Source organism: Paenibacillus sp. TY11, from assembly GCF_059772165.1.
The window spans coordinates 173,015-258,006 of the sequence record NZ_JCBAIQ010000008.1; the positions used below are offsets into that span (position 1 = coordinate 173,015).

The 84,992-nt window shown below is 45.7% G+C and carries 78 protein-coding genes, 1 tRNA gene and 1 riboswitch; of the genes, 61 read left to right on the forward strand and 18 right to left on the reverse strand.

Annotation, left to right across the window (positions count from 1 at the left end; all coding sequences use genetic code 11):
• Positions 1–296 precede the first annotated feature (296 nt).
• The 9 genes from AC6EJC_RS11260 to AC6EJC_RS11300 all read left to right on the forward strand — a co-directional run bounded on the left by AC6EJC_RS11260 (position 297) and on the right by AC6EJC_RS11300 (position 8,728).
• Positions 297–1,535, forward strand: coding sequence for a glycosyltransferase family 2 protein (locus tag AC6EJC_RS11260; protein WP_444954043.1), 1,239 nt, complete (start codon positions 297–299; stop codon positions 1,533–1,535).
• Between the two features lie 321 nt (positions 1,536–1,856).
• A complete protein-coding gene (gene infC / locus AC6EJC_RS11265; RefSeq protein WP_010349250.1) occupies positions 1,857–2,354 on the forward strand; it encodes a translation initiation factor IF-3 in 498 nt (165 codons plus the stop codon).
• Between the two features lie 20 nt (positions 2,355–2,374).
• The gene (gene rpmI / locus AC6EJC_RS11270) at positions 2,375–2,575 is read left to right on the forward strand and encodes a 50S ribosomal protein L35 (protein WP_013309379.1); all 201 of its coding nucleotides are present in this window, start codon (positions 2,375–2,377) and stop codon (positions 2,573–2,575) included.
• Positions 2,576–2,627: 52 nt separating this feature from the next.
• On the forward strand, positions 2,628–2,987 hold the full coding sequence (rplT, locus tag AC6EJC_RS11275) for a 50S ribosomal protein L20 (RefSeq protein ID WP_007429517.1): 360 nt from the start codon (positions 2,628–2,630) through the stop codon (positions 2,985–2,987).
• A gap of 378 nt (positions 2,988–3,365) precedes the next feature.
• Complete coding sequence (locus AC6EJC_RS11280; RefSeq protein WP_444954044.1) at positions 3,366–4,403, forward strand: BMP family lipoprotein; 1,038 nt, start codon at positions 3,366–3,368, stop codon at positions 4,401–4,403.
• A 140-nt stretch (positions 4,404–4,543) separates the two neighbouring features.
• The gene (locus AC6EJC_RS11285; RefSeq protein ID WP_444954045.1) at positions 4,544–6,082 is read left to right on the forward strand and encodes an ABC transporter ATP-binding protein; all 1,539 of its coding nucleotides are present in this window, start codon (positions 4,544–4,546) and stop codon (positions 6,080–6,082) included.
• On the forward strand, positions 6,075–7,154 hold the full coding sequence (locus AC6EJC_RS11290; RefSeq protein ID WP_444954046.1) for an ABC transporter permease: 1,080 nt from the start codon (positions 6,075–6,077) through the stop codon (positions 7,152–7,154). The genes AC6EJC_RS11285 and AC6EJC_RS11290 overlap by 8 nt, the downstream gene beginning before the upstream one ends.
• A 1-nt stretch (position 7,155) precedes the next feature.
• A complete protein-coding gene (locus tag AC6EJC_RS11295; protein ID WP_444954047.1) occupies positions 7,156–8,115 on the forward strand; it encodes an ABC transporter permease in 960 nt (319 codons plus the stop codon).
• A gap of 265 nt (positions 8,116–8,380) precedes the next feature.
• Positions 8,381–8,728, forward strand: coding sequence for a hypothetical protein (locus AC6EJC_RS11300; protein WP_444954048.1), 348 nt, complete (start codon positions 8,381–8,383; stop codon positions 8,726–8,728).
• Between the two features lie 34 nt (positions 8,729–8,762).
• Here the strand turns inward: AC6EJC_RS11300 and AC6EJC_RS11305 are convergent, their stop codons facing one another.
• On the reverse strand, positions 8,763–9,203 hold the full coding sequence (locus AC6EJC_RS11305; RefSeq protein ID WP_444954049.1) for a GNAT family N-acetyltransferase: 441 nt from the start codon (positions 9,201–9,203) through the stop codon (positions 8,763–8,765).
• Between the two features lie 613 nt (positions 9,204–9,816).
• On the opposite strand from AC6EJC_RS11305, the gene ilvB reads away from it, so the two are divergent.
• The 15 genes from ilvB to AC6EJC_RS11380 all read left to right on the forward strand — a co-directional run bounded on the left by ilvB (position 9,817) and on the right by AC6EJC_RS11380 (position 31,513).
• Complete coding sequence (gene ilvB / locus AC6EJC_RS11310) at positions 9,817–11,562, forward strand: biosynthetic-type acetolactate synthase large subunit (protein ID WP_444954050.1); 1,746 nt, start codon at positions 9,817–9,819, stop codon at positions 11,560–11,562.
• Position 11,563: 1 nt separating this feature from the next.
• A complete protein-coding gene (gene ilvN, locus AC6EJC_RS11315) occupies positions 11,564–12,049 on the forward strand; it encodes an acetolactate synthase small subunit (protein WP_016820552.1) in 486 nt (161 codons plus the stop codon).
• A gap of 163 nt (positions 12,050–12,212) precedes the next feature.
• Positions 12,213–13,205, forward strand: coding sequence for a ketol-acid reductoisomerase (gene ilvC, locus AC6EJC_RS11320; RefSeq protein WP_007429526.1), 993 nt, complete (start codon positions 12,213–12,215; stop codon positions 13,203–13,205).
• A 124-nt stretch (positions 13,206–13,329) separates the two neighbouring features.
• Positions 13,330–14,871 (forward strand): 2-isopropylmalate synthase, encoded by a 1,542-nt coding sequence (locus AC6EJC_RS11325; RefSeq protein WP_444954051.1) that lies wholly within the window; start codon positions 13,330–13,332, stop codon positions 14,869–14,871.
• Between the two features lie 203 nt (positions 14,872–15,074).
• Complete coding sequence (leuB, locus tag AC6EJC_RS11330; protein WP_444954052.1) at positions 15,075–16,151, forward strand: 3-isopropylmalate dehydrogenase; 1,077 nt, start codon at positions 15,075–15,077, stop codon at positions 16,149–16,151.
• A gap of 321 nt (positions 16,152–16,472) precedes the next feature.
• Positions 16,473–17,012 (forward strand): peroxiredoxin, encoded by a 540-nt coding sequence (locus AC6EJC_RS11335; protein WP_013309390.1) that lies wholly within the window; start codon positions 16,473–16,475, stop codon positions 17,010–17,012.
• Positions 17,013–17,272: 260 nt separating this feature from the next.
• Entirely contained in the window at positions 17,273–17,689 is a 417-nt protein-coding gene (locus tag AC6EJC_RS11340) for a hypothetical protein (RefSeq protein ID WP_444954053.1), read from the forward strand.
• Positions 17,690–18,025: 336 nt separating this feature from the next.
• Positions 18,026–19,129 (forward strand): ATP-binding protein, encoded by a 1,104-nt coding sequence (locus tag AC6EJC_RS11345; RefSeq protein WP_444954054.1) that lies wholly within the window; start codon positions 18,026–18,028, stop codon positions 19,127–19,129.
• A gap of 341 nt (positions 19,130–19,470) precedes the next feature.
• Positions 19,471–21,612 carry a bifunctional diguanylate cyclase/phosphodiesterase gene (locus tag AC6EJC_RS11350; RefSeq protein ID WP_444954055.1) on the forward strand — a complete coding sequence of 714 codons (2,142 nt, stop codon included), beginning with the start codon at positions 19,471–19,473 and terminating at the stop codon, positions 21,610–21,612.
• 106 nt (positions 21,613–21,718) lie between these two features.
• Positions 21,719–21,789 (forward strand) — tRNA-Gly (locus AC6EJC_RS11355).
• A 311-nt stretch (positions 21,790–22,100) separates the two neighbouring features.
• Positions 22,101–23,102, forward strand: a complete 1,002-nt coding sequence (locus tag AC6EJC_RS11360; protein ID WP_444954103.1) for a pectate lyase family protein — start codon at positions 22,101–22,103, stop codon at positions 23,100–23,102.
• 369 nt (positions 23,103–23,471) lie between these two features.
• On the forward strand, positions 23,472–25,322 hold the full coding sequence (abc-f, locus tag AC6EJC_RS11365; RefSeq protein ID WP_444954056.1) for a ribosomal protection-like ABC-F family protein: 1,851 nt from the start codon (positions 23,472–23,474) through the stop codon (positions 25,320–25,322).
• A gap of 450 nt (positions 25,323–25,772) precedes the next feature.
• Positions 25,773–26,804 (forward strand): phenylalanine--tRNA ligase subunit alpha, encoded by a 1,032-nt coding sequence (gene pheS / locus AC6EJC_RS11370; protein ID WP_269321413.1) that lies wholly within the window; start codon positions 25,773–25,775, stop codon positions 26,802–26,804.
• Positions 26,805–26,832: 28 nt separating this feature from the next.
• Entirely contained in the window at positions 26,833–29,280 is a 2,448-nt protein-coding gene (gene pheT, locus AC6EJC_RS11375) for a phenylalanine--tRNA ligase subunit beta (protein WP_444954057.1), read from the forward strand.
• 208 nt (positions 29,281–29,488) lie between these two features.
• Complete coding sequence (locus AC6EJC_RS11380) at positions 29,489–31,513, forward strand: cell division protein ZapA (protein WP_444954058.1); 2,025 nt, start codon at positions 29,489–29,491, stop codon at positions 31,511–31,513.
• 151 nt (positions 31,514–31,664) lie between these two features.
• Here AC6EJC_RS11380 and AC6EJC_RS11385 read toward each other — a convergent pair whose 3' ends face one another.
• Positions 31,665–32,024 (reverse strand): phage holin family protein, encoded by a 360-nt coding sequence (locus AC6EJC_RS11385; protein ID WP_444954059.1) that lies wholly within the window; start codon positions 32,022–32,024, stop codon positions 31,665–31,667.
• A 152-nt stretch (positions 32,025–32,176) separates the two neighbouring features.
• Here AC6EJC_RS11385 and AC6EJC_RS11390 point away from each other — a divergent pair, with 152 nt between their 5' ends.
• The 4 genes from AC6EJC_RS11390 to AC6EJC_RS11405 all read left to right on the forward strand — a co-directional run bounded on the left by AC6EJC_RS11390 (position 32,177) and on the right by AC6EJC_RS11405 (position 37,156).
• Entirely contained in the window at positions 32,177–34,546 is a 2,370-nt protein-coding gene (locus tag AC6EJC_RS11390) for an endonuclease MutS2 (protein WP_444954060.1), read from the forward strand.
• 58 nt (positions 34,547–34,604) lie between these two features.
• Positions 34,605–35,018: a DUF350 domain-containing protein gene (locus AC6EJC_RS11395; RefSeq protein WP_444954104.1), complete on the forward strand. Its 414-nt coding sequence runs from the start codon at positions 34,605–34,607 to the stop codon at positions 35,016–35,018.
• A 54-nt stretch (positions 35,019–35,072) separates the two neighbouring features.
• The gene (locus AC6EJC_RS11400) at positions 35,073–35,786 is read left to right on the forward strand and encodes a hypothetical protein (RefSeq protein WP_444954061.1); all 714 of its coding nucleotides are present in this window, start codon (positions 35,073–35,075) and stop codon (positions 35,784–35,786) included.
• A gap of 116 nt (positions 35,787–35,902) precedes the next feature.
• Positions 35,903–37,156, forward strand: coding sequence for an MFS transporter (locus AC6EJC_RS11405; RefSeq protein ID WP_444954062.1), 1,254 nt, complete (start codon positions 35,903–35,905; stop codon positions 37,154–37,156).
• A 75-nt stretch (positions 37,157–37,231) separates the two neighbouring features.
• On the opposite strand, the gene AC6EJC_RS11410 is transcribed toward AC6EJC_RS11405, so the two are convergent.
• On the reverse strand, positions 37,232–38,470 hold the full coding sequence (locus AC6EJC_RS11410; protein ID WP_444954063.1) for an NAD(P)/FAD-dependent oxidoreductase: 1,239 nt from the start codon (positions 38,468–38,470) through the stop codon (positions 37,232–37,234).
• Positions 38,471–38,631: 161 nt separating this feature from the next.
• Between AC6EJC_RS11410 and AC6EJC_RS11415 the strand changes: the two genes are divergently transcribed.
• The 12 genes from AC6EJC_RS11415 to AC6EJC_RS11470 all read left to right on the forward strand — a co-directional run bounded on the left by AC6EJC_RS11415 (position 38,632) and on the right by AC6EJC_RS11470 (position 47,364).
• Positions 38,632–38,868, forward strand: a complete 237-nt coding sequence (locus tag AC6EJC_RS11415) for a hypothetical protein (RefSeq protein ID WP_025682365.1) — start codon at positions 38,632–38,634, stop codon at positions 38,866–38,868.
• Positions 38,869–38,900: 32 nt separating this feature from the next.
• Positions 38,901–39,287, forward strand: a complete 387-nt coding sequence (locus tag AC6EJC_RS11420; protein ID WP_444954064.1) for a spore coat protein — start codon at positions 38,901–38,903, stop codon at positions 39,285–39,287.
• Between the two features lie 142 nt (positions 39,288–39,429).
• Positions 39,430–39,930, forward strand: a complete 501-nt coding sequence (locus AC6EJC_RS11425) for an Lrp/AsnC family transcriptional regulator (RefSeq protein WP_444954065.1) — start codon at positions 39,430–39,432, stop codon at positions 39,928–39,930.
• A gap of 12 nt (positions 39,931–39,942) precedes the next feature.
• On the forward strand, positions 39,943–41,154 hold the full coding sequence (locus AC6EJC_RS11430) for an aminotransferase class I/II-fold pyridoxal phosphate-dependent enzyme (protein ID WP_444954105.1): 1,212 nt from the start codon (positions 39,943–39,945) through the stop codon (positions 41,152–41,154).
• Between the two features lie 112 nt (positions 41,155–41,266).
• Positions 41,267–41,473: an aspartyl-phosphate phosphatase Spo0E family protein gene (locus AC6EJC_RS11435; protein ID WP_025723314.1), complete on the forward strand. Its 207-nt coding sequence runs from the start codon at positions 41,267–41,269 to the stop codon at positions 41,471–41,473.
• Positions 41,474–41,574: 101 nt separating this feature from the next.
• Positions 41,575–42,144: a hypothetical protein gene (locus AC6EJC_RS11440; protein WP_444954066.1), complete on the forward strand. Its 570-nt coding sequence runs from the start codon at positions 41,575–41,577 to the stop codon at positions 42,142–42,144.
• A gap of 18 nt (positions 42,145–42,162) precedes the next feature.
• A complete protein-coding gene (locus AC6EJC_RS11445) occupies positions 42,163–42,726 on the forward strand; it encodes a cob(I)yrinic acid a,c-diamide adenosyltransferase (RefSeq protein ID WP_444954067.1) in 564 nt (187 codons plus the stop codon).
• Between the two features lie 21 nt (positions 42,727–42,747).
• Positions 42,748–43,707 (forward strand): RluA family pseudouridine synthase, encoded by a 960-nt coding sequence (locus AC6EJC_RS11450; RefSeq protein ID WP_444954106.1) that lies wholly within the window; start codon positions 42,748–42,750, stop codon positions 43,705–43,707.
• A gap of 43 nt (positions 43,708–43,750) precedes the next feature.
• Positions 43,751–44,113 carry an arsenate reductase family protein gene (locus AC6EJC_RS11455; RefSeq protein WP_103047726.1) on the forward strand — a complete coding sequence of 121 codons (363 nt, stop codon included), beginning with the start codon at positions 43,751–43,753 and terminating at the stop codon, positions 44,111–44,113.
• A gap of 75 nt (positions 44,114–44,188) precedes the next feature.
• Entirely contained in the window at positions 44,189–45,085 is an 897-nt protein-coding gene (locus AC6EJC_RS11460; protein ID WP_444954068.1) for a 5'-3' exonuclease, read from the forward strand.
• A gap of 225 nt (positions 45,086–45,310) precedes the next feature.
• Positions 45,311–46,189 carry an ROK family protein gene (locus tag AC6EJC_RS11465; protein ID WP_444954069.1) on the forward strand — a complete coding sequence of 293 codons (879 nt, stop codon included), beginning with the start codon at positions 45,311–45,313 and terminating at the stop codon, positions 46,187–46,189.
• A gap of 167 nt (positions 46,190–46,356) precedes the next feature.
• The gene (locus tag AC6EJC_RS11470) at positions 46,357–47,364 is read left to right on the forward strand and encodes an HRDC domain-containing protein (protein WP_444954070.1); all 1,008 of its coding nucleotides are present in this window, start codon (positions 46,357–46,359) and stop codon (positions 47,362–47,364) included.
• A gap of 165 nt (positions 47,365–47,529) precedes the next feature.
• Here AC6EJC_RS11470 and corA read toward each other — a convergent pair whose 3' ends face one another.
• Complete coding sequence (corA, locus tag AC6EJC_RS11475) at positions 47,530–48,465, reverse strand: magnesium/cobalt transporter CorA (protein ID WP_322156065.1); 936 nt, start codon at positions 48,463–48,465, stop codon at positions 47,530–47,532.
• Between the two features lie 551 nt (positions 48,466–49,016).
• Positions 49,017–49,142, forward strand: a riboswitch (SAM riboswitch).
• 117 nt (positions 49,143–49,259) lie between these two features.
• On the opposite strand from corA, the gene metA reads away from it, so the two are divergent.
• The 3 genes from metA to AC6EJC_RS11490 all read left to right on the forward strand — a co-directional run bounded on the left by metA (position 49,260) and on the right by AC6EJC_RS11490 (position 52,661).
• Positions 49,260–50,177, forward strand: coding sequence for a homoserine O-acetyltransferase MetA (metA, locus tag AC6EJC_RS11480; RefSeq protein WP_103048245.1), 918 nt, complete (start codon positions 49,260–49,262; stop codon positions 50,175–50,177).
• A 124-nt stretch (positions 50,178–50,301) separates the two neighbouring features.
• The gene (locus AC6EJC_RS11485) at positions 50,302–51,486 is read left to right on the forward strand and encodes a PLP-dependent transferase (protein WP_444954071.1); all 1,185 of its coding nucleotides are present in this window, start codon (positions 50,302–50,304) and stop codon (positions 51,484–51,486) included.
• Positions 51,483–52,661, forward strand: coding sequence for an aminotransferase class I/II-fold pyridoxal phosphate-dependent enzyme (locus tag AC6EJC_RS11490; RefSeq protein ID WP_444954072.1), 1,179 nt, complete (start codon positions 51,483–51,485; stop codon positions 52,659–52,661). The genes AC6EJC_RS11485 and AC6EJC_RS11490 overlap by 4 nt, the downstream gene beginning before the upstream one ends.
• A gap of 120 nt (positions 52,662–52,781) precedes the next feature.
• Here the strand turns inward: AC6EJC_RS11490 and AC6EJC_RS11495 are convergent, their stop codons facing one another.
• Positions 52,782–53,258 carry an IS3 family transposase gene (locus AC6EJC_RS11495; RefSeq protein WP_444954073.1) on the reverse strand — a complete coding sequence of 159 codons (477 nt, stop codon included), beginning with the start codon at positions 53,256–53,258 and terminating at the stop codon, positions 52,782–52,784.
• An 8-nt stretch (positions 53,259–53,266) separates the two neighbouring features.
• Positions 53,267–53,563 carry a transposase gene (locus tag AC6EJC_RS11500; protein WP_444954074.1) on the reverse strand — a complete coding sequence of 99 codons (297 nt, stop codon included), beginning with the start codon at positions 53,561–53,563 and terminating at the stop codon, positions 53,267–53,269.
• A gap of 424 nt (positions 53,564–53,987) precedes the next feature.
• Between AC6EJC_RS11500 and mqnC the strand changes: the two genes are divergently transcribed.
• Positions 53,988–55,121 carry a cyclic dehypoxanthinyl futalosine synthase gene (mqnC, locus tag AC6EJC_RS11505; protein ID WP_190298902.1) on the forward strand — a complete coding sequence of 378 codons (1,134 nt, stop codon included), beginning with the start codon at positions 53,988–53,990 and terminating at the stop codon, positions 55,119–55,121.
• A 121-nt stretch (positions 55,122–55,242) separates the two neighbouring features.
• Here mqnC and AC6EJC_RS11510 read toward each other — a convergent pair whose 3' ends face one another.
• The gene (locus AC6EJC_RS11510) at positions 55,243–56,178 is read right to left on the reverse strand and encodes a ketopantoate reductase family protein (RefSeq protein ID WP_444954075.1); all 936 of its coding nucleotides are present in this window, start codon (positions 56,176–56,178) and stop codon (positions 55,243–55,245) included.
• A 317-nt stretch (positions 56,179–56,495) separates the two neighbouring features.
• On the opposite strand from AC6EJC_RS11510, the gene AC6EJC_RS11515 reads away from it, so the two are divergent.
• Positions 56,496–57,065 carry a TetR/AcrR family transcriptional regulator gene (locus AC6EJC_RS11515; protein ID WP_190298904.1) on the forward strand — a complete coding sequence of 190 codons (570 nt, stop codon included), beginning with the start codon at positions 56,496–56,498 and terminating at the stop codon, positions 57,063–57,065.
• A gap of 95 nt (positions 57,066–57,160) precedes the next feature.
• On the opposite strand, the gene AC6EJC_RS11520 is transcribed toward AC6EJC_RS11515, so the two are convergent.
• From AC6EJC_RS11520 to AC6EJC_RS11535, 4 genes are all read right to left on the reverse strand, one after another.
• Complete coding sequence (locus tag AC6EJC_RS11520) at positions 57,161–58,048, reverse strand: YitT family protein (protein WP_444954076.1); 888 nt, start codon at positions 58,046–58,048, stop codon at positions 57,161–57,163.
• A 72-nt stretch (positions 58,049–58,120) separates the two neighbouring features.
• Positions 58,121–59,347 carry a cation:proton antiporter gene (locus AC6EJC_RS11525; protein ID WP_190298906.1) on the reverse strand — a complete coding sequence of 409 codons (1,227 nt, stop codon included), beginning with the start codon at positions 59,345–59,347 and terminating at the stop codon, positions 58,121–58,123.
• 4 nt (positions 59,348–59,351) lie between these two features.
• A complete protein-coding gene (locus AC6EJC_RS11530; protein WP_444954077.1) occupies positions 59,352–59,846 on the reverse strand; it encodes a cation:proton antiporter regulatory subunit in 495 nt (164 codons plus the stop codon).
• A 213-nt stretch (positions 59,847–60,059) separates the two neighbouring features.
• Positions 60,060–60,455 carry a hypothetical protein gene (locus tag AC6EJC_RS11535; protein ID WP_444954078.1) on the reverse strand — a complete coding sequence of 132 codons (396 nt, stop codon included), beginning with the start codon at positions 60,453–60,455 and terminating at the stop codon, positions 60,060–60,062.
• Positions 60,456–60,658: 203 nt separating this feature from the next.
• On the opposite strand from AC6EJC_RS11535, the gene AC6EJC_RS11540 reads away from it, so the two are divergent.
• The 12 genes from AC6EJC_RS11540 (at position 60,659) to AC6EJC_RS11595 (ending at position 73,394) form a co-directional block, all read left to right on the forward strand.
• On the forward strand, positions 60,659–61,540 hold the full coding sequence (locus tag AC6EJC_RS11540; protein WP_444954079.1) for a putative sporulation protein YtxC: 882 nt from the start codon (positions 60,659–60,661) through the stop codon (positions 61,538–61,540).
• Positions 61,541–61,601: 61 nt separating this feature from the next.
• A complete protein-coding gene (locus AC6EJC_RS11545; protein WP_444954080.1) occupies positions 61,602–62,177 on the forward strand; it encodes a 3D domain-containing protein in 576 nt (191 codons plus the stop codon).
• Positions 62,178–62,262: 85 nt separating this feature from the next.
• Entirely contained in the window at positions 62,263–62,571 is a 309-nt protein-coding gene (locus tag AC6EJC_RS11550) for a hypothetical protein (RefSeq protein WP_444954081.1), read from the forward strand.
• A gap of 198 nt (positions 62,572–62,769) precedes the next feature.
• Positions 62,770–64,356, forward strand: coding sequence for a S1C family serine protease (locus AC6EJC_RS11555; protein ID WP_444954082.1), 1,587 nt, complete (start codon positions 62,770–62,772; stop codon positions 64,354–64,356).
• Positions 64,357–64,507: 151 nt separating this feature from the next.
• Positions 64,508–65,197 (forward strand): response regulator transcription factor, encoded by a 690-nt coding sequence (locus AC6EJC_RS11560; protein ID WP_444954083.1) that lies wholly within the window; start codon positions 64,508–64,510, stop codon positions 65,195–65,197.
• A 1-nt stretch (position 65,198) separates the two neighbouring features.
• The gene (locus tag AC6EJC_RS11565) at positions 65,199–66,677 is read left to right on the forward strand and encodes a sensor histidine kinase (RefSeq protein ID WP_444954084.1); all 1,479 of its coding nucleotides are present in this window, start codon (positions 65,199–65,201) and stop codon (positions 66,675–66,677) included.
• Positions 66,678–66,783: 106 nt separating this feature from the next.
• Complete coding sequence (locus AC6EJC_RS11570) at positions 66,784–67,740, forward strand: 4-hydroxy-3-methylbut-2-enyl diphosphate reductase (protein ID WP_013309434.1); 957 nt, start codon at positions 66,784–66,786, stop codon at positions 67,738–67,740.
• 267 nt (positions 67,741–68,007) lie between these two features.
• Positions 68,008–69,051: a 3-deoxy-7-phosphoheptulonate synthase gene (gene aroF, locus AC6EJC_RS11575; protein ID WP_444954085.1), complete on the forward strand. Its 1,044-nt coding sequence runs from the start codon at positions 68,008–68,010 to the stop codon at positions 69,049–69,051.
• Positions 69,052–69,317: 266 nt separating this feature from the next.
• Complete coding sequence (gene glnA, locus AC6EJC_RS11580) at positions 69,318–70,742, forward strand: type I glutamate--ammonia ligase (RefSeq protein WP_322156103.1); 1,425 nt, start codon at positions 69,318–69,320, stop codon at positions 70,740–70,742.
• A gap of 264 nt (positions 70,743–71,006) precedes the next feature.
• A complete protein-coding gene (gene serC, locus AC6EJC_RS11585; protein ID WP_444954086.1) occupies positions 71,007–72,098 on the forward strand; it encodes a 3-phosphoserine/phosphohydroxythreonine transaminase in 1,092 nt (363 codons plus the stop codon).
• A 207-nt stretch (positions 72,099–72,305) separates the two neighbouring features.
• Positions 72,306–72,770: a tRNA (uridine(34)/cytosine(34)/5-carboxymethylaminomethyluridine(34)-2'-O)-methyltransferase TrmL gene (gene trmL / locus AC6EJC_RS11590; protein ID WP_444954107.1), complete on the forward strand. Its 465-nt coding sequence runs from the start codon at positions 72,306–72,308 to the stop codon at positions 72,768–72,770.
• Positions 72,771–73,145: 375 nt separating this feature from the next.
• The gene (locus AC6EJC_RS11595) at positions 73,146–73,394 is read left to right on the forward strand and encodes an AbrB/MazE/SpoVT family DNA-binding domain-containing protein (protein ID WP_013309439.1); all 249 of its coding nucleotides are present in this window, start codon (positions 73,146–73,148) and stop codon (positions 73,392–73,394) included.
• 98 nt (positions 73,395–73,492) lie between these two features.
• Here the strand turns inward: AC6EJC_RS11595 and AC6EJC_RS11600 are convergent, their stop codons facing one another.
• On the reverse strand, positions 73,493–74,560 hold the full coding sequence (locus AC6EJC_RS11600) for a phosphodiester glycosidase family protein (RefSeq protein ID WP_444954087.1): 1,068 nt from the start codon (positions 74,558–74,560) through the stop codon (positions 73,493–73,495).
• Positions 74,557–74,964: a hypothetical protein gene (locus tag AC6EJC_RS11605; protein WP_444954088.1), complete on the reverse strand. Its 408-nt coding sequence runs from the start codon at positions 74,962–74,964 to the stop codon at positions 74,557–74,559. The genes AC6EJC_RS11600 and AC6EJC_RS11605 overlap by 4 nt, the downstream gene beginning before the upstream one ends.
• A gap of 272 nt (positions 74,965–75,236) precedes the next feature.
• Here AC6EJC_RS11605 and AC6EJC_RS11610 point away from each other — a divergent pair, with 272 nt between their 5' ends.
• Together AC6EJC_RS11610 and AC6EJC_RS11615 are read left to right on the forward strand one after the other, a co-directional pair.
• Positions 75,237–75,893, forward strand: coding sequence for a response regulator transcription factor (locus tag AC6EJC_RS11610; RefSeq protein WP_220027414.1), 657 nt, complete (start codon positions 75,237–75,239; stop codon positions 75,891–75,893).
• A 50-nt stretch (positions 75,894–75,943) separates the two neighbouring features.
• Positions 75,944–77,197, forward strand: coding sequence for an aminotransferase-like domain-containing protein (locus AC6EJC_RS11615; protein WP_444954089.1), 1,254 nt, complete (start codon positions 75,944–75,946; stop codon positions 77,195–77,197).
• Between the two features lie 20 nt (positions 77,198–77,217).
• Here AC6EJC_RS11615 and AC6EJC_RS11620 read toward each other — a convergent pair whose 3' ends face one another.
• Positions 77,218–78,051: a DUF2161 domain-containing phosphodiesterase gene (locus AC6EJC_RS11620; protein ID WP_444954090.1), complete on the reverse strand. Its 834-nt coding sequence runs from the start codon at positions 78,049–78,051 to the stop codon at positions 77,218–77,220.
• A gap of 283 nt (positions 78,052–78,334) precedes the next feature.
• On the opposite strand from AC6EJC_RS11620, the gene AC6EJC_RS11625 reads away from it, so the two are divergent.
• Positions 78,335–80,230, forward strand: coding sequence for a PrkA family serine protein kinase (locus AC6EJC_RS11625; protein WP_444954091.1), 1,896 nt, complete (start codon positions 78,335–78,337; stop codon positions 80,228–80,230).
• Between the two features lie 292 nt (positions 80,231–80,522).
• Positions 80,523–81,545: a protoglobin domain-containing protein gene (locus AC6EJC_RS11630; RefSeq protein ID WP_444954092.1), complete on the forward strand. Its 1,023-nt coding sequence runs from the start codon at positions 80,523–80,525 to the stop codon at positions 81,543–81,545.
• 38 nt (positions 81,546–81,583) lie between these two features.
• Here AC6EJC_RS11630 and AC6EJC_RS11635 read toward each other — a convergent pair whose 3' ends face one another.
• The 4 genes from AC6EJC_RS11635 to AC6EJC_RS11650 all read right to left on the reverse strand — a co-directional run.
• Positions 81,584–82,462, reverse strand: coding sequence for an arylamine N-acetyltransferase family protein (locus AC6EJC_RS11635; RefSeq protein WP_444954093.1), 879 nt, complete (start codon positions 82,460–82,462; stop codon positions 81,584–81,586).
• Positions 82,463–82,706: 244 nt separating this feature from the next.
• A complete protein-coding gene (locus AC6EJC_RS11640) occupies positions 82,707–83,603 on the reverse strand; it encodes a YutH/CotS family kinase-like spore coat protein (RefSeq protein ID WP_444954094.1) in 897 nt (298 codons plus the stop codon).
• Between the two features lie 18 nt (positions 83,604–83,621).
• Entirely contained in the window at positions 83,622–84,632 is a 1,011-nt protein-coding gene (locus AC6EJC_RS11645; protein WP_444954095.1) for a phosphotransferase, read from the reverse strand.
• Between the two features lie 125 nt (positions 84,633–84,757).
• Positions 84,758–84,992 (reverse strand): hypothetical protein (locus AC6EJC_RS11650; protein WP_444954108.1); only part of this gene is annotated, 235 nt, incomplete at its 5' end.

Consider the following 84,992-nt stretch of genomic DNA (forward strand, 5'->3'; position numbering starts at 1 on the left):
CTAAGCGTCATGAATGAGAGGCCCAGCGCCGCAATCTCGGTTCAAACGGGAGTTTGTCGTGTTTTTTTGCTGCTGAGACCGGTTTTAGGACTTTGACAAAAGATTGAAAACCAACGAAAATCGTAATGGCATTCCTGTGTCAGCCAAAAGGGGGCTGCGCACAGCCAATGAAGAAAGCAAGGGTCGGGTCAAAAACTACAGAAAAGGCGCACAAAGCGCCGCAACTTGCGCTACACAGATAGAAAACAAACAAACGCAAGATTTTAAGGGGTATAAAAAGGGGGTAACAAGAGATCATGTTAGACGCCATTTTCGTGACGCTCCAGATCATACTGGCGGTGATCGCAGTCTATCAGTTTGCATTCTCCTTGTTCGGATTGGTTCGCAAGAAAAGGAAAGAGCAAGCAGCTCCAGAAAAATCATTTGCCGTTTTAGTCGCTGCTCACAATGAAGAACAAGTTGTTGGAGCATTGATGGAAAATTTGAAGCAACTTGATTATCCGAAGGAACTTTACGATGTGTTCGTGATCTGTGATAACTGTACAGATAAGACAGCGGACATCGTTCGCGCTCACGGTATGAATGCTTGTGAACGTACGAATCCGAATCTGCGTGGTAAAGGCTATGCTATTGAGTGGATGCTCAAGGAATTATGGGCTATGCCGCGCCAATATGATGCCATTGTCATGTTTGATGCTGACAATTTGGCGCATACGAATTTTTTGAGTGAAATGAACAATGATTTGTGCACAGGGGCCCGTGTTATCCAGGGGTACATTGATACTAAGAATCCTGAGGATTCTTGGATTACAGCGGCATACGGGGTATCTTATTGGTACATCAACCGTTTGTGGCAGCTGTCACGTCACAATCTGAACATGGCTAATTTCCTTGGTGGTACAGGCATGTGCTTTGAAACAAATCTGCTGAAGGAAATGGGCTGGGGTGCGACAAGTCTGGTAGAGGATTTGGAATTCACCATGCGCTGCACACAACGCAACGTATATCCAAGATTTAATTACGATGCCAAGGTATATGATGAGAAGCCGTTGACGTTCAAAGCTTCGTCCAGACAGCGTCTGCGCTGGATGCAAGGTCACTTCACGGTCGCTCGTCGTTATTTCTTCCCGTTGCTGTGGCAAAGTATCAAGCATAGAAGCTTGATTAAATTCGATATGGCTCTTTATGGTCTAAACGTGTATATCGTACTGTTCACCTTCTTGATGACAGTAGCTATGTGGATAGATATTGCGTTATTTGGTGGACCTAATATCGAAAATATCTATGTGCAATTCCCGGCTTGGACCGGTGTTATAGCAGTAGGTCTGAATATTACGACCTTTTTGATCGCGATGATCTTGGAAAAGGTCACGTTCAAAAAAGTATATCTGTACTTGCTGCTATTCCCGATCTATCTGGTTTCGTGGTATCCGATTACGTTCTATGCGTTCTTCACACAGAACAACAAGCAATGGAGCCACACTCAGCATACGCGTGTCGTTCGTCTGGAAGAGGTTCAGAGCAAGCAAGGTTAAGTACACGGTGGATTAGGGCTGTGTGTCCCACAGAGGATAAGCGTCACCTGTTTTTATAAAAGTGTTGACGCCTCAATAGTAACGTGATAAGATATTTGAGTATGTTAATTGAAAAGTATGGATTAACAAGCAGAAGGTCCGACTTCTCACCTGTCCGGTATTGCCGGCTGGTCATGATCCAATGATTTGTGAATTGAACTTTCATGATGAATTGAGTATCAGACAGGGATGTCGGCTGTATAGTCGTCATCCCTTTTTTGTGCTTAAACACAATACAACAATAACAGGTTCTGGAGGTGGAGGGTTATTAGTAAGGAACATATGATCAATGATGAGATTCGGGTGAGAGAAGTACGTCTAGTTGGTGCGAACGGGGAACAAATCGGGATTAAACCGACTCGTGAAGCTCTGCAAATGGCGATTGACGCAAACTTGGATCTCGTGAACGTGGCGCCTCAAGCGAAGCCGCCCGTGTGTCGGATTATGGATTACGGAAAATTCCGCTATGAGCAACAAAAGAAAGAAAAGGAAGCCCGTAAAAACCAGAAGATCGTTGACATCAAAGAGGTATGGTTCCGTTCCAACATCGAGGAACATGACTACCAGACCAAGTTTCGCAATGTGGTGAAGTTCCTGAATGAAGGGGACAAGGTGAAATGCTCCGTTCGTTTCCGTGGTCGTGAAATTACCCATGCTAATGTGGGTCAAAAAATTCTCGAACGTGTGAAATTGGAAGTTGCTGATCTTTGTACCGTGGAGCGCCAACCCAAGCTCGAAGGACGCAGCATGATTATGATATTGGCTCCAAAGAGTCAATGACAAATTAAGGAGGAAGTTCAATGCCTAAAATGAAAACACATAGCAGCCTTAAAGGCCGCTTCAAAATTACCGGTACTGGTAAAGTAATGCGTTACAAAGCTTACAAAAACCACTTGCTTTCCCACAAATCCAAACGTGCAAAACGCGTTCTGGGTACTAACCCTGAGATGGCACCTGGGGACGTTAAACGTCTGAAACAAGGTCTTGCTAACCTGAAATAGCACAAGCACGGCAATGAATAAAGTATAAACATTATTTGGGAGGTCTTTTGATATGGCAAGAGTAAAGGGCGGATTCGTCGTTCGTCGTCGTCATAAAAAAGTATTGAAGCTTGCTAAAGGTTATTTTGGTTCCAAACACCGCATTTTTAAAACAGCTAACGAGCAGGTAATGAAATCGCTTGTTTACGCATACCGCGACCGTCGTCAGACGAAACGTAACTTCCGCAGACTGTGGATCGTGCGTATCAACGCAGCAGCTCGTTTGAATGGTTTGTCTTACAGCAAATTGATGCACGGCCTGAAATTGGCTGGTGTGGACATTAACCGCAAAATCTTGGCTGATCTTGCAGTCAATGATATTAATGCATTCAACTCTTTGGCAACTGTTGCCAAAGGCAAAATCAACGCTTAATTATTAATAATGAAGGCGTGGAAACCACGAAAGTGGTAAAAAAGGTATCCCAAGCAGTACGCTGTGTAGGGATGCCTTTTTTTGTACATACTTAAAGCTACGAAAAGACTTAGTTTTCTCCAAAATACGAATAAATATAACGTGTGATGGCAGAATGTATGTTTTTTTTAATTTTGTAACGCTTACATTGATGGGATTTTAAAAAAAATTGACCCAAGGTTATTAATTGTCTAGATTTTAGCCGATCATAATTGTATAATCTCTAAAGTAAGTCTTCTGTACGATCTGTCTCGTCAGTAAATGACATGCATGAGCATGTACATTTTTAAAGAAAAGAGACAGTCCAGGGATCTAACACTAAGGGGGAACAGTATCAGCATGAAGAAAATGTTCAGTATGTCTTTGGTTATGCTGCTGGCGATCTCGGTCATTCTCGCAGGCTGCGGTAACAAAAATCAAGGTGCGTCCAACACAAATGGTGGAGACACAGGCGGTTCTGCCAAAACATCGAATGTCCAAATCGGCATGGTTACAGATGTAGGTGGAGTAAACGACAAATCGTTTAACCAATCTGCTTGGGAAGCACTGCAAGCCACTGAGAAAGAATCAGGCGCTAAAGTTAAATACCTGCAAAGTAAATCCGATCAAGATTATATTCCTAACCTGAACCAATTTGTTAAGGGTGATTTTAACCTGACTTGGGGGATTGGTTTTAATCTGGCGAATGCGATTGGACAAGTAGCGAAAGATAACCCCAACAAAAATTTGGCGATCATTGACAGTGTCGTGGATGCGCCTAACGTAAAATCGGTTGTTTTTGCTGAAAATGAAGGTTCCTTCCTGGTGGGGGTTGTAGCTGGTAAGCTTACCAAAACAAACAAAATTGGTTTTGTGGGTGGACAAGACAGCCCGCTGATCAAACGTTTTGAAAAAGGATTCGAAGCAGGGATTAAAGCTGTAAATCCAAATGCAGAACTGATAGTAAATTACACAGGTGCGTTTGATAAGCCGGATCTCGGCAAGGCTGCTGCTGCAACGATCTACAACGATGGTGCTGATATTATTTTCCATGCAGCTGGCGGATCAGGTACAGGCGTATTTAACGAAGCACTCGCACGTAAGCAACAAGGTCAGCAAGTATGGGTTATTGGCGTAGATAAAGACCAATCACTTGAGTTTGGTGACGAGGTAACATTGACTTCGATGGTAAAACGCGTAGATGAAGCTGTAAAACGCGTATCCCAGGAAGTAATTGACGGTAAGTTTAAGGGCGGTGTCGAAACACTGGCTCTGAAGGATAACGGAATTGGTTTGGCGGATACATCAACGAAAAACGTTCCTAAAGACGTGCTTGATCTTGTGGAACAATACAAGCAAAAAATCATTAAGGGCGAAATTACAGTTCCTTCGAAATAAGTCTGGCTTGAAGAACATAGAGGTGGCGACAAGGCTGGTTCATAAGACTAGCCTTGTTCTTACGTCTGGAGTTATACAGATAACGGTCAAAATCAGCTCATTGTTTGAGCACATACTATAAAGTGTATAAGGGTGATCTCATGGATGCAGCGACCCCAGTCGTTGAGTTAAAGCAAATTACAAAACGATTCCCCGGCATCGTTGCCAACGACTCCATCAGCATCAAGCTGCATAAGGGAGAAATTCATGCCCTTTTGGGTGAGAATGGCGCGGGTAAATCTACGCTTATGAATATTCTTTTCGGACTGTATCAGCCGGATGAAGGGACAATTGAAATCGGAGGTAAACCAGTACAGATTGATAGTCCAAATAAGGCGATTGATCTGGGGATCGGCATGGTGCATCAGCATTTTAAACTCGTGCAGCCGTTTACCGTTACCGAAAATATTGTCCTGGGCTCGGAGCCACGTAAGGGTCTGAAAATCAATTATAAAAAGGCTGCTGCAGAAGTACAGCGGTTGTCTGAGCAATATGGTCTTCAGGTAAATCCGAATGCCAAAATTGAGGATATATCTGTTGGTATGCAGCAACGTGTGGAAATTATCAAAACGCTCTATCGCGGTGCAGATATTCTGATTTTCGATGAGCCTACAGCTGTGCTGACGCCGCAGGAAATCACTGAGTTACTGGACATTATGAAACGCTTGGTAGCCGAAGGTAAATCAATTATTCTTATTACTCATAAACTCAAAGAAATCATGCAAATTGCAGATACGGTTACGATCATTCGTCGAGGTCAGGTTATTGATACGGTCAAAACGTCTGAAACAACACCAAATGAGCTGGCGGAGAAAATGGTGGGCCGTCGTGTGTCCTTTAAAGTGGATAAGCAGCTTGCTCAACCAGGACAAACTGTACTGGAAATGAACAATGTAATCTCTAAAAACAAGGATGGCATTAGTGTTCTGAATGAATTGAACCTGCAGGTCAAGGCGGGCGAGATTTTGGGGATTGCCGGAGTAGATGGCAATGGACAGAGTGAGCTGATTGAAGCTTTGACAGGCTTACGCAAGGTGGATGGCGGGAGTATCCGTTTGCTCGGACAAGAGGTAGCGAATCAGCCACCACGCAAAATTTCAGAAGCAGGAGTTTCACATATACCGGAGGACCGTCATAAGCATGGGCTGGTGCTCGATTTTTCCATGAGTGAAAATATGGTGCTGGAGACGTATTATCAGGCGCCTTACAGTAAAAATGGCTTCTTGAACAAAGATGCTATAGATAAGCAAGCAAAAAGTCTTATCGAGAAGTTTGATGTAAGAACACCAGATATTCACACCAAGGCAAGAGCGTTATCTGGTGGGAATCAGCAAAAAGCTATCATTGCGCGTGAAATTGATAAAAATCCAGACCTTCTCATTGCAGCACAGCCTACACGCGGTCTGGATGTCGGAGCTATTGAATTTGTCCAAAAACAACTGATTGCCCAGCGGGATCAAGGTAAAGCTGTGCTGCTCATTTCTTTTGAGCTGGACGAGATTATGAACGTATCCGACCGAATTGCTGTCATCTATGAGGGCAAGATTGTCGGTGAAGTGCTGCCGGAAGAAACGAATGACCAGGAACTGGGACTGATGATGGCAGGAAGTGCAGTGAAGAAAGGAGTAGAGAATGGCTAACCTATTGAAAATATTTACGAAAGACTCCTTTGTTCTGGCGCTGGTCTCTATTATTTTGGGTCTCCTTCTGGGTGCTGTCGTGATGCTGATTGGCGGGTATGATCCTATTGTTGCATATTCCGCTTTGTTTAGCCGTGTGTACGGAGATTCTTACAACTTTGGAGAGGCTATCCGTGAGATGACACCGCTGATTTTAACGGGATTGGCATTTGCCTTTGCGGCCCGTGCCGGATTGTTTAATATCGGCGGCGAAGGTCAGTTTCTGGTCGGTATGACAGCTGCTTCGATTGTGGGCATCAAACTCCATGGGCTGCCTGCTATCATTCATGCACCGCTGGCTGTGATTGCAGGAGCAGTTTTCGGAGGCCTGTGGGCTGCGATTGCTGGCTATTTGAAGGCTAAGCGAGGCGTAAATGAAGTTATTACATGTATTATGATGAACTGGATCGGTCTGTATTTGGCTAACTTGGTGATCAATCAGTTTGCACTTATGGAGGGTGAAAATCGTTCTGTGGATATTCAGCCTTCCGCTTCAATTTCCATTGAATGGCTGTCGCAGATGATGGGGAATGCTCGGGTTCATTGGGGCACGGTGATTGCTGTGCTGGCGGCAGTGTTTTTCTATATTTTCATGTGGAAAACGAAGCAGGGCTATGAGCTTCGGGCTGTCGGATTTAATCAGGATGCATCCCGTTATGCAGGCATGAATGTAAATCGTAATATCATAAAAGCGATGTTCATTAGTGGTGTTTTTGCCGGATTGGCAGGTGCCTTTGAAGTGCTGGGGGTATTCCATTATCAATCTGTCATGGCAGGATCACCGGGAACCGGCTTTGACGGTATCGCTGTGGCTCTGATCGGGATGAATAACCCATTCGGTGTGCTGCTGGGGTCTGTTTTGTTCGGAACGCTTACGTATGGTTCTGCGGGGATGAGCTTTAGCGCGGATGTACCGCCCGAAATTATCCGGGTTGTCATTGGCTCGATTATTTTCTTCATTGCGGCCCAAGGTATTGTACGTTGGGTTGTGAAGCCGCTCTACTCCAAGCGGAAGAAAGAGAAGGTGTTGTAAAATGAGTTGGTTAACACTTGGTGAATTAATCCATACAACGCTCGTTTTTGCGACGGCGATTATCTTTGCGTCTCTTGGCGGAGTTTTTTCGGAAAAATCCGGTGTAACGAACCTTGGGTTGGAAGGACTTATGGTATTTGGGGCCTTTGCGGCGGGTGTCGGCGGATTTTATGCCGAGCAAGCGGGACTAGGAGGCACCTCTGCGGCCTGGGTAGGTGTACTGTCGGCTGCGGTGTTCGGTATTCTGGTTTCGTTGATTCATGCTGTAGCCTCTATTACGTTTAAAGCCGATCAGGTAATAAGCGGGATAGTCATTAACTTTCTGGCAGCAGGTAGTACACTGTACATGGTCAAGCTTTTATTTGAGGGTGATGGTGACACCGGTCGGATTCAGGGTTTTAACGAAATATCCATCCCTTATCTTGTGGATATCCCGATTGCAGGAAAAGCCTTTTTCCAAGCTTATCCAACGACATACCTATCCATTCTATTAGTTATTATTGGCTATTTTACTTTGTATAAAACTCCATTTGGCTTGCGTTTGCGTTCGGTTGGGGAGCATCCGGGTGCAGCTGATACAGTGGGGATCAAAGTAAATCGCCTTCGTTATATCGGTGTTATGATCAGTGGTGCGTTGGCTGGGATTGGTGGAGCTACAATCACCCTGACTACAACCAATATGTTCTCGCACAATACCGTTTCGGGGCAGGGATATATTGCTATTGCCGCTATGATTTTTGGCAAATGGAATCCGCTCGGCGCTTTTGGCGCAGCAGTGTTTTTCGGTTTTTCACAAGCAATTCGCAACTATGTACAGCTGTTCGCATGGTCGCAAAGTATTCCCCAGGAAATTATTTTTATGTTGCCGTATCTCCTGACGATTATTGTACTGGTAGCGGCTGTCGGACGTTCACGCGCTCCGGCCGCTTTGGGTCAACTTTATGATCCAAGCAAGCGTTAATAACTCATAGTCAGCTTGATGCTGTATGTTATGAATTATGTACATTGGTGTATATGAAAATCTGGTATCTGCATGTGCAGGTACCAGATTTTTTTACGTTGTGCAGGCATTTAAACATACGCTTCTGGCATGAATGGAATAGACTGTGCTATGCAGATTGGACGGACGCTCGGCCCCTGTCAGCTCCAGTCTATTTTGTGGTGGTGGTGAGCTATCAAGGAGCCGTTCAATCTGTCCATCCGTTGAGAAAGAAGGAGGAAATACGATGAAACAGGCAGTAACCAGAAAGCAGGTGGAGAAGCTTGTCGGCAAAGTCATCTTCGCTACTCGCAAGGATGGTTCCCAGATCAGCGGCAAGCTGATTCGCATTTCGGGTAACCGACTGGTTCTTCAACCAAACCGCAAGAAAAAAGTAAACACGAAGGCAATTATTCCTCTGGTGCTGTTTGACTTGCTTGCCATCGGCACAGCTCCTTACGTTGGTGGCTACGGTGGGGGATATGGAGGCGGATATGGTGGTTACGGTCCAGGTTATGGAGGACCAGGATATGGCCCGTATACAGACGGGGGATACCCCGGAGTAGGCTATCCGTATTACCCCAATTTATTTTAGTTCTACAAAATCACGAACCCGAAAAAGATACTTTTCACAGAGACTTTTCGAGTTCGTGACATCGGCTCAGAGCTACGTATCGCAGCATGTGATATTGATGACGCAGATAAAAATGGATCCCCCGGATATTGTCTTCGTCCACCATGACTTTAGCCCGCTTGCAGCGCCGCAGTCGGCCGTAATGCTCGGCATGTTCCAGCAGTTTTTTTCCGTATCGCTTACCTTGATGAGCCGAAGAGATTGCGATCAAATCAATGTATAATAGTTCTCCATGCAGCATAACATGAATGAAGCCAACAACCTGTGCATTATCCGGCCTGCAAGCTACAAAAGTGATGCCCCGGTTTAAGCGCCGGGGTAATTCTTTGCGTATTTGATCCATTTCATGGGCACTTAAATGCGATAGGGGGACAAGCTCTTGCTCGATTAGACGAAAGATCATGGTGTCATCTTGAGCGCTGCGTTTGCGAATCATAAACGGGCCTCCTTTTCTACCCTTTTAACAAGATAAGACATGGCTTTGGAGGAGTGCACAGTCTCACCGTGTGGTCTTTTTTATAATATGCGGGTACCTCTTACAAGCGTGCGACTCTGAGGTGCTTCAGAAGAAAAACACAAATTTTTATGAAATCTGGGTATTGACTATCCCAGATGGGAGACATATAATGTGTCTAAACATTTGAAAGAATGACATGAACTCAACGGCAATGAAGAGGACGAAGTGATTAGGGCTCTTTTGTTCAGAGAGTGAAGCATTAGCTGCAAGCTTCACCAAAATCCCTTTTTAACGAGCTCACCTTGGAGCTGTTTTCCTGAAAAGTATTTGGGCCCGATGGTATTAACGGTGCGCTGAATCACCTATTAGGGAAAATCGTACGGTCTACGTTACAGACGCCAGATATGGAGATCCTTTGTGATTTCTGTACCTGCCAAGGTTCGATATTGCGAAATATCGGGCAAACACGGGTGGTACCACGGAAGCTATAGCCTTTCGTCCCTCAGTAACAGCAAGTCTGTTCTAGGGATGAAAGGTTTTTTTGTTTTTACAAATGTCAGATGTATGTAAATTTTGTGAAGGAGGATGACCAATGAGTGCACAAATTCCTGAAGTTAGGTCAACCGATGAATTACGTGAAAAGTGGATGAAACCTGAAGTGATTACAGGTTCGGAAATTTTACTCCGTAGCCTTTTGCTGGAGGGAGTAGATTGCGTCTTCGGATATCCTGGTGGTGCAGTGCTTTATATCTATGATGCCATGTATGGTTTTAAGGATTTCAAGCATGTCCTCACTCGTCACGAGCAAGGAGCTATTCATGCGGCAGATGGTTATGCACGGGCGAGCGGTAAAGTGGGTGTATGTATCGCGACTTCCGGACCTGGAGCGACAAACCTGGTAACTGGCATTGCGACAGCTTTTATGGATTCGGTGCCGTTGGTGGTCATCACAGGTAACGTTATATCTTCCCTGATCGGTACGGATGCTTTCCAGGAAGCCGATATTACGGGAATTACAATGCCAATTACGAAGCACAGCTACCTGGTAAGAGATGTAGAGGATCTGCCACGTATCATCCATGAGGCATTTCATATTGCCAACACAGGCCGCAAGGGACCTGTACTCATTGATATTCCGAAGGATATTTCCGCAGCCCAAACGTTGTTTGTTCCACAAACGGAACCTGTGACCATGCGGGGTTATAACCCGAAAGTGCTGCCTAACAAAATTCAACTAGACAAGCTAACTCAAGCAATTACCGAAGCAGAACGTCCATTCATTCTGGCAGGTGGCGGAGTTGTATACTCCGGTGGACATGAAGCACTTTACGAGTTTGTTCGTAAAACGGAAATTCCCATTACGACAACATTGCTCGGATTGGGAGGTTTCCCAAGTGGGCATGAACTGTGGACGGGGATGCCGGGGATGCATGGAACGTACACTTCCAATCAGGCGATTCAACAGTCAGATCTGTTGATCTGTATCGGTGCCCGCTTTGATGATCGGGTGACAGGCAAGTTGGATGGGTTTGCTCCTCAAGCCAAAATCGTCCACATTGATATCGACCCTGCTGAAATTGGAAAAAACGTTGCAGCGGATATTCCAATCGTAGGCGACGTGAAGGCAGTACTGGAATTGCTGAATCAGGATGTGAAACGCGCGGATCGGGCAGATGCATGGAGAGCGCAAATTCAGCAATGGAAGGACAAGAAACCTTATTCTTATAAGGATTCTGAAACGGTGCTTAAGCCACAATGGGTTGTCGAGTTGTTGGATAAAACGACTAAGGGCGGCGCAATCGTAACGACGGATGTAGGACAGCATCAAATGTGGGCAGCACAGTATTACAAATTCAATCAGCCACGCTCATGGGTGACATCTGGTGGACTGGGTACGATGGGATTTGGTTTTCCTTCTGCAATTGGCGCTCAGATGGCCAATCCGGACAGATTGGTGATCTCGATTAACGGGGACGGCGGTATGCAGATGTGTTCGCAGGAATTAGCCATCTGTGCAATCAATAACATTCCGGTCAAAATCGTAATCATCAACAACCAGGTACTTGGAATGGTTCGCCAATGGCAGGAATTGATCTATGACAATCGGTATAGTCACATTGACCTGGCTGGAAGTCCGGATTTTGTGAAACTGGCCGAAGCATATGGTGTAAAAGGACTACGTGCTACGAATAAGGAAGAGGCACGTCGGGCTTGGCAGGAGGCGCTTGATACTCCCGGACCGGTCGTTGTCGAGTTTGTAGTCAGCAAGGAAGAGAATGTATATCCGATGGTGACACAAGGTTCGACAATTGATCAAATGCTGATGGGGGACGAGTAAAATGACGACTAAAAATACCATTGCTGTACTGGTAAATGATCATCCCGGCGTTTTGCAACGTGTTTCCGGCCTGTTTGGTCGCCGTGGCTTTAACATTGAGAGCATAACCGTGGGTCAATCGGAAGAAGCCGGATTATCCCGTATGGTCATTGTGACTGTAGGAGATGAGAACAACCTGGAGCAGATTGAAAAGCAGCTTTACAAGCTGGTTGATGTGATCAAGGTCATCGATCTCAGTTCCAAGCCGATGGTTGCTCGGGAATTGGCGATGATAAAGGTAAAGGCAGAACCGCCTCAGCGGCCAGAGATTATGGGCGTGGTAGAAACGTTCAGAGCAGCTGTAATTGATGTTGGAACGACGAGCTTGATCGTTCAGGTCATTGGCGATACGGAAAAAATAGATGCCATGATCGAGTTATTGAAGCCTTACGGAATTCGTGAGCTGACCCGAACCGGGGTTACAGCTATGATACGTGGCAATGCTTAATATGGAGCTTTAACGAATTACCGCTTATAGCGCATTACATCAATAAAGAACCGCCCGCATAAGAGCGGGGGCTCGAAGAGATTTTTAGATACCCATCACGAAGCAAAGTCTCTTGGAGTACCCGCTCATTATGAAGGGTCCAATTAAAAGGAGGAAATTAACCATGGCAGTTACAACGTACTACGAAAAAGATGCAGAACTCAGCGTATTGAAAGGAAAGACAGTGGCCGTTATCGGTTACGGTAGCCAAGGACATGCTCAAGCACAAAACTTGCGTGACAGTGGTGTGAATGTTGTTATTGGTTTGCGTGAAGGCAAATCAGCTGATGTCGCAAGAAACGACGGTTTTGAAGTTCTGAACGTAGCTGATGCAACAAGCCGTGCAGATGTGGTTCAAATTTTGTTGCCGGATGAAACACAAGCTTCTGTGTACAAAAATGAAATTGAACCTAACCTGAAAAAAGGCGCAGCTCTTTTGTTCTCCCATGGTTTCAACGTTCATTTTGGACAAATCGTAGCTCCTAAAGATAGCGATGTATTGCTGGTTGCTCCAAAATCCCCAGGACATATGGTACGTCGTACCTATGTAGAAGGATTTGGTGTACCGGGTTTGATCGCAATTGAGCAGGACGCAACGGGTCAAGCCAAAGAAATCGGTCTTGCTTACGCAAAAGGCATTGGCTGTACACGTGCGGGCGTAATTGAAACCTCCTTCCGTGAAGAAACGGAGACGGATCTGTTCGGTGAGCAGGCGGTATTGTGTGGCGGCGTGAGCGCACTCGTAAAAGCAGGTTTTGAAACATTGACTGAAGCAGGATATGCTCCTGAGATGGCATACTTCGAATGCTTGCATGAGCTTAAGCTGATCGTTGACCTGATGTATGAAGGTGGATTGGCAACGATGCGTGATTCCATCAGTAATACAGCGGAATATGGCGATTATGTAACTGGACCACGTGTGGTAACGGAAGATACGAAGAAAGCCATGAAGGAAGTATTGACTGACATTCAGCAAGGTAAATTTGCTCGTGACTTTATTCTTGAAAATCAATCTGGACGTGCATTCCTGACGGCGACTCGTCGTAATGAAGCTAACCATCCGATTGAAGTGGTGGGCGGACAACTGCGTGAAATGATGCATTGGATCAAAAAGTAAGAACCTTTTGTACAATGAGCTCGACAACATGAATTATTTATAAACATAAATTACAATGCGGCTCTGCTTATGCGTGAGCCGTATTGTAATTTAAGGGTCCTAATCCTGAGGGAGGTGCGTTACGTTGCGCAAAATATATATATTTGACACAACGTTGAGAGACGGAGAGCAGTCACCTGGCGTGAACTTGAATACTCGTGAGAAAGTGGAGATCGCTTATCAGTTGGAAAAGCTGGGAATCGATCGTATGGAAGCTGGTTTCCCGGCTGCTTCTCCGGGTGATCTGGCGGCTGTTAATGCAGTAGCAAAAGCTGTCAAAAATTCGACGGTTATTGGCCTTTCGCGTGCAAGGGAACAAGATATTAATGCGGTTCGTGAGGCACTCAAGGGAGCTCAGGACCCGTGTATCCATATCTTTTTGGCAACCTCTCCAATTCACCGTCAGCATAAGCTGCGGATGGAGAAGGCACAGGTATTGGAAACCGCTCGTGCAGCCATTCGCTATGGATTAAAATATTTGCCCAAAGTAGAGTTTTCTTTGGAGGATGCAGGTCGTACTGAGCTTGATTTTGTGGTTGAAATGGTCACCATGGCTGTACAGGAAGGGGCTTCTGTCGTCAATATTCCAGATACGGTGGGTTACTTGACACCTTACGAATATGGGAATATCTTCAAACATATCAAGGAAAATGTGGTTGATGTGGAGAAGGTTCAATTGAGTGCACATTGCCACAATGACCTGGGAATGGCCACCGCTAATACACTCGCTGCCATTCTGAACGGGGCGGATCAGATCGAAGGAACCATTAACGGTATCGGTGAACGCGCTGGAAACACGGCCATTGAGGAAATCGCAATGGCACTGGAGACGAGACAGGAATTTTTCCAGGCCAAAACGTCTCTGCAATTGTCTGAAATTGCACGCACGAGCCGTTTGGTTAGCCGTTTGACGGGGATGGTGGTGCCGGGCAACAAGGCGATCGTTGGAGCCAATGCTTTTGCCCATGAATCAGGTATTCACCAAGACGGCATGCTGAAGGAGAAAACGACCTATGAAATCATGACACCGGAAAGTATCGGTCTGAAAGAAAGCAAGCTGGTACTGGGCAAGCATTCAGGTCGTCATGCTTTCCGTGAGCGTTTGATCGAGTTGGGCTACGAATTGAATGAAGAAGATCTGAACCGCGCTTTTGGTCAGTTCAAGGATTTGGCTGATAAGAAGAAGGAAGTATCGGACGATGATATTCTGGCGTTGCTGGAAGAAAAATTGGCCGATGCACCTGAAGTCTTCAAGCTGGAAACGATTTTCGTAACCTATGGGAACAAGGCTACGCCTTCCGCTCAAGTACGTCTGGTTAACGACGAAGGTCAGGTTATCGAGACAGAAGCTGAAGGGAATGGTTCAGTCGATGCGATCTACAATGCGATTGACCAAGCCAGCAGCGAGAGTGTTGTACTTTCAGATTACTCCATCAAATCAGTTACCCATGGTAAGGATGCTCTGGGTGAAGTGCATGTGGTGTTGACTCAAAACGGACTGTCAGTACAGGGACGCGGGGTAAGCACCGATATTCTGGAAGCAAGTGCTCGGGCTTACGTGGATGCGCTTAATGGTTTAATCGACAAGCGTAAAAATTACAGCAATCGTGTAGATTATAAGTCCTAATTTTTTTGGAGACGTAAGAGTTTGACATGTACAGGATCGGGTGTTTCCGGTCCTGTTTTGTTTTCTCTGATGAAAAATCCAGCTTATAGGCTAAGCCTATTAATTGATAGATTCTACATCTTGGTCAAAGCCCTGCCATGTATGTTACAAAGAAGGTATGAAAAATACACCTGTATGGGTGTATAACAAGAGGAGTGTACGTGATGGCAGACGTTAAAAAGATTGCGGTAATAGCGGGAGATGGAATCGGACCGGAAGTGGTCGCTGAGGCAGAGAAAATTTTGAAACGTACGGAAGAAGTGTTCGGCCTTTCATTTGAAACGGAGCATGCGCTGTTCGGCGGGATCGCCATTGATAAAAAGGGTACACCATTGCCGGAAGAAACACTGGCTGTATGTCAATCTGCAGATGCCGTACTGCTGGGGGCGGTAGGAGGACCTCAATGGGATAACAATCCTAAGGAACTTCGTCCCGAAACCGGATTGCTGGGTATTCGCAAAGAGCTCGGTCTGTTTTCGAATCTCCGTCCTGCTGTCGTCTTCGACTGTCTCAAGGACGCGTCTACGTTGAAACCAGAAGTATTGGAAGGAACGGACCTGATCGTCGTGCGCGAACTGACGGGCGGCATTTATTTCGGTGAGAAGTTCAGACGAGAAAGTCCTCAGGGTGAGGAAGCGGTCGATACTTGCGCATATAATGTAACGGAAGTAGAGCGTATTGTTCGCCAATCTTTCGAAATTGCACAAAAACGTCGCAAAAAGCTTGCATCGGTGGACAAGGCTAATGTACTGGAAACTTCCCGTTTATGGCGTGAAGTAGTTAACCGGGTCGCTGTAGATTATCCGGATGTCGAGCTGGAGCATGTATTGGTGGATAACTGCGCCATGCAATTGCTGCGTCGTCCATCCAGCTTTGACGTCATCGTGACGGAAAATATGTTTGGTGACATTCTTAGTGATGAAGCGGCTATGCTGACCGGGTCCATCGGTATGCTCTCCTCTGCATCACTTGGAGAAGGCAGCTTCGGTCTATACGAGCCGGTACACGGTTCGGCGCCTGACATTGCAGGTCAAGGACTGGCGAATCCCATTGCAACGATTTTGTCCGTTGCTTTGATGTTTCGTCTCACCTTCGGGTACGAGAGGGCAGCTGATGCCATTGAGAAAGCAGTAGCTGAGGTACTGGATGCAGGACACCGTACGGCAGATATTGCGGTGGATAAATCTCAAGCGATCTCGACAACTCAAATGGGAGAACTGATCGCAGCAGCTATTCGTTAAAAACTCCGTAAATGTATCCGTTCTGAAAAAAAGCTTCCTATTATATAGTAAGGTTATACAGTACAGCCTTTTCGGCAAATGTTTAGCACAGTAGCTCCTGAGCAATCAGGAGCTACTTGTATATTCAAAAGTTCAAAATGTGAATAAATCGTGAATTTTTGACCTAGTTTAAAATAATTATAAAAAAGTAATGGTTACAATATTGACTTTGATTTCAGTGAATGATAACATTTATCAAGTAGGTTGTTTATTACAATACAGATGATTGAGGAAAACACAGTTGGTGTTTTTCTTACATATTTTAAAGGAGGATTTCATATTATGGCAGAAAGATTGGTAGGAAGACCCGCACCTGATTTTGCATTGGAAACAGTGACTGGAGACGGTCAAGAATTTGGTTCGGTGAAGCTTTCCGATTACCGTGGCAAGTGGCTCGTATTTTTCTTCTATCCGCTGGATTTCACTTTTGTGTGTCCAACTGAAATTACAGCATTGAGCGATGCTGCTGACCAATTCAAAGAGCTGGATACTGAAATTCTGGGTATCAGTGTAGACTCCGTACACAGTCACAAAGCATGGATCAACACAGCTAAAGAAAACAACGGTCTGGGCAAACTGAACTTCCCATTGGCTTCTGACATCACGAAAAAAACAGCAAGCGATTATGGCGTGCTGATCGAAGAAGAAGGCGTTGCATTACGCGGCTTGTTCATCATTGATCCAGAAGGCGAATTGAAATATCAAGTGGTTAACCACAACGACGTAGGTCGCAGTGTGGAAGAAACATTGCGTGTACTGCAAGCTTTGCAATCCGGTGGCTTGTGCCCAATGAACTGGAAACCAGGCGATAAAAATCTGTAATATAAGCTTTTCGAGTTGAACTTAAACAAGCAAGCCCCCAACAAGCGGTGATTCTGCCGTTATTGGGGGCTTGCTTGCCTGTGCTATGCAGCAGAAGATGTTAGGGTAGCCTGCTTGAATAATGTAATACAGAGTAAAGTAACAAATAATTATGGAAATGTTGTTGTGTTCTGGAGGAATTTTGCCTTACGAAAGCGAATAAGGTAGTGTAGAAGATAAACAAGGCAGAACAGGTTTTGTTCAGAGGAGGCTGAGCCCGGATGAGTTATTGCTGTGGAGCAAGCATGGTAGGAACTAAGGGAACGCTGAAGCATTACCGCACCCAAGTTCATAATGTTCCTTTGCTGTTTTGCCCGGTATGTCGTCGCATTGAAGTTCATTATAAAGTCGAAAATGAGTATGAAATTTTGGCTGAATATGCACATGGAGATGGGGCAACCGAGATTGATTTTCAGGATTATGTCATGGAAGACGATGATACGATATTTGAAAACTGTGTAAATCGTGAGAGTGAAGATGCGTTTGAAATTGTGAAGCGCCAAATTGATATGTCCCTGGATTTATTGATGGTAGCCAAACAGATGAACGATGAAAAATGGCAGGGAGAGCTTAAGAGAAGACTGGCCGTTATGAGCCAAAGACGATCCCGGCTTCAACATAATAAGAGCGGCAGTTGACATCCTACACACCAAAGAAGCTCTCAATTCTGGAGAGCTTCTTTGGTGTGTAGGGCGCTTATTCCTAACTTATTCTTTCGTTTTGGTATGTTGCGCAGATATTATGACGAAAGAAAACAGGATAAAAATGTGGATTCGACACTTTTTCCGATTGACTGGGGTCCTTAATCTTGTCTATCATAAAATAAGACTCGAATTGGAAAGAGATGGTCGGAGTTCTGTGAAACTGTTTTCTGTACCATTGAAGGGTAGTCGATAGATGCCTTTCTCTTCTTCAAGAATGTTACGCGTCCGATACGGCCAGTTTATCATTCCGAAACAAGGGGGAAGCCTGGCATGATCAGTGAATTCCAAGAAGCCTTGTTTGATACCGTGGGAGCTTGCCCTTCCACACAGATCGCCAATAACAAGTATGAAAATGTGCTGGAGAACCTGGATAGTGGTATCATGCTGTTTGACAGTGACGGGGTACTGACCTTTATTAACGTGCAAATGGCGAAATTGCTGGAGCTACCACGTAGTTCGCTGGCGGGTCGCAACCTGATGCAAATTTTGCATCATCCTGAGTTAAGTCGGTTTAAGAAGAAGAAAATCATGCGGATTTATAAAGAAACTATCTTTCATAGAAAGCGCTATCATGAGTTGATTGATGAGTATGGTCGGCATTGGTTGATAACAGTGACCTACGGTGATCAGATGGATGGCGATTTTTTGTTTAGCGTCAAGGATGTGTCGGATTATAAGCAGATTGAGCAGACGGCGTATCAAAACGACAAGCTGGCGATGCTGGGACGCATCTCGGCCTCTATAGCGCATGAAATCCGTAACCCGCTTACCGCAATCCGGGGCTTTATTCAATTGCTTCGGCCGCATTTGGTGGAGTTGGGCAGGGATGAGTATGCCCGCATTATTTTAACAGAAATTGATCGTGCGAACGACATTATTTACGAGTTTTTAAATTCGTCCAAGCCTTCGGCTCCGCAAAAAACGGCTGTATCTGTGATGGGACTGCTGAAAGAGGTAGTGATGCTGACAGAAAGCGAAGCGTTGATGAAGGGCTGCCAGATTGCACTGGATGAAAATGATGAGCTCATGAAGGTTTCCATTGACGTGAAGCAGATTAAGCAGGTTATCCTCAATATGATTAAAAATGCGATGGATGCCATTGAAAGCATCAGCGGGGAACGAGAGGGATGCATTGATATCCATACAGTGCTTGAGGGCTCTTATGTCCACATTTGCATTGAAGATAACGGATTAGGTATGGACCACAATACATTGGCGCGTTTATTTGATCCTTTTTTTACAACAAAAGAAAGTGGAACCGGCTTAGGATTGGCTGTGAGCTATCGAATTATCAAAAATCATGGAGGCTTCATACATGTAGACAGTAAGCATGGAAGTGGTACACAATTTAAAATCACACTTCCTGTAGTTTAATATTGTGAGGTTTTCGCAGAGGGGTCCTGTACATACTATTTCTTTTGTGTTGTACAGCGTTGAGGTATAGGTATCACCTACTTGAAAAAGGTCGTCCGGAGCGCATAATCTGAAAAGATGATGCGCTTTTTTAGTGCTGTAAGCTCGTTTGTTTGCGTAAATGCGAAAATAAATTCATGGATTTAAGACAAAAAAATGATTCACCTTTCACAGATTAAATGCTATTATATACCAGAATACAACATTATTTTTGATACTATAGACTTAAACAACGGCTTCCAAAGCTGTCAAACGTCTTAGATGATCGGAATCTCCGATATGCAGGGGGCTGAAGAGGCTGAATGAGTATACGGCTGGAAGTAAAAAAAACGATAGGTATCGGTATTGCTGCGATAGTTTTGTTTGTTTTGGTTCAGTTATTTCACGTAACTTTGAATAAGATATACTCCCATAATGTTTTTTTCTTGTTATATCCGATTGTAGGGTTTGCTTGTGCTGCGATTTGTTTTTCTATTTTTTATCAATCCTGGTCGGTTTTGCTGGATTCGTTATCCTGGCAGAGACTGCTTATTGCCCCGACGTTTCTGGTGGTTGGTCTGCTTTACCTTGTTCATATCGTTTCGTTTAGCTTCGTAAGCCTGACGGACTTTGCCTTGTCTCCGGGCATTTCGTTGTGGTTGCTGTTTGTGAATCGTGCCTTTACCTCTGTTATGCTCTTAATCATTTGTTTCCTCCCGTTTGGTAAGACGAAGTCTGGATACAAGACAGTCGCTTTGTGGGCTGGTATAGGCTGCACTTTGCTGATTCTAGGAATTATTAGGGCATATGGTGCAGGCTTACCGGATCTACGTATACGATACGAAATAGGCAACCTGGGGTGGATGTTGAATCTGGCTGTCATGTTACTGTTTGTGCTCATTTTTATTTTCGGGGTGCGAAAATATCGGAAATCCTGCCCGGCAGAGCTGGGCATGTTGCTTATTATTCGTGGGATTGGGCTGTGTGTTGTGAGTCAGTTGTTCTATTTATCTTCTGAGCAAATGAGTGATATCAATCATCTAATGGGACTTTTGACCAATGCGATTGCGTTTTATAATATGTTGAGCGGCTTAGTCCGGCTGATGGTTCTGGTTCCTTATCGTGAAAAGCAGGTGGCGGAATCTGAATTTAATCACATTGCTTATAATGATGATATAACAGGACTCCCAAATCGTCGCCGCCTTTCCCAACGCTTGGATAAAATATTGCGCAATTCATTGAAATCTGATGAGACAGTAGCGCTTTTAGTGCTAAATATTGATCGTTTCAAAGCGATTAATGATTCGCTTGGACATATGGCAGGGAATTATTTGCTGTATGCGGTAGGGGAACGCTTAGGGCATTTTTGCCATGAAGGGGAAGATGTCTTTAGCATGGGCGGAGATGAATTTGCCTTTCTTCTAACGGGGTACGAAGATATAGAGGCCATGAGAAATCGTATTGATGATATGGTGAAGCTGTTCGATCAGCCTTTCGATATTAATGGAGAGTCTTATCACGTGATGGTGAGCGTAGGTATAGCTCTGTACCCGTTGGATGCGAATCAGAGCGAGCAGCTCATTCAACAAGCAGATACTGCTGTTCATAGTGCCAAGGAGCAAGGAGTAAATTTTCAGCGGTATGCCAGTACGATGCAGATGCGGGCGCATGAAAGACTCCAGCTGGAAAATGATCTGCGGCGTGCGCTCGAGAATGAAGAATTTTCATTGGTGTATCAACCACGTGTTCACCTGCAAAGTGGCGATTTGACGAGTTTGGAGGCACTGGTGCGCTGGAATCATCCTCATCGTGGGATGGTGATGCCGGGAGATTTTATTCCGGTGGCCGAAGAAAGCGGTCTGATCGTGCCCTTAGGGGAGTGGGTGCTTCGGGAGGCGTGTCTGCAAAACAAGCATTGGCAGCAGGCTGGGTACCTACCAATCCCGATATCGGTCAATTTATCCATGCGCCAATTTCAGCAAAAAAAGCTGGTGGATGTCATTCGGGGCATTTTGGCCTATACGGAATTGGAACCACGCTATCTGGAGCTGGAGATTACCGAGAGTATGACCTTTGATAAGGATCGGGCCTTTGAACAGTTGAAAAAAATAAAGGCTATTGGTGTCGCAATCAGTATTGATGATTTTGGAACAGGCTATAGTTCATTGCATTATTTGAAGAATCTCCCCATTGATCGTCTTAAAATTGACCGCTCCTTTGTAAATGAGGTACTGGTTGACAGCAAAAATGCGGCAATTGTATCTACCATTGCCTCCATGGCTCACCATTTGAAGCTGAAGGTTACGGCTGAAGGGGTGGAAAACGAGGAGCAGCTTCATTTTTTGCAGGCGCAGGATTGTCATGAGGGTCAGGGGTATTATTTTAGCCGCCCCATTCCGGCAGAAGTCTTTGAAAAATTGTTTTTACGTAAACCCATGAATTGGCTGGCTCAGGATAGTGTGTAGTATGCTTGCATTTTGCAGGGAGGTAAGTTATACTAGATAACATCCTGATTCAGCTGGTTGACGGTAGTTTAAGCGTGTCATATATAGGAATCAGATGTTATAAAATGCGGGTGTAGTTCAATGGTAGAACTTCAGCCTTCCAAGCTGATAGCGTGGGTTCGATTCCCATCACCCGCTTACTGCTTTAAGATGTTCGGAACCCTTGTGACGCAAGGGTTTTTGTTTTGTTTAGAATTAGATAAATACATTTTAGTCGGGGTGCCAACGGGGTATCACGGCTTTTTTGCGTTCTTACGAACTATTTTTACACTGTTACACAAAATAAAATATCAAATATTTCGCTTAGATGCTATAAATAAACAGATAAAAAGAACTATTTACCATTTACTAAAAAATAAGTATAGTATCATTATTGGAATTTTATATAAAAAAAGGATGGTTTAGCTGCAATGAGGAAAATTTCTTTTCTTTTTTTAGCATTAACTTTTATGCTGTTTACTTTTCCGGCAAGCTCTACGTTCGCCGCGACTGATTTTCCAAATACGTCGACGAATGGAATGACTGGTTTTGCCGGACAGGCTAAAAACGAAAACGGAGCTTCTAAGCCTGCCACAACAGGGGGGAAAAACGGTCAGGTTATCTATATCAATAATCTAAACGAATTGAAAAACCAGCTAGGGGATTCAACTCCTAAAATTTTGGTCATCGAAAAAAATATTTCGGCCTCTTCTAAAACTGTCGTTAATATTGGCTCTAATAAATCGCTGATTGGCTCTTACGCGCAAAACAAGCTAGTCAATATTCATTTGAAAACAACGGCTAATTCGGGAAATGTGATCTTTCAAAATTTAACTTTTGAGCACAGTGCCAACATTAACGGTAACGATGACATCCAACTTTATCTTACTGCGGGCACAAATTATTGGATTGATCATGTTACTTTTGCAGGTCACAATTATGATGCGAATGGCTCGGATCTGGACAAACTTTTGTACATAGGGCAATCGGCTGATTATGTAACCATTAGTAACTCCAAATTTGCTAATCATAAATATGGCCTGATTCTGGGATACCCTGATGATGGCAACAAAAATTATGATGGCATGCCCCATATCACGATCGCTAATAATTATTTTGAAAACTTACTTGTACGTGGCCCAGGACTTATGAGATATGGATATTTCCATGTTAAAAATAATTATATTAATAATTTTCAGTTGGCTTACACGATAGCAACGAATGCAAGAATCTATTCCGAGAATAATTACTTTGGAAAAGGTAGTGAAAAGGGTGGTATTCTTGATGATAAAGCCAATGGTGAATTTAAAGATGTAGGTAGTTTTCCCGCCATCAACAACCAAAAATCGCGTGTGACCAACTGGAATCCAAGCAAGAACTATAGCTATCAGGTTCAAACTCCAGAATATACCAAAGAGTTTGTAACGAAATATGCAGGTTCGTCCAATACAACTCTGGTATTTGGAAAATAACGCGGGTTATTTGCAAATGTGTTGTGATCTGCTATACTGACTGCAAGCAAGTATCCCATGAAAAGGAAGGTAACCACACGTCCGATGAAGTAAGCACACTGATTTTCCCACTCAACTGCACAGTTACTGGCAGGCGGCTGTAAGCTGCAACGGGAGAAGTGTGTCTGAAAATGAAGGTAGGGACGTATGCGTTTATTCCGGAACGGGATTTGGTTTTTTTCGTTCGCGGTGTTTATTTTTCATAAGCGTATGTTCTGAAACGACTCATAACAGTCATTCTATATTCCTTGTATGCAAGCCGCAGCCTTCTGCGGCTTTTTTTATTGCTTCCGGGATCAAAAAACCGGACTGGGAAAGGATGATCGTAGTATGAGAACGATTTTGCGTATTCGCAATATAGTAAAGGAATGGAACGGCACATCTTTATTTGAGAATGTGTCGTTGGACGTGATGGAAGGAGAACGGCTCGCGCTGTTTGGAAGAAATGGAGCAGGTAAAACGACACTGTTACGAATATTGTTGGGGGACGAAGCGCCCACTTCAGGGAAGATAGAGCATGAATTGCCGCTGGAAGAGAGAGGCTGGCTGAAACAGCAGGATACGGTGGATTGGTCTCGAACCGCACTGGAGGTCGCACAGCAGGCCAGCCCTCGGCATTGGCGTCTCAAGCAAGCGTTGGGACAGCTGGAAGCTCACCTAGCCGATGCTGGGAAGGATATGGAGCATCATCTGGAGCGTTATGGCGAGCTGATGGATGAATATGAACGCCTGCAAGGCTTTACCTGGGAATCTGAGGTGGAAAAGGCGCTCACCCGAATGGGAATGCCTGCCCAGACGTGGGCGATTGCCTACGGTGACCTGAGTGGAGGGCAGAAGACGAGAGTACGATTGGCCGGACTGATGGTCAGGCAGCCGAAGCTGCTGGTGCTGGATGAGCCGACCAATCATCTGGATGCCGAAAGCTTGCTTTGGCTGGAGCAGTGGCTGTCCACGTATCCGGGAACGCTGCTGTTTGTATCGCATGACAGAGCCTTTTTGGATCGGGTGGCTACGAGTATAGTTGAGCTCACATCGACAGGTATTGGGCGCTATAAAGGCGGCTATAAGGAATATAAAGCGCAAAAGGAGCGGGAACTGCGAGAGCAGGAAGCCAGTTATCGGAAGCAGGAGCTGGCGAGACAGGCGCTGGAGGAAACGATTCGAAATTACAGGGAATGGTTTCATCAGGCGCATCGTGGCGCATCCAAGGTTGAGATGGCCGTTACGCAGAGCTTTTATAAGGCCAAGGCTAAAAAAAATATTTCCCGTTATCATGCGAAGGAGAAGGAACTGGAGCGACTGGAGGCCAATAGAGTAGAGCAACCGCGTGAGGCTGCGTCTTTGCACATGAAATTAAGTGACAGCGGGCTTCAGGCAAAATATTTGCTGCGTGCTGAGCAGGTTGACTTTAGCTACGACGACCGTATCATTGTGAAAAATCTAAATCTGAACGTTGCGCGTGGAGACCGTCTGGCTGTTCGGGGGCCCAATGGAATTGGTAAAACCACGCTGCTTCGGTTATTAACAGGTCAGCTGGAACCGCAGACGGGAAAAATCACAGCCAACCCACAGTTAAACATCGGATATTTTTCACAGGAGCTGGAGCAGCTTCCAGAGGATCAGACGTTGCTGGACAGTTTGCTTACGCTCCCGACAATGACGCAAACAGAAGCAAGAACGGTGCTGGGCTGCTTTCTTTTTGCCAAAGAAGATGTGTTTAAAAGGATCGGGACGCTCAGTATGGGGGAGAAATGCAGGGTGGCCTTTCTGCGCTTGTACTTTAGTGGAGCCAATCTGCTGGTGCTGGATGAACCGACGAATTATTTTGACATTGAAACCCGTGAAATTGTAGAGGATTCTTTGCGCAACTATGATGGAGCACTGGTACTCGTCTCGCATGACCGGGAGCTGGTGCGGTGCACGGCAACTCGGTTACTCGATATGAAGCCGGGGGGTGGATATGAAATCTATGAGGGGACAGCCGACGAAAAGCAAGAGGATGAACGGAGCCGTGAACGGGAGCCAGAGGATCAGGAGCAGCGGGAGGAACGTCTTCGATTACAATTGCGTCTTACAGAATTGATGGGGATGACGAGCACGAGTGACGAAAATGAGGAGCTGTTGAGCGAAATCAGGCGCATTCGTGCAAAGCTGGATCGGTTGGATGATCCCGATATCTAAAGGAATGAAACGTAGGCCCTGCTTGCCAAAGCGCGGTAGTTTGCATATAATAATGAACAATAGTTCGAAATTTTGAAAATGTCTTGATGGAGAAGAGTAGGCAGTGTCCGATTGAACAGGGAGGAAGCGCCGTAGGATTGAGAGCGTTTCTGCAAATACTGGGCTGTTGAAGTTCGCTCCGGAGCAGTTCCTTGAACCTCAAGCGTCATCTGAATGGCGAATGTGCAAGTAGGGGATACCGGTTCACGACCGTTACAACGTGCAGAGCGAGACGATGATGCATAGCATGAATGATCACCTGTAATGGCTGCCGCAAGGCAGAACGCCGGGTGAGCTGAGCTTAATTGTCTAACGAGGGTGGTACCACGGTCTTTTCGTCCCTTACCGGGAGAAAAGACCTTTTTTTGTTGTCTGAAAAGCTGGATATGAAGAAAGGGGACTGAACAGGCGATGAGCGAAACCATCCAAATGAAGGAACATTTGCTGGCCTTGAAGGAAGAAGCACTGGAAGTATTGGAGAAGGTGGCAACACCCAAGGAGCTGGCTGATCTACGGGTCAAATATTCGGGAAAAAAGGGCGCACTGACTGAAATTTTGCGCGGTATGGGCAAGCTGAGCGCGGAAGAGCGTCCGGTTGTTGGACAGGTAGCTAATGAGGTGCGCGAGGCGATTGAAGAAGTCGTTAACCGTAAGCAGGACGAGTTCACAAAAGCGGAAACGAATGAACGCCTGCAAGCGGAAAAGATCGACGTTACGCTGCCTGGACGCGCACTTCCGCAAGGTGGATTGCACCCGCTCAACAAAGTGATTGAGCAAATCGAGGATATTTTTACAGGTATGGGATATCGAGTGGCTGAGGGTCCTCAGGCAGAGACGGATTATTACAACTTCGAAGCATTGAACCTGCCTAAAAATCACCCCGCACGGGATATGCAGGATTCATTTTACCTGACCGAGGATCTGTTGATGCGTACCCATACGTCACCGGTTCAGATTCGCGCGATGGAAGCGATGAAGGGCGAAACGCCTATTAAGGTTATTTGTCCGGGTACGGTTTTTCGACGTGATGATGACGATGCGACGCATTCCTTCCAATTCCACCAAATTGAAGGGCTTGTCATTGGAAAAGACATTCGTATGAGTGATTTGAAAGGAACCTTACTTCAATTTGCACGCGAAATGTTCGGAGAATCGACCGAAATCCGTTTGCGCCCAAGCTTCTTTCCGTTCACAGAGCCGAGTGCTGAAGTAGACGTGACTTTTGTGAAGAAAAATGGCGAACGCGTATGGATCGAAATTTTGGGCTGTGGCATGGTCCATCCGAAGGTGCTGGAGATGGGCGGTTTTGATCCCGAGGTGTACAGCGGCTTTGCATTCGGCATGGGTGTAGAGCGAATTGCTATTTTGAAATACGGCATCGACGATATTCGTCATTTTTATAACAGCGACCTGTCATTCCTGAAACAGTTTGCGCGTCAATAAACAACTATATCAAGGGAAGTGAACCCATATGAAAGTATCATTCGAGTGGCTGTCCGAGTATGTATCGCTGGATCAGGTGAGTGCGGAGGATCTGGCAGAGAAAATCACCCGTTCGGGCATAGAAATTGATGAGGTCGAGCAGCGCAATCAAGGGATTACTGGCGTCGTTGTCGGCTATGTTAAAAGCAAGGAAAAGCATCCTGATGCGGATAAGCTGAATGTGTGTATTGTTGATGCAGGTCAGGAGGAAGATCTGCAAATCGTGTGTGGTGCCAAAAACGTGGACGCAGGTCAAAAGGTTCCTGTTGCAGTTGTAGGTGCAAAGTTGCCGGGAGATTTCCACATTAAAAAGGCCAAGCTACGTGGTGTTGTGTCCATGGGCATGATCTGCTCGGCCAAAGAACTGGGCATGAATGACAAGCTGCTGCCAAAAGAATTGCAAGAAGGTATTCTGGTGCTGCCAGAGGATACTGAAATTGGTACGCCAATTACTAAGCTGCTGGCGCTGGATGATCAGGTGCTGGATTTTGATCTGACACCCAACCGTTCGGATTGCCTGAGCATGCACGGAGCAGCTTATGAGGTGAGTGCGATTTTGGGACGTGACATTTCACTGGCTGACCCGGCTAAGGATCTGGTGGAAATTAGCGATGCAGCGGCAGATCATCTATCCGTGAAGGTAGATACTCCTGAACTGTGTACGCACTATGCGGCCCGTTATATCACAGGTGTAAAAGTGGGGACTTCCCCGCTATGGATTCAAAACCGTCTGATGGCGGCAGGTGTTCGTCCAATCAACAACATCGTAGATATTACGAACTATGTCATGCTGGAATATGGTCAGCCGTTGCATGCTTTTGATGCGGATAAGCTGGAAAATGGAAATATTGAAGTTCGGCTCGCTCATGCAGGCGAAACATTGATTACACTTGACGATCAAGAGCGCAAGCTGGAGCCACATATGCTGCTGATTACAGACGGCGTGAAGCCAATTGCACTGGCAGGTGTGATGGGTGGAGCCAATTCCGAGGTTACAGATGCGACGGTCAGCATTGCGCTGGAATCTGCGAAGTTTGACGGTGGTACAGTTCGCAAAACGTCCCGTCAACTTGGACTGCGTTCAGAAGCAAGTCTGCGTTTTGAAAAAGAGGTTGATCCAGGCGCTGTTGTGCCTGCTGTGAATCGTGCAGCTGCGCTGATTCAGCGTTATGCAGGGGGGACTGTACACCAGGGCATCGTAGAATCTGCTTCTGCAAAAGCTGAAAATCGCCTTATCAAGCTGTCGCTAGATAAAATAAACCGATATTTGGGAACAGAACTGTCACTGCTTGAGGTCAAAACGATTTTTGGTAGACTTCATTTCGGATGTGGCGACGCAGAACAAGGGGTACTGGAAGTTCAAGTACCTACACGCCGTGGAGATATTACCATTGACGTGGACTTAATCGAAGAGGTGGCTCGTCTGTATGGTTACGACAATATTCCGACCACGCCGATTGAAGGTCCTACAACTCCAGGGGCTTTGACGGCATCGCAATCATTGCGCCGCTCCCTGCGCAGATTGCTGGCTCATGGTGGCTGGCAGGAGACGATCAGTTACTCTTTTGTACATCCGCAAAGTACGGGGTTGTTTAATGCCCTGACAGAAGGTAGCCATCCGGTACGTTTGGCCATGCCTATGAGCGAAGACCGTAGCGTTTTGCGTACGAGTATCATTCCGCAGATGCTGGATACAGCGGTGTATAACATGAATCGCAAGCAAGACAATCTGGCGATTTTTGAGATGGGAACTGTATTTTATACAGAGGAACAAACATTAACCCGCCAGCCGCAAGAAATTCAAGTGCTTAGTCTGCTGCTGACTGGGGTACGCCGTGAAAAACAATGGAACATTGGTGCTGAAAAGGTTGATTTCTTTGATATTAAAGGTGCGCTTGAAACGGTGTTTGACTATTTCGGATTGAGTGCCAGCATTCGTTATGTGGCTGACCAACCGCAAAGCTACCACCCGGGCCGTTCCGCTTCGGTATGGCTGGATGTGAATGGAAACTCCCAACGGATCGGTACCATTGGGCAGATTCATCCGGAGCTGCAACAATCTTATGGTCTCAACGATACGTATGTAGCGGAAATTGCGTTGCAACAGGTCGTTGAACACGCAAACCCTCATATTCAGTTCAGAGAGCTGGCTCGATTCCCGTCCGTGGAACGTGACATTGCCCTCGTGGTGGATAAAGACGTTGAGGCAGGTGAACTGCTTCGTGTTATTCACGCTGCAGGCGGAGAACTGTTGCAGGATGCACGGGTGTTTGATGTATTTACAGGCAGCAAGCTTGGTGAAGACAAGAAGAGCGTGGCTATTTCCCTGACCTATCGTCATTGGGAGCATACGCTGACGGATGAAGAGATCAATGCGGCGCATTCTCCTGTCGTTACGTCTCTGGAACAAACTTTTGGAGCGGAATTGAGAAAGTAGCAGGAAATGCGGGAAGCCGTATCGAATCTTAGTGACAGAGGTTCGATACGGCTTTTTGGCCTATCATCATAGAAGCTCTCTACTCTGATATTTACCCGCTGCGGGGAAGCCGGACTAATAAGGTTGAACGCTTCACGGAAGGCGGGTTACCATAGTACCGGATACATCTTAGAATCAACATACAGTAGTATTGAAGGAGGGCATAATTGTGACTACACCAGATCGTACTCGCGTCACTGTAGAGATCTACGGTACTTCTTATAAACTTGTCGGCAGCAATACCGATTATATGAAGCAGGTTGCCAATTACGTGGATGAACGTATGCACAGCATTTCTCAAGCTCATTCGCGTCTGGATATGCCCCGAATTGCCGTGCTGGCTGCAGTTCATATGGCAGAAGAAGCTGTACAAATCCAGGAAATTCAGAGCCATATGAACCGCTTAGCCGCGGAACGGGCGGAGCTCCGGGGAGATCTGGCGCAACTCCAGACAGCCCTGGGAGAACAGCAGCAGAAAAATACAGATATGCATCAATCTCTTATTCAATTGAAGGAAGAGAAGGAAACGACGCAGAAGAAACTGATGGAAATCGAATCTGTATCAGCCAAGGAGATTGCCGAATTGAGGGCAAAGCTGGCACAGCAGGAGAAAAAAGCGGCTGAACTTGAAAATGAACAAAAACAAGCTAAACGTGAATTGGAGGAGTCTCGTCAAGAAGCTTCTCGTAAGCTGAAAGAGCAGCAGGAGGCGGCTAATGCCCGTATCCGGCAGACAGAAGAGCAGATGAAGAAGGAAATAGCTGAAGCGGCTAAGCAGGCTGAAGCCAAGCTGTCGGCTGCGGAGAAGGCTCATCAGGAGCGAAAGCGCATAGAGCTGGACAAGCTGCGATCTGCTTTGCAGCAAGAGCATAACCAGAAGATAAGCGAATGGCAGACCAAGTGCTCCGGGCTGAATGAGCAGCTGGAGCAGGAACGTAAACAGGCTGAAATGGCGCTGAATGAAGAAAAGCTCCAGCATCAGGAAGCACAGAAACGAGCCGAGGAAGCTGCGCTGGAGCAGGAGATTCGGGTCGAGGAGCTTCAGGAGCAATTAGAACAAGTACAGGCAGGCAGTGCAGAGCTTTCTTCTCGTCTGGGAGAGGCTCAAGAGCAAGTTAGAGCATTGAAGCAACAACAGTCCGAGCTAGAGTCTGTGCTGGAGGCACAGCGACAGGCCGCAATAGAGCGAGAGCAGGCAGATACGCTTGCGCGTGAAGAACTGCAAAGCCGATATGATCAATTGGCGGCTGAAGCCAAGGCTACGCAGCAGCAGGCGGCTAAGCTGGAGGAAGAACAGCGTCGGATGCAGAAGCTGCTGGAGCAAGCTCATGTATCTTCTCGCAAGCTGCAAAGTGAGCTGGCTACGCTGGCTGAAAGCGAGAAGTCGTGGAAGAAGCTTGCAGAAGAATGCCAACTGGCAGTCGATGAGCTGGAGCTTTCCCTGCTGGAAGCGCGTGAACAGAAGGAAGCAATGCAGGAGCAATTACAGCATGCTGTGGCTGAGGTTGAAGCTGTTAATGATAAATTTGCTTCACAACAGCAACGTCTAGTTCAACTCGAAGCGAGAATCAAGGAGCTTTCACCTGAGCTGATTCGCGTTCAGGACGAGCTTGAGAAAGCCAAAGTCCGAGAGCAAGAGGGAGCGAAGGCGTATCAATCGCTTCAGGAGCAATATGGAAGCATGAAGAGCCGAGCTGGACAGCTAGAGCAAAATATCAAGCAACTCCAACAGGAAGTCCATGAACGACGAAGTGAACTGAAACGTGCTGAGGAAGAATCTCTGGAATGGCAGCTTAAATACGATCAGTTGAAGGCTGAAGCGGAACGTCTGGAAGCTGAAGATGCTGCCCGTAAGGAAGAATTTGCATCTTGGGAACGGGAAATAGCGGTAACGGTTGAACAAAAGGAACAGCTTCAGGAGGAGATTCGTTTTGCGGTTGAAGCTGCCAAAACGGCGAAAGCTGAACAGCAGTCCATAGAGCAGGAACGGATGGCCTTGCAGTCTGAATTGGATGAAGTGGGGCAAAAATATGAAATGGCGGCGCATCAGCTTCGTCTTTTACAAGTACAACAGGACGTAGACCGGGAAAATACGGAGAAAATTTCAACGGAATTACGTCAATTACAGGAAGAATACACCAAGCTTCAAACGGAGTACAATGAATGGATTGAACTTATCGAACAGGATCAGTAGATACGGATTATAAATGTAAGGCAATCCCCGGCTGCTCATCGCCGGGGATTGTTTGTTTATTGTATCCACTTAGAAGGGTATATGACAAAAAGCTGTCCTTTGGCAGACGAAATCTGCTTCGGGACAGCTTTGCCGGAAGTATCTACCGAAATTAATTCCCGCCCTTGCGCCCGGCTTCAAATGGTGTCGATACCGGAATGAACAGGTCGATAATTCCGATAACCAATGCAGCGAGCAATGCGCCCAGAACGGAAACACTAACATTGGTCACGACATATTGAGCGATCCAGATAACCAGAGCGCTCACTATAAAACCTACGATACCGCGCCCAAATGGAGAAACGCGTCGGCCGAACACCGCCTCGATAATGTAACCAATCAAGGCAATGACAATGGCAAGGATCAGCGCGCTCCAAAAGCCGCCTACACTAAATCCGGGAACGATCCAGCTTACGACCATCAGAACCAGAGCGGCAACGATGAAACGTACAATGTGCCCGAGAATGCTCACGGAATAACCTCCTTTGTTTTTTGAATTTACAGGGTTAGACAAAGGTTAGTGTGTGGCATGAAGAGCTTTCTTATGTGTAAAACAGAGTTGGCAAATAGCGTAAGTTTGCTGCTTTCGGTATAATATAGATATAAGTGAAAGGAGTAGTGAAGTTGGACTCTAAAATTTTCAAAACCCTTGAATATCAAAAAATTCTAAATAAACTAAGTCACTATGCCCAAACAGCAACGGGACAACAGACAGCCCTTCGACTACAGCCCAGCGATGATTTGGAGCATATCAAGAAAATGCTGAAAGGCACGGATGAGGCCTATGCTGCTGATCGGCTTAAAGGAGTGCCTTCATTTAACGGAGTAGTGGATATCACTCCGGCGGTGAAGCGTGCCCGTATTGGCGGAACGTTAAGTCCGCAGGAGTTGCTTGGCATTCGGACAACGGTTCAGGCTGCACGCCGTATACAGGTATACGTGGCAAGTTTGCATGAGGAAAATCCTGTCGAAACATTGCTGTATTGGAGTGAGCAGCTTTCGGAGCAAAGAAGTTTGGAAAACTCGATTAAAGGCTGTATTGACGAAAATGCAGAGGTGCTGGATTCTGCCAGTACAGAGCTTTCACAAATCCGTCGGGAGCTGCGCTCGGGTGAAGTGCGTATTCGTGAAAAGTTGGATTCCATGATTCGTTCCTCAACCGTATCCAAAATGCTTCAAGATCAGTTGATTACGATTCGTGGAGATCGGTTTGTGATCCCGGTCAAGGCCGAATACCGTTCTTATTTTGGCGGAATTGTGCATGATCAATCCGGGTCCGGTGCAACATTGTTTATCGAGCCTGAATCCATCGTAGCCATGAACAACAAGCTGAGAGAAACAAGGCTGAGAGAAGAGCGTGAAATTGAAGTCATTTTACAAAAGCTGACCGCACTTGTCGCAGAACAAGCGGATATGTTGCTGTATGATGTGGACATTTTAGGCAATCTTGATTTTATTTTTGCGAAAGCGCGTCTCGCGCGTGAAATGAAGGCAACCTTGCCTTTAATGAATGACCGCGGGTACTTGAAGCTGAAAAAGGGCAGACATCCTCTAATTCCGTTGGAGCAGGTCGTTCCCATTGATGTGGAGCTGGGCAATTCATACACCTCCATTATCGTTACCGGACCGAACACAGGGGGAAAAACCGTTACCCTGAAAACCATTGGCCTGCTTAGTTTGATGGCGATGTCTGGACTGTTTGTACCTGTTGAGGATGAAAGCCAGCTGTGCGTATTTGATGCAATCTATGCCGATATTGGTGACGAGCAGAGCATTGAGCAAAACTTGAGTACATTTTCCAGTCACATGACCAATATTATTAGCATCCTGAAAAATATGACGCCTAAAAGTCTTGTATTGCTTGACGAAGTGGGGGCAGGAACGGATCCAGCGGAAGGTTCGGCTCTGGCTGTGGCCATTTTGGAGCATATACATGCCATGGGTTGCCGTATGGTTGCGACAACTCACTATAGTGAATTGAAGGCGTATGCCTATGAGCGCAAAGGGATTATTAATGCAAGCATGGAGTTTGATGTCGCTACTTTAAGCCCGACTTACCGCCTTCTGGTCGGTGTACCCGGACGAAGTAACGCTTTTGCCATTGCTGAGCGATTGGGTTTACCAGGGCGTATTTTAGACTATGCCCGTGGTGAAGTAACGGAAGAAGACCAGCGCGTCGAGCACATGATCGCGTCACTGGAGCAGAACCGTTTAACAGCTGAGCAAGAACGGGAAAAAGCCGAGCAGCTGCGTAAGGAAATGGAAGCATTGCGTAGCCGTCATCAGACAGAGCTGGATAAGCTGGAGTCACAACGGGACCGTATGCTGGAAAAAGCTGAGGACGAAGCAAGAGTTCTCGTGGATAAGGCTCGTAGTGAAGCAGAGAAAATCATTACTGATTTGCGTAAATTGGCTCAGGAAGAAGGAGCCTCGGTTAAGGAGCACAAGCTGATTGCAGCTCGCAGAGAACTGGATGAAGCTGAACCGAAGCAACGCAAGAAAAGTACGGTTAAGCGTTCGGCCACTACACGTACTCGTTCTATCATGGCTGGCGATGAAGTATCGGTTCACAGTCTGAATAAAAAAGGCCACGTGGTTGAACTGTCCGGTAACAAGGAAGCTGTGGTTCAACTGGGGATTATGAAGATGAAGGTCAGTCTGGATGATCTGGAACTGCTGCAACCTGCCCAAACGACTACTCCAAGAGTCCAAAAACCAGTGACTGGCCTTAAGCGGACACGGGATGATAACGTGCGAAGTGAACTTGATCTTCGGGGGGCAAACGTGGAGGAAGCGCTGATGGAAGTGGATCGCTTCATGGATGAAGCGTTTCTGGCCAATCTGGGTCAGGTACACATTATTCATGGCAAAGGTACGGGGGTCCTGAGAACCGGTATTCAGGAGTACCTTCGCAAGCATAAGCATGTGAAAAGCTACCGTATCGGTAATTACAATGAAGGCGGTACGGGCGTAACGGTTGCTGAATTGGAATAGCAATGGGTTGCCGGCTTTGCCCGGGAATGCTTTGTAGAACGGGAGGGACGAAGTGAAGATGGCGATTGATGAATTGCTGTCACATCCGTTGGGGATGATGCTGGGTTATTTCTCGGTGGCGGTGCTGGAGCTAATTGTATTTTTGTCGTGCTTTGAGCTGGTAACCCGCTATAAATGCTGGGAAGAGATCAAGCGCGGCAATGTTTCGGTAGCCATGGCTACGGGAGGGAAAATGTTCGGTATTTGCAACGTGCTCCGCTTTGCGATGGAAACCAAATCCAGCGTGTATGATACGATGATTTGGTCGTTCGTTGGCTTTTTACTGCTACTTGCGGCGTACTTTCTTTTTGAGTTTCTGACACCGGTATTTTCTATCGATCAAGAGATTAAAGAGGATAACCGTGCTGTCGGCTTGTTCTCCATGATTATTTCAATATCGTTATCTTATGTGATAGGTGCCAGTTTAACTTGACACATCCTGTATACTAGAGCTTGGTATACGCTTGGAACGGAAGGATGATAAAGCTTGGAAATGACTATTTGTCCATGGTGTAACATGGAAATTATTTGGGATGAAGAATTAGGACCTGAAGAAGAGTGTCCTTATTGCCATAATGATCTGAAAGGGTACTCAGACATAACCGATGATGAAGATGAGTCTGAGTCTGTTTCTTCACCTGTTCACAGACATACGGCCGAGCATGGACATGAAGATGTGAAACATGATCATACGGCTTCTGTAGCCCCGGCGCTCCACTCTCATGGAAAAGAAGACCTAAAGGGCTATCGTACATTGAGTATTCAGCTCGGCGATGATGAGGAGCAGGATATTTTATATGAGGCAGAGGATGAAGTCGTAGTTGAAAAACCGGCTGATGCACCGTTGTTGCAGGATAATGAGCTTCATAAACTGCCAGTGCTGCATACTTTGCAAAAATTCGAAGAAAGCGGTGCGGACCTGATGGCTTATGAACAAGGCGCTGAACAAATACTCGACAGACAAGATGAAGTTCTTGAATGTGCCCAATGTGGTGAATACATGCTGCATGCGGGTTCGCAAACTGTAACCAGAGAAGGCTTTGAACCGTCGATGTCTCCAGCACTCGGCAAACCTGTTCTGGATTTGCCGTTCGTCTTAAATGTTTATGTGTGTCCTAGCTGTTTCCATGTTCAGCAGACTCTGTCAGAGAATGACCGAGTGCGGATGCTGGAGAAGCTCAGCGGTATTTCCAACAATTAAATATCAATTCCCCGGATAGACCCAAGCTCAATACGGGCATCTTAAATCGAAGAAATCTTGAAACAAGCTGGCTTGTAATAAGCTGATTGGTGATTTTTCGGTTAGGGGGAACTGCATTGAAATCAAACCTGAACGGACAATCCATTCTGCTATTAAGCTTGAATGGATTGTTTGTGTTTGCGGCAGCATTGTCAGGCACATTTCTTAACGTGTATTTGTGGAAAAGCAGGCAGGATTACGCGATGATCGGTTGGTTTAATGTCAGTCAACAAATTGCGTTGGGAATTATGGTCTGCGTGGCTGGAAAGTGGGTCAAGGAACATAACAAAATGAATGCCCTGCGCGTGGGGACGGCGTTGTCCGGCCTATTTTATCTGATCGTATTATATACAGGACCGCAGGCTGTGAACTACATATGGCCGCTTGGGATGTTGTTGGGTGCAGCATTAGGTTTATTCTGGCTGGCGTTTAATGTGATTTTTTTCGAAGTCACGGATCAGGTAAGCCGCGATCATTTTAATGGATGGGTGGGCTTGCTAGGCTCGTTTTCTGGTATTGTGGGACCTTGGCTGTCCGGTTGGATTATTGCTCGTATGGAGGATGACGCGGGTTATCGCGTGATATTCAGTATTTCCTTGGCATTTTATGTCGTGGGAGTGGTGCTAAGTTTCTTTCTACGCAAGCGTAAGCCGACAGGAAGTTACAATTGGAAGGAGCCCAAGCAGCGATTGTCGCAAAAAGGGAGTATGTGGCGTCCGCTGTCGTTATCGCTTGTTGCACAGGGCATCCGTGAAGGGGTTTTTGCCTTCCTGATTACGCTGCTCGTATATGTAGTTACTCAACAGGAATGGAAGCTGGCGCAGTTTTCACTTATTACGTCGGCGGTTTCATTTTTCAGCTTTTGGGCTGTCGGAAAATGGCTCAAGCCACACTATCGCTCGGTTGGTATGCTTTTGGGTGCCGTGCTGTTGGTGATCGCGCTTTTACCGTTATTGTGGCGTATGGAGTATAGCACGCTACTAATTATGGGGATCGGCACCGCTTTATTCATGCCCTTGTATTTAATTCCCATGATCTCTGCGAGCTTTGATCTAATGGGCACGAGTGAAGGAGATGCCAATCAGAGAGTGGAACTGGTTGTACTGCGCGAACTATGCTTAATGGTAGGCCGGTTGACCGGAACACTAATTTTCTTGGGTGTTCTAAGTATTAGCAAGGCTCCTACTGCGATGATCTGGTTGTTGATTGGACTTGCATTGATGCCAGTGATCGGATGGTTTTTTATGCGAAGTGTGCTAAAAATGGAGCAAAAGACCAAGCAGAGTAAGTCTCATTCCCATGCACAACGCTGGCACAAGCAAACCGAATAGTCTGAAAATACAATTTTTTAAAAAACCTCCAGACTCACTTATATGTGGAAAGGAGGTTTTTTTGCGTTTCATATGTTAAACTAACGGTTCCGTTGTTTCGGGGGAGGGTTTGGTAGTACGAGTCAATGAATAAAGCTCCAATTCAGGTCGGTGTGTGCCCGTCAGTTCATCAGCCAACAGTTGTGCGGCCATCATATTGGTAACCGACCCATTTCCTCCGTAGCCCTCCAAGAAGTAGCAGTTCGGAAAACGCGGATGTGGACCAATATACGGCAACCCGTCATGGGTGGAACCGAAGATGGCTGCCCATGCGTAATCAATTTTGAATGGTACATTGGGAAAAAGCTCCTGTAACGCTTGAAGCAGCTTCTTCTGTTGGTGTAGCAATCTGATTTCACGCTGCTTCGAGTCCAGTACAGGTTCATCGAAACCACCGATAATGATACGTCCTTCCTGTGTTGAGCGGATGTACAAATAGGGCCGTGCGGTTTCCCAGATCAGACACTGCTCATGCCACAAGGGTGTATCTACGACTGGATTTGTGACGATAGCATAAGAACTTTCCAGTACGGCTCCGCGATCCGTTTTAATCTCCTGTGTTTCATAGCCTGTTGCAAAAATGACTTTTTTCGCCCGGATGGTTCCACCGCTGGTATGACAAACAACCTCCTGTTCACCAAATTCAAAATGCTTCGCTTCGGTATGCTCATATAAGCTTACACCAAGGCGGCTGGCGGTTTGCAACAGCCCCTGCACAAAACAAAAAGGATTCACTTCCGCATCTTCATGCGTATACAGTGCTGCGGGTTTGCGAAAAGGAAAACGGGCAGCCACCTGTTGCTCATCCCAGTATTCCACCGGGAATCCAAAGCGTGTTAATTGTTCGAACTCTTTTTGAAGCATTGGAACATCCGCGAGGGTACTTGCATAGTACAGGCTGCTGCGCCGGGTAAAGGAAGGGTTTATGTCCAACGTGGCAGCCAGCTTTTCCAACTGATCCAGAGCATCCTTGCACATACGGTAAAACAACACTGCATTAGCCTCGCCGAAGGTATTGATAAAAGAAGTCAGCGTTTTATCATTGCTATATTGCAGCAATCCGGGATTCGCCGAAGAACTTCCATGTGCCAGCTTGCGCTTATCAATGACTACCGTATTAACCTGCCGTTCTCCCAACAGCCGGGCACAGAGCGCTCCACCCATTCCACCCCCGACAATAAGTACGTCACAAGTCAAATCTTCTGCTAGTGGCGGAAAATCCAGCGTCTGCTCCAAGGTACTAGGCCAAAACGTATTCCCACTAATTAATTCCATAACCAAACACCCCTATTAAGCTATATATAATATTTCATGTGTACATCGTATTTTCATTAATTAAGTTTCGATTAAACTCCGCCGCTTCCACATCTACATATAATTCCGTCAAACGGACAAGCTAACCAACGTGCAACAAAACATTTAAGGAGGCACAGACCATGCAATCTACGAACATGCAACCTTTGACTGGTAAAGAATTGGAGTATATCGCAGACTCCATTTCCAATGAAAAATTGCTACTCAAGCAATGTGCGGCGACAGCAGCATCCGTCCAGCAGCCTGCTATTCAACAAGCCTGTTTGCAACTCGCTAGAACTCATGAGCACCACCTGAACTTGCTTTCAAATGCTCTCCAACAGCACCAACAGCTTGCTCCTATGCAACCGCAGCAGTAATCATGCATTAACCATAAAGGAGGTATGACAGGATGTATTCACAGAACAATATGTCATTTATGCCCGAAGAAGATTTGCTCTATACCATTCTTGCTGATATGAAACGTACAGTGCGCGAGTACACAACGGCGACAACAGAATCCAATTGTCCGTCTGTGCGTCAGATGTTCACTGACCTTACGAACGACACGTTACGTCTGCAAGGTGATTTGTATCGTCTGATGAGTCAGAACAATATGTACTCCACTCCGTCTAAGGCACTGCGCATCGATTTGGACAAACAGATTCAAGAAGCTCGCAAGACCCAACAGGAATGCCAACAGTTCATTCAGCAAAAGTCGTCATCAGCAGGAGTATACGGTCAACCTATGCATCAGCAAGGCCAGCCTATTCACCAAAACAACCCTTATTATATGTAAACGGGATACTCCGTTTTTGAAGCCATTTCCCATAACAGCCGTCCGTCTGCCGGGTTTCCCGGGGCGGACGGTTTTTCTTTGCAGGTTTAAAGAGCGTATTGTATGATGTATAGTAATCTCTTTGATGGAGGCCTTATGTAGAATGACAGAGCTGAATGATTTGAAATTAAAAGTGCTGGAATTGTTAAAAGAAGATGCAAGAAGAACACCGACTTTGTTGGCTACTTTGCTGGGGGTTGACGAGCAGGATGTACGCACCTCAATTAAAGAGCTCGAAGACCAACATGTAATCGTTAAGTACGCCGCCGTAGTCAATTGGGATAAAGTCGACGATGAAAAAGTTACCGCTTTGATCGAAGTACAGATTACACCCGAGCGTGGAAGAGGATTTGAAGGTATTGCAGAACGGATTTATTTGTATCCGCAAGTTAAATCGGTTTACCTCATGTCCGGGGCATACGACTTGCTGGTGGAAGTTGAAGGCCGCAACCTCCGTGAGGTCGCTAATTTTGTGTCGGAGAAACTGTCGCCTATTGACTCGGTCTTGTCCACCAAGACTAATTTTACGCTTAAAAAATACAAGCAGGACGGAATTATCTTTGAGGATCATCAGGAAGATAATCGTCTGATGATTTCGCCGTAAAGGAAGATCATGATGAATCTCAAAACAGAAGCATTTACCGACAGTAACAAAGCCATGAGTTCCTATTTGTCCCCGTTGGTGCGCGAGATCCCATCTTCGGGCATTCGTAAGTTTTTTGACTTGGTGGGTGGCAACAAGGATATTATTACCCTTGGGGTAGGGGAACCGGATTTTACAACCCCTTGGCATATGCGGGAAGCCTGCGTCTATTCATTGGAGCGAGGTTTTACCAGCTATACGTCTAATGCGGGAACGCCAGAACTGCGTGAAGCGATTAGTGATTATCTGAATGAGCAATTTGAAGTCCGTTATGATCCTAAAAATGAGATTATCGTAACAGTTGGGGGTAGCGAGGCGATTGATCTTGCTTTGCGCGCGTTAATTGTACCTGGCGACGAAATTCTCGTGCCCGAGCCGTGCTACATTTCATATTCTCCAATCACTTCGATTGGAGGCGGGATTCCGGTAGGTATTGAAACGTTTGCCAAGGATGAATTTAAGCTGACGGCTGAAGCGCTGGAGGCAAAAATTACACCTAAATCCAAGGTGTTGATTTTATGCTATCCGAGCAATCCAACTGGGGCTACTATGACTTATGAAGATTGGCTTCCGATTGCGGAAGTCGTGGAAAAGCACGATTTGATCGTCATTTCTGATGAAATTTATGCTGAATTGAATTATGGAGAGAAGCATGTCAGTTTTGCTGCTATGCCGGGTATGATGGATCGTACGATTCTCGTCAGTGGTTTTTCCAAAGCCTTCGCCATGACAGGCTGGCGTATTGGATATACATGCGGGCATCCTGATCTGATTGCTGCTATGCTCAAAATCCATCAGTACACCGTAATGTGTGCGCCTTCTATGGGGCAAGTTGCGGCGCTGGAGGGCTTGCGGAATGGTTTGAGTGAGAAAGATCGTATGGTAGAGGCCTATAATCAGCGTCGCCGTCTGATGGTTGAGGGGTTCCGAGAAATCGGCCTGGAATGCCACGAGCCAAGAGGGGCTTTTTACGTATTCCCCAGTATTCAAAGCACGGGACTCAGCTCGGATAAATTTGCACAGCGTCTTTTGGCAGAGGCCAAAGTTGCGGCTGTACCGGGTAATGTGTTTGGTTTGGGAGGCGAAGGCTACCTTCGCTGCTCATACGCAACTTCGGTCGCTCAGCTGACGGAAGCACTGGATCGAATCGGTCATTTTGTAGAAAAAGTAAAAAAAGAAGGTTAAAAATTTTTTTATGGGTAATTCATAAAAAATAGTCTTTTATTTCTAAATTTATATGCTATAATTTGAAATCGGAAGCAGGAAGTTCAATTTTTTAACTTCAGGAGGAATGCTCATGTCATATGTTGGATATAATTCATCGAGTTCAATAGGATACGACATTTCCCTGGAAGATGAAATATTGTTCCTGCGCAATGAGATGATGCGGACGTTTCAGGAAGAGCAGTCCTTCACCTCTGATCTTGTCATCGAGATCAGTTGCAAGCTCGATTTGAAAATCAATGAATACATGAAGCTGTATGGTACGGAATGCAAGGTGTAACCGTGTGAAGTCAGCCGAAGGTAGGAAGAAGGCCGCAAGGCCTTCTTTTTTTGCGTTCACAACTTATGATATATTAGTGGCATGGAAGAGGGGGCGTACATATGAGAGCAGGGCTAAAAAGGCTATCGCCATGGATCATCGGAATGCTGGCACTTGTACTTTTGGCCGGATGTGGGGGGCGGGACAAGGACAGCTTCTCGATTTTTATTATGGATAAAGGGGATGCTTCAGTCATTCGTGACGAGCTGGCACAAAAGCTTAAGGATAAGCTGGGCGAACAAGCTCCGACTATCGAGATTTCAGTCAGCCCGCTGTATAACCAGCAGAAACTGGTCGTTGAATATGCGGCCGGGGAGCATGATCTGTTTCTTTTGCCTGAAGAGGATATGAAGTTGTATGGACAGAATGGATCGAATCTGCCGTTAGATGATGCTTTTGACAAGAAGACGTATGCCCGGGGTGTGTTCGAGGGCGGCGTATTTAAGAAGAAGGAGCAGGGGGAAGAAGGAACAGATGTGATCAAGGAAACTCATTTGTTCGGAATTCCGGTGGAGCAGATGAAGATGTTTAAGGATTTAAAATATAACTCAAAAATATTATTTGCTACCGTACCGCCACGTACAAGCAATAAGGAAGAAGCCATCAAGGTGCTGAAAGCACTTACGGAATGATAAGGGGGATGGACTAATATGGGTATTTATACCAGAACAGGTGATGAAGGACAAACTTCAGTAATCGGTGGTCGAGTGTCCAAAGATGATGACCGTGTGGAGGCATACGGTACAATTGACGAGCTGAACTGCTTTGTAGGACAAGCGATCAGCTTTGCCGAAGGGGAAAAGTTTGCGGATATTCGAATTCAATTGGAGGAAATACAGCAGGAGCTGTTTGATTGTGGTTCGGATTTGGCGTTTGTTAAAATTAGTGAAAGCAAATATAAGGTGAAAGACGAGCTGGCAGAGCGGCTGGAAGGCTGGATTGATGCATGTCAGGAGGAAAATCCGAAGGTGGAGCGTTTTATTATACCGGGTGGCAGCACATTATCCTCTACGCTTCATGTTTGCCGTACGGTTTGCCGACGCGCAGAACGCCGTGCTGTTACACTAGGTAAGCATACAGACATTAATCCTGCGGTACGTCGGTATTTGAACCGCCTTTCCGATTATTTCTTTGTTGTGGCCCGCACAGCGAATGTGCGTCAGGGTGTACCCGATGTCGAATATGTGCGCAGCAAAAAAGTGTTTCGCAAATAAGGAGGCAACCGGGAATTTGTGATGAGCTTGTACTATGAACCTATCGTGTATACGATCCCTCCTGAGGAGGAGGGGATGCTGTTGAAGACCATTTTACAAAAACGTATGAACATTTCACGAAAGCTAATATCCAAACTCAAGCTGACTGAACAAGGTATTATGCTGAACGGGACACGAGTGTATATCAGCGTAAAGGTGAAGTCCGGGGATCGAGTAGAAATTCGCATGGAGCGCGAGTGTTCTGATGATATTTTACCCGAACCCATTCCTTTTGAGATTTTGTTTGAGGATGAACATCTGTTAGTGGTGAACAAGGCGGCGGGTATGATTGTCCATCCGACTCACGGTCATTACACAGGAACACTGGCTAACGGGGTTGTGCACTATTGGCAGGCCAAGGGAGAACTGTTCCGGTTTCGTCCTGTTCATCGTCTTGATCAGGAGACGACGGGCGTGCTGGTAGTAGCTAAAAATCCGTATGTACATCAGCATATTTCCGAGCAGATGATTGCGGGAACGGTGGATAAGCGCTATACGGCTCTGGTGCATGGGCGCCCTGAGCAGCAGGAAGGCAGGGTGGACGGACCGATTGACCGCAACCCGGATGATCCGCATTTGCGTATGGTGACTCCGGATGGTTATCCTGCCCTCACGCTGTATAAGCTGGAGGAAGTGTGTAATGGAGGAAGCCGCATCGGGCTAAAGTTGGAATCCGGGCGTACGCACCAAATTCGGGTGCATATGACATATATCGGTTGTCCGTTGATCGGAGATAAAATGTACCGGATTACACCCGATGACGCTGCGCAACGTGAGCGATATGATCAGCTTGATGCTCAAATGCCTCGACAAGCCCTGCATGCCTCAGAGCTGTCCTTGGTGCATCCTGTGACCGGGGAGCGGCTGACATTCTATGCTCCTCTGCCGGACGATATGGCCGAAATGCAGGAGCTGTTAAGAGCGCAATATCATCCAGAGTAAATATAAAATAAGCGATTGAAACCAAATGGAGGTTAATCTAACGATGAGCCAGCTGAAAGTATACCAGTATTCTAAATGCAGTACCTGTCGTAATGCAGTGAAATGGCTGCAAAACAAGGGGCATGAGACGGAACTGATTCCTATTTTTGAACAACCCCCCGGCCCGGAGGAATTGGAAGATTTGATTAGTAAAAGCGGGCTGGAGCTGAAAAAGTTTTTCAATACGAGCGGCGAGGTGTACAAAGAGTTAAAGCTGAAAGATAAGCTTGGAGACATGAGCCGTGAAGAGCAAATCTCGCTTTTATCCTCGAATGGAAGATTAATTAAACGTCCGATTGTTACAGACGGGAACAAAGTAACGGTAGGTTTCAAAGAGGAAACTTTTGAGGGGACATGGGGAGCTTAGTAACGCCCAATTTCCCCTCACGATATGTTATACTGTGGGGGTTAAATATTATGATGAATGGGAGCAATACAATCTGTGACACAACGCAATGAACAATCCGTAATGCTGGTTGACGGCATGGCCCTACTATTTCGCGCTTATTATGCAACCGCCGCAAACGGTTATATCCGTCGTACAAAAGCTGGGGTGCCAACGAACGCCATATATGGTTTTATTCGATATTTTTGGGATGCAGTCCAAACGTTTAATCCTACACATGTCATTTGCTGCTGGGATATGGGCGGAACGACATTCCGTGGGGAACATTTTGCTGCGTATAAGGGAAACCGGGCCGACGCGCCAGATGATTTGATTCCCCAATTTACATTGATTCGTGAAGTGACGGACAGCCTCGGCATTCCCAACATTGGAGCGGAAGGCTTTGAAGCCGATGATTGTATCGGTACGCTCGCACGCCATTATTCGCAAAATGAGGACATGGATGTGATGATTCTCTCGGGAGATCATGATTTACTTCAATTGGTAGATGAGCGGACACGGGTCATTATTATGAAAAAAGGCCACGGCAATTATATGGTATATACCCCGGAGACGCTGCTGACTGAAAAAGGGCTTAAACCGCGCCAAGTGGTGGACCTCAAAGGCTTGATGGGTGATGCAAGCGATAATTATCCAGGAGTACGAGGTATCGGTGAGAAAACGGCACTCAAGCTGGTGCAGGAATACGACTCTATTGAAGGCATTCTGGAGAATCTGGATCAATTGACACCATCGGTCCGCAAAAAGATTGAGAGTGATTTGGATATGCTGCATCTTTCACGCAAGCTTGCTGAAATTCATTGCAGTGTACCGGTAGCATGTGCTTTGGACAGCTGTCTGCTGACGCTGGATCACGTGCAAATTGTCGACAAGTTTGAGCAGCTTGAAATGAAAAGCTTGTGTACATTGATGGGTGTCGCCACTGGATCATAATGAAGCTGCTAGGCTTCGTATGTACAATTCAGGTAATGTAAGTTATATAGGGATGCTGACGCTTGATGCGTTAGTGTCCTTATTTGTATACCGTTATGTCAACGGAGTTACATAGTCATGTGAAGGATTATATACAATTGCGATAAGGGGATTGACCTCGGGCACATTTCAGGTGAATATAGTGAGAGAGAACCGGACTATGATTGAAAGGGGACAGCAGCAGCTATGACAGTATTGGGAGCAATTGAGGCAGGCGGTACCAAATTTGTATGTGGAATTGGCAACGAACGGGGGGAGGTACTGGAGCGTGCGAGCTTTCCAACGACCACCCCAGCAGAAACTATGGAGAATGTCATCGCATTTTTTGAAGGCAAGGGCATTGAAGCGCTGGGTGTAGGCTCGTTCGGGCCGATTGATCCTATCGAAGGCAGTGATACATATGGCTATATTACAACAACGCCAAAGCCGCATTGGGGAAATTACAATCTGATGGGCAAACTTAAAGAGCATTTTGATGTGCCTATGGGGTTTGACACGGATGTGAATGGAGCAGCACTTGGTGAGTCCATTTGGGGCGCGGCCAAGGGATTGGACAACTGTCTGTATATTACGATAGGTACAGGCATCGGGGCGGGTGCTTTGGTTGGTGGAAAGCTGATACATGGATTATCCCACCCGGAAATGGGGCATATTTTGGTACGTCGTCACCCAGAAGATACTTACGAGGGGACATGTCCTTATCACGGAGATTGTCTGGAAGGACTGGCAGCAGGTCCTGCGCTCGAAAAAAGATGGAAGGTTAAAGGACATGAGCTTTCTGTCGATCATCCGGCCTGGGAAATGGAAGCGTATTATCTGGCGCAGGCTTTAATGAGCTATGTATTAATCCTGTCACCGCAAAAAATTATTATGGGCGGGGGAGTGATGAAGCAGGAGCAATTGTTCCCGCTCATTCGTACCAAGCTTCAAGAACTTTTGAACGGATACGTACAGCATTCGAGTCTGACAACAGATATTGAGCAATATATCGTCTCTCCGGGATTGGGTGACAATGCTGGATTGTGCGGTGCTCTGGCCTTGGCAAAGGAAAAGCTAAATCATTGAGAATTTATGGTTGACGGCACTCCAAGGTACGGTTATCATATAGGCAACAGCATAGTACGGCTCAAAAAGGGAAGCACCTTTCTTGCGAATACGCAGGAGGGGTGCTTTTTTTTGCGTTTTTGTGTTGTACGGGACTGTAATTCAACGATATGAGGGAGGAAGAAATCATGGAGATTGTATTTTTAAATCGCTTGTCCAAACGGAATGAACAGGGCTATGAGGACTTTGCTCAGGTATGGATTGGGCAACATGAAGGGGGATGGAGTGCAGGCTGGAGCACAAACCATGTCCCGGATGAAAATATGGACGACCTTTGGTATGAGGGCAGCTTGTGGCAGGAATTACTGCATGTATACCGTCATGAGCTGGCGCTCAAGATGGCTGAGGGCTACAGGCCCTTAATCCATGGCGTTTTTCATGAGCAAGAAGGATCATCAGGACGTGGACAAACGCTGCAAAAGCTGTATTGCTATAGTGATTTGTTTCCACGTGATGATGTGTATGAGCAGTTGACGATGTGGAGACGGCAAAAGGCAGCAACTGAGCGAAAAGCACCTTATTTTATCGCTACGAATCGGCTACTTCGACTCATTAGCGTCTATCTTCCCCATACCGAAGAAGAATTGTTGGAGCTACCTGGTATGGGTCAGGGTAAGGTGTCGCAATATGGGACGGAGCTATTGGCTATTACGACACAAAATGACCGGACTACGCCATTTCCGTTGAACTGGGTAACAGAGACGCTGGAAGAAGAAGTTTTTTTGTCATGGCTGTACAAACAAAAAGAGAACCAGTACAGGCAGGAGCTGAATAAATTCAGCCTGACTAGAACGATTATCGAAGGTATTTCTGACGGTCTTTCACTGGAGCATATCGGAATGAAGACAGGTTTGCATCGTAGAGAGATGATTGAAGCTATCGAGCATTTGGATAGGGATGGAATTGATATGGAGAAGCTGATCCGCAAGGAATTGGTGAATGTATCTGAGGAAGAGCAGGCAGCCATATGGTCTGCTTATGAAGAGTTGGGGGATACGCTGCTCAAGCCCATCATGCTGAAAGTGTATGGGGAAGAAAAAGCGACGGAAACAGGACTGGATCAAATTTATGAGCGTCTGCGTCTGATCCGTATACGGTTTCGTCATCAGCAGGTACCCGACCGACATGTTGGATAATATAGAACTGATTGGATAAAGTTAAAGTATTAAAGTACATTCAGGGTCCAACAAACTAAAAAGCAGCAGCCAGTTCCTCACAGGACACGGCTGCTGCTTTTTATGACCAAGCTTGAAAAATCGAAATAAGTATCCAGCTCTGGACTCTTTTTTACCCTTTTCTTTTCAAACCCAGTCCTTCTTGCGGAAAATACAGAACATACTGACACCTAGAGCCACCATTATACCAATGACGACAAAATAGCCATAATGTGTATGAAGCTCAGGCATATTATCGAAGTTCATCCCATATATTCCGGTAATAACCGTCAATGGCATAAATACCGTCGTAATTGCCGTAAACACACGCATAATTTCATTTGCACGGTTGGCGATACTGGATTGATAAGCTTCTCGAAGGTTACCCATCAAGTCGCGGTAAGTTTCAAAAGTCTCCGAAATTTTCACAGCATTTTCATAAATGTCGCTGAAATATTTTTGCAATTGATCGTCGATGAGTCGCAAATCGCGTTTGTTCAGGGTATTGATGACTTCCTTTTGTGGGCCTAGCACTTTTTTCAGCCACAGAATCTCACTGCGTAAGCCGATGATTTCGTTCAAATGCGACTTTTTTGTATGCATTAGAATGTCTTCTTCCAGCTTTTCAATGCGAACCTCAATCCGGTCACCAACCAGAAAATAGTTGTCAACGATCAAGTCGACTAACAGATACATAAAACGGTCAGGCTGGCTGACTTCTTGCTCCCACAGCATAGGCTTGAGGGTACGAAGCTCATTGATTTTCTGCTTGGTCACCGTAATGATAAAATGGCGGCCGAGAAAAATGTTCAAAGCACGCAAAAATATTTCTTCATCATCAAAACGAATACTATTTACAACGATAAAATAATGGCTTTCATAAATTTCAATCTTCGGACGCTGTTCTTCTTCGCTCAAACAGTCTTCCACTGCAAGATCATGCATGGAAAATAAAGGCTGGAGCACTGCCAGATCATCGACATCGGCATCAATCCAATAAAAGCCTTCTGCCGGTGCAGTAAGCGCCATTTCAATTTCTTCGACAGGGGTAAAAACCCCGTTGTTGACCAAACGGATTTTCATATATGTCACTCCTTATGCTCCGTCGTAACGGAAATACGTTTACCTTAAGCATAAGAAATGGACTCAGTTAGCCAGTTAGCCGGTTCGGGTAAGCGTGCACTCCCATCAAAAGCCGAAGGCTTTTGGAGCATGCAGAGCCTGGCGTCCCGTCTTTCGGCAAGCTGAAGTCATTCCTATGCTGTTGTTCAGGGATCGCCGCCTATTCGGACTCGGGTCGCCTTCCATTCCGGATTCACCTCACAATGTTCTTTTTTAGGTTGCCACAGTATCGCAGGAAACACTCAAATCTTGCACTGCTGCTCCATATTTTTGCCTATTAGCACTTGTATAGTATAACGCTCGGCCTACGGCCTTTCAAGCGCAAAATCATGGGCTAAATCAACAGCAGTGACAAGAGCATCAGCGATAAGAGGGATATGATTTAACCTATGGAAAAGGTAGACAAAATGTGAATGCAGGGTACAAATTTACAAGTCCCATCTTGACGAAGCCCAGCCGATGCATTAAAGTGAACAACAAGAACTTTGTGAACCCAAAATGAATATAGCGAAATCTTATCAAGAGCAGGTGGAGGGACTAGCCCGATGATACCCGGCAACCGGCGATTTTAATCGCACGGTGCTAATTCTTGCAGGACGCGCGCTTTGTACAAAGAGCGTAGCCCTGACAGATGAGAGAGGCGCATATGGATACAAATATGACCTTTCTCTAACTGAGAAAGGTCTTTTTATTATATGCCCGGCATCTCAACAAGACGATTTTCGCAAAACTTACCGAATAAGGAGTGAGTTTACATGCCGATTAAGATTCCAGATACGCTACCTGCCAAGGAAGTGCTGGAGGGCGAAAATATTTTCGTAATGGACGAAAGTTTGGCCTATCATCAGGATATTCGTCCGTTGCGGATCGCCATTTTGAATTTGATGCCTACAAAAGAAACTACGGAAACCCAACTGTTGCGGCTGGTCGGCAACACGCCGCTGCAAGTGGACGTTACGTTGGTGCACATGAAGTCTCATGTATCCAAAAATACATCGCAAGAATATTTGAACATGTTTTATAAAACGTTTGACGAGATCAAGAACAGTCGTTTTGACGGTATGGTCATTACAGGAGCCCCGGTTGAACAGCTTGAGTTTGAGGATGTGAACTACTGGGAGGAGATCCGGCAAATCTTTGAATGGACGAAAACGAATGTAACTTCGACCATGCATATCTGTTGGGCCTCACAGGCAGGTTTATACCATCATTTCGGTGTCCCGAAATACGGGCTCGACTACAAATGCTTTGGCGTATTTCCACACACAGTTATTAAACCTAAAGTGAAATTGCTACGCGGCTTTGATGAACTGTTTTATGCTCCTCACTCCCGGCATACGGAGGTTCGGCGGGAAGATATTGATCATATTGCCGAATTAGAAGTTTTATCCGAATCCGAGGAAGCTGGAGTGTACCTGGTAGCCACGCTTGACGGTAAACAAATTTTTGTAACTGGGCATTCTGAATATGACCCGCTTTCCCTGAAATGGGAATACGACCGCGATGTGGCCAAAGGACTGGATATTGAAGTCCCCAAAAATTATTTTCCTAATGATGATCCTGAGCGCACACCGCCCTCTATCTGGCGGGCGCACGCCAATTTATTATTTTCGAATTGGCTTAACTATTATGTATACCAAGAAACACCTTACGATATCGGGCCCCAGATTTAAAAAGGGGCTTGTAGTTTACCCTTTTACAGTACCACCTTGCAGTAGCGCAGCAGTATAGTCTTTGACATCCATTTTTGCAGCATATGTTATAGCACCTACTATGGAAGTTAACAGGAGGATTCATATGAGTGAGAAACAGTGGAAAATCGAAAGCAGATTGGCACAAATCGGTTCAGTCGAGGAGCCAGTAACCGGGGCTGTTAATTACCCGATTTACCAATCTACGGCGTTCCGCCATCCCCGTCTGGGTCAAAGTACAGGATTTGATTACATTCGGACGATCAATCCCACGCGAAAGGTACTGGAAGAGGCTTCTGCTGCACTTGAATCTGGTGATGCAGGCTTTGCTTGCAGCTCAGGTATGGCGGCGCTACAAACGGTATTTGCATTGTTTGGACAGGGAGATCATCTCATTGTATCGTTGGATCTTTATGGCGGGACATATCGTTTGCTGGAGCGTATTTTATCTAAATTTGGTGTAACAGCGAGTTATGTGGATACGAACGATCTTGAAGCACTCGAACAGTCATGTCGACCGAATACCAAAGCCGTATTTATAGAAACGCCTACAAATCCGTTAATGATGATTACTGATATTCGAGCGGTTGCCGAATGGGCATCACAACATCAGTTGCTTACCATTGTAGATAATACGCTGCTAACACCATATTTCCAGCGGCCATTGGAACTGGGCGCGGATATTGTGGTACATAGCGCAACCAAATATTTGGGCGGACACAACGATGTGCTGGCAGGATTGATCGTAACCAAAGGCAAAGAGCTATCAGCTGAAATTTCCTTCCTGCACAATTCCATAGGAGCCGTGCTTTCCCCGAGCGACTGCTACCAGTTGATGAAGGGTATGAAGACGTTAGCGCTGCGTATGGATCGACATGAGTATAATGCAACGGTGCTGTCTAACTATTTACTGACGCATCCGGCGGTGGCGGAAGTATTTTATCCGGGGCTCGAAGGCCATCCAGGTCGTGAGATACAAAATAAACAATCCAGCGGAAACACGGGCATTTTCTCTTTTAAAGTAAAGGATGCTCGTTATGTGGAGCCTTTGCTTCGTCACATTAAGCTCATTGCTTTTGCGGAAAGTCTCGGCGGCGTGGAATCGCTAATGACCTATCCCGCTGTACAGACACATGCCGACATACCAGCAGAAATTCGTGATGCAGTTGGGGTAGATGATAGGCTGTTGCGTTTCTCCGTAGGCATTGAGCATACAGACGACCTAATTGAAGATTTGCGTTCGGCGCTGGAAGCGGCACGTCAAGAAGTAGAAGGAGGGGAGCAGCAATGATAGAGGATGCGAGGAGGATCGGGCAGGATCTGGACAAAGAGCGGAAATTCGCTACCAAGCTGCTGCATTTTGGCTCTGAAATTGACAGTGTTACGGGGGCATCGAGCGTCCCGATCTATCAAGCTTCTACCTTTCACCATCATGATATTTTTAATCCTCCACAGCATGACTATAGCCGTTCAGGTAATCCGACACGACAAGCTTTGGAGGATTATATCGCTTTATTAGAAGGCGGGGCGTGCGGCTTTGCCTTTGCGTCAGGTATGGCGGCCATCTCCACTACATTTATGCTCTTATCCGCTGGAGATCATGTCATTGTTTCCGAGGACGTATATGGGGGAACATATCGATTGTTGACCTCCATTTTGAAACGGATGAATATCGAAACGACCTTCGTCGACATGACGGACCTCAACCTTGTGAAAGAGGCGTTGCAGGAGAATACAAGGGCTGTATATATGGAAACACCGTCCAATCCGACACTCAAAATTACCGATGTAGCAGGAATAACCTCTTGGGCACAGGACAACGGACTTTTAACTTTATTGGATAATACTTTTATGACACCTTATTATCAACGTCCGATTGAGCAGGGAGTCGATATTGTATTGCACAGTGCGACCAAGTTTCTGGGCGGACACAGCGATGTGCTGGCAGGACTTGCGGTAGCGCGTACCGAATCGTTGGGGAGACAAATCAAGCAGCTCCAAAATGGACTGGGTACCGTGCTGGCTCCGCAGGAGTCATGGTTGCTCATGCGCGGTATGAAGACACTGGAGGCTCGTATGGCTCACAGCGAAAAGAGTGCAGCCAAGCTCGCTAACTGGCTGAACGAGCGCAACGACATTGAGGCAGTATACTACCCGGGTCTGGAGAATCATCCAGGGCGTGAAGTTCATGAGCGTCAATCCAGTGGTTATGGTGCAGTGATATCGTTTGATGTGGGTTCTGGTGAGCGTGCAAAAGAAGTCCTCAGTCGCGTATGTATTCCAATTGTAGCGGTGAGTCTGGGAGCTGTGGAAAGCATCTTGTCGTATCCGGCGATGATGTCACATGCGGCTATGCCCCATAGTGTACGATTGGAGCGCGGGATTACGGACGGATTACTTCGTTTCTCCGTAGGTCTGGAGGATATTGATGACCTGATCAGTGATCTGGATGAGGCGCTGCGTTAAAATATTAGCACATCGAGAGCATCCATCCCGATTTTCACGTAGAATATATATAGTAGAAACAGCAAGCTTCCAGTATTTGAAGTGCCCCCTGTCAAGTAGACAGCTATCAAAAAGCAATATTTAAGCAGCCTGAGTCCTGTATTCATAAGGAGTCAGGTTGTTTAGTTTCTCTTGAAAGCGTTCATGGTTGTAGAAATGGATATACTTTTGAACAGCATGCTCCACCTGTTGAGCTGAATGGAAGGAGTGGAGATAGAAACACTCGGTTTTAAAATGACTGAAAAAGTTCTCTATACATGCATTGTCCCAGCAGTTCCCTTTTCGGGACATGCTGGCCTGTATTCCGTATCGCTTGAGCAGGTTGGTATATTGGCGAGAGGTATATTGAAATCCTTGGTCGCTATGCAGTAGAACACCTTGCGCATCCTGTCGCTTTCTTGCTTTTTTCGCTGTATCCAACACCAGGCTCAAATCGTTTCTGCGGCTGATCTGGTAGGCAACAATTTCGTTGTTAAAAAGATCCTGAATCGCGGAAAGGTAGAGCCTCTGTCCATTGAACATGAGGTAAGTGATGTCCGTTAGCCAAACAGCGTCCATTCCTCCTTTCACATCTGCAAGAGCTTTTTTAGCATTTCATTTTCTGCATCAAGGCGTTTCAGCCTAACCTCCGGATCTTCGGGTCGTGTTCGAGGTCTGCCGATGCCAGGCCCTTTTGCTTTGCCACGTTTTTCCTCTAGACCTTTCATTCCCTCGGCTTTGAAGTGTCTCACCCATCGGCGAACCAGAGAAGCGTCAATCTCCATTTCTCGTGCCACGTTTTTATATCCGATGCCCTTTTTGAGGTACAGATCCACTGTCTTTTTCTTGAAGATCACATCGTAAGTTTTTCTTATTTCTCCCATAAAAAAATCCCCTCCATAATAGACAGATTAGACGGCTTGCTCTTTTCTGTCTACTATGAGGGGATCATATCAATTTCAGGAGGCTTGCTGTTTCTATAAGAATGACATGAAGGATATTGTGAAAAAAGGCACTTTTCAGTCCTGTTTTCTTATTTCTTGGCTATATGCAATGTTGAGATAAGCTTGGCAGTTGCCTGTTTTCCTAGGTGAAAAGCAGAAAGAAGCGGGAATAAGTATGGTTCCTTACCTAAAGATATGTTAGTATTATCATTAGGTTTTACTATGCTAAATAGCACAGACAACATACAAGGCCAGTCATGAACATACATTACGGCAGGGTTCGAACGCAGGTTTGTGAAAGCATTCTCGTTCATAAGTCCTGTCTTTCATTTCGTCGCCCTGTGACAGCGAAGGAGGATACACCATGAGTGTAATCGACCATATTTTAGATAAAGCCCTGCGCGGCGAACGCCTGAATTTAGAGGATACCGTTGCTTTGTTCGAGTCAGACGAGGTAGAGAAAATCGGTCATGCAGCGAATAAAGTCATGAATCGCATGCATCCCGATCCCATTAAAACCTTCGTCATCGGACGAAATATTAACTATACGAACGTGTGTGACGTATATTGTCGCTTCTGCGCTTTTTACCGTAGACCAGGTTCCGATGAGGGTTATGTTTTGCCGGATGAAGTGATTTTTCAGAAGATCAAGGAAACGCAGGATGTAGGTGGTACCGAAATTCTAATGCAAGGCGGTGTGAATCCGAATCTGCCGTTCAATTATTATACCGATTTGCTGAAAGCTATTAAGGAGCGTTTTCCAGATATTACGATGCACTCCTTCTCGCCGGCTGAAATTCACAAAATGAAGGAAAAATCCGGTCTATCCATGGAAGAAACGATCCGAGCCATTCATGAAGCTGGATTGGATTCGCTTCCGGGTGGAGGCGGAGAAATTTTGGATGACCGCACACGCCGCAAAATTAGCCGTCTCAAAGGCTCTTGGCGTGATTGGATGGATGTCATGCAAACGGCTCACAAGGTTGGGATGAACACGACTGCTACGATGGTTATCGGCTTTGGCGAGTTGATGGAGGAGCGTGCGCTACATTTGTTGCGTGTTCGTGATGCTCAGGACGAATGCATTGAAAACAAATATAATTCTGAAGGATTTTTGGCCTTTATTCCTTGGACCTTCCAGCCAGACAATACCAATCTGAAGAAGGAACGCCAGACGCCGGAGGAATATTTGAAGACTGTAGCGATTAGTCGTCTTGTATTGGATAACATCAAGCATATTCAGTCTTCATGGGTAACCATGGGACCGGAAATCGGTAAAAAATCGTTGTACTACGGTTGCGATGATTTTGGCAGCACCATGATTGAGGAAAACGTCGTTTCCGCTGCAGGCGCAACGTATAAGGTCAACATCGAGTCCATTTTACAGTTGATCCGCGAGACTGGTAATATCCCGGCACAACGTAACACCCGTTATGATATCATTCGTACATTTGACAGTGCCAGCAGTATTGAACATGACTTTATTATGCAAAATTAAGAATACATCCGTTCATATTTCGTAATCATTAAAAACGCTTATCTATCATTAATCCGTGTAGAGGAATTAGTGTAGATAAGCGTTTTTTTTAATTGTTTCCCGCCAACGTTGGATGTTATCTCTACTGTGGTGAGGAATAATTTTCAAGCTTGTCCCAATGATGTGTCGGGATGTTCGCATTTTTCTTCAAAATAATAAAAGCTTGATATAGCGCTGACATCTCATTAGCTGACACTGCCTTATCACTCAGGATAATTCTACCGACAGGGGTTGCCAACATAATCCTCAGCAATATATAGAACATCTTTCGTTTATTTCGGACTAATTGTGCTTGACTTGCAGGTGTAACCGTGTATCCGAGTTTTTCCAATACTTGATGTCCCTCATCTATAGCATCAATGACATGATTCAGCAACTTCTTATCTTTAGCGGCTTTGCGCAAATTCCCGTCATAAGAAGCGGCAATGAGATTCAAAGGCAAGATCATAACAAAGTGACTTTTAAGCCATTCATCCATATTTATGTAGTAAGTCAATTTATATTTGGTCTTAACAAAAGCTTGGTCGATTATCGAGTGCCATGATAAATTTTCACCTAAGCCGCCGATGATCATTTGCCCCGTTGGACCGTGCAGGCAGATCACCCGACCTGTCTCCCTCCATCCAGCGATTGTCTGAAATGCGAAGGCAACCTTTTTCTCCACAGGACTGTTTGCATGCAAATAATCCTGCATTTCAAAGGGACTTGCATTATTCCCCATGATCACTACATGTCTGCTATGATTTTCTGCTAGAACGGGTAGAACAGCCTGAAAATCCGGATATTTCATGACTACAAAAATAAGGTCATAAACATCCTCTGGCTTCAGTTCACGGATTACGTTTACTTTATCAACCGTAGTACGGAGTTGGAAATAATGCCGAATCACGTTACCGTTTTTTTGCAGCTCATCCGCACGTCGTCCTCTGGCCAGTATCGTTACGTTGTTTCCTCCACGCACCAGCTCATGGGCTAAATAACTTCCGAAGACTCCCGCACCGTAGACCAATATGTTCATAGGGTATACCTCCATAATATTTTTTTATGTTAGTTATTGAATCGAACTTTATCCAAGCTCATCAGCACTATTAAGATGACTCGTGCCCAAACTTGATCTGTTTTCATGAAATAAGTTCGCCTCTCTTTGTAACAGGAACGAATGCAGAGTCAAAGTTTTTAAATTTTTACGTGTAAATTTAAAAACTATACAATTGATACTATCCCCATCCCAATCTAGCTGTCAACAAGTTTTTAAATATTGATCACATTATTTAAAAATATATCGAATCATGATATATTATTCCTTAATGAAAAGTGGGATGTGGGTGAAAAGTTATGAACAAATTTGAAATTAGAACACAGAAAAAGAAGGATGCGATCGTAAATGCAGCCTTAAAGCTTTTTAAAGAAAAAGGCTTTATCCACGTCAGTATAAAAGACATTGCCACTGAATCCGGGGTATCGTTTGTATCGCTGTATAACTATTTCGGCAGCAAAGAAGGGGTAGTCAAGGAATGTGCGAACGTACTGATGCAAAGTACCGTTCGTATGGCAAAGGAGCTCATAAACCAAAACATCGATTTTAAAGATAAGCTTCTTCGAGCTTTGGAGATCTGTGCCGATCAAGACTATCAACTGCTTTGTTCTCCGGGGGCGGTAGAGGATCATATATTATCGAGCCTATACAGTGAAAGCACAAATAAGATTAGAATTGAGATCATACAGGAGTTTATTGAGCTTGGGAAAAAGGAAGGAGCTATTGATTCTTTTGTTACTCTGGAGACCACATTGGAATTATTAATTGCAGTTGGGACCTTACAATCATCTTGGGCAAGAACGGGAGATTATAAAAATAAAATGGCTGAACTTAACCGACTACTCTTATTCGGATTAATAGGACGATAATAAGAATGTTTTAATTAATAAAAGGGCAGCCTGAGACATTATTTCTCGCACATGGCTGCCGTTGGATTATTTGATGTTTTCTTTTATTTCCTTCATTATTTAGTGGGTCTATAGGTCCACCGCTTCATATACATCATCTCTGCCTGCGGGTCTGTCATATGAATAATCGTCTTGAAGCGCTGCAAATCCAAAAGATGAACATTGTAGACCATAGCTTTTTCAGTTTTTTCACTGACCGGCTCCATGTTAATTTTGCCCTTTATCTGAACAGGACTTCCCACAGAAATACGTTGTATACGCAGCCTGCGATATATGGCATCCTCGACGGTTTGCTGTTTCTTACTGACAACACAAACCGTGCGTGTCAGACCGGTAAACATCAGCCGGGTCGTTTCATAGGCGGCGAGACAGGATAAGGCTGAATAGAGAGTTGGCTCCCAGCCCAGCACAAAGCCAGCCGTAATTAGCAGCAGACCATTACACAGCATAACAATCTGTATTAATGGAATTTTCCGGTGTGTTAGCAACAAAGTGGATGGACGGCCATCGTCAGACTCGTTAAGTCCTAGTGAATCCAGCAGCCCACCGTGACGGGCTGCCAGCCCTGCGCCAAGCCCGATACAGATTCCGCCTCCCAAAGCACATACAACCGGATGGCCGCTCACTGCTGGAAAAGGCGAGAGAATGATGGCTGAGCCTGAAAGGGCGAACAAGCCGGGAAGAGCTCGATACAGCATGGGTTTGTGAGTAGACAGAGAATACAGCAGCATTAGTGGCAAGTTCAAAACGAATAGCAGTAACCCAAAATGCTCCTGGGTATAAATCGACATGAGTCTGGAGATTCCCGTGACGCCTCCAGCGATCATATCGTGCGGATGTAAAAACAATTCCAGACCGACGGATGCCGTAATTCCACCAATCACCGTATAAAAGACAGGGAACCTGCTCGCATCTCCTGAAGCGGGCTTTACAAGCCACCTCATAGAGCTTCGGCATGTTTTATAGCGTGCGGCATAGCCTTCCCTCCTATGGATTGTCGTATCCAGCTATTACAGTTACGCCGAGTTACTTTCTTCCTTTCTTAGGCGGGGATCCTTAAACTTAAATATCTTGTTTAACATATTAAAAATAGGTTTTGACTGCTTTGTCAGAAGCGGTCCAAGAATCGCCAGTATGAGTACATAGATGGCTGCAAAGGGTTGAACAATATCAAGCAAACCACCTTCTTTACCCAAGTTGGCCATTATGATCGAAAATTCACCCCGCGCCACAATAGTTAGGCCGATATTTGCGGATGCTTTGGGAGATAAGGAAGCTGTACGCCCAGCCAGCATTCCTGCCCAAATGTTACCAAACAGCGTGAGAACGACTGCTGCCAGCGCAAGCCATATCGCGCTTCCTCCCAGGGATAGCGGATCAATGGATAGTCCGAAGCTGAAGAAGAACAGGGCGCCAAAGAAATCGCGAAAAGGAACAATTAAATGCTCAATCCGTTTGGCATGTTCCGTTTCGGCTAGTACCAGACCGACCAACAGGGCGCCGATAGCTTCAGCCACATGAATCGTTTCCGAAAAACCAGCCACCAGAAACAGGGAGCCGAAAACAACAAGTCCGAATACCTCATTGGAGCGAATACGGAGAATCCGATTTAACAGAGGGACGGCCTTTCGACCGATAATAATGACTGCAAGCATAAAGCCAAGCGCGATTAGTGCCGATAGCAGCACGCCCCCGAGCGAGGAAGAATCGCTGAGAACCAATCCGGAGAGGATGGAGATGTATACGGCGAGGAAAACATCCTCAAACATAATAATGCCCAAAATCATTTCAGTTTCAGCATTGGCGGTACGCTTGAGATCTACCAGCACCTTGGCAGCAATAGCACTGGATGATATTGTCGTAATTCCGGCGATGACCAGTGTCTCTGCTACAGGAAAGCCGCTCAAGAAGCCAAGAGCCAGCCCCAGTGTGAAATTAATTCCAATATAAATGGTACCGCCTACGGCAATGGAACGGCCTGATTTAATCAACCGACCTACTGAGAACTCCAGCCCCAAGTAGAAGAGAAGAAACAGCACTCCGATTCTTCCCATGAAATCAATAAAAGGGGCGCTTTCGATAAACCGAAAATCAAAATGCCATAGCTCCATCGCATGCGGTCCAACTGCCATTCCGATCAGGATATAAAAAGGGATGACCGAGAAGCGCAGTTTGGATGAAATAAGTCCGGCTGCAGCGATTAGAGCAATAGCCAATCCAACCTCAAATACCAGATGATCCATCCAATCACCCGCTTCCGTTCATAAGGATTTGTTTAAAGCGTTTTTGCTGATCACGTTCCCCGACAACGACCACAGTGGCATCATCGCTAATAATCACTTCAGGACCAGGATTTACGTATTTCTTTCCCTTTTTCTCCACAATGGCAATAACGGTGGCACCCGAATTTTGCCTTACATCCAGCTCACCGATGGATTTGCCGACACTTGTATAGTGGGATTCCACTCTGTACCATTCGATAATAAAATCGTCAAACATCATTTCTACACTTTCAAGTTGTTTGGGCTTATAAGTCATACCACCGATGATGGAGGCTACCAATCGCGCTTCCTGATCATTCAGGGTCGTCATAGAAATGCTTTGTTCCAGATCCTCGTAATCAAAGTGATATAACTCACGCCTGCCATCATCATGAATAATAATGACAATTCGGTCGCCACTCTCCGCATCTATTCGATACTTAATCCCGATTCCTGGCAAAATAGACTCTCGAATATCCATTTGTAAAGCCTCCTGTACGATATGTTTATTTAAATGAATGATATGGGAAATAAATCACATACTTTGGGTGTGACATGGAAACTATTTTTTATATGCATTAAATTCCATAAATTAACATAAAAGACCTGGTAAATAATTCTTACGTATTAGACTGATTGGGAAAGATTGACAAATAAACATGCAAATGTGGTGGTATGCATGCTAATAAGGAGGTTAAGCCACATAACTAGAGGTAAATTTGATGGGGAACAAGTATAATTGCTTCTTTAGCTTGCAAATGACTGGAATAAAAGGCAGACGTAGTTTAGGGATGCTCAATAGCAACACAAGCGCTATCAAAATTACAAAGGGAAGTGATTTGGCCGCAGCAATTACCAGATGAAGTAACGGGGAGGATTTGCGTATAGCTGGTTTGGAATGATGCTCCAGGCCGTGAGAGTCCGTTTCTAACGAGGAAACGTCAACATGAGGCATAAGAGAAGATCCCGTAGTAAACTGAAGGGATTGAGTGGTGTCTTCCGCGTGAAACGTCACAGGAAGGGACAAAATCTGAACGAGGCTCAATATGACGATCATGAATGTACGCAGCATGTTCAGCATCGTTGACATCTTATCTCCTCCTCTTGTGAAAAATTCATATTACTATAACCTTAACATACCCCATCCTAAATATTCAAACGCCTTTAGGTTTTCTCCTACATGAAACCCGATCATCCTCTTTTGAATATGTCTTTCTGTTTCCAGTCGTTCACTTCGTATAACCCTTCAGAGGCCGCCATATACTGAAAGCAGTGATCGAAAGGAGTGAGCCAATGGAACTGTTTACAGTGTGGACCAATACAGACGGAGATCAGGAAACCGACCGTTTTTACGAAGTGGTCAAAAGTAGAACCAAGGGACTACATATGTCACGGCGCGGATTTCGATTCACTTTCAGACAGCTGGACAACAAAGTGGCATGGACCTGCAAGGGCACAGAAAGCAATTCGGCGTTTGAGAGCTTTCTCCCCTGTGTATACAGCATCATGTCTTCGGCGATAGCGGATTATATTATCGAAGTCAGGGAGTGGGGGATACTCAATCTCATTCTCACCAAAGCCTGTTCGCTGCTGGAGGAAGAGGATACAGAGCAGATTCGCAGCATGATTCGCTCACTGTTAAACGATGATGGTCCCAGAGGACGTTTAAAGCGTCATGGCAAGCTGACCACTCTCCTGGAAAAGGATTTTAAGGAGCTTCGTGTGATCAATTTGGAAGGGCTTATTCAATTCAGGCTCCATGCGTATAAAAAAGAGCTTGAAGAAATCGTCGACTATGCCATGGAAGAGTTCTGGGCAGATCGGCAATACGAAGAATTTATGGGGCTGCTTAAATATTTTGTGTTTTTTCAGGAAAGCAAAGTTCCGCTCGTGCACGTACTTCACCAAGGCGGACATGATTTTACGATTCTCGATAGTGCCATGGTGCCTATACCGACTCCCGATGCAGATGACATCATTGTGGAAATGCCAGGCATTGAACTGGAAATGGAGGTCGAGGATCGAATCGTGAGTACCCTTATTTCGATTTCGCCTGCTTCCATTATATTGCACACAGACGATGAGCACACCCCTATTGTGCGGACGCTCCTGCATATTTTTGAAGATAAAGTGAAGCTGAGCAGACTTTATCCAGGTCAGGATGTTCAAAAATAATAAATTGTTTGTATAAACCAATGGATTTCTGGAAAGCCTTTGCCTCAAGGGGAGGTTTTTTATGAGATCCATGTTGGTATGGAAACGGATTTTGGGAACCGTGTTAATCGCAACCTGTCTGGTATTGCCCGGCAATGAAGTTTACGGTCACAAAGAACCGGTCCAGCATAAAAAATGGCAGTCTACACCTGTTTTGGCTCCACGGGAAGAGCAGGTCATTACGACCATGACGGTCACGGCAACAGGATATACAGCAGGCTATGAATCCACTGGCAAACGGCCAAGTCACCCCGGTTACGGTATTACGTATTCCGGTGTAAAAGTGCGTCGTGACAAAAATACACTGTCCACGATTGCAGCTGATCCCAAAACGTTTCCCTTGGGCAGCATTTTATACATTCCAGGTTATGGCTACGGGATTGTAGCAGATACAGGTTCTGCGATTAAGGGCAATAAAATTGACTTGTATTTTAAAACAACCCGACAGGTGTATTCCGAATGGGGCAAGAAAGACGTGGATGTTCAAATTATAAAAAAAGGGAACGGAAAATGTACGGAAAAGATGCTAAAATCGCTCCAAAAGGCGATAGAAACGCATAAATCCATTCCAAACGCGACGCTGGATGCTTCCATATAATCCTTGAATATTGTCTTTTCTGACTTCACATACTATGTTGCGGGATGAGCTTATCCCGCAAAAACATACTGGGAGGTTGAGAATTATGCCAAATCAAGGCGGAAGTTCTTTCACGAACAAAGGCTTCAAGGCAAGCACAGGAAATCAGTTCAAAGCGGAATTTGCACAAGACAATACGGTAGGTGTCGTTTCTCAAAAGGTAAAGCAGTCTGAACAAAATAAAATTCAAGACAACTTCCAGACACCAAATGAGAAGTATGATGAAGAATTTGCAACAGATCAAGGCGGTACAAGTGCAGTAGCGCAAAAGGTTCAAAACTCCAGTCGCAGCAAAATTCAAAGCAATGCTCAAACACCGAACGAAAAGTTCGACGAAAACTTTAACACGAAATAAAAAAAGCATATACAATCGACAATGCTCCGGATTTATTTCCGGGGCATTTCGCGTTGAGTGAAAGTGGTTAGGTAGCAATAGGTCTAAGGTTTTATCTCCTTTTTAATTGTTTTTAAGGTGGAATTAAGGTTTAAAGTGCAAAATAAAGTCAGCTAAACAACACCACCTTGAAGCATAGGGTTTGGGAGGAGATATACAATGGACGAATTTAAAAATAATAACTCTGGACGCCGGAACGACAACGATCAGGTTGATACTGATAAAGCAACTCGGCAAAATGATTCGAACGGTTCCTCATATTACTATTCCTACGGCCCTTTTTCTTCAGTTCAATCGGACGGACAACGTAGGGAAGGCCAGTCGGTGGACAAGGACGTTGAAATTACGCCACCGCAGGCAGTGAGACCTCTTCCTCCCTCTTACCATCGCGCTATGTCTGAGCAACAGGATGGTTCGGGTCGGAATGGCGGCAACTGGCAATTCAAACCGAATAAGCCCAAGTCGCAGGTAAAAACAATTTTCTTATCTTTTTTAGCCGGGATGCTGGTTATTACGGTATTGATGTATACAGCCGACCGAACAAATATGTTTACACCGGAGACGGCGTTGACTTCGGCGGCAGCTGAAAGCGGAGAAACGACTAATTCAGGAACAACCAGCTCGACTCCTAGCGCAGTTCCGGCTGTGATGCCTTCAGGTACCGCTGATGTTCAATCTGTTGTAGCTAAGGCTGGGCCGGCAGTCGTCAAAATTGAAACGCTTGCCAAGCAATCCAGTGGAAGCAGCGGCAGACAAAGCAGCCCTTATTACAATGACCCGCTGTATCAATACTTTTTCGGTAATCAGTATGGTGACAGTGGAAGCAGCGGCAACAGTAATGAAAATGAAGGTGGCAACAGCGGACAGCTGACTCCGCTTGGTATTGGTTCCGGTTTTATTTTTGATAAAACGGGTTACGTCCTGACCAACAACCACGTTGTTGAAGGCGCGAGTGTGGTTCAGGTTACAGTAGAGGGAACTAATAAGCCTTACGAAGCCAAAGTCTTGGGAAAAAATGCAGATCTTGATTTGGCGGTACTTAAAATAGAAGGCAAAAATAACTTTCCGACGGTAACTTTGGGTGACTCCGATAACGCTAAAGTCGGCGAGTGGATGGTCGCGATCGGCAACCCTGAAGGCTTTGAGCATTCGGTAACAGCCGGGGTGCTGAGTGCGAAAGAACGTACGATCACCATTAATAGTGAGTCGACTGGAAAACCGACGCAATACAAGCATCTCATTCAGACGGATGCGTCCATTAATCCTGGTAACTCTGGCGGACCGCTGTTAAATCTGCAAGGGCAGGTTATCGGTATGAACGTAGCTGTTAGTGCAGACGCACAGGGAATCGGGTTTGCGATCCCGTCCAATACGATTTTGGAAGTCGTCGATAAGCTGAAAAATAACCAACCGATCCCGAAAGAACCCGTACCTTTCATTGGTGCAAGTCTGTTAAATTTGAGTCCTGAAGTAGCCAAAGAATTGGGTACATCCCTGACCGAAGGCTCGGTTGTTCGGGATATTATTTACAAATCACCAGCATATCAGGCCGATTTGCGTCCTTATGATGTGATTATCGGAGCCAATGGCACACCTTATAGCACATCACAAGAGCTAATTCAATTTATCCAAAAACAAAAAGTGGGTACAGCACTGACGCTTAACATCGAACGAGCCGGGCAGAAAAAAGATATTCAGCTAAAAATAGGCAACAAAAATGACTTTAGCTCGACTCTTCAGCAGTAAAATGAGAATTCTACAAAAATGAACCTGTAAACGTAAGAAACGGAAGGAAGACCCTTCCGTTTCTTGCTGTATGCGGCGGCAAGATGCTACACGCGTCTACTCCTGCTACAATAGAGGGAAAAGAAGAAGAGATAAAGGAGTTTGATCGTGTATGCGTTCTACTATTCTGATCATTGATGACGATGAAAAAATTGTATCCATGCTGCGCAGAGGGCTGGCTTTTGAAGGATATGAAGTGCTTACAGCCGCCAATGGAGCAGAGGGATTAAATAAAATGCTAACAGCTGAGCCTGATGTGGTCGTGCTGGATGTAATGATGCCGCAGGTCGATGGTTTTGAGGTATGCCGTCGCATGCGGGAGGGTGGAAGCACGGTACCTGTTCTGATGCTTACAGCCAAGGATGAGGTTGAGAATCGGGTTAAGGGCTTGGATCTAGGGGCCGATGATTATCTCGTTAAGCCGTTCGCTTTGGAGGAGTTGCTGGCACGTGTGCGAGCGCTTTTGCGGCGTAAAACCGAACAACAAGACAATAATGGAAATCGGCTTACCTTCGAGGATTTACAACTGGATAACGAATCGCGTGAGGTAATGCGTGGCGGCAAACGTTTGGAACTGACGGCCAAAGAATTTGAACTGCTTCATTTATTCATGCAAAACCCCAAACGTGTTCTGTCGCGTGATCTGATTATGGACAAAATTTGGGGCTATGACTATAGCGGGGAATCAAACGTGCTGGAGGTGTATATCGCCATGCTGCGACAAAAAACGGAACAGGATGGCGGCAAACGACTTATTCGCACAATTCGGGGAGCCGGTTATATTTTAAGAGGTGATGTGTAATATGTCTATTCGGTGGCGGCTGACAGCTTGGTATTCGAGCATCTTGGCTATAGTGCTTGTCATTTTTGGTCTGGCTATTTACGGACTGGTTTATTATTACACATACAATGAAGTAAAAAGTCAGCTTACGACTCAGGCGCCACGGATTAACAAGCAGCTACTGCTTACGATTAAAGGGGGATTGTTTGAAGTCCCCAATCTGGATTTGGGCTTAGTGCAAGGACGTGGAATTGATGATTCACAGCTATATGTACAAATTTACAATTATACGTCCGGTGTTACCAAAACGACCCAAAATATGAAAGACCTCAATATCACCTTCCCTGTTCCATCTACAGCGGCAGGAGCAGTTCAAAATGAGGGGATTCGGCGTGTGAACGTAAATGGGGATTCCTTTATGATTTATCAACAACCGATTAAATCCGAGGAGTTGGGGTTGGTGGTCGGGTTGCTACAGGTAGGACAATTCACGGGCTCTCAGGATCGACTCATGAACAGGTTACAAAATGTGCTTGTATACGGTTCGTTGTTTGCATTACTCGCTGCTGCGACCTCAGGTCTCTTTTTAGCTCGCAAGTCTATGAAGCCGCTGGTCAAAGTCATTGAGGGGGCAAATCAGATTCAATCCAGTAATGATTTGAGTGTTCGGATTGAATATGACGGACCGCCAGATGAAATTGGACAATTAATCGGGACGGTTAACAACATGCTGGGGCGTACAGAGGTGTTTTACAAGGAGCTAGAAGATGCGTATGGTGCACAGCGCCGTTTTGTGGCCGATGCTTCCCATGAACTGCGCACACCTTTAACGACAATTCGTGGCAACGTTGATTTTTTGCTCAAAATGTGGACTACCGAACCAGGAGAGCGACCGAATATGGATGAAGCGATGATTCGCGAGCTTTCTATGGAGGCACTAAATGACATGGCAGATGAAGGCAAACGGATGAGCCGTTTGGTGAGCGATATGTTGTCACTCGCGAGAGCAGACACGGGGAAAACGTTCGATAAGGTGCCCGTTGCACTGGAACCGCTTGTAAGTGAGGTTGCCCGTCGTGCTCAGTTTTTGGAGCGAACGGCCGAATGGAATGTGGGCGACTTTTCGTTGCTGAATGGTATTTATATGGATGGCAGCAAGGATTATTTGCAGCAAATGCTATTCATTTTCATTGATAATGCGTTCAAATATACACCTGAAGGCACGGTCCGATTTGATGCCATTGTTTATCAGGGACAGGTGGGTCTGCGGATCAGTGACACGGGCATCGGAATGGACAAGAGTGAGGTTCCCTTTATTTTTGACCGCTTTTACCGGGCAGATGAGTCACGCGGTGTGACGGAGGGAATTGGGTTAGGGTTATCTATTGCCAAGTGGATTATTGATGAACATCACGGGTCTGTAGAAGTGGTTACGCGCCAAGGAGAAGGAACGACATTTGTCATCTGGCTTCCGGTCAGCTTTTCCGCGCCTCTGGAATAGGCTATAATAGGGAGGCAACTACATCATAGAATTGGCCGGTAGTGGCTTGGATGCCCACAGCAGTTATTGGAGCTGTATACTGTGTCGAAGAAAGCGGGGGCTATCTTTGGAGGTACTCAGAATTTCGCCCCGGGGTTACTGCTACGGCGTAGTCGATGCCATGGTATTGGCTCGTCAGGCAGCCAGAAATCTGGACTTACCCCGGCCTATTTATATACTAGGCATGATTGTGCATAACAGTCATGTCACCAATTCCTTTGAAGACGAAGGGATTATTACATTGGACGGCCCGAACCGTATGGAGATTTTAAGCCAGGTAGAGAGTGGTACTGTTATCTTCACTGCCCATGGCGTATCACCGGAGGTTCGCAAGCTGGCACGAGACAAGGGGCTGACTACGGTGGACGCGACTTGCCCTGACGTCACAAAAACGCATGATCTGATTCGGGAGAAGTCTGCCGAAGGCTATCAGATTGTTTATATTGGCAAAAAGAATCATCCAGAGCCGGAGGGAGCTATCGGTATTGCTCCTGATCATGTTCATCTGATTGAAAAGGAAGAAGAGATCGACAGTCTTACGTTGCCAGCTGGCAAAATCCTTATCACGAATCAGACGACCATGAGTCAATGGGACATTAAGCACATTATGAAGAAGCTGCTGGAGAAGTTCCCAGGTGCCGAGATACACAATGAAATCTGTTTGGCGACGCAGGTACGTCAAGAAGCGGTAGCTGAGCAGGCCGGACAGGCGGATCTGGTAATCGTCGTCGGTGATCCGCGCAGTAACAATTCAAACCGATTGGCTCAGGTGTCGGAGGAAATTGCGGGTACAACAGCTTATCGTATTTCTGATGTAACCGAGCTGAAGAGGGAGTGGCTTGAGGGAGTAGCTAAAGTGGCTGTGACTTCTGGGGCTTCAACGCCTACACTGATTACCAAAGAGGTTATTACGTACTTGGAGCAGTATGATGCGGCTAACCCGGATACGTGGGAGATTCAGCGGACCATCGATATGAAAAAACTGCTGCCTCCTGTACGAGAGAAGTCAAAAACGACTAAATAGCATGGGATTGAATTACAGCCGTTATTCGGATACAAACATCCGGATAGCGGCTCTTCAAATTGTTTAAGTAATAGATATTATCCGATTAGTTCAGCTTTATTAAGTCAGAAAATAGAATAATTCGGGATAATAAAGCCTTGACGAGTAAAGCTAAAACAGGTATAGTTGCTTTAACGAATAAAAGCTTAAAAGCGAACAAGCGTCTAAGTGTCATAATGTCATCCGTAAGTGGTTAATAAAATATGTTTTATAGAGAGGAAGAAAAAAATGATCGTTATTGCTGGTGTTCAAACACCTGAAGAACATATCCAAGCTATTGTTGAAGTTATTGAGAAAGAAGGATTGCAGGCTCATGTATCACGGGGATCGGATCGCACGATCATCGGACTGATCGGTAGCGTAGAGCCCAAGCTGGCTGAACATCTGCGTCAAATGAAAGGCGTAGAAAATGTGGTTAAAATATCGAAGTCCTACAAATTGGCCAGCCGTGATTTTCATCCGGAAAATACGGTTATCTCCGTTAAAGGTGTAAATATCGGCGGGGGCGAGCTTGTCATTATGGGTGGACCATGTGCCGTTGAGTCTGCTGCACAGATAGATGAAATTGCCGGATTGGTCAAAGCTGCAGGTGCACAAGTCCTCCGTGGAGGTGCTTTTAAGCCGCGTACGGGGCCTTACAGCTTCCAAGGAACTGGTGTAGAAGGTTTGATCATGATGGCTGAGGCAGGCCAAAAGCACGACCTCCTGACCATCACAGAGGTCATGACACCTGAATACGTAGACATCTGTGCGGAATATGCTGATATTCTGCAAGTAGGTACACGTAATATGCAAAACTTCGATCTGCTGCGTAAGCTGGGAACTTGCGGCAAGCCAGTATTGCTCAAACGCGGTTTTAGCTCTACTTATGACGAGTTCTTGAATGCTGCCGAGTACATCTTGGCAGGTGGCAACCCGAATGTTATGCTGTGTGAGCGTGGTATCCGCACATTCGAAACCTACACCAGAAATACACTCGATTTGTCCGCGATCCCTGTATTGCAACAGTTGAGCCATTTGCCGGTTATTTCCGATCCTAGCCATGGCACAGGTAGACGTGAGCTGGTTGTTCCTATGACGAAGGCCTCTGTAGCTGCCGGAGCGGATGGACTGATTATTGAAATGCACACAGACCCTGACAACTCGATGACGGGCGATGGTGTACAATCCCTATTCCCGGATCAGTTTGCAGATTTACTGAAAGATTTGGAACTGTTAGCTCCTGCTGTTGGAAAAACTTTCCAAACACCTAGTGCCGTTTCTCAAAGCTAATAATTAACATTAATGCATAAAAGTTTTGCCGCAACGCAGTAAATAAGATTAAAATTACCAAAAAGCCCGATGTTTCGGGCTTTTTGTGCTATTCAAATGTTATCAAGAACGTAAGCATATCTAACATTAGTTTAAAAAATACCTTACATAGCTATTGACCCGTGTCATGTTTGAGATTTATAATGACGACAGAAAAAAACATTCGATCATGAACATTTCAGGGTTGTATAAGACTTAATGTTCGGAAAAATTGGGAGGAAGAAGACATGTCCGTTGAAAATGTATTGAAAACAATTCAGGAAAATAATATTGAGTGGGTAGATTTTCGTTTTGTAGATTTGTCTGGTCGTGCTCACCATATTTCATTGCCAGCTTCCGAAGTAGATGAAGAAACATTTGTTAACGGTGTTGCTTTTGACGGTTCTTCCATTCCCGGCTATCGTGGCATCGAGGAATCCGACATGGTTATGCTGCCCGATCCAGAAGCGGTTTTTATCGACCCTTTCACTCAGCATCCTACACTGAATATTCTGTGTGACATTGCTACGCCAGACGGCGAAAAATACGACCGCGATCCTCGCGGCATTGCAAAAAAAGCTGAGGAATTTCTGCAGTCCGCAGGAGTGGGTACAGCTGCATTTTTTGCACCTGAGTCTGAGTTTTTCATCTTTGATGATGTTCGCTACGAAAGCGGCATGAACAGCTCCTCCTTTTTCGTAGATTCCGAGGAAGCAGCTTGGAACACGAACCGTAAGGAAGAAGGCGGCAACCTGGGCTTTAAAGTGGGAGTGAAGGGCGGATATGTACCTGTAGCGCCAGTAGACACCCAACAAGACATCCGTAGTGAAATGTGCCGTTTGCTTGAAGAAGCAGGTCTGAGAATTGAGCGCCATCACCATGAGGTAGCTACTGCAGGCCAAGCGGAAATCAACTTCCGTTTTGATACACTCAAGAAAACAGCAGATAACCTGCTCGTTTATAAATACATTGTACACAACACAGCTCGTCAATATGGTAAAGTGGCAACATTCATGCCGAAACCAATTTTCGGAGACAACGGAAGTGGTATGCATGTTCACCAATCTATTTTCGATGGCGACACTCCTTTGTTCTACGAAAAAGGTGCTTATGCTAATCTGAGCGAAATGGCTCTTCATTACATTGGCGGTATTCTGTACCATGCACCTGCACTGATCGCTTTGACAAACCCAAGCACAAACTCGTTCAAACGTCTCGTTCCTGGCTACGAAGCGCCGGTTAACCTGGTATTCTCTAAAGGTAACCGTTCTGCAGCTGTACGTATTCCAGTAGCGGCTGTTACTCCAAAAGGCTGTCGGATCGAGTTCCGTACACCGGACTCCACAGCTAACCCTTACCTTGCCTTCTCAGCGATGCTGATGGCGGGTCTGGATGGCATCAAGCGCAAACTGAACCCAATCGAATTGGGCTATGGTCCACTTGACACCAATATCTATGAGCTGTCTGACGCTGAAAAAGGTAAAATCCGCAGCGTACCTGGTTCACTGGATGAGGCTCTGGACGCTCTGGAAGCTGACTATGAATTCTTGACTGAGGGCGGCGTATTTACGAAGGACTTCATTGATAACTATGTAGAGTTCAAACGTTCTGAAGCTAAATCGGTGAACATCCGTGTTCATCCGCACGAATATAGCCTGTATTTTGACTGCTAATAAATCGATAGCATAGTTGCTTTGAATAACAATCATGAGCCTACGGTAACAGTTGTTGTTCAAGATAGGTCTCCGGTCTTATGCCGGGGACCTTTTAATATTAAAATGATTATTATAAAATAAAGATGTTAAATATGTTAACATTCACAGCTTTGTCACATCATAAATGAAATCGGAAACATTTTTATACAAGTCTTGAACGCTTTTATGAATACTGCTATCATAGCGATAATATCCACACCAGAGTAGAGAAGGGATGGGAAATTGTTGAGTAAGAGAGCCTACAATTTTAATGCAGGACCAGCGGCATTGCCGCTCAAAGTACTGGAACGTGTACAAGCTGAATTCGTAGATTTCCAGGGAACAGGGATGTCCATCATGGAAATGTCTCACCGTGGAGCCGTGTATGAATCTGTTCATAACGAGGCGCAGGAACGTCTGTTATCTCTGCTGGGCAATCCACAAGGCTACAAGGTGTTGTTTCTACAAGGGGGCGCAAGTACGCAGTTTGCAATGCTGCCTTTAAATTTCTTGAGCGAAGGACAGACCGGGAGCTATGTAATGACAGGTAGCTGGTCGGACAAGGCATATAAAGAGGCCAAGCTATTGGGCAAGGCACATATTGCCGCCTCCTCCGCTGATGAGAAGTACATGCGTCTTCCGAATGTGGATTCCTTGGACTTGCCTGAGAATACTGCTTATGTGCATATGACGTCCAACGAGACGATTGAAGGTACACAATTTAAGCAATTCCCGGATACGGGTTCCGTACCGTTGATTGTGGACATGTCCAGTGATATTTTTTGCAAGCCTTTTGATGTTACTCAATTTGGATTGATTTATGCTGGCGCGCAAAAAAATCTGGGACCTTCTGGTGTAACGGTCGTGGTTGCCCGTGAAGAGCTGTTGGCTTCCTCAACTGGCAATATTCCTACGATGCTGCGTTACAGCACATATGAAAAAAATAACTCTCTCTACAATACCCCCCCATCCTTTGCCATATACATGGTGAATGAAGTGCTGAAATGGATTCAGGAAGAAGGCGGCTTGGAAGGCATTGAGCGTGTGAACCAACAAAAAGCTGATTTGCTATACGACCGTATTGACAGTAGCGAAGGCTTCTATCGTGGTTGTGTGGACAGCGCTGATCGTTCTATCATGAATGTCACCTTCCGCCTCGCGAATGAGGATCTGGAAAAACAATTTATTAAGGAATCCGAACAGGCTGGGTTCATCGGATTGAAGGGACATCGCAGTGTAGGAGGGCTTCGCGCCTCGATCTACAATGCTGTTCCACTGGAGAACTGTCAAGCATTAGCCGAGTTTATGGACGGATTCAAACAACGTAACAGTTAATTTCACGGACATATATTTCGATACACGATATTTGAAATCGAAAAAAGTAAATGTAAAGCCTTCCCTGAATGTGTATAGGGGAAGGCTTTAGTGGTGTGGGGAATTGTATTTTTTGATGAAAAAATGTGTATGTTTTCAGTGTATACATTTTGGTTAGACTGTAGGTTATTTGTCTGATGAATTTAATGATGAAGGGAACGAAACGTGATGCCATTACATATTGTGCTTGTCGAGCCAGAAATCCCGGCTAACACAGGGAATATTGCCAGAACGTGTGCTGCAACCGGAACTCATCTGCATTTGGTGAAGCCACTGGGCTTCCGTACCGACGATGCCACGTTAAAACGGGCCGGACTTGATTATTGGTATGCTGTCCACATTGAATATCACGAGTCTTTTGCTGAAGTGCAGGAGAAATATCAGGAAGGCCGCTTTTTTTATGCGACGACAAAAGCAAATCAGCGGTATAGTGATATTGCATTTCAGGATGGAGACTTTTTGGTATTTGGTAAAGAAACGAAAGGGTTGCCTCCCGAGCTGTTAGCTGCTAATCCAGATACATGCATCAAGATGCCGATGTCAGATAAAGTAAGATCTCTAAACTTGTCGAATTCCGCTGCGATTATCGTCTATGAAGCGCTGAGACAAATGGCTTTTCCGGGTTTATCGTAAAGAACATCAAGTGAACAAGTATAAATGCGAATAAAGAACCAGGACCTTAGTTGCTAATAGAAGTTGCACCTTTATTGCTCAAATGTACATGACAGTGGAGCTTAAATGAAGGTTATATGGTCATAAATTTGCGAAATTCTCAGCGAGAGCTAATGATAATTGGCTTTCCGGTCGATAAAAATATTATAGACATTCTGTACCATACTTTGATATGGTTCATGATTTTATGAAAAAATGTAATAAAATTTCCTGTGATCAGCAGGATTCGACAAAAAGACAGCGAATACTACATAAAGAATAGTGTCTTTGTACCTAGTTTTTCGCATGGAAAGAAAATTGTAAGTTATTACTCAATAGGAGAGGTGTACGATCACGATGAAACCTGCCGGTGTGGTACGTAAAGTTGATCAGCTGGGGAGAATAGTTTTGCCTAAGTCACTGCGTAAAAGATATCAAATGAATGAGGGAGATCCTGTCGAAATTTTGGTTCAGGGTGACCACATTATTTTGGAGCGTTACCGTCCAAAATGTGTGTTCTGTGGTTCAGTAGAACAAGTGAACGACTTCAAAGACCGTTATATTTGTGCTCAATGCCTGACAGAAATGACACAGTACTCCTCCTAAATGAGGCAAAAGCATCACGACATTCGTTCGTGATGCTTTTTTTCGGATTGAGCCGTACGTCGGCTAGCATATTTAATTTAGTAGTAAACTACACGTAACTATTTATAGAACAAAAAATGAGTAGGAACTGGACGCAAATTACCATCTGACGGTTTGTTTACGATTCGACCGTTTAGTATAAGCGACGATGAGCCGCCTCCGTCCAAATTATAAGCATCTTGAACACCTAGATTGTACATTTTCCCTTGCACTTCTTCGAGTGTCGCACCCGAACCCCCGCTTTCATTGTAGCCGTCTACGACAATAATGAGCAACTGATCATCTTTATAGTTGCCAATGACCGTACGAGGGGCCCGCTTGGGGGAGACTTTCCATTTATCAGGAATAGGCATTTTTTGTCCCCTTTGCAGCAGAACGGGAACGAAGGTAGCCCCAAAGGCAGGCTTTAAGCTGTCCAGAGCGCCTTGACTGTAAAATTTGCCCCCGATAAGCTTGCCGTCGTTACTCAGTCCGACGAATGACAAATCCTTAAAACTGGACTGAAAGCCAGTAAGGTAGTGACCGTTCAAGACAGTAGTGCTTAATGGATAGCGTTTGCCGTCTCCATCCGCAAAGCCGCCTGCATTGATGCCTGCAATAGCTCCGTGTCTCAAGACTGCACGCATGGTCGTTTCGGAGCCACCCAATTTGTCACTTCCCAAAGACATTTTCATAGCAGTAGGATCTTTAAGTTTGACCTTCATAGCGTAGCCGTGATAAATTCCCGGGTTCACCTTAAACAATTCAATGGTAATCCGGTTACTATCTACCCGCTCATAGGGAACCCCCAGTTTGGCGGTGATGCGCCGATCATAGATGACCGCGGGCCGCTTGGACTGCGCAGAGGCAGTCATGACAAGCTGATTCATCGTTTGGGTCGTTTGCTTGTACAGCTCAGATGTCCGGCGAATCGTAGATAAGGTGTACGTTGCCGTTTGCTTGGCTTCATTAAGCTGCTTGCCTACTGATTGCGTTTGTAGAGTGATTTCGGCTTTTTGCAGACTCGGGGAAGCAGACCCAGGAAAGTTCAAAGGGGGATGCACTAACAAAATACACCCCAACAAACCGATAAAAGGAGCAAGGGCCAACATAAAGAACCGGTTTACTAGTTTTGCATCTACATTCATTTTAGTAAGTCCATTTTTTTCTGGAGTGTATTGAGCTGCTGCTTGACTTCATTTAATTGGGTATACAGTTTATTGCTGTTATCGGTCTTGTTGTTTGCATTATCCTTCGTAAAGGTCAGTAGTTCATTGAAGGACTGGACTTTGCCCTGCAATCCGCTAACTTCCTTGGAAAGTGCAGTCAGTTGCTTTTCATAGTCAGATTTGAGCGCATGAATCTGTTGGTCTGTATGGGTTTGCATCTCGTTTAGCATTTGCTGCTTCAAATGATTGCTATACAGATAGGTTGCGAGAGCACCTAGTATAATAAGAATAAACCAAAATAGCAGAAAAGCCTTTACGGGCAACCCCTTTTTTAAATTGCTCCGCCGAGCTTCGGCAGGAGGACGTTCATGTGAAGCTTGCATGCGATTTTCAACTCCCGTGTAAAGTCAAATTTCCAGTCTTTATTTGCAGTTCCAATTCTATCATGGGCCTATTTATTTCGCAAAAGCGAAATAGTCGTATAAAAATATTGGAAAAAGAGATTGCATCGGAAGGAAGTCCTAGGATACAATTTCCTTAAATCGTTTTCGCTTCCTATACGTTCACATTTGCGCAATTTCTACATAAGCAACCCCCAATTTTAGAATTATTTTCGATAACTATGTACTTTTTTGTAAACTCAGGAGGTTTAGATATGAGAAAAGTATGGCAGGTGGTCATCATAGATATCCATCCTACAAGTATGCTGGGAACAAAGCTTATTTTGGAAGACCAGCAGGATTTGCTTGTCAGAGGGATGTCCTCCTCCGGCACAGAAGGCCTGGAGCTGGCTTGCTCCATTCGGCCGGAAATCATTTTAATGGACTACAGGTTGCCTGAGGGAACGGCGGAACCGTTTTTGACACAAATGCGGGCCTTGTCTCCGGACAGCCATATTGTTATTATGACGGATGAGGACAATATTACGTTGTTTCAGCAGCTAATTTCGCTTGGGGCAAATGGAATGCTATCCAAGCAGGCATCACCAAGCCAGTTAATCCATCTGATCAACGGTTTACGCGAAGGATTTGCTTCTTTACCGATGGATTGGATTCGTTGTGGAAACTGGCCATTTATACCGTTAATGGCTTCTGAGCCTTTTGACGAATTGACACAAACCGAAGTTTTTATTATGGAACGTATTGTACAAGGAATTACATATGACAAAATTGCTATCGAGATCGAAGTTAGTCGGCGCTCCATTGATAATTATCTACGTAAAATTTATGCAAAATTAGGCGTGTCCAGCCGGGCGCAGGCGATTGAACGTTATGCCTTATATGCGCGTCAGATGAAGCAGCTATATGCCTGACGCGTCAGCCCGGAGATCATGACCTATTTTTCAGGAGAAGGAGGATGTTCATGCAATATTCCTTTGCTTCACGAACGGCTGCGATGTTGGCTTCTCCAGTGCGTCATATCCGGGAAAATGCGAGAAGACACTCCTTTATATCTCTGGCTGAAGAATTGCCTGCACAAGAGCTGTTTCCGGTGAAGCTGCTGGAAGAAGCGGCTCATGATGTGTTTGGCTCCGGCCCTGATGCCCTCCAGTATGGTGAACCGGAGGGCTATTTTCCTTTGCGGGCATGGCTTGCGGGAGAGTGGGAACAGCGTAAAAGAGTAAGAGTGCCGCCAGGTCAAATCCTTCTCACGACAGGCAGTCAGCAGGCCATTGACCTGATCGTAAGGCTGATGGTGGATGAGCGTGATCCGGTATTGGTCGAAAACCCGACATCTCCTGGATGTTTACAAGTGCTATCTATGCAGGGTGCACAGGTCGTTCCTGTAGAATCAGATGCGGAAGGTGTCATTCCCGATAAGCTTGAAGCTTTAATGATCCGTTATCGACCCAAGCTTTTTTTTGCCACGCCAACGTTTACGAACCCGACGGGCTCCTTATGGAGCGCGGCAAGACGGCAGGAAATTTTGGACCTGTGCAGGCATCATGAGGTGCTGGTAGTTGAGGACGATTCTTACGGTGAATTGCATTTTAAGCAAAAGAACGAATCCCATGATAAGAGTCCGCATGGTCAGAGTCGAAAATTTGCAGAAGCTTATCCCTCACTATTCGCGCTGGATCATGCGGGTCAGGGCGGTCAAGTGCTATATATCGGTTCATTCAATAAAACAGTTGCTCCTGCACTGCGAACTGGCTGGGCGGCTGGTCCTGCGCCGCTGATTGAAGGGATGTACGCCTTAAAGCAGCTGGCTGATATGCAATCCAGTACGATGAACCAACGGTTGCTGTTCCAATTGCTGACCAGTTCGCGTTTTCAATGGCACGAGCACTTGGCGATGTTGAACAAGGAATATTCGACTCGACTTCAATTAATCTTGGAGCTGCTCAAGCGTCCATTTTGGAAAGACGTGACATATCATATTCCGTCCGGCGGTATGTATGTGTGGGTGCAGTTGCCCGATGGGCTAGACAGCGCATTGCTGCTAAAGGCGGCGTTACCCAAGGGCGTAGCCTTTATGCCAGGTGCGCTGTGTGCGGTTGGCGATGAAGGCGCGTCCCATATTCGCCTCAATTTTAGCCATCCGGGCCGAGAGCAACTGCTTATGGGCATGAATCTCATCGGTGAGACGATCAGTGAATTTACTGCGCGGAGCTAGCAACAACCACCGATCCCGTGTCAGTCATCCTCCGCATCCGCAGCAACGGTGGAGTAAGTGATTGGCGCTTCCGCAATCCGGCGCTGTCCACCGCCCTCGTCAAGCTCTGCCGCCATTCCATCGGCCGCTTTAATGCCCTGCTCTTGCAGCACTACCGCATACTCGCTTAGGGCGGCTTCGCCAAACGGAGTCAGTCGATAGCGGCCGCGGGATACGCGCTCAAACCAGCCGTAGTAGTTGTGCTGAAGTACGGCAGCAGCTGTGCTGACGGCTGCTATGCGGGCGAGCTGAGCCGGGGCAGCTTCCCCCAAGCCCTGCAAGGCTGCGGCTACGCGCAGCGCCTTTTCCCGGTAGGCAGTGACCAGCTTGCGCCGGGTGCTGCCGCCGGTATTGTGGTCACCGCTGCGTGCGTGAAATTCCCGCAGCAGCTTTTCCTTGCGCGAGCCAGGGCGGACCGCTGTCGTTTTGCGGACATTGTCGTTAGGTCCTATGGGCTTACACAGTACCTCAACGAGCGGCGGCTTGGTTTTAAAATGGGTTACGGTGAGCAAGCCCAGTCCCAACTGGCGGCACAGTCCGACCAGCTCGTTCCAGCGCTGATTCACCGCCCCTTTTTTGGCACGATTCCGTTCTACGGCTACATATACATTGCTGCTTAGCTTCAAGCGCTGCATGCCTTGCAGCACCAGCGCCAGGTTAAACGTCTTTTTGATCTCCACAATCAGTGGCGCCTGCTGCCCTGGCTTGATACCTACCAAATCGCAGTTGCGCACCTCTCCTTTGACTTCATATCCCAAGCTCTCAAAAAAGGCTTTGACCGGAGCGTACAGCTCCGTCTCATGCCGAACCGCCATGGCTTCTCCCGCTCCTTTATCCCATTATTCCGAGCTTATATTGTACCATAATGCGTCAGGTCCGCGTTGTTGTTGTATATTTTAGCACAGTGTATCCCTTGGTTTTTTCGAAAAAGCAGAGAGACCTGTCACAAAAAATAGGTCAATTCTGAAATCAATCTGCATAGGTATGTATTACACTTTTTTTAAGGGGATTGCATCATATCCTGAAAGGCGTGACGAGTGTAGCCATAATCATCAGGAGTGGAGGATAGTCATTACGCAGTCATGGGAGGAACCGAGCATGAATATTTTTGAACGCGTTGCGGAGTACCGGGCGGAAAACAACCGTCTGGCCTGGAGCGGCACTTTTAGAGAGTATATTGAGATACTCAAGAAAGACCCGACGCCGGCGATGACAGCTCATGCACGGGTTTACAAGATGATTGAATCTTTTGGTGTAGAAGAGGTTGGGGGACATAAGCGATATAAATTTTTTGAGCAGGAGATTTTTGGGCTGGACCGAGCGTTGGAAAAGTTAGTGGAGGAATATTTCCATTCCTCAGCCAGGCGACTCGATGTGCGCAAGCGTATCCTTCTTTTGATGGGACCCGTCAGTGGGGGGAAATCGACGCTGGTCACGTTGCTAAAACGTGGTCTGGAGAAATTTTCGAGAACGGATCAGGGAGCCGTATACGCGATTGAAGGCTGCCCCATGCACGAAGACCCGCTCCATCTGATTCCCCATGAGCTGCGTCCCGAATTTGAAAAGGAGCTGGGCGTGCGCATTGAAGGTAATCTCTGCCCATCCTGCCAGATGAGATTGCGTACGGAATTTGATGGCGATATTGAAAAGGTCCGCGTGGAGCGGGTATTTATATCAGAAGAAAACCGGATCGGTATTGGTACGTTCAGCCCTTCTGATCCGAAGTCGCAGGATATTGCTGATTTGACGGGCAGCATCGACTTTTCCACGATTACGGAGTATGGTTCGGAATCCGATCCGCGCGCGTATCGTTTTGACGGAGAATTGAACAAAGCGAATCGTGGACTGATGGAGTTTCAGGAAATGCTGAAGTGCGATGAGAAGTTTTTGTGGAATTTGCTATCTCTGACCCAAGAGGGGAATTTCAAGGCCGGGCGTTTTGCGCTCATCAGTGCAGATGAACTGATCGTGGCTCACACCAATGAATCCGAATATAAAAGCTTTATTGCAAACAAAAAGAACGAGGCATTGCAATCACGGATGATTGTAATGCCGATTCCTTATAACCTGAAAGTGTCGGAGGAAGAAAAGATTTACGCCAAGCTCATTGAACAAAGTGACATGAGACATATTCATATCGCTCCTCATGCGCTGCGGACGGCTGCTATATTTTCCGTGCTTACCCGTTTGAAGGAGACGAAGAAGCAGGGCATGGATCTGGTCAAAAAGATGCGTATGTATGATGGTGAAGAGGTCGAAGGGTACAAGGAAGCCGATCTGAAGGAGATGCAAAGCGAGTTTCTGGAGGAAGGGATGTCCGGAGTAGACCCGCGGTACGTTATTAATCGTATTTCCAGTGCACTAATTAAGCAAAATGTGGAATCCATCAATGCCTTGGATATTTTAAGAGCGATTAAGGATGGTCTGGATCAACATGCCTCCATCACAAAGGAAGAACGGGAGCGCTATCTGAATTTCATTTCCGTGGCTCGTAAGGAATATGACGAGTTGGCGAAAAAAGAAGTGCAGAAGGCCTTTGTGTACTCTTTCGAGGAATCAGCCAAGACGCTGTTTGACAACTATTTGGATAACATCGAAGCTTTTTGCAATTGGGCGAAAATCCGCGATCCGCTTACAGATGAGGAACTCGACCCGGATGAGCGGCTCATGCGCTCAATTGAGGAGCAAATCGGGGTGTCGGAAAATGCGAAAAAAGCGTTCCGTGAAGAAATATTAATCCGTATTTCCGCTTATTCCCGCAAGGGCCGGAAGTTTGAGTATCATCATCATGATCGGCTGCGAGAAGCCATTGAGAAGAAGCTGTTCGCCGATCTGAAGGATATTGTAAAGATTACGACTTCGACCAAAACGCCTGACGCTAATCAGCTCAAACGGATGAATGAGGTGATTAAGCGACTGATTGAGGAGCATGGCTACACAGGAGCCAGCGCTAACGATCTGTTGAGGTATGTAGGTAGTCTCCTGAATCGGTAAGATGAGATAAACAAGTACAGTATGGAGGAGCCATGGGTTGAGATGGATGGTGTAATGACGGCTGTGAGGTATCCGATCAACGTGTTTCCTATAGGGAATCCGGCAAGCACAGGGAGTTTCAGGTGCTGCCGGATTCTTTTTTTGTATCATTAGGTAGTTATATTCAGATATTTTTCTGATAATGATGTGTAAAAAGTCACAATTAATCATCTGTTTTTTTTTACATTTTCTAAAAAGTATCCGATAAATATGGTAATGTAAAATCTATGTAAACTATTATTTGGAGGAACTTATGATTCATGTCGTTGAGAGTAGATTAAAACAGATTCAATATATTGGTATTACTAATGATGATTTGGCTTTATTGCATCATTATCAGGGACTATTCCAATCTATTGTGAACGAGGTAGTCGATCGGTTTTATGAGCATGTAGAAAAGGTTCCGCATCTCATGTCGATTATCTCCAAATGGTCGAATATTGAACGACTCAAGCAAACACAACATGAATACTGGCTTTCTCTCGCAGATGGGAAAATAGATGATCAGTTTATCGAACACCGTCTTTTTGTGGGGCAAGTACATTCCCGAATCGGGTTGTCCTCCGATTATTATTTGGGCACGTACATTACTTATCTTGATATTGCAGTAGACATTTTAAAGCGTTCAGGGATAGAGGACTGGTATTCTATTGTGCACGCTCTTACCAAAATGTTCAATCTGGATTCCCAGCTTGTATTGGAAGCTTATCAGAAAAAGGAAAAGGAACAAATCAACGAGCTGGCCGACGAACAAACGCAGGTGCTGACCGTTGTGTCCCGAATTGCCCAAAATTTGACCGGGATGATTGCCGAGCTTAGGGAAAATACGGATAATATCGCGGAGAGTGCCTGCAACACTGCTTCTTCGCAGGAACATACAGAGGAATTGGTACAGCAATTGAGTGACGAGATTAAGCATATTGAGCAGATGAGCAGTACGATCCGAGAACTATCCGATCAGACTCATCTGCTGGGACTGAATGCGGCGATTGAGGCAGCCCATGCGCAGGAAGCAGGGCGCGGGTTTCAAATTGTGGCACAGGAGGTGCGAAAGCTGGCATCTAATTCGAAGCAAGCACAGGAGCAAATTCAGCGCAAGGTGCTGGATATTGCCCGTATGCTTGACAGTGTGCAATCCGAAACAGCTGTCACAACAGCAAGTGCCCGGCAACAAGCCTCCAGCTCAGAAGAATTGGCTTCCTTCACAAAGCTGATCGAAAACATGGTGAAGGAATTGGAAATGCTGCAGCACTCCTCGGAAATGCTGAAGGTTTGAGATGTAGTTTAAACGGTATCCCTACTTTGGAAGCTTCTTTATTGTAGCACCTCAGTCGAAGATTTTTTCCATTCTATGTGAGCCGCAAGTACTCTTTTCCATAACTCGTCCCGTTCCTGGCGACTGTAGTTAACGAGCGGCTCGCCAAATACATCTGCCAACACTTCCAGCCACTGCGACTTCTTATCTATCTCTATTTTTTTCAAACCGTTTAGCCCGCGTTTTTTCCAAATACATCCTCTGAGTTCATTCGCCTCTAATGCTTGCCTTTGCCGAATCAGAAACAGGTTAAACCATGGAGATTCCGCTGAGCGGCTATAGAAATGATGTTTCGGCATAAATTCTTCCAAATCCTGAACAACCGTAGGAGCAAAATCAACGCCAACAAATGAAGCAAGCGAGTCATGCTCTAAACGCCAACCTTTTGTAACAACCCCGGATTCCATAACTTTATAATGAAGAGGGGTTTGTTCATAAGTCCCCATACGGAGTGGAAGAGGCTCATATGGCATATCGCCCAACCCGACATCAACAATCCATACTTCATCTTCATGATGCCCATTTAGCAAGTTCACTGTTAGTCCAAGATGAAATGAATTAATGCGTGGCTCAGCTCCTAAAGGTTGTACCCCGGCACGATGCAGGGAAACTTTGTACCCTAGTGAATGTAGTAGTGAACTAAAGGCACCATTTAGATGGAAACAATAACCACTTCTTCCATGTAGAATGAGTTGAATGGATTCTTGAAAACCAATGGCTGCCGGCTTCCTTGCAAAAATGTCCAACGTTTGCCATGAAAGATGTTTTACATGAGCCTTATGCAGCTCAACTAAATAGGAAAGGGTAGGAGGCTGAATTTCGGGAATTCCGATTCTGTTTAAATAAGCTTTTATTTCTTCTTTTGTCATGGTGTACATGTACAATCACCTCTATTGTTAGTTTCCCAAATTCTCTTCTCGAAACAAATGATCATTGAGTCTTAACATCATTGTAGAAGGGGGGAGTGCTGTTTACAATGCTATAAATTTTTGGTTGTACCGGTACAGTCAGCAAGTCGATTGGCTTTAGCGGCATGCGCTTTTCCTGTAGTTGGTTGTCAGAACACAAAAAAACAGACCGTTTCATCGGGTCTGTTTTCCTGTTTAGTTCCAAGCCGACAGATTATAGCAGTGATCTAAGTTCACGTCGGTATTTGTTCAAATGCACGAACGACGGAATGACTCGCTTGGCAGAACGGAAGCCGCCTATTCTGATATTGCGGACCACATGATAGGGAGAGATCAATAGTGCGTGAAGCAGATGCAAATCATGGGTGCTCAATGGACGATATCGTTGATAGTAATCTATCGCGCGCAGCATCTTTGTCCCATTCCAAAGACAATTCCGATGAAGGAGATGGGAGAGATCTTTCATCCTTACATGTAGGGAGCAATTTTCAAAGTCGATCAAATGGATTTTGAGCTGTTTGCCTTTAATCAGATTGGGATAATTATAGTCGCCGTGTATAAATGCGGCGGCTTTTTGCTCCTGAGCAATTGCTTCTCTAACTTTGGGCTGCTGTAGGCGATTGGACACTTCTTCACAAAGAGCTACGAGATGTGCTGTGCCTCTGTATGGAATGAGGCGTTTTTTGTATCCAGCTATTTCATCGCTCAAGCCTTCATAACGGATTCTGGATGGCGGAGCTTCAGTGACAGGAAAGCCCACGGCACTGAAATGGAATTTGGCTAAAGTAGCAATTCCCTTTTTGAAGTCTATTCTTTTTGTGAATTCTGGTCTGATTCCATGAACCCAATTGGTTAATGTATATGAAACACCTTCGTAGGTCATGTAAGCCGTTTGTTGTACTGTTGGATAGACCTTTTGGCTGCGTGTAAACCCGCGCTCATCCAAGTAGGACAAGACACGTGTAATAAAACGGATCTCTTCTTCCGGGAATTTGTAGGGTTTTAAGCAATAAGTCGTATTAGCGGTCTCAATCTTGTGAATGTCCTTCATTTGACGGCTACGCTGAATTTTGATTCCGTACATCTGCTCAACGTTCGATAAAATCGACATTTTGATCCTCACTTTCTTTTATACATGAGCCCACTCCTGCAAAATATGGATGATTTGTAATCGAAGAGGCCACGACTGATTCCAATTGTCCAGGATTTCGCGATCTCTTGAACGATTCGGGTGTCGGGAAGCATGCCAGGCTTCTCGTGGTAGTTTATATAAAGCTGTAACAATCTTCCGTTCAGTACGGCTTAGTGGTTTGCGTTTTTGGTATCCCTTCAGCAAGGATTGCACAAATTCAGGATTGAATTGGGTCGTATTCATAAGGGCCTTTGCCAAATCCGCATAGACTGAGCCGATCTTAACCCGATCCCAATCAATGATTTTGAGATGACCGTCATCCGAAATAATGACATTGGGGATAGTGATATCGCTGTGTATTAAGGCGGGATGCCGATGTTCCATCTGAAGCAGCCTTACAATGGACGCATCCTGTAAATCCTTCCATGCTCGCCTGGATAAACGTTTGCAGTCTTTGCCGTGAGCGTTGTACCAGTTGCGGTACTCTTTATCATGGCGGCTGATTTCTGTCATTTTTCTTTGAAAAAGACGGTCCTGGTTTTTCCATATTCGCAATTGTTGAATGGTAGGGAGGGACTTTCCTTTATCCATCCGATGCAAGCCGGTGGAGGTGGCGTGAAGTGTGGCAAGTGCCCGCCCCAGTTTTTCGAAATCTTCAGCGGTCTCCAGTCCCCGTCCTTTGATCCACTGGCTTACATAAAATGGCGTTCCTTGATGTAGAGTCCATAACTTGCCGGAATGAGTGGGGAGCCATGCGGGCATGTAGGTATACTTTCTCTTTTTCAAAAGCCTTATATGGCGCGCAGCTTGTTCCATCTGTTGAATCGTATTTGAACGGACCATCTTTGTACGACTAAAGGGCTTTAATGCATAAGTTCCTTTTTTCGTTTTCACCTTGATCACTGCATTTTTTCGGTATAATGATGAGACTAAGCTTGATTTTAACGGGATCAGGCCGAAACGACGAGTGATTTTGCGAATCTGTGCTTTAGTATAGGATTTCGCCATAAGAACCTCACTTGACTTTGGATTGAAGAAAAAGGTAATCCTCTGTTAGTTATCAGTCTATTCATGAAGAAATAATAGGTGCAGTTTTATGGAGCCATCTTCGTTCTTTTCCTGTGTCACATTGGTCAAAAAAACGGAGCAGCGAAAGTTCGCTGCTCCGTCAGATTGTCGAGAAACCCCGTCTTTTTGAGACGCGGGTTCTTTTTCTTTACATAATAATGGTCTGGTATCTGGGAAAAACGGGGTGTTACCCCTGTTTCTCCAGGCGATCCAGGTGGATCGCCATCTTCTTCATGTTCTGCACAGTTGCCGTCATGAGGGCTTGTTCCCTGACGTTCGGAAGTCCGCGCAAACGGCAAT

What these genes read in the sequence shown, in the direction of transcription:
- AC6EJC_RS11260 (WP_444954043.1), top strand. Translation starts at nt 297, where the DNA reads ATGTTAGACGCCATTTTCGTGACGCTCCAGATCATACTGGCGGTGATC.
- infC (WP_010349250.1), top strand. Translation starts at nt 1,857, where the DNA reads ATGATCAATGATGAGATTCGGGTGAGAGAAGTACGTCTAGTTGGTGCG.
- rpmI (WP_013309379.1), top strand. Translation starts at nt 2,375, where the DNA reads ATGCCTAAAATGAAAACACATAGCAGCCTTAAAGGCCGCTTCAAAATT.
- rplT (WP_007429517.1), top strand. Translation starts at nt 2,628, where the DNA reads ATGGCAAGAGTAAAGGGCGGATTCGTCGTTCGTCGTCGTCATAAAAAA.
- AC6EJC_RS11280 (WP_444954044.1), top strand. Translation starts at nt 3,366, where the DNA reads ATGAAGAAAATGTTCAGTATGTCTTTGGTTATGCTGCTGGCGATCTCG.
- AC6EJC_RS11285 (WP_444954045.1), top strand. Translation starts at nt 4,544, where the DNA reads ATGGATGCAGCGACCCCAGTCGTTGAGTTAAAGCAAATTACAAAACGA.
- AC6EJC_RS11290 (WP_444954046.1), top strand. Translation starts at nt 6,075, where the DNA reads ATGGCTAACCTATTGAAAATATTTACGAAAGACTCCTTTGTTCTGGCG.
- AC6EJC_RS11295 (WP_444954047.1), top strand. Translation starts at nt 7,156, where the DNA reads ATGAGTTGGTTAACACTTGGTGAATTAATCCATACAACGCTCGTTTTT.
- AC6EJC_RS11300 (WP_444954048.1), top strand. Translation starts at nt 8,381, where the DNA reads ATGAAACAGGCAGTAACCAGAAAGCAGGTGGAGAAGCTTGTCGGCAAA.
- AC6EJC_RS11305 (WP_444954049.1), bottom strand. Translation starts at nt 9,203, where the DNA reads ATGATTCGCAAACGCAGCGCTCAAGATGACACCATGATCTTTCGTCTA.
- ilvB (WP_444954050.1), top strand. Translation starts at nt 9,817, where the DNA reads ATGAGTGCACAAATTCCTGAAGTTAGGTCAACCGATGAATTACGTGAA.
- ilvN (WP_016820552.1), top strand. Translation starts at nt 11,564, where the DNA reads ATGACGACTAAAAATACCATTGCTGTACTGGTAAATGATCATCCCGGC.
- ilvC (WP_007429526.1), top strand. Translation starts at nt 12,213, where the DNA reads ATGGCAGTTACAACGTACTACGAAAAAGATGCAGAACTCAGCGTATTG.
- leuB (WP_444954052.1), top strand. Translation starts at nt 15,075, where the DNA reads ATGGCAGACGTTAAAAAGATTGCGGTAATAGCGGGAGATGGAATCGGA.
- AC6EJC_RS11335 (WP_013309390.1), top strand. Translation starts at nt 16,473, where the DNA reads ATGGCAGAAAGATTGGTAGGAAGACCCGCACCTGATTTTGCATTGGAA.
- AC6EJC_RS11340 (WP_444954053.1), top strand. Translation starts at nt 17,273, where the DNA reads ATGAGTTATTGCTGTGGAGCAAGCATGGTAGGAACTAAGGGAACGCTG.
- AC6EJC_RS11345 (WP_444954054.1), top strand. Translation starts at nt 18,026, where the DNA reads ATGATCAGTGAATTCCAAGAAGCCTTGTTTGATACCGTGGGAGCTTGC.
- AC6EJC_RS11350 (WP_444954055.1), top strand. Translation starts at nt 19,471, where the DNA reads ATGAGTATACGGCTGGAAGTAAAAAAAACGATAGGTATCGGTATTGCT.
- AC6EJC_RS11360 (WP_444954103.1), top strand. Translation starts at nt 22,101, where the DNA reads ATGCTGTTTACTTTTCCGGCAAGCTCTACGTTCGCCGCGACTGATTTT.
- abc-f (WP_444954056.1), top strand. Translation starts at nt 23,472, where the DNA reads ATGAGAACGATTTTGCGTATTCGCAATATAGTAAAGGAATGGAACGGC.
- pheS (WP_269321413.1), top strand. Translation starts at nt 25,773, where the DNA reads ATGAGCGAAACCATCCAAATGAAGGAACATTTGCTGGCCTTGAAGGAA.
- pheT (WP_444954057.1), top strand. Translation starts at nt 26,833, where the DNA reads ATGAAAGTATCATTCGAGTGGCTGTCCGAGTATGTATCGCTGGATCAG.
- AC6EJC_RS11395 (WP_444954104.1), top strand. Translation starts at nt 34,605, where the DNA reads ATGGCGATTGATGAATTGCTGTCACATCCGTTGGGGATGATGCTGGGT.
- AC6EJC_RS11410 (WP_444954063.1), bottom strand. Translation starts at nt 38,470, where the DNA reads ATGGAATTAATTAGTGGGAATACGTTTTGGCCTAGTACCTTGGAGCAG.
- AC6EJC_RS11415 (WP_025682365.1), top strand. Translation starts at nt 38,632, where the DNA reads ATGCAATCTACGAACATGCAACCTTTGACTGGTAAAGAATTGGAGTAT.
- AC6EJC_RS11420 (WP_444954064.1), top strand. Translation starts at nt 38,901, where the DNA reads ATGTATTCACAGAACAATATGTCATTTATGCCCGAAGAAGATTTGCTC.
- AC6EJC_RS11425 (WP_444954065.1), top strand. Translation starts at nt 39,430, where the DNA reads ATGACAGAGCTGAATGATTTGAAATTAAAAGTGCTGGAATTGTTAAAA.
- AC6EJC_RS11430 (WP_444954105.1), top strand. Translation starts at nt 39,943, where the DNA reads ATGAATCTCAAAACAGAAGCATTTACCGACAGTAACAAAGCCATGAGT.
- AC6EJC_RS11435 (WP_025723314.1), top strand. Translation starts at nt 41,267, where the DNA reads ATGTCATATGTTGGATATAATTCATCGAGTTCAATAGGATACGACATT.
- AC6EJC_RS11440 (WP_444954066.1), top strand. Translation starts at nt 41,575, where the DNA reads ATGAGAGCAGGGCTAAAAAGGCTATCGCCATGGATCATCGGAATGCTG.
- AC6EJC_RS11445 (WP_444954067.1), top strand. Translation starts at nt 42,163, where the DNA reads ATGGGTATTTATACCAGAACAGGTGATGAAGGACAAACTTCAGTAATC.
- AC6EJC_RS11450 (WP_444954106.1), top strand. Translation starts at nt 42,748, where the DNA reads ATGAGCTTGTACTATGAACCTATCGTGTATACGATCCCTCCTGAGGAG.
- AC6EJC_RS11455 (WP_103047726.1), top strand. Translation starts at nt 43,751, where the DNA reads ATGAGCCAGCTGAAAGTATACCAGTATTCTAAATGCAGTACCTGTCGT.
- AC6EJC_RS11465 (WP_444954069.1), top strand. Translation starts at nt 45,311, where the DNA reads ATGACAGTATTGGGAGCAATTGAGGCAGGCGGTACCAAATTTGTATGT.
- AC6EJC_RS11470 (WP_444954070.1), top strand. Translation starts at nt 46,357, where the DNA reads ATGGAGATTGTATTTTTAAATCGCTTGTCCAAACGGAATGAACAGGGC.
- corA (WP_322156065.1), bottom strand. Translation starts at nt 48,465, where the DNA reads ATGAAAATCCGTTTGGTCAACAACGGGGTTTTTACCCCTGTCGAAGAA.
- metA (WP_103048245.1), top strand. Translation starts at nt 49,260, where the DNA reads ATGCCGATTAAGATTCCAGATACGCTACCTGCCAAGGAAGTGCTGGAG.
- AC6EJC_RS11485 (WP_444954071.1), top strand. Translation starts at nt 50,302, where the DNA reads ATGAGTGAGAAACAGTGGAAAATCGAAAGCAGATTGGCACAAATCGGT.
- AC6EJC_RS11490 (WP_444954072.1), top strand. Translation starts at nt 51,483, where the DNA reads ATGATAGAGGATGCGAGGAGGATCGGGCAGGATCTGGACAAAGAGCGG.
- AC6EJC_RS11495 (WP_444954073.1), bottom strand. Translation starts at nt 53,258, where the DNA reads ATGGACGCTGTTTGGCTAACGGACATCACTTACCTCATGTTCAATGGA.
- AC6EJC_RS11500 (WP_444954074.1), bottom strand. Translation starts at nt 53,563, where the DNA reads ATGGGAGAAATAAGAAAAACTTACGATGTGATCTTCAAGAAAAAGACA.
- mqnC (WP_190298902.1), top strand. Translation starts at nt 53,988, where the DNA reads ATGAGTGTAATCGACCATATTTTAGATAAAGCCCTGCGCGGCGAACGC.
- AC6EJC_RS11510 (WP_444954075.1), bottom strand. Translation starts at nt 56,178, where the DNA reads ATGAACATATTGGTCTACGGTGCGGGAGTCTTCGGAAGTTATTTAGCC.
- AC6EJC_RS11515 (WP_190298904.1), top strand. Translation starts at nt 56,496, where the DNA reads ATGAACAAATTTGAAATTAGAACACAGAAAAAGAAGGATGCGATCGTA.
- AC6EJC_RS11520 (WP_444954076.1), bottom strand. Translation starts at nt 58,048, where the DNA reads ATGAGGTGGCTTGTAAAGCCCGCTTCAGGAGATGCGAGCAGGTTCCCT.
- AC6EJC_RS11525 (WP_190298906.1), bottom strand. Translation starts at nt 59,347, where the DNA reads ATGGATCATCTGGTATTTGAGGTTGGATTGGCTATTGCTCTAATCGCT.
- AC6EJC_RS11530 (WP_444954077.1), bottom strand. Translation starts at nt 59,846, where the DNA reads ATGGATATTCGAGAGTCTATTTTGCCAGGAATCGGGATTAAGTATCGA.
- AC6EJC_RS11535 (WP_444954078.1), bottom strand. Translation starts at nt 60,455, where the DNA reads ATGTCAACGATGCTGAACATGCTGCGTACATTCATGATCGTCATATTG.
- AC6EJC_RS11540 (WP_444954079.1), top strand. Translation starts at nt 60,659, where the DNA reads ATGGAACTGTTTACAGTGTGGACCAATACAGACGGAGATCAGGAAACC.
- AC6EJC_RS11545 (WP_444954080.1), top strand. Translation starts at nt 61,602, where the DNA reads ATGAGATCCATGTTGGTATGGAAACGGATTTTGGGAACCGTGTTAATC.
- AC6EJC_RS11550 (WP_444954081.1), top strand. Translation starts at nt 62,263, where the DNA reads ATGCCAAATCAAGGCGGAAGTTCTTTCACGAACAAAGGCTTCAAGGCA.
- AC6EJC_RS11555 (WP_444954082.1), top strand. Translation starts at nt 62,770, where the DNA reads ATGGACGAATTTAAAAATAATAACTCTGGACGCCGGAACGACAACGAT.
- AC6EJC_RS11560 (WP_444954083.1), top strand. Translation starts at nt 64,508, where the DNA reads ATGCGTTCTACTATTCTGATCATTGATGACGATGAAAAAATTGTATCC.
- AC6EJC_RS11565 (WP_444954084.1), top strand. Translation starts at nt 65,199, where the DNA reads ATGTCTATTCGGTGGCGGCTGACAGCTTGGTATTCGAGCATCTTGGCT.
- aroF (WP_444954085.1), top strand. Translation starts at nt 68,008, where the DNA reads ATGATCGTTATTGCTGGTGTTCAAACACCTGAAGAACATATCCAAGCT.
- glnA (WP_322156103.1), top strand. Translation starts at nt 69,318, where the DNA reads ATGTCCGTTGAAAATGTATTGAAAACAATTCAGGAAAATAATATTGAG.
- trmL (WP_444954107.1), top strand. Translation starts at nt 72,306, where the DNA reads ATGCCATTACATATTGTGCTTGTCGAGCCAGAAATCCCGGCTAACACA.
- AC6EJC_RS11595 (WP_013309439.1), top strand. Translation starts at nt 73,146, where the DNA reads ATGAAACCTGCCGGTGTGGTACGTAAAGTTGATCAGCTGGGGAGAATA.
- AC6EJC_RS11600 (WP_444954087.1), bottom strand. Translation starts at nt 74,560, where the DNA reads ATGAATGTAGATGCAAAACTAGTAAACCGGTTCTTTATGTTGGCCCTT.
- AC6EJC_RS11605 (WP_444954088.1), bottom strand. Translation starts at nt 74,964, where the DNA reads ATGCAAGCTTCACATGAACGTCCTCCTGCCGAAGCTCGGCGGAGCAAT.
- AC6EJC_RS11610 (WP_220027414.1), top strand. Translation starts at nt 75,237, where the DNA reads ATGAGAAAAGTATGGCAGGTGGTCATCATAGATATCCATCCTACAAGT.
- AC6EJC_RS11615 (WP_444954089.1), top strand. Translation starts at nt 75,944, where the DNA reads ATGCAATATTCCTTTGCTTCACGAACGGCTGCGATGTTGGCTTCTCCA.
- AC6EJC_RS11620 (WP_444954090.1), bottom strand. Translation starts at nt 78,051, where the DNA reads ATGGCGGTTCGGCATGAGACGGAGCTGTACGCTCCGGTCAAAGCCTTT.
- AC6EJC_RS11625 (WP_444954091.1), top strand. Translation starts at nt 78,335, where the DNA reads ATGAATATTTTTGAACGCGTTGCGGAGTACCGGGCGGAAAACAACCGT.
- AC6EJC_RS11630 (WP_444954092.1), top strand. Translation starts at nt 80,523, where the DNA reads ATGATTCATGTCGTTGAGAGTAGATTAAAACAGATTCAATATATTGGT.
- AC6EJC_RS11635 (WP_444954093.1), bottom strand. Translation starts at nt 82,462, where the DNA reads ATGTACACCATGACAAAAGAAGAAATAAAAGCTTATTTAAACAGAATC.
- AC6EJC_RS11640 (WP_444954094.1), bottom strand. Translation starts at nt 83,603, where the DNA reads ATGTCGATTTTATCGAACGTTGAGCAGATGTACGGAATCAAAATTCAG.
- AC6EJC_RS11645 (WP_444954095.1), bottom strand. Translation starts at nt 84,632, where the DNA reads ATGGCGAAATCCTATACTAAAGCACAGATTCGCAAAATCACTCGTCGT.